This window comes from Micromonospora sp. C28SCA-DRY-2 (assembly GCF_030519475.1).
GTDB lineage: Bacteria > Actinomycetota > Actinomycetes > Mycobacteriales > Micromonosporaceae > Micromonospora.
In genome coordinates this window covers 1-115343 of record NZ_JAUMKD010000003.1, presented here as the reverse complement: position 1 = coordinate 115343, position 115343 = coordinate 1, and the positions used below count along the sequence as shown (strand labels likewise).

At 72.5% G+C, this 115343-nt stretch carries 93 protein-coding genes and 1 pseudogene (1 of these 94 running past the window's edge); 63 read left to right on the top strand and 31 right to left on the bottom strand.

Annotation, left to right across the window (positions count from 1 at the left end; genetic code table 11):
* From Q3W71_RS14235 to Q3W71_RS14225, 3 genes are all read left to right on the top strand, one after another.
* Nucleotides 1–796 carry the 3' portion of an MFS transporter gene (locus Q3W71_RS14235; RefSeq protein WP_302919787.1) on the top strand. The gene continues 422 nt to the left of window position 1, outside the view, so only the last 796 of its 1218 coding nucleotides appear in the window; its start codon lies off the left edge, out of view; its stop codon occupies nucleotides 794–796.
* Nucleotides 797–1054: 258 nt separating this feature from the next.
* Complete coding sequence (locus Q3W71_RS14230; RefSeq protein ID WP_302919786.1) at nucleotides 1055–2677, top strand: glycoside hydrolase family 43 protein; 1623 nt, start codon at nucleotides 1055–1057, stop codon at nucleotides 2675–2677.
* A 273-nt stretch (nucleotides 2678–2950) separates the two neighbouring features.
* Nucleotides 2951–4144, top strand: a complete 1194-nt coding sequence (locus tag Q3W71_RS14225; protein WP_302919785.1) for an endo-1,4-beta-xylanase — start codon at nucleotides 2951–2953, stop codon at nucleotides 4142–4144.
* Nucleotides 4145–4269: 125 nt separating this feature from the next.
* Here Q3W71_RS14225 and Q3W71_RS14220 read toward each other — a convergent pair whose 3' ends face one another.
* Entirely contained in the window at nucleotides 4270–5283 is a 1014-nt protein-coding gene (locus Q3W71_RS14220) for a LacI family DNA-binding transcriptional regulator (RefSeq protein WP_302919784.1), read from the bottom strand.
* Nucleotides 5284–5423: 140 nt separating this feature from the next.
* Between Q3W71_RS14220 and Q3W71_RS14215 the strand changes: the two genes are divergently transcribed.
* From Q3W71_RS14215 to Q3W71_RS14185, 7 genes are all read left to right on the top strand, one after another.
* Nucleotides 5424–6731, top strand: a complete 1308-nt coding sequence (locus Q3W71_RS14215) for an ABC transporter substrate-binding protein (protein WP_302919783.1) — start codon at nucleotides 5424–5426, stop codon at nucleotides 6729–6731.
* Complete coding sequence (locus tag Q3W71_RS14210; protein ID WP_302919782.1) at nucleotides 6728–7726, top strand: carbohydrate ABC transporter permease; 999 nt, start codon at nucleotides 6728–6730, stop codon at nucleotides 7724–7726. The genes Q3W71_RS14215 and Q3W71_RS14210 overlap by 4 nt, the downstream gene beginning before the upstream one ends.
* Nucleotides 7723–8589, top strand: a complete 867-nt coding sequence (locus Q3W71_RS14205; protein ID WP_302920412.1) for a carbohydrate ABC transporter permease — start codon at nucleotides 7723–7725, stop codon at nucleotides 8587–8589. The genes Q3W71_RS14210 and Q3W71_RS14205 overlap by 4 nt, the downstream gene beginning before the upstream one ends.
* A 37-nt stretch (nucleotides 8590–8626) precedes the next feature.
* The gene (locus Q3W71_RS14200; RefSeq protein WP_302919781.1) at nucleotides 8627–10960 is read left to right on the top strand and encodes a glycoside hydrolase family 3 N-terminal domain-containing protein; all 2334 of its coding nucleotides are present in this window, start codon (nucleotides 8627–8629) and stop codon (nucleotides 10958–10960) included.
* Between the two features lie 315 nt (nucleotides 10961–11275).
* The gene (locus Q3W71_RS14195) at nucleotides 11276–11662 is read left to right on the top strand and encodes a DUF2267 domain-containing protein (RefSeq protein WP_302919780.1); all 387 of its coding nucleotides are present in this window, start codon (nucleotides 11276–11278) and stop codon (nucleotides 11660–11662) included.
* A gap of 317 nt (nucleotides 11663–11979) precedes the next feature.
* Nucleotides 11980–13524, top strand: coding sequence for an amino acid permease (locus tag Q3W71_RS14190; protein ID WP_302919779.1), 1545 nt, complete (start codon nucleotides 11980–11982; stop codon nucleotides 13522–13524).
* Between the two features lie 179 nt (nucleotides 13525–13703).
* Entirely contained in the window at nucleotides 13704–14384 is a 681-nt protein-coding gene (locus Q3W71_RS14185) for a DUF305 domain-containing protein (protein ID WP_302919778.1), read from the top strand.
* Between the two features lie 70 nt (nucleotides 14385–14454).
* Here Q3W71_RS14185 and Q3W71_RS14180 read toward each other — a convergent pair whose 3' ends face one another.
* Both Q3W71_RS14180 and Q3W71_RS14175 read right to left on the bottom strand, forming a co-directional pair.
* A complete protein-coding gene (locus Q3W71_RS14180) occupies nucleotides 14455–16404 on the bottom strand; it encodes an LVIVD repeat-containing protein (RefSeq protein WP_302920411.1) in 1950 nt (649 codons plus the stop codon).
* Between the two features lie 292 nt (nucleotides 16405–16696).
* Nucleotides 16697–17878 (bottom strand): Cmx/CmrA family chloramphenicol efflux MFS transporter, encoded by a 1182-nt coding sequence (locus tag Q3W71_RS14175; protein WP_302919777.1) that lies wholly within the window; start codon nucleotides 17876–17878, stop codon nucleotides 16697–16699.
* A 296-nt stretch (nucleotides 17879–18174) separates the two neighbouring features.
* On the opposite strand from Q3W71_RS14175, the gene Q3W71_RS14170 reads away from it, so the two are divergent.
* On the top strand, nucleotides 18175–18813 hold the full coding sequence (locus Q3W71_RS14170) for a hypothetical protein (protein WP_302919776.1): 639 nt from the start codon (nucleotides 18175–18177) through the stop codon (nucleotides 18811–18813).
* 203 nt (nucleotides 18814–19016) lie between these two features.
* On the opposite strand, the gene Q3W71_RS14165 is transcribed toward Q3W71_RS14170, so the two are convergent.
* The 3 genes from Q3W71_RS14165 to Q3W71_RS14155 form a co-directional block, all read right to left on the bottom strand.
* Nucleotides 19017–19700, bottom strand: coding sequence for a DUF4352 domain-containing protein (locus Q3W71_RS14165; RefSeq protein WP_302919775.1), 684 nt, complete (start codon nucleotides 19698–19700; stop codon nucleotides 19017–19019).
* A gap of 373 nt (nucleotides 19701–20073) precedes the next feature.
* Complete coding sequence (locus Q3W71_RS14160; RefSeq protein WP_302919774.1) at nucleotides 20074–20274, bottom strand: DUF397 domain-containing protein; 201 nt, start codon at nucleotides 20272–20274, stop codon at nucleotides 20074–20076.
* Nucleotides 20267–21154, bottom strand: a complete 888-nt coding sequence (locus Q3W71_RS14155) for a helix-turn-helix transcriptional regulator (protein ID WP_302919773.1) — start codon at nucleotides 21152–21154, stop codon at nucleotides 20267–20269. Before Q3W71_RS14155 ends, Q3W71_RS14160 begins: the two co-directional genes overlap by 8 nt.
* 264 nt (nucleotides 21155–21418) lie before the next feature.
* Between Q3W71_RS14155 and Q3W71_RS14150 the strand changes: the two genes are divergently transcribed.
* The 4 genes from Q3W71_RS14150 (at nucleotide 21419) to Q3W71_RS14135 (ending at nucleotide 22689) form a co-directional block, all read left to right on the top strand.
* Entirely contained in the window at nucleotides 21419–21715 is a 297-nt protein-coding gene (locus tag Q3W71_RS14150; protein ID WP_302919772.1) for a DivIVA domain-containing protein, read from the top strand.
* A complete protein-coding gene (locus tag Q3W71_RS14145; protein ID WP_302919771.1) occupies nucleotides 21712–21963 on the top strand; it encodes a hypothetical protein in 252 nt (83 codons plus the stop codon). The genes Q3W71_RS14150 and Q3W71_RS14145 overlap by 4 nt, the downstream gene beginning before the upstream one ends.
* A gap of 59 nt (nucleotides 21964–22022) precedes the next feature.
* Nucleotides 22023–22403 carry a hypothetical protein gene (locus Q3W71_RS14140; RefSeq protein WP_302919770.1) on the top strand — a complete coding sequence of 127 codons (381 nt, stop codon included), beginning with the start codon at nucleotides 22023–22025 and terminating at the stop codon, nucleotides 22401–22403.
* 109 nt (nucleotides 22404–22512) lie between these two features.
* Complete coding sequence (locus Q3W71_RS14135; protein WP_302919769.1) at nucleotides 22513–22689, top strand: hypothetical protein; 177 nt, start codon at nucleotides 22513–22515, stop codon at nucleotides 22687–22689.
* Between the two features lie 384 nt (nucleotides 22690–23073).
* Here Q3W71_RS14135 and Q3W71_RS14130 read toward each other — a convergent pair whose 3' ends face one another.
* Nucleotides 23074–23328 (bottom strand): hypothetical protein, encoded by a 255-nt coding sequence (locus tag Q3W71_RS14130; RefSeq protein WP_302919768.1) that lies wholly within the window; start codon nucleotides 23326–23328, stop codon nucleotides 23074–23076.
* 34 nt (nucleotides 23329–23362) lie between these two features.
* Between Q3W71_RS14130 and Q3W71_RS14125 the strand changes: the two genes are divergently transcribed.
* The gene (locus Q3W71_RS14125; protein WP_302919767.1) at nucleotides 23363–23698 is read left to right on the top strand and encodes a hypothetical protein; all 336 of its coding nucleotides are present in this window, start codon (nucleotides 23363–23365) and stop codon (nucleotides 23696–23698) included.
* Between the two features lie 243 nt (nucleotides 23699–23941).
* On the opposite strand, the gene Q3W71_RS14120 is transcribed toward Q3W71_RS14125, so the two are convergent.
* Both Q3W71_RS14120 and Q3W71_RS14115 read right to left on the bottom strand, forming a co-directional pair.
* On the bottom strand, nucleotides 23942–26623 hold the full coding sequence (locus Q3W71_RS14120) for a DUF6493 family protein (protein WP_302919766.1): 2682 nt from the start codon (nucleotides 26621–26623) through the stop codon (nucleotides 23942–23944).
* Nucleotides 26616–27962, bottom strand: a complete 1347-nt coding sequence (locus tag Q3W71_RS14115) for an SWIM zinc finger family protein (RefSeq protein ID WP_302919765.1) — start codon at nucleotides 27960–27962, stop codon at nucleotides 26616–26618. The genes Q3W71_RS14120 and Q3W71_RS14115 overlap by 8 nt, the downstream gene beginning before the upstream one ends.
* Before the next feature lie 482 nt (nucleotides 27963–28444).
* Here Q3W71_RS14115 and Q3W71_RS14110 point away from each other — a divergent pair, with 482 nt between their 5' ends.
* The gene (locus tag Q3W71_RS14110) at nucleotides 28445–34453 is read left to right on the top strand and encodes a DUF4011 domain-containing protein (protein WP_302919764.1); all 6009 of its coding nucleotides are present in this window, start codon (nucleotides 28445–28447) and stop codon (nucleotides 34451–34453) included.
* Between the two features lie 71 nt (nucleotides 34454–34524).
* On the opposite strand, the gene Q3W71_RS14105 is transcribed toward Q3W71_RS14110, so the two are convergent.
* Nucleotides 34525–35082, bottom strand: a complete 558-nt coding sequence (locus tag Q3W71_RS14105; RefSeq protein ID WP_302919763.1) for a hypothetical protein — start codon at nucleotides 35080–35082, stop codon at nucleotides 34525–34527.
* A gap of 274 nt (nucleotides 35083–35356) precedes the next feature.
* Here Q3W71_RS14105 and Q3W71_RS14100 point away from each other — a divergent pair, with 274 nt between their 5' ends.
* The 3 genes from Q3W71_RS14100 to Q3W71_RS14090 all read left to right on the top strand — a co-directional run bounded on the left by Q3W71_RS14100 (nucleotide 35357) and on the right by Q3W71_RS14090 (nucleotide 37848).
* Nucleotides 35357–35953 carry a TetR/AcrR family transcriptional regulator gene (locus tag Q3W71_RS14100; protein WP_302919762.1) on the top strand — a complete coding sequence of 199 codons (597 nt, stop codon included), beginning with the start codon at nucleotides 35357–35359 and terminating at the stop codon, nucleotides 35951–35953.
* 164 nt (nucleotides 35954–36117) lie between these two features.
* The gene (locus Q3W71_RS14095) at nucleotides 36118–36954 is read left to right on the top strand and encodes an alpha/beta fold hydrolase (protein WP_302919761.1); all 837 of its coding nucleotides are present in this window, start codon (nucleotides 36118–36120) and stop codon (nucleotides 36952–36954) included.
* 9 nt (nucleotides 36955–36963) lie between these two features.
* Complete coding sequence (locus Q3W71_RS14090) at nucleotides 36964–37848, top strand: AraC family transcriptional regulator (protein ID WP_302919760.1); 885 nt, start codon at nucleotides 36964–36966, stop codon at nucleotides 37846–37848.
* 179 nt (nucleotides 37849–38027) lie between these two features.
* Here the strand turns inward: Q3W71_RS14090 and Q3W71_RS14085 are convergent, their stop codons facing one another.
* From Q3W71_RS14085 to Q3W71_RS14070, 4 genes and pseudogenes are all read right to left on the bottom strand, one after another.
* Nucleotides 38028–38732, bottom strand: a complete 705-nt coding sequence (locus tag Q3W71_RS14085) for a hypothetical protein (protein ID WP_302919759.1) — start codon at nucleotides 38730–38732, stop codon at nucleotides 38028–38030.
* A gap of 348 nt (nucleotides 38733–39080) precedes the next feature.
* Nucleotides 39081–39212, bottom strand: a pseudogene (locus Q3W71_RS14080) (TrmH family RNA methyltransferase); the annotation flags it as partial.
* Nucleotides 39213–39472: 260 nt separating this feature from the next.
* The gene (locus tag Q3W71_RS14075) at nucleotides 39473–40225 is read right to left on the bottom strand and encodes a hypothetical protein (RefSeq protein ID WP_302919758.1); all 753 of its coding nucleotides are present in this window, start codon (nucleotides 40223–40225) and stop codon (nucleotides 39473–39475) included.
* A 687-nt stretch (nucleotides 40226–40912) separates the two neighbouring features.
* Entirely contained in the window at nucleotides 40913–41938 is a 1026-nt protein-coding gene (locus Q3W71_RS14070) for a helix-turn-helix domain-containing protein (protein WP_302919757.1), read from the bottom strand.
* 105 nt (nucleotides 41939–42043) lie between these two features.
* On the opposite strand from Q3W71_RS14070, the gene Q3W71_RS14065 reads away from it, so the two are divergent.
* The 3 genes from Q3W71_RS14065 to Q3W71_RS14055 all read left to right on the top strand — a co-directional run bounded on the left by Q3W71_RS14065 (nucleotide 42044) and on the right by Q3W71_RS14055 (nucleotide 49368).
* Nucleotides 42044–44542 (top strand): hypothetical protein, encoded by a 2499-nt coding sequence (locus Q3W71_RS14065; RefSeq protein ID WP_302919756.1) that lies wholly within the window; start codon nucleotides 42044–42046, stop codon nucleotides 44540–44542.
* Between the two features lie 284 nt (nucleotides 44543–44826).
* Complete coding sequence (locus Q3W71_RS14060) at nucleotides 44827–47079, top strand: S8 family serine peptidase (RefSeq protein WP_368050799.1); 2253 nt, start codon at nucleotides 44827–44829, stop codon at nucleotides 47077–47079.
* Nucleotides 47080–47127: 48 nt separating this feature from the next.
* Nucleotides 47128–49368: a S8 family serine peptidase gene (locus tag Q3W71_RS14055; protein WP_368050636.1), complete on the top strand. Its 2241-nt coding sequence runs from the start codon at nucleotides 47128–47130 to the stop codon at nucleotides 49366–49368.
* A gap of 1167 nt (nucleotides 49369–50535) precedes the next feature.
* Here Q3W71_RS14055 and Q3W71_RS14045 read toward each other — a convergent pair.
* Nucleotides 50536–50862, bottom strand: a complete 327-nt coding sequence (locus Q3W71_RS14045) for a hypothetical protein (RefSeq protein WP_302919754.1) — start codon at nucleotides 50860–50862, stop codon at nucleotides 50536–50538.
* Here Q3W71_RS14045 and Q3W71_RS14040 point away from each other — a divergent pair.
* Entirely contained in the window at nucleotides 50861–52201 is a 1341-nt protein-coding gene (locus tag Q3W71_RS14040; protein WP_302919753.1) for an FG-GAP-like repeat-containing protein, read from the top strand. The two genes, Q3W71_RS14045 and Q3W71_RS14040, sit on opposite strands and share 2 nt — an antisense overlap.
* Before the next feature lie 146 nt (nucleotides 52202–52347).
* On the opposite strand, the gene Q3W71_RS14035 is transcribed toward Q3W71_RS14040, so the two are convergent.
* From Q3W71_RS14035 to Q3W71_RS14025, 3 genes are all read right to left on the bottom strand, one after another.
* A complete protein-coding gene (locus Q3W71_RS14035; RefSeq protein ID WP_302919752.1) occupies nucleotides 52348–53079 on the bottom strand; it encodes a DUF6069 family protein in 732 nt (243 codons plus the stop codon).
* Nucleotides 53080–53084: 5 nt separating this feature from the next.
* Complete coding sequence (locus Q3W71_RS14030; RefSeq protein ID WP_302919751.1) at nucleotides 53085–54083, bottom strand: RNA polymerase subunit sigma-70; 999 nt, start codon at nucleotides 54081–54083, stop codon at nucleotides 53085–53087.
* Between the two features lie 369 nt (nucleotides 54084–54452).
* The gene (locus Q3W71_RS14025) at nucleotides 54453–55184 is read right to left on the bottom strand and encodes a FadR/GntR family transcriptional regulator (protein WP_302919750.1); all 732 of its coding nucleotides are present in this window, start codon (nucleotides 55182–55184) and stop codon (nucleotides 54453–54455) included.
* A gap of 144 nt (nucleotides 55185–55328) precedes the next feature.
* Between Q3W71_RS14025 and Q3W71_RS14020 the strand changes: the two genes are divergently transcribed.
* The 10 genes from Q3W71_RS14020 to Q3W71_RS13975 all read left to right on the top strand — a co-directional run bounded on the left by Q3W71_RS14020 (nucleotide 55329) and on the right by Q3W71_RS13975 (nucleotide 67680).
* The gene (locus tag Q3W71_RS14020) at nucleotides 55329–56954 is read left to right on the top strand and encodes an ABC transporter substrate-binding protein (RefSeq protein ID WP_302919749.1); all 1626 of its coding nucleotides are present in this window, start codon (nucleotides 55329–55331) and stop codon (nucleotides 56952–56954) included.
* 103 nt (nucleotides 56955–57057) lie between these two features.
* Complete coding sequence (locus tag Q3W71_RS14015) at nucleotides 57058–58014, top strand: ABC transporter permease (RefSeq protein ID WP_302919748.1); 957 nt, start codon at nucleotides 57058–57060, stop codon at nucleotides 58012–58014.
* Nucleotides 58014–59972, top strand: a complete 1959-nt coding sequence (locus Q3W71_RS14010) for a dipeptide/oligopeptide/nickel ABC transporter permease/ATP-binding protein (RefSeq protein ID WP_302919747.1) — start codon at nucleotides 58014–58016, stop codon at nucleotides 59970–59972. The genes Q3W71_RS14015 and Q3W71_RS14010 overlap by 1 nt, the downstream gene beginning before the upstream one ends.
* Nucleotides 59969–61036 carry an ABC transporter ATP-binding protein gene (locus tag Q3W71_RS14005; protein WP_302919746.1) on the top strand — a complete coding sequence of 356 codons (1068 nt, stop codon included), beginning with the start codon at nucleotides 59969–59971 and terminating at the stop codon, nucleotides 61034–61036. The genes Q3W71_RS14010 and Q3W71_RS14005 overlap by 4 nt, the downstream gene beginning before the upstream one ends.
* Entirely contained in the window at nucleotides 61033–61971 is a 939-nt protein-coding gene (locus Q3W71_RS14000; protein ID WP_302919745.1) for a dihydrodipicolinate synthase family protein, read from the top strand. The genes Q3W71_RS14005 and Q3W71_RS14000 overlap by 4 nt, the downstream gene beginning before the upstream one ends.
* A 2-nt stretch (nucleotides 61972–61973) precedes the next feature.
* Complete coding sequence (locus tag Q3W71_RS13995) at nucleotides 61974–62912, top strand: ROK family protein (protein WP_302919744.1); 939 nt, start codon at nucleotides 61974–61976, stop codon at nucleotides 62910–62912.
* A complete protein-coding gene (locus tag Q3W71_RS13990) occupies nucleotides 62909–63589 on the top strand; it encodes an N-acetylmannosamine-6-phosphate 2-epimerase (RefSeq protein WP_302919743.1) in 681 nt (226 codons plus the stop codon). Before Q3W71_RS13995 ends, Q3W71_RS13990 begins: the two co-directional genes overlap by 4 nt.
* A 62-nt stretch (nucleotides 63590–63651) precedes the next feature.
* On the top strand, nucleotides 63652–64662 hold the full coding sequence (locus Q3W71_RS13985; RefSeq protein ID WP_302919742.1) for an acetylxylan esterase: 1011 nt from the start codon (nucleotides 63652–63654) through the stop codon (nucleotides 64660–64662).
* 433 nt (nucleotides 64663–65095) lie between these two features.
* Nucleotides 65096–66658, top strand: a complete 1563-nt coding sequence (locus tag Q3W71_RS13980; RefSeq protein WP_302919741.1) for a family 10 glycosylhydrolase — start codon at nucleotides 65096–65098, stop codon at nucleotides 66656–66658.
* 62 nt (nucleotides 66659–66720) lie between these two features.
* Nucleotides 66721–67680 carry a TAXI family TRAP transporter solute-binding subunit gene (locus tag Q3W71_RS13975; RefSeq protein WP_302919740.1) on the top strand — a complete coding sequence of 320 codons (960 nt, stop codon included), beginning with the start codon at nucleotides 66721–66723 and terminating at the stop codon, nucleotides 67678–67680.
* 27 nt (nucleotides 67681–67707) lie between these two features.
* Here the strand turns inward: Q3W71_RS13975 and Q3W71_RS13970 are convergent, their stop codons facing one another.
* Both Q3W71_RS13970 and Q3W71_RS13965 read right to left on the bottom strand, forming a co-directional pair.
* A complete protein-coding gene (locus Q3W71_RS13970; protein WP_302919739.1) occupies nucleotides 67708–69168 on the bottom strand; it encodes a HAMP domain-containing sensor histidine kinase in 1461 nt (486 codons plus the stop codon).
* A gap of 6 nt (nucleotides 69169–69174) precedes the next feature.
* The gene (locus Q3W71_RS13965) at nucleotides 69175–69858 is read right to left on the bottom strand and encodes a response regulator transcription factor (RefSeq protein ID WP_302919738.1); all 684 of its coding nucleotides are present in this window, start codon (nucleotides 69856–69858) and stop codon (nucleotides 69175–69177) included.
* A gap of 174 nt (nucleotides 69859–70032) precedes the next feature.
* Here Q3W71_RS13965 and Q3W71_RS13960 point away from each other — a divergent pair, with 174 nt between their 5' ends.
* From Q3W71_RS13960 to Q3W71_RS13920, 9 genes are all read left to right on the top strand, one after another.
* On the top strand, nucleotides 70033–71055 hold the full coding sequence (locus Q3W71_RS13960; protein ID WP_302919737.1) for a tripartite tricarboxylate transporter substrate-binding protein: 1023 nt from the start codon (nucleotides 70033–70035) through the stop codon (nucleotides 71053–71055).
* A gap of 1 nt (nucleotide 71056) precedes the next feature.
* A complete protein-coding gene (locus Q3W71_RS13955; protein WP_302919736.1) occupies nucleotides 71057–71518 on the top strand; it encodes a tripartite tricarboxylate transporter TctB family protein in 462 nt (153 codons plus the stop codon).
* Between the two features lie 20 nt (nucleotides 71519–71538).
* Nucleotides 71539–73044: a tripartite tricarboxylate transporter permease gene (locus Q3W71_RS13950; RefSeq protein ID WP_302919735.1), complete on the top strand. Its 1506-nt coding sequence runs from the start codon at nucleotides 71539–71541 to the stop codon at nucleotides 73042–73044.
* 32 nt (nucleotides 73045–73076) lie between these two features.
* Nucleotides 73077–73262 carry a VOC family protein gene (locus Q3W71_RS13945; RefSeq protein WP_302919734.1) on the top strand — a complete coding sequence of 62 codons (186 nt, stop codon included), beginning with the start codon at nucleotides 73077–73079 and terminating at the stop codon, nucleotides 73260–73262.
* A gap of 204 nt (nucleotides 73263–73466) precedes the next feature.
* Nucleotides 73467–74354: an ABC transporter substrate-binding protein gene (locus Q3W71_RS13940; RefSeq protein ID WP_302919733.1), complete on the top strand. Its 888-nt coding sequence runs from the start codon at nucleotides 73467–73469 to the stop codon at nucleotides 74352–74354.
* A gap of 8 nt (nucleotides 74355–74362) precedes the next feature.
* The gene (locus Q3W71_RS13935) at nucleotides 74363–75319 is read left to right on the top strand and encodes an amino acid ABC transporter permease (protein WP_302919732.1); all 957 of its coding nucleotides are present in this window, start codon (nucleotides 74363–74365) and stop codon (nucleotides 75317–75319) included.
* Nucleotides 75316–76080 (top strand): amino acid ABC transporter ATP-binding protein, encoded by a 765-nt coding sequence (locus Q3W71_RS13930; RefSeq protein WP_302919731.1) that lies wholly within the window; start codon nucleotides 75316–75318, stop codon nucleotides 76078–76080. Before Q3W71_RS13935 ends, Q3W71_RS13930 begins: the two co-directional genes overlap by 4 nt.
* A complete protein-coding gene (locus tag Q3W71_RS13925; protein ID WP_302919730.1) occupies nucleotides 76080–77702 on the top strand; it encodes an amidohydrolase family protein in 1623 nt (540 codons plus the stop codon). Before Q3W71_RS13930 ends, Q3W71_RS13925 begins: the two co-directional genes overlap by 1 nt.
* Entirely contained in the window at nucleotides 77699–78496 is a 798-nt protein-coding gene (locus Q3W71_RS13920) for a serine hydrolase (RefSeq protein ID WP_302919729.1), read from the top strand. Before Q3W71_RS13925 ends, Q3W71_RS13920 begins: the two co-directional genes overlap by 4 nt.
* On the opposite strand, the gene Q3W71_RS13915 is transcribed toward Q3W71_RS13920, so the two are convergent.
* The 3 genes from Q3W71_RS13915 to Q3W71_RS13905 all read right to left on the bottom strand — a co-directional run bounded on the left by Q3W71_RS13915 (nucleotide 78379) and on the right by Q3W71_RS13905 (nucleotide 83030).
* The gene (locus Q3W71_RS13915) at nucleotides 78379–79392 is read right to left on the bottom strand and encodes a LysR family transcriptional regulator (RefSeq protein ID WP_302919728.1); all 1014 of its coding nucleotides are present in this window, start codon (nucleotides 79390–79392) and stop codon (nucleotides 78379–78381) included. The genes Q3W71_RS13920 and Q3W71_RS13915 overlap by 118 nt on opposite strands.
* A 249-nt stretch (nucleotides 79393–79641) precedes the next feature.
* Nucleotides 79642–81678, bottom strand: coding sequence for a hypothetical protein (locus tag Q3W71_RS13910; protein WP_302919727.1), 2037 nt, complete (start codon nucleotides 81676–81678; stop codon nucleotides 79642–79644).
* A gap of 92 nt (nucleotides 81679–81770) precedes the next feature.
* Complete coding sequence (locus tag Q3W71_RS13905) at nucleotides 81771–83030, bottom strand: MFS transporter (protein ID WP_302919726.1); 1260 nt, start codon at nucleotides 83028–83030, stop codon at nucleotides 81771–81773.
* 125 nt (nucleotides 83031–83155) lie between these two features.
* Between Q3W71_RS13905 and Q3W71_RS13900 the strand changes: the two genes are divergently transcribed.
* The gene (locus Q3W71_RS13900) at nucleotides 83156–84094 is read left to right on the top strand and encodes a LysR family transcriptional regulator (RefSeq protein ID WP_302919725.1); all 939 of its coding nucleotides are present in this window, start codon (nucleotides 83156–83158) and stop codon (nucleotides 84092–84094) included.
* Nucleotides 84095–84104: 10 nt separating this feature from the next.
* Here Q3W71_RS13900 and Q3W71_RS13895 read toward each other — a convergent pair whose 3' ends face one another.
* The gene (locus Q3W71_RS13895; RefSeq protein WP_302919724.1) at nucleotides 84105–84761 is read right to left on the bottom strand and encodes an HAD family hydrolase; all 657 of its coding nucleotides are present in this window, start codon (nucleotides 84759–84761) and stop codon (nucleotides 84105–84107) included.
* Nucleotides 84762–84846: 85 nt separating this feature from the next.
* Here Q3W71_RS13895 and Q3W71_RS13890 point away from each other — a divergent pair, with 85 nt between their 5' ends.
* The 5 genes from Q3W71_RS13890 to Q3W71_RS13870 all read left to right on the top strand — a co-directional run bounded on the left by Q3W71_RS13890 (nucleotide 84847) and on the right by Q3W71_RS13870 (nucleotide 88820).
* The gene (locus Q3W71_RS13890) at nucleotides 84847–85029 is read left to right on the top strand and encodes a hypothetical protein (protein ID WP_302919723.1); all 183 of its coding nucleotides are present in this window, start codon (nucleotides 84847–84849) and stop codon (nucleotides 85027–85029) included.
* Nucleotides 85030–85260: 231 nt separating this feature from the next.
* The gene (locus tag Q3W71_RS13885; protein ID WP_302919722.1) at nucleotides 85261–86079 is read left to right on the top strand and encodes a basic amino acid ABC transporter substrate-binding protein; all 819 of its coding nucleotides are present in this window, start codon (nucleotides 85261–85263) and stop codon (nucleotides 86077–86079) included.
* A 67-nt stretch (nucleotides 86080–86146) separates the two neighbouring features.
* Nucleotides 86147–86941: an amino acid ABC transporter permease gene (locus tag Q3W71_RS13880; protein ID WP_302919721.1), complete on the top strand. Its 795-nt coding sequence runs from the start codon at nucleotides 86147–86149 to the stop codon at nucleotides 86939–86941.
* Between the two features lie 5 nt (nucleotides 86942–86946).
* Nucleotides 86947–87786, top strand: a complete 840-nt coding sequence (locus tag Q3W71_RS13875) for an amino acid ABC transporter ATP-binding protein (RefSeq protein ID WP_302919720.1) — start codon at nucleotides 86947–86949, stop codon at nucleotides 87784–87786.
* A 104-nt stretch (nucleotides 87787–87890) separates the two neighbouring features.
* Nucleotides 87891–88820 (top strand): diacylglycerol kinase family protein, encoded by a 930-nt coding sequence (locus Q3W71_RS13870; protein WP_302919719.1) that lies wholly within the window; start codon nucleotides 87891–87893, stop codon nucleotides 88818–88820.
* Nucleotides 88821–88885: 65 nt separating this feature from the next.
* Here Q3W71_RS13870 and ligD read toward each other — a convergent pair whose 3' ends face one another.
* On the bottom strand, nucleotides 88886–89839 hold the full coding sequence (gene ligD / locus Q3W71_RS13865) for a non-homologous end-joining DNA ligase (RefSeq protein WP_302919718.1): 954 nt from the start codon (nucleotides 89837–89839) through the stop codon (nucleotides 88886–88888).
* A gap of 187 nt (nucleotides 89840–90026) precedes the next feature.
* Here ligD and Q3W71_RS13860 point away from each other — a divergent pair, with 187 nt between their 5' ends.
* Complete coding sequence (locus Q3W71_RS13860; protein WP_302919717.1) at nucleotides 90027–90545, top strand: hypothetical protein; 519 nt, start codon at nucleotides 90027–90029, stop codon at nucleotides 90543–90545.
* A 77-nt stretch (nucleotides 90546–90622) separates the two neighbouring features.
* Here Q3W71_RS13860 and Q3W71_RS13855 read toward each other — a convergent pair whose 3' ends face one another.
* A complete protein-coding gene (locus Q3W71_RS13855) occupies nucleotides 90623–92557 on the bottom strand; it encodes a hypothetical protein (RefSeq protein WP_302919716.1) in 1935 nt (644 codons plus the stop codon).
* A 353-nt stretch (nucleotides 92558–92910) separates the two neighbouring features.
* Nucleotides 92911–93699: an IniB N-terminal domain-containing protein gene (locus Q3W71_RS13850; RefSeq protein WP_302919715.1), complete on the bottom strand. Its 789-nt coding sequence runs from the start codon at nucleotides 93697–93699 to the stop codon at nucleotides 92911–92913.
* Between the two features lie 245 nt (nucleotides 93700–93944).
* On the opposite strand from Q3W71_RS13850, the gene Q3W71_RS13845 reads away from it, so the two are divergent.
* Nucleotides 93945–94691 (top strand): hypothetical protein, encoded by a 747-nt coding sequence (locus tag Q3W71_RS13845; RefSeq protein WP_302919714.1) that lies wholly within the window; start codon nucleotides 93945–93947, stop codon nucleotides 94689–94691.
* 153 nt (nucleotides 94692–94844) lie between these two features.
* On the opposite strand, the gene Q3W71_RS13840 is transcribed toward Q3W71_RS13845, so the two are convergent.
* The gene (locus Q3W71_RS13840) at nucleotides 94845–97148 is read right to left on the bottom strand and encodes a M64 family metallopeptidase (protein ID WP_302919713.1); all 2304 of its coding nucleotides are present in this window, start codon (nucleotides 97146–97148) and stop codon (nucleotides 94845–94847) included.
* Between the two features lie 136 nt (nucleotides 97149–97284).
* Nucleotides 97285–97767 (bottom strand): hypothetical protein, encoded by a 483-nt coding sequence (locus Q3W71_RS13835; protein ID WP_302919712.1) that lies wholly within the window; start codon nucleotides 97765–97767, stop codon nucleotides 97285–97287.
* A gap of 236 nt (nucleotides 97768–98003) precedes the next feature.
* On the opposite strand from Q3W71_RS13835, the gene Q3W71_RS13830 reads away from it, so the two are divergent.
* The 4 genes from Q3W71_RS13830 to Q3W71_RS13815 all read left to right on the top strand — a co-directional run bounded on the left by Q3W71_RS13830 (nucleotide 98004) and on the right by Q3W71_RS13815 (nucleotide 103652).
* Nucleotides 98004–99662: a metallophosphoesterase family protein gene (locus Q3W71_RS13830; protein WP_302919711.1), complete on the top strand. Its 1659-nt coding sequence runs from the start codon at nucleotides 98004–98006 to the stop codon at nucleotides 99660–99662.
* A gap of 69 nt (nucleotides 99663–99731) precedes the next feature.
* Nucleotides 99732–100394: a hypothetical protein gene (locus tag Q3W71_RS13825; RefSeq protein ID WP_302919710.1), complete on the top strand. Its 663-nt coding sequence runs from the start codon at nucleotides 99732–99734 to the stop codon at nucleotides 100392–100394.
* Nucleotides 100391–101296 carry a nickel/cobalt transporter gene (locus tag Q3W71_RS13820; RefSeq protein ID WP_302919709.1) on the top strand — a complete coding sequence of 302 codons (906 nt, stop codon included), beginning with the start codon at nucleotides 100391–100393 and terminating at the stop codon, nucleotides 101294–101296. The genes Q3W71_RS13825 and Q3W71_RS13820 overlap by 4 nt, the downstream gene beginning before the upstream one ends.
* 316 nt (nucleotides 101297–101612) lie before the next feature.
* Nucleotides 101613–103652: a PQQ-binding-like beta-propeller repeat protein gene (locus Q3W71_RS13815; protein ID WP_302919708.1), complete on the top strand. Its 2040-nt coding sequence runs from the start codon at nucleotides 101613–101615 to the stop codon at nucleotides 103650–103652.
* A 105-nt stretch (nucleotides 103653–103757) separates the two neighbouring features.
* Here Q3W71_RS13815 and Q3W71_RS13810 read toward each other — a convergent pair whose 3' ends face one another.
* On the bottom strand, nucleotides 103758–103919 hold the full coding sequence (locus Q3W71_RS13810) for a hypothetical protein (RefSeq protein ID WP_302919707.1): 162 nt from the start codon (nucleotides 103917–103919) through the stop codon (nucleotides 103758–103760).
* A 183-nt stretch (nucleotides 103920–104102) separates the two neighbouring features.
* Between Q3W71_RS13810 and Q3W71_RS13805 the strand changes: the two genes are divergently transcribed.
* Nucleotides 104103–106370: a PQQ-binding-like beta-propeller repeat protein gene (locus Q3W71_RS13805; RefSeq protein ID WP_302919706.1), complete on the top strand. Its 2268-nt coding sequence runs from the start codon at nucleotides 104103–104105 to the stop codon at nucleotides 106368–106370.
* Between the two features lie 118 nt (nucleotides 106371–106488).
* On the opposite strand, the gene Q3W71_RS13800 is transcribed toward Q3W71_RS13805, so the two are convergent.
* A complete protein-coding gene (locus Q3W71_RS13800) occupies nucleotides 106489–107757 on the bottom strand; it encodes a Gfo/Idh/MocA family protein (protein WP_302919705.1) in 1269 nt (422 codons plus the stop codon).
* 150 nt (nucleotides 107758–107907) lie between these two features.
* On the opposite strand from Q3W71_RS13800, the gene Q3W71_RS13795 reads away from it, so the two are divergent.
* The 7 genes from Q3W71_RS13795 to Q3W71_RS13765 all read left to right on the top strand — a co-directional run.
* On the top strand, nucleotides 107908–109149 hold the full coding sequence (locus Q3W71_RS13795) for a sugar ABC transporter substrate-binding protein (protein WP_302919704.1): 1242 nt from the start codon (nucleotides 107908–107910) through the stop codon (nucleotides 109147–109149).
* Between the two features lie 63 nt (nucleotides 109150–109212).
* The gene (locus Q3W71_RS13790) at nucleotides 109213–110112 is read left to right on the top strand and encodes a carbohydrate ABC transporter permease (protein ID WP_302919703.1); all 900 of its coding nucleotides are present in this window, start codon (nucleotides 109213–109215) and stop codon (nucleotides 110110–110112) included.
* Nucleotides 110109–111008 (top strand): carbohydrate ABC transporter permease, encoded by a 900-nt coding sequence (locus tag Q3W71_RS13785; RefSeq protein WP_302919702.1) that lies wholly within the window; start codon nucleotides 110109–110111, stop codon nucleotides 111006–111008. Before Q3W71_RS13790 ends, Q3W71_RS13785 begins: the two co-directional genes overlap by 4 nt.
* Nucleotides 111005–112009 (top strand): hydroxyacid dehydrogenase, encoded by a 1005-nt coding sequence (locus Q3W71_RS13780; RefSeq protein WP_302919701.1) that lies wholly within the window; start codon nucleotides 111005–111007, stop codon nucleotides 112007–112009. The genes Q3W71_RS13785 and Q3W71_RS13780 overlap by 4 nt, the downstream gene beginning before the upstream one ends.
* Nucleotides 112010–112062: 53 nt before the next feature.
* Entirely contained in the window at nucleotides 112063–112953 is an 891-nt protein-coding gene (locus tag Q3W71_RS13775; RefSeq protein ID WP_302919700.1) for a Gfo/Idh/MocA family protein, read from the top strand.
* A gap of 380 nt (nucleotides 112954–113333) precedes the next feature.
* Nucleotides 113334–114350 (top strand): NAD(P)-dependent oxidoreductase, encoded by a 1017-nt coding sequence (locus tag Q3W71_RS13770; protein WP_302919699.1) that lies wholly within the window; start codon nucleotides 113334–113336, stop codon nucleotides 114348–114350.
* Nucleotides 114351–114358: 8 nt separating this feature from the next.
* Nucleotides 114359–115343: dihydrodipicolinate synthase family protein (locus tag Q3W71_RS13765; protein ID WP_302919698.1), on the top strand; the 985-nt coding region annotated here is incomplete at its 3' end.

The window sequence follows — 115343 nt, the reverse complement described above, 5'->3', positions numbered from 1 at the left end:
GAAGCTGGTCGCCCCGGCGGCCGGCGCCGGCCTGTACGGGTGGCACGGCGGCCACGCCGTCGCCGTGCTCAGCGCGGCCATGCCGGTGCTGGTCGCCGCCCTGTACCTGGCGGTGCGACTGGTCCACACCCCACCCCGTCCGCCGGCCCACGAGCGGGGCGGCCTCCGGGCCGGGCTCTCCGTCCTGGCCGGGCAGCGGGCGACCCGCGTCCCGGTGGCGCTCGCCGCGGTGTCGATCGCCATGTCCGGCTTCTCCACCGCGGCGGTCTACGCGATGGTCGTCACCGAACTCGCCCTGCCGGCGACGTTCCTCGGCGTGCTGGTCAGCGCGCAGGGTGCCGGATCGCTGGCCGGCGGCCTGATCGTCGGGCGGCTCATCGCCCGGCGTGGCCCGGTCGCCGCGGCCGTCGCCGGCGCCGTGCTCTTCGCGGCCGGCTGCCTGGCGCGGTGCCTGCCCTGGTGGCCGGGCACGGTGGTCGGTTCGGTGGTCGCCGGTGTCGGCCTGCCCTGGGCGCTGGTCGCGGCGGTGACCGCCGTGCAGACGCACACGCCGGCGGCGATGCTCGGCCGGGTGGCCGGGACGGCGACCACCGCGATGTTCGGGCCGATCGCCGTGGCGATCCCGCTCGGCTCGGCCGCCGTCCACCTGGGCGGCCAACCGCCGCTCGTCGCGGCCGCGGTGATCTGTCTGCTGTCGGTGCTGCTCGCCCACCGGGGTCGTGGCACTGGTCGGCAGTCCGGCGAGCCGGGTGGGACCGTGCCCGACGAACCGGCCGTCCGCCCGGTCGCGAGCTGAGCCGGCCGGCGTCGCGCCGTTGGCGGCCGGTGGACGCGGGCCGAGGCGGGCGGTGGTGCCAGAAGATCGCTCAGTCCGAAAGTTTCGAGCGCCGACCGGCGTCGCTCCCGGGTGGCCGGCGGGCGCGTCAGGACTGGGCTTCATCGATCAAAGGGCTGTTCGCCGGCGGGCCGGAACCGTTACGGTGGGCGGAATTCCGACGCCTCCCGGCGATGATTTCCGGAAAGATGCCGGGAGTAGACCCTGAAGGAGTCGCACATGTCGACCGAGACCGCAGCGCTGGCCACCGCCCGGTCGATCCGCAACCCCGTCCTCACCGGATTCCACCCGGACCCGTCGATCCTGCGCGTGGGCGACGACTACTACCTGGCCACCTCGACGTTCGAGTGGTACCCGGGGGTGCGCGTGCACCACTCGCGGGACCTGGTGCACTGGCGTGCGCTGGGCGGGATCATCACCGAGCGCCGCCTGCTGGACCTGCGCGGCTGCGGCGACTCCAACGGGATCTGGGCCCCCGACCTGTCCTATCACGACGGGCTGTTCCACCTGGTCTACAGCGACGTGGCCAGCTTCGCCAGCGGCTACTGGGACGCCCAGAACTTCCTCACCACCGCGCCCGACATCACCGGCCCCTGGTCGGACCCGGTCGCGCTGCACGCGCACGGCTTCGACGCCTCGCTCTTCCACGACGAGGACGGCTCCAGTTGGCTGCTGTCCATGAGCGCCGACTGGCGTCCGGGCCGCGACCGGTTCGGTGGCATCGAGATCCAGCGCTACGACCGCGCCCGGCGGCGCCTGGTCGGCGAAGCGAAGATCATCTTCACCGGCACGGAGGCCGGCCTGACCGAGGCGCCGCACGTCTACCGCCACGACGGCTGGTACTGGCTGGTCACCGCCGAGGGTGGCACCAGCTGGGAGCACCAGGTCACCGTCGCCCGCTCCCGGAACCTGCACGGCCCCTACGAGGTCCACCCGGCCGGGCCGCTGCTCACCTCCGTCGGCCGGCCGGACCTCGCGCTGCAGAAGGCCGGGCACGGCAGTCTGGTGCGGACCCAGCAGGGCGACTGGTACCTCGCCCACCTCGTCGGGCGCCCCTACACCCCGCTGGGCAACTGCGTCCTCGGGCGGGAGACCGCCATCCAGAAGATCGACTGGCCCCGCGGCGACTGGCCCAGCATCCCGGGCGGGGTGCCCGCCACCGAGATCCCCGCCCCGGACCTGCCCGCCCACCCGTGGCCGGTCGAGCCCGCGACCGACCACTTCGACGCCCCGGCGCTGGCCACCTGGTGGTCCACGCTGCGCCGCCCGGCGAGCGCCGACTGGGTCGACCTGCGGGCCCGCCCCTCGCACCTGCGCCTGCACGGTGGCCAGTCCCCGGTCGGCAAGCAGACGCCGAGCCTGGTCGGCCGGCGGGTCGGTGCGGCCCGCTGCTCGCTGGAGACGGTCGTCGAGTTCGACCCGGTCGACCACCGGCAGCTGGCCGGGATCACCGGCTACTACAACACCCTGAACTGGTACTACCTCTACCTGACCCGGGCCGACGACGGCCGGGTGGTGCTGGAACTGCTCAGCTCGGACAACGGCCGGCGGACCGCCTACCCGCAGCTCACCGTCGACGTCGGCGCCGCCGGCCGGGTCGGCCTGCGCGTCGAGTTCGACGGGCCGGTGCTGCGGTTCGGCTACGACCTGGGCGACGGCTGCCGGCAGCTCCCCGTCGAGGGGGACGCCACCGTCCTGTCGGACGAGCACGCCGCGCGGATCGTCGACGACGAACCGGCCGCGTGGGGCTTCACCGGCGCGTTCCTCGGGCTGTGGGTGCAGGACCTCGGCGGCGACGGGGCGTACGCCGACTTCGACCACGCCACGTACCGCGAGCACTGAGCCGTCGGGTCCCCGACGCGGGCCGGGCCACCCGACGCGGCCCGGCCCGCGTCGCCCACTTTCCGGAAATCTTCCGTGTTGACACGGCGACACATCGACTCCTAACGTTTCCGACCAAGTTCCGGTCAGAGTCCCGAAACTTCCGGCGTCGCGGGCCGAAACAATCGCCGCGCCGGCCACCACGCATCCGTCGACAGCCACCTCCGGCACCAGCGTGAACCCCCGTGCCCCGCGCGTCCGCGCCGGTCGCCGGTCAGCCCGAAAGGAACGCAGATGAAGCTGAGACGGTGGATAGCCACCGGCGCGGTCGCCGTCGCGACCGTCGCGGCGCTCAACGCCCTGCCCGCCACGGCGAGCCGCCCGTACGACCCGACCGAGCAGAGCCTGCGGACGCTCGGCCAGCGGCACGGCCTCCACATCGGCACCGCTGTCGACCTGGCCGTCCTCAACGACCCCGCCGACCCGCAGTACCGGCGGCTCGCCGCGTCCGAGTTCTCCTCGGTGACGGCCGAGAACGCCATGAAGTGGGAGAGCCTGGAGCCCACCCGGGGCACCTACAACTGGGGGCCGGCCGACGAACTGGTGAACTTCGCCCGCCAGAACAACCAGAGCGTCCGCGGTCACGTGCTGGTCTGGCACAACCAGCTGCCCGGCTGGCTGACCAGCGGCGTCGCCGACGGCTCCATCAGCAAGGAGGAGCTGCGTGCCCTGCTGAAGAAGCACATCACCACGGTGGTCAGCCGCTACAAGGGCAAGATCTGGCAGTGGGACGTGGTCAACGAGGCGGTCAGCGACCCGTGGGACAACCCGCCGACCCTGCACTACAAGGGGTTCTGGGCCCAGCACCTCGGGCCCGGCTACATCGCCGACGCCTTCCGCTGGGCGCGCGCCGCCGACCCGAAGGCGCTGCTGTTCTACAACGACTACAACATCGAGGCGTTCGGCTCCGGTGACCCGGCCAACGACAAGACCCAGTTCGTCTACGAGATGGCCCGGCGACTGCGGGCCGAGGGCGTGCCCATCGACGGCATCGGCAGCCAGGGCCACCTCGGCACCCAGTACGGCAACTACGACACCCTCCAGGTGGCGGCGGCGCTGAAGAAGTTCTCCGGGCTCGGCCTGGCCACCGCGTTCACCGAGGTCGACGTGCGCAGCCAGCTGACCGAGGGCGTGCAGGCCGGCGACTCCGACGAGATCAACCCGCGGCTGCAGGCGTCCGCCGCCAACTTCAGCGTGCTGTTGCGGGCCTGCCTGGCCGACCGGCACTGCCTGTCGTTCACCGTCTGGGGCTTCACCGACAAGCACTCCTGGGTGCCCGGCTGGTTCAGCGACCCGCCGGAGGGGATGGCCACCATCTACGACGAGAACTACCAGCCCAAGCGGGCCTACCACGAGTTGAAGGCCGACCTGATCTACGCCGGCCCGCCGTACGTCCTGCCGCGCGTACCGCACAAGCCGCGCCGGTGAGCCGATCCCGGAGGTGGGGTCGCACCGGCCTGCGTACGTCAGCAGGCCGTGCGGCCCCGCCGCGCGGCTACGCCACCAGCTCAGCCACCGGCCGGCGCGGCGTCGGAGGGCGCGGGGAGGCGCCGCTACGCGGCCGGGTCGACGGGGCGGCAGGAGGCGCGGACGACGAGTTCGGTGGGCAGCCGGATGTGGATGTCCCGCTCGACGCCGGCGATCAGGTCGACGAGCAGGCGCAGCGCCTCGGCGCCCATCCGCTGCAGCGGTTGCATGATGGTGGTCAGCGGCGGGTCGACCAGCGCCGACTCCGGGACGTTGTCGAAGCCGATGACGGACAGGTCGTCGGGGACCGTGAGGCCCATGCGCCGGGCGACGTCCATGGTGGAGATGGCGGAGAGGTCGTTGCCGGCGAAGATCGCGGTCGGCCGGTCGGGGAGGGCGAGCAGCTCCGCGGCCGTGCCGGCGGCGCTCTCGGTCCGGAAGCCACCGACGCGTACGAGCCGCTCGTCCACCGGCACGCCGGCGTCGGCCATGGCCTTGCGGAAGCCCGCCTCGCGCAGGCGGGCCGACTCGAGATCGGGGCGCCCGCTGATGTGCCCGATCCGGCGGTGGCCGAGCGACAGCAGATACTCGGTGGCGAGCACGGCACCGGCGAAGTTGTCGGAGTCGACGGTCGGCAGGCCGGACGGGCCGGTGTGCGGGTCGACGGCCACGACGTGGAAGCCCTGCTTGGTCTCGACCACGGTGGGCGTGACGATCACGGCCCCGTCGATCAGGGTGCCGGAGAGGCGGGCCAGCGACCGGCGCTCCCAGCCGATGGCCGCGCCGTCGCCGTCGCCGCCGGAGTAGGCCAGCAACTGGTAGCCGGTGCCGGCCACCTCCCTCGACGCTCCCTTGAGCAGCTCGGTCGAGAACGGCTCGAACTCGGCGACCAGGATGCCCAGCACGTTCGTGCGGTGGCTGCGCAGGCTCTGGGCCCCCAGGCTCGCCTCGTAGCCGAGCTGCCGGATCACCTGCTGGACGCGCTCCACTGTCGCTTCTGCCACGCCGTACCGACCGTTCACGACCTTGGACACGGTCGCCACCGAGACGCCGGCCGTACGGGCCACGTCCGACATCTTGACACGCTGCGGAAACGCCACGCCGACGATGATAGAGGGCCCCCAGGGACCCGTCACCGGAGATTCGAAAACGTTATCGATAACGATTGACACTGGGTTACACGGCTGTAAAACTCGGCCACCAAGCCGAGTATCGCGACTGACCAGTCGAGGAGACACCGATGGCGATGAAGCGCCGTGCGGGCGCCGTCCTAGCGCTGTTCCTGACCAGCGCACTCCTTGTCACCGCCTGCGGCGGTGGTGAGGACGAGGCGCCCGCCGAAAGCGAGCTCTACAAGAACCCGGTGACCCTGACCTGGTGGCACAACGCCTCCCAGGACGGGCCCGGCAAGACCTACTGGGAGAAGGTCGCCAAGGACTTCTCCGCACTCCACCCCACCGTCACGATCCAGATCGAGGCGATCGAGACCAACCAGCTCCAGCGCACCCGGCTCCCCGCCGCGCTGCTCACCAGTGACCCGCCGGACATCTTCCAGGCGTGGGGCGGCGGTGAGATGCGCGAGCAGGTGGAGGCCGACTACCTGAAGGACATCACCGACCAGGTCAAGACCGAGGTTGCCAACATCGGCAGCGCGGCCGAGATCTGGCAGGTGGACGGCAAGCAGTACGGCCTGCCGTTCCGGATGGGCATCGAGGGTATCTGGTACAACAAGGACATGTTCGCCAAGGCGGGCATCACCGCCCCGCCCACCACGTTCGAGGAGCTCAACGAGGCGGTCACCAAGCTCAAGGCGATCAACGTCGTTCCGATCGCCCTGGGTGCCGGCGACAAGTGGCCCGCCGCGCACTGGTGGTACAACTTCGCGCTGCGCGCCTGCTCGGTCGACACGCTGAAGAAGGCGTCGGTCGACCTCAACTTCGACGACCCGTGCTTCGTCAAGGCCGGCCAGGACCTGAAGACCTTCATCGACACCAAGCCGTTCCAGGCCAACTTCATCGCCACGCCGGGGCAGAACGACCCGACCAGCGCGAACGGCCTGCTCGCCAACGGCAAGGCCGCGATGGAGCTGATGGGCGACTGGAACCGGGGCACCCTGGAGACCGCCGCCGAGGACCCGGAGGCGCTCAAGAAGTTCCTCGGCTGGTTCCCGGTACCGGCGATCTCCGGTTCCGCGGGTGACCCGAAGGCGGCGCTCGGCGGCGGCGACGGGTTCTCCTGCGCCAAGAACGCCCCGGCCGAGTGCGTCGAGTTCCTCAAGTACATCGTCAGCCCCGAGGTGCAGAAGGGCTACGCCGAGACCGGCACCGGCCTGCCCGTCGCCAAGGGCGCGGAGGCCGGCATCACGGACCCGGCGCTGAAGTCCATCCTGGAGGCCACCTCCGGGGCGACCTACGTGCAGCTCTGGCTGGACACCGCCTTCGGCAGCACCGTCGGCAACGCGATGAACGACGCGATCGTCGCCATCTTCGCCGGCAACGGCAGTCCCGAGCAGGTCGTCTCGGCGATGAAGGCGGCCGCGAAGAAGTGACCTCCACCAACCCGACCCTGAACCCCGTCGGCGGCGCGGACGCGCCGCCGGCGGGCCCCCGGGCCGCCCGGCGTTCGTCCTCCCGGGCGGCCGAGGCCCGGCGCAAGTGGTACGAGATCATCGGGCTCACCACGCCCGCGATCGTCGTGTACGTGATGTTCGTGCTCGTGCCGATGGGCTTCGCGGTCTACTACAGCCTCTTCCGCTGGCGCGGGGTCGGGCCGCCCACCGAGTTCGTCGGTCTCGACAACTACGTGCTCGCCTTCCAGGACCCGATCTTCCTCGACGCGCTGCGCAACAACGCCATCATCGTGGTCGGCTCCCTCGTCATCCAGGGCCCCATCGCCCTGGGCGTGGCCCTGCTGCTCAACCGTCGCTTCCGCGGGCGCACCGGGTTCCGGCTGCTGGTGTTCGTGCCCTACGTGCTCGCCGAGGTCACCGTCGGCATCATGTGGAAGCTGCTGCTGACCGGTGGCGGTACGGTCGACGCGCTGCTGCGGTCGCTGGGGCTGGGCGGCCTGGTGCAGGCGTGGCTCGCCGACCTCGACGTCGTCATCTGGACGCTGCTGTTCGTCCTCACCTGGAAGTACGTCGGCTTCGCCATCATCCTGCTGCTGGCCGGCCTGTCGAACGTGCCGCCGGAGTTGACCGAGGCCGCCGCGATCGACGGCGCGACCTGGTGGCAGACCCAGCGCCACGTCACGCTCCCGCTGCTGGGCCCGACCATCCGGATCTGGATGTTCCTGTCGATGATCGGCTCGCTCCAGGTCTTCGACGTGATCTGGGTGACCTCGGTGCCCGCGGTGCGGTCCCTCGGCGCGTCGGCCACCATGGCGACGTACATGGTGGACAACGGCTTCTTCGCCCGGCTGTGGGGCTACGGCAACGCGGTGGCCGTGATCCTGTTCGTCATCTCGTTCGTCGCGGCACTGCTGTTCCAGCGCTTCCTCCTGCGCCGGGACATCGAGGGCGCCATCACCGGAAGGGCGAACTGACAGTGGCCGTCCATCCCGTTCCGTCCCCGTCCTCGTCCGGCCGCCCGATCGCGTGGAGCACCCCGCTCACCTACGTGCTGGCCCTCGCGGTGGCGGCCGTGTCGATCGCCCCGGTGGTCTACGTGATCGTCGGCGGCTTCCGCACCACCCCGCAGATCATCGCGGACCCGGCCGGCCTGCCCGACCCGTGGGTCTGGGACAACTACGCCCGGGTGCTGACCCAGAGCGACTTCTGGCAGCAGGCGTTCAACAGCGCGGTGATCGCCTTGGGCACGACGCTCGGCGTCGTGGTGCTCGGCGTCTGCGCCGCGTTCGTGCTCGCCCGGTACACCTTCCGCGGGCGTGAGGGGCTCTACACCTTCTTCACCCTCGGACTGCTCTTCCCGGCCGGCGCGGCGATCCTGCCGCTCTACCTGATGCTGCGCGACCTGAACCTGATCAACTCCTACTACGCGGTGATCCTCCCGCAGGTCGCCTTCCAACTCCCGCTCACGATCGTGATCCTGCGGCCGTTCCTCTCCGCGGTACCCCGCGAACTGGAGGACGCCGCCGCGATCGACGGCGCCGGCCGGCTCGGTTTCCTCTGGCGCATCCTGCTGCCGCTGTCCCGGCCCGCGCTGGTCACCGTCGGCGTCCTCGCGTTCGTGGCGAGCTGGAACGCGTTCCTCCTGCCGCTGCTCGTCCTCGGTGACGCCGAGCTGCACACCCTGCCGCTGGGCGTGCAGAACTTCTCGAGCCAGTACACCTCGGACACCGCGGGAATCCTCGCCTTCACCTCGCTGGCGATGCTGCCGGCACTTCTTTTCTTCACGTTCGCCGAAAAGCAAATCGTCGGTGGCCTGCAGGGTGCGGTCAAGGGATGAGCAACAGCGGCACGAGCACAAAAGGGGAAAGCACGGTATGACTGAGGTCCGCGATGCGGTGGGCACGTCGGTTCCGGTTCAGGCAGATCCGGACCACGACCGCCGGGACGGGCGGGACGGGCAGGACGGCGAGGCGCGCGTCCGTGAACTGCTCGGCCGGATGACGATCGAGGAGAAGGTCGCGCAACTCGTCGGCTTCTGGGAGAAGGGAGACGGCGAGGCCGTCGCACCGCTGCAGGGCGAGTTCGGCGACAGCACCAAGCTCGAGGACTTCTCCCGGCACGGGCTCGGCCACCTCACCCGGCCCTACGGCACCCGCCCGGTCGACGTCGCCGCACGCGCGGCCTGGCTGTGGAAGTTCCAGTCGGACCTGGTGACGGGGACCCGGCTCGGTATCCCGGCGATCGTCCACGAGGAGTGCCTCACCGGCCTCTCGGCGTGGAAGGCGGCCACCTTCCCCACCCCGCTGGCGTGGGGAGCCGCCTTCGACCCCGAACTCGTCACCGAGATGGCCGCGGCGATCGGGGCGTCGATGCGGGAACTGGGCATCCACCAGGGCCTCGCCCCGGTGCTCGACGTGATCCGTGACCCGCGCTGGGGCCGGGTCGACGAGTGCATCGCCGAGGACCCGTACCTGGTCGGCACGCTGGGCACGTCGTACGTGCGTGGCCTCCAGTCGCGGGGGGTGCACGCCACCCTGAAGCACTTCGTCGGCTACTCCGCCTCCCGCGCCGGGCGCAACTTCGGCCCGGTGCACGCCGGCCCGCGCGAGATCGCCGACGTGCTGCTCCTGCCGTTCGAGATGGCGATCCTCGACGGCGACGCGCGCTCCGTGATGCACTCCTACGCCGAGATCGACGGCGTGCCCGTCGCCGCCGACCCGACGTTGCTCACCGGGGTGCTGCGGGACCGGTGGGGCTTCGACGGCACGGTGGTGGCCGACTACTTCGGGGTGGCGTTCCTGAACCTGCTGCACCGCATCGCGGGCGACCACGCGGAGGCGGCCGTGCAGGCGCTGACCGCCGGCGTCGACGTCGAGCTGCCGACCGGCGACGCCTACCTCACCCTGGCGGAGACGGTGCGGGCCGGCAGGCTCGACGAGGCGCTCGTCGACCGGGCGGTGCTGCGGGTCCTGCGGCAGAAGCAGGAACTCGGGCTGCTCGACGCCACCTTCACCGACGAACCGACCCGGGCGGTCGACCTCGACTCGCCCGAACACCGGGCGATCGCCCGCCGCCTCGCGGAGGAGTCGATCGTCCTGGTCGCCAACCGGGACCTCCTCCCGCTGCCCGCGGGCCGGCGGGTGGCGGTCATCGGCCCGAACGCGGACCGGCCGGGCGCGCTCTTCGGCTGCTACTCCTTCCTCAACCACGTGCTCGTCCAGCATCCCGACGTGGAGACCGGCATCGAGGTCCCGACGGTCCTCGACGCGATGCGCACCGAGTTCGGCGCGGACCTGGTGAGCTGGGCGCCCGGCTGCGACGTGGACAGCGCCGACCGCTCCGGTTTCGACCAGGCCGTCGCCACGGCGGCCGCCGCGGAGGTCGCCGTCCTGGTCGTCGGCGACCACGCCGGCCTCTTCGGGCGCGGCACGGTCGGCGAGGGCTGCGACCGGGACGACCTGGAACTGCCGGGCGTGCAGCGCGACCTGGTCGAGGCGGTGCTGGCCACCGGCACGCCGGTCGTCCTCGTGCTGCTCACCGGCCGGCCGTACGCGGTCGACTGGGCGCTGGAGCGCTGCGCGGCGGTGATCCAGGCGTTCTTCCCCGGCGAGGAGGGCGCCGGGGCGATCACCGGCGTGCTCTCCGGGCGGGTCAACCCGTCGGGCCGGCTGCCGGTCAGCCTGCCCAGGTCGGCCGGGGCGCAGCCGTACTCCTACCTGCACCCCACGCTCGGCGAGGGCAGCGAGGTGACCAACCTGCCGACCACGCCCGCGGCGCCGTTCGGCCACGGCCTGTCCTACACCACTTTCGAGTACAGCGGCCTGACCGTGCCCGCCACGGTGCCGACGGACGGGTCGTTGCCGGTGACCGTTACCGTGACGAACACCGGCGCGGTCGCCGGCGACGAGGTGGTGCAGCTCTACGGCCGGGACGTGGTCGCCTCGGTGACCCGGCCGGTGGCGCAACTGCTCGGCTACCGGCGGGTCCGGCTGGAGCCGGGCCGGTCGGTCACCGTCCAGTTCACGGTGCCCACGACGCGGCTGGCCTTCTCCGACCGCACGCTCACCCGGGTGGTGGAGCCCGGCGACGTCGAACTCTGGGTCGGTACGAGCGCGCGGCGGGACGCGCAGGCGTCGACCACGTTGGTCGGTGACACCGTGCCCGTCACCAACACCTCCGCGCGGTGGACCACGTCCGAGATCGGCTGACGTACGTCCGGCTCGGGGCTGGGAGCCGTTGCCGCCGCTGCTCGCGGCCGCGGCGCGGATCGAGGACGGCCTCCGGAGCGGCTCCGACCGCTGGGCGCCGGCTGCCGTTCGGGCGACGGGCATACCGAACCGGTGGCCGGCAGACTCCCTACGTGCGGGTTTGGTGCGAAGCCCGACGGGAAGGCGAGCCGGCGCGACGGCAACTCCAGCCGCTCCGTCTGTCCGGTCCGGCCGCTTCCAGGAAGCCCTTCTTTCATGATCCGGACCAGCCCGGCGACGAACCGAAGAGTGGACGATGACCGGAGGTGGTCCAACGTGCAACATCACGAGTTCGTCGGTCAGGTCCAGGCCAGGGCACAACTGGCCGACGTCGGTGCGGCGACGTCCGCCATCCGCGCCACCTTGCAGACCCTTGGCGAGCGGATCCCCGAGGGACTGGCCGGGAACGTGGCCGCTGACCTTCCCCGCGAGATCGGCGAATACCTGCGGATGACCGCGGCGTCACCCAGCAGGGGTGTTCGGTTCGACAAGGAGGAGTTCCTCGCTCGGGTGTCCGATCGAGCCGGCATGAGCCGGACGCAGGCGTCGGATGCAGCCCGCGTCGTCCTCGAGGTCGCCGGCGAGGCGACGCAGGGCCGGGTGATGGAGCACCTTCAGGCGGCGCTCCCGGCGGATCTCCGGCAGATGGTTCGCGCCGGCTGAACCGGCCGATCCGGCGACCATCCGTCGCCGGGCGCCAGGCGTGAGAAGCGCCGGCCGGACGAACGACCCGCCGCCGCTCCCAGGACCGTGACCGGCGGGCGGTCGCCGAACCCGGCCCGATGTGGGGCCACACCAGCGCCCGCCGGAACCCCACTCGACGACGGGGATCGGGCGCCGCTTTCGCCCTCCCTGTCGGCATCGTGCTCCACCGTCGCGTTCCGTCGGCATCGCCTCGACGTTTACCGCTGCTGTTTTTGGGTCAGTCGTCAGCCCGTGGGCGAAATCAGGGTGGTCCGAGACGGCGAGGTGATCCGGTCGTGAGCCTGTTGCGCAGGAAATCGGTCGAGCAGTCGATCCGCGACACGGAACAGCCCGAGCACCAGCTCCGCAAGGTGCTGTCCGGCCTGGACCTGACCGTGTTCGGCATCGGGGTCATCATCGGCACGGGCATCTTCGTGCTGACCGGGGTGGCCGCGAACCAGACCGCCGGGCCCGCGGTCGCGGTGTCCTTCGTCGTGGCCGGCATCGCCTGCGCCCTGGCCGCGCTCTGCTACGCCGAGTTCGCGTCGACGGTGCCGGTCGCCGGCAGCGCCTACACCTACTCGTACGCCGCGCTCGGCGAGCTGGTCGCGTGGATCATCGGTTGGGACCTCATCCTGGAGTTCATCCTGGCCGGCGCCACGGTGGCGGTCGGGTGGTCGCAGTACCTGGCGGTGCTGCTGGAGACGCTCGGGGTGTCGCTGCCGGCCGCCGTCACCGGCGGTGAGGGCAGCGCGTTCAACCTGCCCGCCACGCTCATCGTGCTGATCCTCACCGCGGTCCTGGTCGCCGGCATCAAGGTCTCGTCACGGGTGAACGCCGTGGTCGTCGCCATCAAGGTGGCGGTGGTGCTCCTCGTGATCATCGCCGGCCTGTTCTTCCTCCAGCGGGACAACTACACCCCGTTCGTCCCGCCGGCCGAGCCCGCGGCGGGTGGTTCCGGCGCCGAGGCGACCCTGATGGAGGCCCTCTTCGGGCAGGCGCCGGCCAACTTCGGGATCAGCGGCATCTTCGCCGCCGCGGCGCTGGTGTTCTTCGCGTTCATCGGCTTCGACATCGTGGCCACCGCGGCCGAGGAGACCCGGGTGCCGCAGCGCGACGTGCCCCGCGGGATCCTCGGCTCGCTGGCGGTCTGCACCGCGCTCTACGTCGCCGTCTCGCTGGTCGTGGTGGGCATGCAGAACTACGCCGACCTGGACACGGAGGCACCGCTGGCCGCCGCGTTCCAGGCCGTCGACCAGCCGCTCTTCGCCAACCTGATCACCGTCGGCGCCCTCGCCGGGTTGACCACGGTGGTGATGATCCTGATGCTCGGGCAGAGCCGGGTCGCCTTCGCCATGAGCCGTGACGGGCTGCTGCCGCGCTGGTTGAGCCGGGTGCACCCGCGGTACGGCACCCCGCACCGGATCACCATCATCATCGGCCTGCTGGTGGCTGCGCTCGCCGGCTTCATCCCGCTGGAGGAACTCGCCGAGCTGGTCAACATCGGCACCCTGTTCGCGTTCGTCCTGGTCGCCGCCGCGGTCATCCTGCTGCGCCGCCGCCGGCCCGACCTGCCGCGCGGCTTCCGCGTCCCCTGGGGACCGGTGATCCCGGCGCTCGCGATCGTCGCCTGCGTGGTGCTGATGCTGTTCCTCACCGTCGAGACCTGGCTGCGGTTCCTCGCCTGGATGGCGCTGGGCTTCGTCGTCTACTTCCTCTACGGCCGCCGGCACAGCCGGCTCGCCACGGGTGGGGGAGAAGGCCCCGGGATGCCCGGCCCGGAGCGGGACCTCGACACCGGGTTCGGCTCCGCGTCGCCCCCGCCGCGCACGGACAGCTGACGCGCGTCGGCCCGGCTCGGCCGCCCGCGCGCCCGCACGGGCGGCCGACGCCGGCGGCGCGCGGGTCGCCCACGATCGCCGCTCCGGATCAGCGGTCGATCGGGATACGCTGGCCACCTACCTGACCGGGCGGGCCGCGATCCGGGCGCAGGACACAACCTAGGTACGGTGATCACATCGTGTTCTCGTCGCGTCGCCGAGTCCTGACCGCCGTGGCGGTCGCCGCCGTCACCGCGGTCGCGGCGCTGGTCGCCGTACTCCAGCTCACCGGTGACCGGCCGGACGAACCGGCCGCCACCCGGGTGGTCCAGCCCGGCGCGCCGGGTCAGGCGGGCCGGGCGCTCTCCCCGGCCGAGCAGGCGCAGCTGGCCTCGCCGCCGGCGCATACCGCCGCCGACACCCGGTTCATGCAACGGATGATCGCGCACCACGCGCAGGCGCTGGAGATGACCGCGCTCGTCCCGGACCGGGCGGAGAGCCGGGAGGTGTCGCTGCTCGCCCAGCGGATCGAGACGTCGCAGCGCGACGAGATCGGGCAGATGCAGCGGTGGCTCACCGAACGCGGCGAGCAGGTCCCGGGACCGCACGCACACCACGCCGGGCACGACGCGGTGATGCCGGGCATGCTCACCCCGGACCAGCTCAGCCGGTTGGGGCGGGCCCGCGGCGCGGAGTTCGACCGGCTCTTCCTCGACCTCATGATCCGTCATCACAACGGCGCGTTGACCATGGTGGAGCAGCTCTACGCGGCGGGGGGTGGGCTGGAGCCGGCCAGTGACCGGTTCGCCCGCGAGGTCAACGCCGACCAGGCCATCGAGATCAAGAGCATGCGGGAGCTGCTGGCAAAGCTCTCGGGCTGAGCGCTAGCGAGCGCCGGGGGCGTGTCCTGCCGGAGTTCGGCAGGACACGCCCCCGGGTTGACGGTCCTCGTCAGTCGAGGCTGGCGCACTGGCCGGTGGCCGGCCCGTGCACCGTGTTGGCCGCCCCGAGGTTGATCGGCGCGGGCGAGTTCCCGGTGCAGGCGAGCGGGCCCCGCACCGTGCTGTCGGCGATGATCGGCTCGACCGTCCCGGTGCCGCCGGTCAGCACGGCCGGCCCGTGGACCTCGGTGTCCACGATGGCCGCGCTGCCCGTCGTACCGGTGACGTTCACCGGGCCGCGCACGGTGCTGTGGTAGAGGTGCACCGCCGCCGCGTTCGACGCCGACACCGGGCCGGAGATCGACGAGTCGATGGCGAGCAGCGTGGCACCCGGGCGGACCGTGACCGGGCCGGAGACGGTCGCCCCGGTCAGGCAGGTGACGCCGGTGACCGTCAGCGGCCCCTTGTGCCGGTCGGAGACGGTCGTGGTGCAGGTCCGCAGCAACTGGTCGAAGCGGGCCCGGGCCACCGCGAAGCTCGGCGCCCAGCCGATCCTGGTCTGTAGCTGGGCGTTGAACTGCGGCAACCGCACCTCACGGGCCGCGGCGATCTCCGCCTCGGTCAGGTGCTCGCTGGGCCGCAGGCCGAAGACGTCGAAACCGCGCGCGATCTCGCTGCCGTAGATCTGGCCGTTGTACCAGTACGCCGACCAGAAGCCGCCGAGCATCAGGGCGGTGGGGCTGATCGGCCCCCGGTCGAAGTAGCCGATCTCGCGCGGGTTGGCCGAGTCGGTGAAGTCCATCAGCGAGATGCCGCCCTGGTACCAGGCCTGGGCCAGGATGTCCCGGCCGGGCACCGGGATCAGCGATCCGTTGTGGGCGACGCAGTTCTCCTGCAGCGTCTGCGGCACCGGCAGCTTGTAGTAGCTGGCGAACCGCATCCTGCCGTCCACGATGTCGAAGATCGCGTTGGCGCCCCACTGGGGCTGGTCGGTCGTACGGCACCGGGCGCCGGTGCCGCCGCCCCACTCGTCGGTGAAGACGACCTTCTTGCCGTCGTTGCTGAGCGTCGCGGAGTGCCAGTACGCGAAGTTCGGGTCGGAGACCTCGTCGACCCGCACCGGGTTCGCCGGGTCGGAGATGTCGATCAGGATCCCGTTGCCCTCACAGGCGCCCGCGGCCAGCCCGAGTTCCGGGTAGGCGGTGATGTCGTGGCAGGCGTCGGTGACCGGCGACGGGCTCCACGTCCCGCCCGACGGGTGCCGCGGCGCGGGCGGCGTGTTCTGCAGGCCGTCGACAGCGCCGGTCTCCGGGTTGGCGAACAGGCGCGGGCCGCTGACGATCGCGGCCTGCTCCGGGTGCGCCACCGGAACCTTGATGACGTCGATCCGCCACCGCGCCGGGTTCTCGCCGGACGCGGGCACGTTGTTGCAGCCGGCCATCGTGCTCGCCGGGCGCACCCCGGCGGTGCCGGAGACGTACACGTAGACGTTCGCGCTGTCGTCCGGATCGGTCACCAGGGTGTGGGTGTGCGAGCCCCGGCAGGTCTGCACGGCCGCGACCTGCACCGGGTTCGCCACGTCGCTGATGTCGAAGACGCGTACCCCCTGGAACCGGGTGCCGGCCGTGGGGTCGGTGCCGCAGTCGACCCGGCCGCGGCTCTCCTCGACCGACATGAAGAGCAGGTCGCCGTGGACCGAGAGGTCGCCCTGCCCGCCCGGGCACACCACGCTGGTGACGAGCGTCGGGTTGGCGGGTCGCGAGATGTCGTAGATGTTGAAGCCGTTGAAGTTGCCCATGAAGGCGTGCTTGCCGCCGAAGGCGAGATCCGAGCCGGCGAAGCCGAAGTCACCCGGGTTGGCCGGGTTGACGAATCCGGCCGGCTTGTCGTGGTGTGCCAGCAGGTCGAGGTTGCTGCTCGCGCTCTGCGCGTCCAGCCATCCCGGGCCGAGGCCGATCCGCGGATCCGGTCCGGGCTCCTGGCCGGACGCCGTGCCCGGCAGCGTGGCGATGAGGAGCATGGTCACGGCCGCCGCGCCGAGCACGCGACGTCGGCGGCCTGGTGTGCGATGTGTTCGTTCGGTCATGGGTGTCCTCCGCACGGTGCCCCCACTGGTGGCGGCGTACCTGGTGCGCGCACGCCGCGGTAGTAAGGACCGTACCGCCGGATCGGCCATTTAGGATCATGGACATTTCGCGGTGGGCGCGAAACCGCCGAATCCCGATCCGCTGGTCACGCCCGGTACCATGCCCGGTCCGCCGGTCGGCGTTCGACGTCGGCTCAGCACACGAGGGGACGGAACGTCCGCGTGGTCATCGGAGTGCCTGGCCGGCGTGGGGCGCGACGAGGCGCCGGAGCGGCAGGGCGATGAGCAGGGCCGCCGCGACCAGGAGGCCGCTGACCCACACCGGGCCGAGGTCGCCAGCGCCGGCCGCGAGGGTCGCCGCCGCGAGGACGGGGCCGCCGGCAGCACCGATGTTGAGCGCGGCGGTCGCATACGATCCACCCATGGTTGGGGCCCCCGCTGCCTCGTAGAGCACCCTGGCGATCAGGGTGCTGCCGACCGCGAAGGACAGCGTGCCCTGCACGAGCACGAGGAGCAGAACCGCCACCGGTCGGGCGGCCAGGGTCGCCATCGCGACCCAGCCGAGCAACAGCGACGGACCACCGACGGCGATCACGATGCCCGGACGCCGATCGGAGAGCCGTCCCGCGACGCCGACGCCGACGAAGGACCCGACTCCGAAGAGCACCAGCGCGACCGGGACCCACAGCTCGGCCAGGCCGGCGGTGTCGGTCACGATCGGTGCCAGGTAGGTGAACGTGGCGAAGGTGGCAGCGTTGACGAGGGCGCCGAGCAACATGACCAGGACCAGCCTCGGCAGCACGAGCTGCGCGATCTCGCTCCGGAGCGACGAACCGGCCGGAGCGTCCCGAGGGGTCTGCCCGGCACGTGCCGGGACGCCCATCACCACGCCGATGGCGGCGGGAAGGCAGAGCAGTGCGACCGCCCAGAAGGTTGCCCGCCAGCCGAGCACCGTGCCGAGCAGCGCACCGCCGGGAACGCCGGCGATGGTGGCCACCGTCGTACCCGAGAGCAGCACCGCCAGCGCGCGCCCCTTCTGGTCGGTGGCGACGAGCGTGGCCGCCGTGCTCAGCGCCACCGCGAGGAAGCCCGCGTTGGCCAGGGCGGCGACCACCCGGGTGACGAGCAGGACCGCGAAACTCGTCGTGCTGGCCCCCACGACGTGGGCCACGGCGAAGGCCAGCACGAAGCCCAGCAGGCTGGCCCGGGCAGGCCACCAGCGTGCCAGCGCCGCCATCAGTGGCGCGCCGACGACCATCCCGACAGCGAACGCCGAGGTCAGGAGCCCGGCGGCGCCGACCGACACGTCGAGGCTGGCGGCGATGTCCGGCACCAGGCCGGCGAGCATGAACTCAGAGGTGCCCATGGCGAAGACCGCCACGGCAAGCAGGTAGAGCGGCAGAGGCATCAGGAACTCCGAGGTGAGAGAGAACGGGGAGACGTCTCGTCACCGCGGTCAGCGCCCGAGGGTGCACGCAGATATCCCATGCAGCGGAGGCTGCTGGGACGCGAACGAGGAACTCAGTGGTGCAGGGGGCTGACGGCGTGACCGAAAGCCCCCACCGTGGATGCCTCAGGGCTCGACATGGCGCAGACCTTACTCAAACCCACCGGCCGTCACGCAACGGAGTTGTTGTCGTCTCCGCCTTGCCGCGTAGAAACGAGGGTCTGCGCCAGATCGGTCGTGTGACGTATGGTCGCCCGATGGTGCGGTTCCTGGCGCGGCTCCGTCCCGTGATCGTCGTGGGCGGGCAGGCGCTCGCCTGGCTGCTGCTCGCCCTGGACGCGCGCCGGGAATGGAGCGCGATCGGGCTCGTCGTGCTCGTGCTGTCGCTCGGTGCGCTCGCCGCCATACCGGCGGCGTTCGTCGGCTCGCCGAGATTCCTGCTGGCCACCCTGGTGACCCAGACCATCGGGGTCGGCGTCATCGCGCTGGCTCTGCACGACACGCCCGACAAGCGGGCCCTGTGGGCGTACGCCGTGGCGGCTCTCGCGGCGGTGGCCCTGCCGTCCAGCCGGCCGGCGTTCGGCCGGCCGACCGTGATCGGTCTGGGGCTGGCCTTCGTGCTCACCATCGGGGTGTCGGCTCCGGCGCTGGCCTGGGGTGGCCGGCAACCCGACGCGGTGGTGTGCGTGCGGCCGGGAGCGCCGGCCTGGGACCTGGTGCGGGAGAGCCACCGTTTCGACCCGGATCGCGTCATCGCCGGCTTCGGGCACGAGGGGCCACAGGCGGCGTGTGTGGAGGTGCTGTTCGATCCCGGCGCCACCGCCGGTGACGCCGATGACGTCGTTCGCCGCTACGCCAATGACCCGCGGGTGGTCTCGGCCAGCCGGGCGCGCTGAACCGGCACCCCGGCGCTCACCAGAGGGCGCTGTCGAGAATGCGCCGGGGCATCAACTCTCCGCCATGATCCAGCTGCGGTTTCCCGGCATGGCAATCCGCCTCGCCACCGGGAATTCCGAACACATTGGAGTCCCGGCCGGGACGGCCTCGACCAGGTCGTCGCCGAACGGCCGGGACGGAACCAGCCGGCCCGGCTATCCGGTCAAAGGGTCACGACTGCGTCCTCGGCAAAGGTGAACAGCCCCGCGTCGAACGTGATCGTCTTCAACTTCGTACCCTTGGGCACGTCGAAGAAGACGTTTGCGCGCACGGTGTTCCCAGGGTTGATCTCGTCGAGGAACCCGCTGGCGTCGTCATTGCCGTACATCCCGGCCGTGCCATCGGGGTCATACTCGCGGCCGGATGCGTCCTGTGCGGTTACCGTCCCGTCGGCGTGGAACAGGTGTGCGGACTTCGTCACGTTCTTCACGGAGATGTTCGCGCGGCAGAACATGCCCTGCGCCTTGCGGTTCAGGAACGAATCACCGACCTGCGAGATCCCGCACTTCATGCTGTTGACGGTGAATTCGAAGTCACCGCCACGAACCTTGTCACCGACGCGATACAGTCTGGGGCCAGCTTCCTTTGTCGGGCTCGGCGCGGCTGGGGCGGCAGCGGGCGAACTGGTGGATGGGGCTGACGCGGACCCAGCAGCGGTCGAGGATGGTTTCGCCGCCGCCTGCGTGGTGGGGCTCGCGCTAGACGACACGCTTGCCGGCTCGGGGTCACCCACGATGACGCCGACCATCCCGACGCCGCAGCAAAGGGCGACCATAGCCCCCACACCGATCAGCGTCGGGATGAGCCACGTCGGCCGCTTCCGAGGTGCGGGCACGGCTGGGTACATGGCCGTCGAAGCATGGCCGAACGGCGCCGACCCGTGGCCGGGCGGGCCGGAGTATGGCTGGTGCTGGCTCGGTTGGCCAGGAGTGGTCATATCTCTTAACCCCACAGGTCGTTAGCGCGGTGATCCGCCGTGCGAGTCCTGTGAACGGTATCCAGCGTGCAATGGCCAATTCGGCAACTGTCCGATTGGCGACGCGCTCTGCAATGGATCGTGGCCGACCAGGCACCCGTAGTCGGTCATAGGCGCCGGTCCGCTATCGAACGGGCAGTGGAGTCCCGACGATCAGCGGACGTCTCTCAAGGCGTTGTGAATGGGGTTTGGTGCCTTGGCGGACGAAAACGGGACCGGTCGTGGCGAGGCCGCCAATCTCGTCTCACACCGAGGATCGGAAGCCTACAATCTTCACGAACCTCGCCCAAGGTTGCGGCGCGAACATCAATGCCGGTCCGTTGGGGTCCTTGGAGTCGCGGACGGCGACGATGCCGGGGAGGTTGGTGGCGACCTCGACACAGGCACCGCCGTTGTCGCCGCTGCGGCTGCTCTTGCGCCAGATGGCGCCGGTCAGGTCAGTCATGCCGCATCTCCCCGGTGATCCTCTTGATCATGTCCTTCGATTCTGCCTCGCCGAGGGCGAGCGCATCCAGCCCTCGCCACACGCGTTCGTAGGCGGTCAACTCGTCGGGCTTGTCGAGGTAGAGCGCCCCGGTCAGCGACTCGCTGTAGACGATTGAGGGTTCAGGGGCGGCCCGACCGCCTTTGGTGGGCGGGAAGTCGAGGATCATGAAGGTGCCCGCAACTGCCCCGGGCTGCGGTCCTGCCGCCAGGGGTAGCACCCGAACGGACACATTCGGCAGTTCAGACAGTTTGAGTAGATGCTCGAGCTGGGAGGTCATCACAGCCGACCCACCGACAGTGCGGCGAAGCACCGCCTCCGACACCACCGATTCCAATCGGGGAGCCGCTGGGAGTCGCCGCATGAGCAGTGCCTGCCGCTGTAGACGCACCTGAACGGCTCGCTCACGCTCGTCGTCGCTGAGTATCCGCCCGAGCCGGAAGAGCGCGTCGGCGTAGCCTTTCGTTTGCAGGATTCCCGGGATCAGCGACTCGTCGAAGCCCCTGAGCCGGGAGGCCGCGGATTCCAGGCCGACATACAACTCGAACCAGCTCGGCACCGCGTCCCCGTACGCGTGCCACCAGCCCTTCGACTTCGTCTCCGCGGCCAGCCCGCGCATCGCCTCGGTCATCTCCGGCGAGACCCCGTACAGCTCGCACATCGCCTTGACGTCGAGCACCCGGACCGGGCCCATGCCGCACTCGAGACGCCAGATCTTCTGCCGGCTGTATTCGAGGGCCTCAGCGGCAGCGTCGAGGGTTACCCCGGCTTCGTTGCGGAACTGGCGCAGCAGCCGGCCAAGCTGCCGGCGCGGCACGGTCGATCCAATCTCCTCGGCCACCGGCACACTCCTTGATTCCATGGCATAACACTGCGTGATGTGCTTCTGCAACACCTACGTGGTTCAACAAAGAAAGTCAATGCACACTGCCGAAATTGCGGCCTGGAACGTTGCGCATCCACTCCGGACTGCCACAGGATGGCCACAGCGCGGCGGCCGGGATCCCCCGAACCGGTCGCCGCCCCCCGACTCACTCCAACTGAGCAGCCCGGTGTCGTGCCGGGATGAGCTGTGCTGCACCCAGGACGAGAAAGGCAGGCTGACATGAGCGTTCGCAACCAGAGGTCGTTCCCAGTTAGCGCCGGGACGACCTACCGCTCCGCCACGTACCGCAGCCTGCTGCCGTGGCAGGTGCGCGAGCGCCGCTTTCCGCCCGCCCGGCTCGGACGCCGCGGCCTGAACCCCGACGACGTGTACGCCTTCCTCGACCGGGTCGCCCTCGACATGACCGCACTCCACGACGCCCTCGCCGAGAGCCGCCGGGAAACCGCGCGGATCAAGCTCGCGCTGCGCACCTGGCAGTCCGACCAGCCCAGCGCCGACCAGGACCCCGCACGATGACCCAGCGGTACGTCATCCACCTGCCCGTGGTCGCCGCTGACCTGCCGGCCGCGCAGCGCCTGGCCCGGGTCATCGGCCGCTGGATGTCCGTGCTGCCGATGACCGACCCGGGGGAGACCACCGTTTCCGAGGAGGACCGGCAGTTCCTCCGTCACCGGGTCTTCTGCGACCTGCGGCTGCCCGGCGGCGGGCGCTGCGTGCTCCGCGACGGTCACGACGGCGAGTGCTCCCGCCGCCTGCGCCGCTGACGCAACCCGACGAACAGTCGAAGCCCGCCTCCGGCCCGGACCGCGCATAGTCTTCAGCAATGAACACACCGGACCTGACACCCCGCGTGCTCGTGATCGGTCTCGATCCGTACCGGGTGCCCGGGCCGTGGGACCCCAAGCCGGTAGCCGACGGCATCGAAGCCGGGCGGACCCGATTCGCCGAGCACGGCGTGGGGGCCGAGTTCTGCTTGTTCGGTCTCGACGGCAGCGACGACATGGCGGCGGTCGTCACCGCTGCCCTTCGCGCCCGGGCTTGGGAGTGCGTCGTCATCGGTGGCGGTGTCCGCAATCAGCTGGACCTGTTCGAGCGCGTGGTAAACCTGGTGCACCGGCATGCTCCCGACGCGGCGATCGCCTTCAACACCACCCCGGCGGACACCTTCGAGGCAGCCGCCCGCTGGGTGGAGATTCCGGGCTGAACGCGGGCCAAGGTCAGCGCGGGCCGGGCGGCCAGGCCCGCATCGCCTCGTCAACGACGTCGAGCAACTGCGGGCGCGGGGCGCCGGCGTTCGACATGGCCGAGAGGCCGTGCCAGACGCACTGGACGTACGCGGTCAGCGCCGCGACGGACGTCGACCGGGGCAGCTCGCCCGTCCGGACCGCCTGCTCGATCCGCTCGCGCAGCGCGTCGGCGTCGGCCTGCTGGAGCCGGGCGACCGTCTGGCGTACGTCGATGGTGTCCGCCCGCCGAGCACGCAGCGCTGAACACGTTCACGCCCCACTACGAGCGCTATCGGGCGCTGCGGATCCCCGTCGACATCCTGGCCGGCACCCTCAGCGCGGCCGCCGGTGCTCCCTACGCCGAAGCCCTCGACCGGTTCGTCTCGGCCATGCCCCGGGCGCGCCTGACCTGGATGGAGGGGCTCAATCACCTCGCCCATGTCGAGGCACCCGCCGCTCTCGCGGCACACCTGTAGGCGATATCCGCACGCGGCGGGCGGTGAACCCGGGCTCGATGGAAATTGAAAGAGAATCCAGGTCGTACCAGCGCGGCCGCGCGCACCGCCGACGACACGCTCCTGTTTCCAGCAGGTGAGTGTCGCCGGCGATGCGCTCCGGCTCGCGCCAGGGCGTGCCTTGCCTATGGAACTAATAGCACTTGACGCCGCTGGACGGGCTGGTCACGTACCATTCGTGCTGCCCGTAACCGGTCCGCTTGGTGTAGCAGTTCTTTTTCGGCCAGTTCCATTGGCAGGCCACCCAGCTGCCGTCGCCGGAGGTCTTCGTGCGGTTGTTCTGGCAGATGTACGTGTTGCCGCTGCCGGTCCACTGCCCCAGCTTGAAGTAGCCGTTGGCCTTGTCGTTCCGGACGTAGATGGCCCGCCGGTCGAACCGGATACACATGGTCGCGTTGTATCCTGATGGGAAGTAGCACTGCATGTTGCTGGCGGTCGCTCCGGACCACACCGTCGACTTCGAGACGTTGGTCCCGTTCTTCCAGTACAGCGACCCGGCGGACGCCGCAGGTGCGGTAACCGTCGCGGAAGCCACCGCCAGCGTGGTTCCCAACAGGGCCGAGCAGGCCACCGAGCGGAGACGTGTCATGGTCTCTCCCTTCCGGGGATTTCGTTCCGGCAGCACCGGCCGGAAACAGCAGATCGATCGCACCCTCGGAACCGTCCACTTGCCACTGTCGTGCGGCTGGATCGGTATCCTCGTGCGGCTGATTCTGGCAGAAGTATTTCGAGGGATGACGATGGCTGACGCAACTTGAGGGAATCTTGAGTTTGAATGCTCAAGCGGTGCTCTGTCTCATATGGTTGTGCAACCACACGAGACGAGGGTGTGCGAGAGCGGCGAACCCGCGGTTCGAGCAGCGAGTGGACCGGAGCGGCGTTGGTGTGGTTCCCGAAGGGCAGCGCCGGTGAGGATGGCTCAGCGACGAACCAGAACCTGAAACCGGAGACCTCGCGGCCACACGCTGGAGCTACGCCCGGCCCGGATCTCGCGGCACGAGTCAGGCGCTGGCGGTGCGGGCGGTGAAGCGTCGGGCGGCCTCGGTGAGCCGGTTCCGCCGGGGATCGGCGGCGAGCGCGGCAAGGCCCGGCAGGTCGACCGGGCGGTCGCCCGGTGCGGTGTCGGCAGCGAGGCTGACCAGGTCAGCCAGGCCCGGTCTGGCCCCGGCGGGCAGCAGCATCGGCAGCGCCGCCGACGTGACCTGCCAGACCGCCTCACGCTCACCGGCCCTGAGCACCTCGGTCAGCGGCTGGACGACCCGCTGCAGCACGACCCGACCGGCGGCGGCGAGGGCACCGAGCTCCGCCCCGATGCCGGCGCTGTCCCAGTCCGGCCGGGCAGCGAGGGTGATCAGCGCGTCTCCGGCCGCCAGCCGTACGGGTTGCCGGTGGTTGGCGAGCGCGTACGCCATGATCGACCACATCGCCGGGCCGGGCGGGCCGTCGGCGGCGGCGAGGCCGGTGAGGATCCCGGTGGACAGGTTGCCCCGCTCCACCGCCGCGGCCACGAACGGCTGGAGGTGCGCGGCCATGACCTCCCGGTGCGACGGCGCGATCATCGGCCACAGTGCCAGGTCGCCCGTCCACCGGCTGTGGTTGATCCGCTGGGCCGCGTCGAGCGGCTCGGCAAGTTCGGCCGGCAGGCCGGTCGGGTCCAGCATCGCGACCCGCCGGCCGGACCGGTGCGGCTGGTGGCCGACCTCCTCCACCCAGGTGCGCGGCTCGAACCGGGTGGCCAGCGCCGCGGCGAACCGGCGCCCGCCGGGGGAGACGAGACGCCGCGCGCCCGCCTGGACGACCTCGTCCACCTCGCGCGGCAGCCGCAGGATGGCCTGCGTCAGGTCGGCGTGGCCCGGCTGCCAGCCGTCGTCCTCGGCCGTGCGCAGCAGGTCGAGCACCCGAGCGGGATCGACGTGCCCGGCGACGGTGGCCGGCGTGGCCAGCAGCGCCGGCGGCGGCTCCTTGAGGAGCCGTTCGGCGAGTTCGGTGACCCGGCTTTCCAGGAAGCGCGTCACCGGATGCGGCTCCGCCCACCGGTACGGCGCCTCAGCCGACACGTAGCTGCCGGCGGCGGCGGCGACCACGGCCGGCCACGGTCCGGTCCACTGCGGGACCATCGGCCTCAGCACCCGCTCGGCGGCGGCGCGGTCGCCCCGCGCCGCCCGCACCAGCCCGTCGAGCAGCAACTCGTACCGGACGGGATCGTCGTTGCCCTTGCGGAACACGATCGCCACTTCGCCGGCGAGCGCGCCGAGGTCCAGCGGCGGTGGCATCTCCGCCGGCGGCTCCGCGACGCGCGGCGCAACGGCGACGGGAGCGGGCGGCGCGGCGCCGAGCAGCCCGGCGAGCCGGTGCGCGACCGCGCCGTCGAGCGCCGGCAGTTCGTCCCGCAGCCGGTTCCGGGACTCCGCCGACAGCGCCGGCAGCCCTCGCTCGATCAGGTCGAGGGTGCCTTCGGCGAGTTCGGGCACCGGATGGAACAGCCCGACCACCAGCCCGTCCAGCAGCGGCTCGAGCGGAAGCGTCCGTAGCCACGTCAGATGTGCCCGCACCAGCGTCTTCTCCTGGCGGGCCAGCATGCTCTGGGTGATCTCCAGCAGGGCTGCCGGATCCAGCGCGGACACCCGGTGCAGGTCGCGCAGCCCGGCGTACGCGAGGTTCGCGACCGTCGACATCGGTGCGGTCAGCAGGCCGATCAGTTCCTGCCGGTGCCCGGCCAACTCGTCGACCGTCGGTGCCAGTTGCTTGAGCAGATCGAGGTACGGCTGGAGCAGCCCCTTCCGCCCGCCGGCCCGCAACCGGCGCAGGCACCCCGCGATGAGCACCCGCCGGTCGATCCGGCCGCTGGCGGCCAGCTCGAGCAGGGCCGGCGGCCAGTCCCGGCCGGCGACGCCGGTGGCGAAGGCGACGGCCACCCGGTCGTCGTCGAAGAGGTACGGCACCACGTGGTCGAGCCACGGGTCGGCGGCCAGGGCAGCGGCCAGCGACGGGTTGCCCCGCCGCAGCGCCACGTACTGCGCCACGGCGGCGGGCGTGTCCGGCGGCCCGGCACCCACGGCCCGCATGAGCGCCTCGGTGAACGGCCAGTGAGCGGCCCCCCGGATCCGCGAGCCGGACCGGCGCAGCAGGTGCCGGGCCAGGCTGGCAGCCCAGTCGGCGCCGCGCGCCCGGAGCAGGCCGGGCACCATCTCGGCTGACACCCGCAGTGACGGGCCCGCGGACCACGGTCGGTACATCCGCTTGACCGCGTCGGCGACGGTGGGAGCGCAGGCGAGCACGGCCATGGCGAGGGCCGCGTGGCGGCGCTCGTTCAGCTCCCTGGCCTCGTGCATGGCCTGCCACTCCAGTCGCTGCTTCTCGAAGCCGCGCTGGCGTTCCTGCCGCTGCGACCGCTGGCGCGCCATGAGCGCCCGGATCCCGGCGAGGTCGCGGGGAATCTCCTCCCCGGGAGCGGTCATGAACACGAAACCGAAGGAGCCCGACGTGGGCAGCTCCGGCTCCGGCTCGGGCTCGGGCTCGGGCAGCACGACCGGCTTCGGCTCGGCGCGGGTCGGCGTGTGCGCCTCCAGCGCCGGCAGCAGGGTGGCCCGCCCGCCGGCGTCCAGACCGGCGAGCGTCTCCCCGAGCGCGTCGAAGTCGGCCGCGTCGATTCGCGCGCACACCTCGCGCCACACGTCACGCACCGCCCGTCACCCCGTTCTCCTCGCTGAACATCGCCGCCACGACGTGCTTGCACGGCCCGCGCAAGCCCTGATGCTCGGCCCACCAGGCGCAGGTGCAGGCGTACCCGGCGCCGCGCCGGTGCACGAGATAGGTGGAACCCCCGGAGGTGACCTCCACGCCCGCGTCGGTCGGCACCACCCCGCCCGCCGCCCCCAGCGCCCGTGCCGCCGCCAGCCGTGGATGCAGTGCGGCCACGAGATCGGCCCGGTAGGGCAGCGGACGGTGGAACGACGACGCCGCCGCGATGTCGTAGCCCACCTGGCCCGCCGTGGCGAGGGCGGCGAGGGCGGCGGTGGCCCGCGTACCGTCCCAGTCCATCCGCTCGGCGACCGACGACCGGTCGACGACCGGGTCGGTGACCAGCAGGGCGTTCAAGGCTTCGGCGTCGGTGTCGGCCGACCCGGCCCCGAGGTCGGCCAGCAGCTGACCGTCCCCGGCGAAGCCGTGCTGCACGGCGGTCGACAGCAGCAGCGTGAACCGGGCCGTGCCGAAGTCGAGCACCCAGCCGCTCACCTGGGCCGGCGCGCCGCTGACCGGCGGCGCGTAGAGGGTGACGGTGCGCGCGAGGGGAAGCAGCGGACGCAGTACCGACAGGCGGTATCCGTCCGCCACGCAGATCGCGCCGCGATCCGGCCGGCTCGTGGAGCGCCACCCGGTCGCGGCCGGCAGCAACCACCGCGTCCGCCGGCCGGTACGCGCCGACACCTCGGCCAGCAGCGCCACCGCGCGTCCCGGACGCAGCTCCAACCGGGGGTCCATCGGCAGCGCGTGCGCCGACACCTCGGCCAGCCCGCGCAGCCACCGCTCCGGCAGCGGCACCCGCTTCTCGACCACGCGCCCGTCGAGCGTCGACACGGCGAGCTCGTCCTCGCCGACCGCCAGGCGCACCGGGTCCCCGGCCCCGACGCGGGTCAGCGCGGTGTACAACCCGGGGTTGACGTCCACGTTGGTCACACCGCGGCCCACCGGTGCGCCGTCCAGCTCCTCGGCGGTCAGGTCCAGTCGCCCGTACACGCCGCCGCAGGCCGACAGCGCCTCCAGTCGCAGCCGTTCGCCGTCGCCGGTGACCACCGGATCGCGCCCGCCCGGACTCCGCACCGGCCGGAAGTCGGCGGCCGCGATGTCGGCCAGTGCCAGCAGCCCGCCGGCCACCACCCGGGGCGTACGCACGAAACCGGCGAAGAAGGTCTGCCCGTCGACCCGGTCCGGCGCCGACGTGGCAAGGGCCACGGTGTCGCCGACCACGCCCGACGCGTGCCGGTAGATCCTGGTGTCCACCACGGACGGGCTCGCACTCAATGCTCGATCCTTTCTGAGGTCCCGCCGCGCGGTGTCCGGGAATGGTGCCACGCGCCGCGCAGGCCGCGCTGTCCCCGGCGTCCGTCCACAACACGTCGACGGTGACCCCGGCTCCGGCGGCGAGCGGTACGCGGCAGCTAACCCGACCCGTACGACATTTCCCCGGCGACGAGCACTGTCCGCTCCGCCCCGGCCGGCGGCGGTGAGTGCTCCCGCCGGCCGCGCCGCTGGCCCGACCTCGTCGGGTGCCCGCCGGCGAGCAGGAGGGTCGTCGGCAGGCTGCTGCAACCTGGCCGGCGGCCGGCAGCCGGCGGCGTGGGCCCAGCGGATCGGGCGGCGAGCCGAGGTCGGCGGGTCACCGACGGTAGCGGCAGTCGAGACGGTCGAGCCGTGGTCCTCGGCGCCGGGGTGACGGGCGGGTCCACCGGTCGGCTGACCGTTAGGCTGGCCCTTTCCTGGCCGTGCCACCTGGAGAAACGCCCATGTCCGACAGCGTCTTCGCGCAGTTCACCGCCGACGACGACCAGCTCGCCGTCGCGTTGCTCGTGCAGCCGGCGATCAACGCCGCCCTGGTGCACAACCGGGTGCCGCTGGTCCGCCACCTCACGCTGGTCAACCGGGGCACCGAGCCGCTGGCGGACGTGACGCTGGCCCTGGAGCTGCTGGGGCCGGACGGCGCGCTCACCGAGCCGTGGACGCGTACCCTCACCGCGCCGCTGCGGCCCGGCGCGAGCACCGGCTGGGACGACTTCCGCGACCTCACCCCGGACCGCGCGCTGCTCTACCGCACCGACGAGGCGTTCCCGGTGGACTACCGCCTCACCGTCGAGGCAGGCGACGAGGAACTGCGGCTGGTCGCGCCGAGTGCGGTGCTCGCGCACAACGAGTGGTTCAACAGCCCGGCCCTCTACGACAGCCTGGCCGCCTTCGTGCAGCCCAACACCCGGGCGGTGGAGGCGGTGCTGCGGTCGGCGGCGCAGCTCCTGCTCGCGCGGACCGGCTCCGGGTCGCTGCAGGGCTACCAGGAGGGCTCGGAGCGGGCGGCGCTGATCGCCGGTGCCGTGTACGAGGCGCTGCGCCGACTGGAGATCACCTACCAGACCCTGCCCGCGTCGTTCGAGAACAGCGGCCAGAAGGTCCGCACCACGGCCGCGGTGCTGGACGGGCGGCTCGGCAACTGCCTCGACCTCTCCGTCACCTACGCCGCGTGCCTGGAGGCGGCCGGCCTGCACCCGCTCGTCTTCATCAGCGAGGGGCACGCCTTCGGCGGGTTCCTGCTGGAGGAGGAGCGGCTCGGCGCGGCCGCCGTCACGGAGACGAACCTGCTGATCTCGATGGTCGAGTCGGGCCGGGCGGTGCCGGTCGAGCTGACCCGCATCGGGCCAGGCGCCCAGTCCGCGACGTTCACCGAGGCGGTACGGGTCGGGCTCGGCCACTTCCGCGGCGAGGCGCACCGGCTGCACGGCGTGGTCGACGTCCACCTGGCGCACCGCTCCGGCATCCGCCCGCTGCCGTCGACCGACGAGCTGGCCGCGCCGGTCGAGAGCCAGGCGATCACGGACACCGACACCGCCGCCTCCCTCGACCTGCCGCCGGGTGTCGCCGCCGCCAAGCTGCGCCAGCTCGCCGACGAGGGCGACGAGGTGCCGCAGCCCTCCGACGGCTCGCCGGCGCGCATCCAGCAGTGGCGCAAGTCCCTGCTCGACCTGAGCCTGCGCAACCCGCTGCTCAACCTGCCCAAGCGCGGCCGGGGCCTCGACCTGCACGTGCCGGCCGGCGCGCTCGCGCTGCTCGACGACCTCGTCCACGACGGCCGCCAGGTGCAGGTCATCCCGCAGGACGCCATCAGCCACGTCCACGAGCTGGCCGGGGCGCGCCGGGCGCAGGACCTCGACGCGGAGATCCTCACCCGGGAGCTGCGCACCGACCGCCGGGTCTACGGGGCGGTCACCGAGGCCCGCTACAAGACCGTCATGCGGGCGTTGCAGCGCGAGGCGCGCACGATGGAGCAGGAGACCGGCAGCAACTACCTCTACCTGACCATCGGCACGCTCGTGCACACCAAGACCAGTGGGGGAGAGGCGTACGCGCCGCTGTTCCTGCTGCCGGTGCGCATCGAGGGCGGCGCCGGCCGCCGCCCGTACGCGCTGGTGATCGACGGCACTGAGGTGGCCAGCCCCAACCACTGCCTGGTCGAGTGGCTGCGGGTCAAGCACGGCGTACGCATCCGGGAGCTGGAGCAGCCGGTCCTCGACGAGCACGGCATCGACATCGCCAAGACCCTGGCCGCGATCAACACCGGGCTGGTCGACAACCGGCTGAACTACCGCATCGACGAGACGGCCAGCCTGCGGCTGCTGCAGTTCTCGACCTTCCAGATGTGGCGGGACCTCGGCGACCACTGGCCCCGGTTCCTGGAGAACCCGGTCGTGCGGCACCTGGTGGAGTCCTCCGGCGCCACCTTCGACGACCCGGCCCGCCCCGAACCGCAGGTGGAGGTGGCCGTCGACGAGGCGGAGCTGCACCTGCCGATCCCCGCCGACGGCTCCCAGATGCAGGCCATCGTGATGGCCGAGCGCGGCCAGTCCTTCGTCCTGGAGGGACCGCCCGGCACCGGCAAGTCGCAGACAATCACGAACATGATCGCCCGCGCGGTCGCCGCCGGCCGGTCGGTGCTGTTCGTCGCCGAGAAGCAGGCCGCCCTCGAGGTCGTGAAGCGGCGCCTAAAGCAGATCGGCCTCGGACCGTTCGCCCTGGACCTGCACGGGCGCAAGCAGTCGCTCAACGCGATCCGCCAGCAGCTCCGCGACGCCCTCGACCAGTACGACGCCGGCGGCGACGGCGACTGGACGGCCGTCGAGACGGCCTACCGGACCCGCCTCGCCCCGCTGGTCGAGTACCCGGAGCAGGTCCACGCCGCCAATCCCGCCGGGATGTCGCTCTGGTCGGCCTACGAGCAGGTCCTCGCGTACGGCGACGGTCCGGCCGCGCCGATCCCGGTGAGCTACCTGCACGCGCCCGGCGAGGTACGCGCCCGGGTGGAGCGGACCCTGCGCGAGTTCCCGGCCGCCGCCCGCTCGGCGCGGGTCCGGCCCGAGCACCCCTGGGCGCTCAGCGGCTGCCGCGACCTCGACGGGCTGCACGCCGCGGCCGTCACCGAGATCGCCGCCGAACTCGAACGACTCCGCGCCGACCTCGACCGCCACCCGCACCTGGTCGGGCTGCTGCGGACGCTGCCCGCCCCGGAGGCCGTCACCGAGCTGCAGGCCGGCGCCTGGCTCGCCGTACGTGGGCTGCTGCCGGACCGGGAGACCACCCGGCGCGCCGGCGACCGGCGGTGGGACGAGGCGGCGGCCCGGCTCCAGGCCGACCTGGCCGCCTTCCACCAGGGCTTCGCCGGTGAGCTGGCCACCTTCCGGCCCGACGTGTACGCCCGCCCGGAGTTGACCGCCTGGCACGCCGAGGCGGAGGAGGCGGCGAAGAAGCTGTTCGGCAAGCGCAAGCGCCGCCAGGCCGTCGTCGACAGGCTGGCCGTCCACCTGGTCGCCGGCGCGACGCTCGACGTCGACCGGGTGGAGGTGACCACCGGCCGGCTGGTCGCCGCGCAGGCGCAGGCCGCCGCGCTGCACCAGCACGCGGTGACGCTGGGCGGCCTGCACCTGCCCGGCTGGCGGCCCACCGACCCCGGCGCGCCGCAGCGGCTGGCCGAGGCGGTCGAGGCGACCCGGGCCGGCCGGGCGCTGCTGGCCCGGCACCCGCAGGCGTGGGAGCTGTTCCAGCGCGGGGTCACCGACGCCGACGCGGCCCTGCTGGACCGGGTCGCCGCCCGGTGGCGGGCCTGGCGTGGCGTGCTGCGCTCCGCGGAGCCCGAGCTGGCGCTGTGGGCCGGCGGTGCGCACTGGGTCGACGCCTGGCAGCGCGACGGCGCGACCTGGCTGCACGACCTGCGCGCCGAGGAGCTGTTCCCGCTGCGCCGCTGGGCGACCGTGCTCACCCACACCGACGTGCTCGCCGCCGCCGGCCTCACCGACTACCGGGACCGGCTGCTGCGCGCCGAGGTGACCGGGCAGCTCGCCGAGGAGGCGTACCGGCGCGGGGTGGCCGCGGCGTCCCTCGCCGAGCGGGTCCGGGCCGGCGGCCTGCAGTACTTCGACCCGGAGCTGCACGACGACGAGATCGCCCAGTTCGAGGCGGCGGCCGGTGAGTTGCGGTCCGCGCTGCCCGAGCGCCTGCCGTCGGTGCTGGTCCGCCGCCGCCCGTTCAGCCCGACCGACCGGCGCGGCCGCTTCGCCGACTTCGCCGCGGAGCTGCGCCGCAAGCGCGGCGGCCGGTCCTTCCGGGAGCTGTTCGAGCTGTACCCGGACGCGGTGCTGGCGCTGACCCCGTGCGTGCTCGTCAGCCCCGCCTCGGCGGCGAACTTCCTGGCCCCGGGAAGCCAGCGCTTCGACCTGGTCATCTTCGACGAGGCGTCGCAGATCCGGGTCGCCGAGGCGATCGGCGCGATGGGTCGCGGCAGCGCCGTGGTGGTCGTCGGCGACTCCCGGCAGATGCCGCCGACCAGCATCATGCAGGCCAGCCACACCACCGACGAGGTCGACGACGGCGACGGCCCGGTCCTGGAGGACCTGGAGAGCATCCTCAGCGAGGCCGTCGAGTCGGGCCTGCCGCAGCGCTGGCTGTCCTGGCACTACCGCAGCCACGACGAGTCGCTGATCGCCTTCTCCAACCGCTACTACTACGACAACAAGCTCTCCAGCCTCCCGTCACCCGGCGCCAGCGGCTCCGCCGGCATCACCTGGCGCCGCGTGGACGGCCAGTACGACCGGGGCGGCTCACGGACCAACGAGGTCGAGGCGCGGGCGATCCTCGCGGACATCACCCGGCGCCTGCACGACCCGGCCACCGCCGGCCAGTCCATCGGCGTGGTCACCTTCAACATCCAGCAGCGCGACCTCATCCTCAACCTGCTGGAGGACAGCACCGACCCGGTCATCCGCGAGCACCTCTCCGGCGCCGTCCCGGAGCCCGTCTTCGTCAAGAACCTGGAGAACGTGCAGGGCGACGAGCGGGACGTGGTCCTGTTCTCGCTGGCGTTCTCCACCAACCCGGAGACCGGCCAGCTCCCGCTGAACTTCGGCCCGCTCAGCCAGGCCGGCGGTGAACGCCGGCTCAACGTGGCCATCACCCGGGCCCGCCGACAGGTCGTGCTCTTCTCGTCGTTCGACCCGTCCGACATCGACCTGGCCCGCACCTCCGCGGTGGGCACCCAGCACCTGCGGGCGTACTGCGAGATGGCCGCCGCCGGCGCGGACCGCCTGGGCGACCTGGCCACCGACCGGACCGAGCGGCGCAGCCGGATCCGCGACGAGGTCGCGGCCGCGCTGCGCGCGCACGGCTACGAGGTACGGACCTCGCACGGACTGTCCGACTTCACGGTGGACATCGCCGTGCGCCGGCCGGGTTCGGATCGCTGGCAGGTGGCCGTCATGCTGGACGGTCCCGACTGGAGCGCCCGCCCGACGGTGGCCGACCGGGACTCCGCGCCGGGCCTGCTCCGGTCGATCATGGGCTGGCCGGAGGTCGTCCGGTTCTGGCTGCCCGCGTGGATCCGCGACCGGTCGGCGCTGCTGCGGCGGGTGGGCGAGGCGGTCGCCCGAGCCGAGGCCGCCGCGGCCGAGCCGGTGGAGGCCGCCGCGCCCGGCAAGGAGGTCGAGCTGCCGTCCCCGCGAACCGGTGCGGAGGCCGGGCCGGCGCCCTGCGCGGAGATGGTGGAGCAGCCGCACTCGACGGACGACGTCGAGTTGTCGCGGCCACCCGCGGCGGAGCAGACCGAACCCGCCGCGGGCGCTCCGCCGCCACCCGTCACCGGCCTGGCCGCCGCGCCGGCACCCGTCGCGATCGCACCGCCGGCGGCCGCCGGCGGCATCGCGGTCAGCCCCTTCGTCCCGTACGCCCCGACGCCGCTCGGTGACCAGAGCGACCTCGACCTGATCGGCGGCGACCAGCGGGTGCGCGGGCTGGTCCGGGAGGCGTTGCGCGAGATCATCGCCGCCGAGGGGCCGATCGAACAGCACCGGCTCGCCCGGCTGGCGCTGGCCCGGTTCGGTTTCCTCCGGACCCGGGAGGACCGACGCGTCGCCGTGCTCGCCCTCGTCGACGCGCGCCGACTCCACGACCACCCCACCGTCGGCCGGTACGCCTGGCCGGAGGGGACGGACCCGCAGACCTACCGCGCGTACCGGGTCACCCAGGCCAGCAACGACCGGGCGTTCGAGGAGATCGCGCCGGAGGAGGTGGCGAACGCGTTCGTGCACGTGCTCCAGGATGTGCCGCGCATCGACGAGGAGCGGCTGCTGCGCGCCGGGCTGGAGCGCCTCGGCTACCGGCGGCGCACCGACAAGATCGAGAAGCTGCTCCGGTACGGCCTCCAGGTCGCCCTGACCAGCGGCCGCCTCCGGTACGACGGGGAGGGGCGCATCACGCTCGGCTGACCGACCGGCCGGCCACCGTCACCATTGCCGCGCCACGGCGGACGACCACGTCGTAGGTAGCGTTGTCCATGTCAGTTCGCCTTGGCGGCGCGGCCGAGACGGACGGCCGAGATGAGGAAGAAGATGCCGCCGGGGATGGCGTAGCCGATCGCGTTGGTCAGCACCGGGTTGTCCGCGGTGGCGGTGGCGATGAACGACCCACCGGCGAGTACGGAGATGCCGCCGCTGATGATCATCGGCCACTGGCCACCCATCCCGCGGCGGGTGACCCCCACGATCAGTTGGACCAGCCCGGCCACCACCGCCCAGGCACCCCACACCCGCAGGACCGCCGGGATGCCGGATGCGCTGGCCACGGCCAGGCCGACCGCGGCGAGCAGGCTGACCGCGACGTTCACGTACAGCAGCGTGGGCGATCCGGTGGCGCGGGACGCGCGGGCGTCGATGACGGCGGCGGCGACGTCGAACAGCGGGTAGAGCACGAGCAGCGTGACGGCGAGCGGGCCGAGCTGCGTGGCGGTCGTGAACATCACGAGGGCCCAGACGATGGCGAACGCGAAACGGACGAGGTACAGCCGCCGCAGGGTGGACGCCGTCGTCGAGATGCCGGGTGCGGCAACGGTGGTCATGGTCATCCTTTCGGTGGCGAGGGGACCGCGACCAGCGGGGCCGAGGACTCGAACACCACGAGGTAGAACGAACGTTCTGTCTCGCAAATGATGTCGACCCTGTTCCGGCCTGTCAAGACAGAACGTTCTACCTCTTGGCGATCGGGGTGCGGGACGCCAGGAGCGCGCCCGCGTTCTTCCCGGCCCGGGTGGATGCGTCATCGCGCCTGGCGAAAAGTGTCCGGCGTCGATGAATCGAGGGCAAGACCGAACGTTCTGTCGCTAGCATGGCCTGATGGCACGTAGCGGGACCGGAATCCGGCCGTCCGAGGCGCGGCAGCGACTCCTCGACACGGCGACGAGGATCTTCTACGGGGAGGGGATCCACTCGGTCGGCGTCGACCGGATCATCGCCGAGGCGAAAGTGACCCGGGCCACGTTCTACCGGCACTTCCCGGGCAAGGAGGATCTCGTCCTCGCCTATCTGAAGGCCGCCGATCGGGCCATCCGCGACCAGGTGGACACGGCCGTCACCGCCGGCCTACCGGCGCCCGAGGCCCTCCGGGCCGTTGCCGAGGGGATCGCCCGGGACATCCAGTCCACCGGCTTCCGCGGCTGCGCCTTCCTGAACGCCGTGGCCGAGTATCCCGATCCCGACCACCCCGTGCACCAGGCCGTCCTCGCGCACCGGCAGTGGTTCCTCGACACGATCAACACCTTGCTGGCGGGCATCCGGGAAGCCGAGGCGGAGCCCGCCGCGCGGCACTTCGTCATGCTCCGCGACGGCGCCATGGCGGCCGGCTGCCTCTTCGACCGGGCGCTGATCTCCGAGACCTTCCTCCGCGGCGTCGAGGGACTCATCCGAACCCACGCCGCACCCCAGCCATCCTGAGCGCGTCCCGGCACGGGGTTACGCTCGCGCGGTGGCCTGGACGGGTGGCCAGCTGGGCGTAACGCCTCGCGCCAGGCCGCGTGCAGCCCGGAGTCGGCGCCGGCCCCTTCCACGACGACATTTGTCCAAGACTGATAGTCGGCAGCCCATGCATCATCCCCCGCATGAGTGAGTACGACGTTGAGCAGCCGCAGGCGATGCATGTGGTCCACGACGGCCCGCGGCAGGCACCGCCGCTGTTGCTCATCCATGGATCGGGGTTCTCGGGCGGCTCCTGGAGTCCGGTGGTCCCGGCACTCGCCGGCTACCACCACGTCATCCGGGTTGACCTCCCGGGCTGCGGCCAGTCCCCGCCCGGGCTGTCATACGACGTGTCCGTGCAGGCGGGCCGGGTGGCGGGGCTGCTCGACGACCTCGGCCTTCGTCGGGTCGCCACGGTCGGGCACTCCAGCGGCGGGTACATCGCCACCGCCCTTGCCGAACAGCGCCCCGATCTGGTGAGGTCGCTCGCGCTGATCAGCACCGGCCCGCGTCCCGATGCGCTCCTTCGGCAGCCGGTCCTTCTTCGGGTCCTGTTGGCCCCGCCTCTCGGCCCACTGCTCTGGTTGAGGCGTTCGGACGCGATGATCCGCAGGGGGATAAGCGTGACGTGCGCTCGCCCCGTGGAGGTCCCCGACGACCTAGTCGCCGACCTACGAAGCACCACGTACCGGGCGATGAGGACGGTGCTGCGCCGCAACACCGCGTACATCGCGGAGCGAAGCGTGCCCGAGCGTCTCGCCGCCCTCGATGTCCCAGTGCTGGTGATCTTCGGTACCGCCGACCCCCGCTGGGAGCCGTCGTCGGCACACCAGTACGACACGGTGCCGAATGCGCGGGTCGAGCTGCTGCCCGGTGTCGGGCACATACCCATGCTCGAGGCCCCCGAGATGACCAGCGAACTGCTGCTGGGCTTCACGGCAACGGCCGCTGACACCCTGCCCGTGATCCCTCAGACATAGACTGGTCACATGCTGCCGACCGGGACGCCACCCGACTGGGCGTCGGTGGAGATCGCAGTCCCGCGCCCGTCAGCTCGGCTGCCGGGGACCAGCATGGCCGGGTTCCGCCAACGTGCCCCCGCCCTGGCGGACATCGCCATGGTCGCGCACCCAGCCGTCACCCTGCTCATCGACCTGAGCGAGGGGGAAGGCCTCGCCTACGACACCCCTGGCCGGCACGGGCGCGGCAGTGTCGTCGTCGGGCTCCTCCCCGGCAATCTTCGGGCAAGTGGCCGGGGGATCGGCGAGTGCCTCCAGATCCGGCTGGAGCCGGCCGCGGCGGCTGCGGTGCTCGGCGCATCGACCGAACTCAGCGGGACGGTGGTATCCCTGGAAGATGTCTGGGGCCGCGATGCCGAGCGAGTCGAGGACAAGCTGCGCGCCGCCGCGTCATGGGACGAACGGTTCACGATCGCGAAGGAAATCCTCGGCCGACGGCTGGTCGCCCGCCCACCGGTCGATCCGGAGGTCGCCTACACCTGGCGGCGGACGCTCACCAGCCGGGGGCGGGTACGGGTCGACGGCCTGGCGGACCAGGTCGGCTGGACCCGCAAGCGCCTGTGGTCCCGCTTCCGGTCCCAGCTCGGCATCACACCCAAACGCGCCGCCCAACTGGTGCGGTTCGACCACGCCGCCCACCTTCTCGCGACGGGACACGCCCCCGCCAGCGTTGCCACCGAGAGCGGCTACGTCGACCAGTCCCACCTCCACCGTGAGGTCAAGGCGTTCACTGGGCTTACACCCACGGCCGTGGCCGTCGCACCGTGGCTCGCGATTGACGACCTCGCGTGGCCGGCTTCATCGCCAACCCGGAGCCCTGGAACGGGTGGCGAACGCATCCCCGACCGTCGTTGAACAGCCTGCCCGCGGACCTACCACCAGCCGCCTTCGAAGCCCGCTACGATCCCACCGAACACCGGCTGACCCAGCCGGAAACCCGACCCAGCTAGCCGCTACCAAACCCGGGGGGTTCAGACCGATTCGTCACCGCGTCCCGAGTCGGTCTTGAGCCGGTCTCGCGCGTGTCTATCACCTCAGTAGTCCAGAAGGAGAGGCTGACGGTGCTCGATAGCGGTCTCGGCCAGGTCGAGCATGACCGCTAGGCCGAACCGCGCGAGGTCCTCCACCGTCGGATCCTCTGTGAACAGCCCGCGCCGCAACTCGGCAGGGTCGTACCCGGCAAGAAGGCCGGTGCGCTCGGCAAGCAGGCACAGCTCTGCGGCCAGCCGGTCAACCGAACCCATCCGGGTCGGCTGACCCGTCGGCCGGGACGCCTCGATAACGATCGGATCCGTGCCGAGCGGCAACCACCACTCCACCCCGGACAGTAGGGTGATGTAGCGCTCGGGCTGGGCCGAGGCCGCCTGGTATGCGGGAGCGTCGGCAAACTCACGGGGGCTGTCCGGCTTTTCCCAGGGGCTCGGCTGCAGGTCCGGCCGCTCGTCGTACGCGGCGAGCAGCAGCACGGCGCCGAATCCGTCCCAATCCGGCTTGTCGGTCCAGTACGGCTGGGTCGCGCCCTCCGGCCAGTCCACCGGCCCGCCGAGCGCCTCGCCGAGCCACTGCTGCCATTCCCGTACGGCGTGCTGCACCACCTCCGGGTCGGTCTCGTGATCCTCCTCCTGCGCCCGGATGACCCGCACGGCGAATCCGTCCTGTGCGCCGATCTGCTGTGTGATGGTCAGCCAGTCGCTCAGGTGGTAGCGGGTCAACGGTCCGACGTAGAGATCAAGGCCCATGAGGGCATTCTTGCCTACGGCGCCGTGCTTCCCCGCGCTGGCCGGCCGAGTCCTTGGGCCATTTTCATTCTGCACAGCGGTTGGCTCCGACGGGGCGCAGAACGAGGATGGCCCGCACGATCGCGGTGGTGCGGTGGGCAACCGCGTGCCTCGTCCGACGGCCCCGTCTGACCGACGACCTCGCGGCCTCGACGGATGACCGGAGACGGTTCACCGGCGCCCGCCAAGGCATGCCAGACCGTGCGGCGCAGCAGAGGGCGCAGGCCAGGCGCCTCCGCGACCGACACCGGCCGCCTCGGCGGGTCGTCGCCGTCATAGGGTGATCGGCCCACCACTGTGGTCGGTGCGCTACCGGCGGGCAGCAGCGCTGCGCTGGCGTGCCGATTCGTAGAGCACGACGGTCGCGGCGGCCGCCGCGTTCAGGGAGCTGGCGGCCCCGGACATCGGGACCCGGACGAGCTGGTCGCAGGCCTCACGCCAGCCGACGCTGGGCCGGTCGACGCCAGGCGGGAACGGTGACGACGTTCCGCGGTGGGCTCGGTCGTGGGCCGCCGGGCCGGGAGCGGCGGCGGTCTCGGTGGTCGCCTCCGCCACCATGATCACAGGGTGGCACCGGTGCAGCGACACGTAGGCGGCGTCCTGCTCGGTGCAGCGCTCGCCTGCCTGGCCGCGCCGGCGCCGGTCGCCCGGCGCCCGCGCGGCCCGCCTACGGGAGCGGTGTTCGCCCCGCAGGCGTCGCGTCAGACCTTGCTCGCCGCGCTGCGCGCGACCTCGACCAGCTGTTCCTTGTCGTCGGCGGCACCGTGAACGAACACCAGCACGTACTTTCCACCGACCTCCTTGACCCCCGCGACGGTACCGACACCGTCCTTGGCGCCGAAGGCCGCGGCTTCACCCACGCCGGACACCGGCTCGCCGGCCGCGCCCTCCAACGCCGCGCGGACGTTCGCCTCGGCACTGCCGCTCTTCGGGCCGACGGAGGTACCGACGGTGAGGAACAGCTCCCCGCCGTCGGACACGTCGCAGGAGTACGTGGTCACACTGCCCGCGCTCGTCACCGGGTCGTTCTCCTGCACGCGAGGTGCACTCACCTCGAACAGGGTCGGCAACAGCTCGGTGTCGACCAGCGGGCACGCCGCGGCCGGGAGTGCGGCGGCGGGCGCCGACGCCGTGGCCGCGGCGCTCGAACCCGTGGTCTCCGGCACGACTGACTCCTCAGCGCCGTCGTCGGTGCCGCAACCGGCAACCATTCCGAGCGCGAGCGCTACGCCGCCCGTCACGAGCGTCTTACGCAGGGTCAATCGGATCATCGTCTTCCTCACCTCAATCTCGGCCCGTCCCGGGTTGGCGGCGGGCCGTCCGATGCCACGGATGCGCCCGCCCAGGGGGAGTCGGCGATCCGACGCCGATCCGCCACCGGAGATATCAGTGCGAGGCGGACCGGTCATGGCGCAGGAGTCAATCAGCAGGTCAGACGATGTGTCCAAGACCATCCAGCGGAGCCTCTGATAGCCATTCGCATATCAGCCCTGGTCGGGGGCGATCGACCGACGACGCGTCGAGGTGTTGATCACACGCACGGGCCACTGCTCTCCTCGAGAGGATCGACCGTCGATGTGGGTGGCCTTACCCGAGGATCCACGGTCGCCACGTGGTGTGGGGCGCTCCGGCGACCGGCTCGGGAGTCGGAGCGCAGCGCAGGCGCCCGTCACCGGGGCCGGCTGTCGGCCGGGTCGAGTGAGAAGAGCTGCTCTGCAAGCTCCTGGCCAAGCTCCGCTGCTGCCCCGACGTGCCGCCACGATCGTCCCGGCCAACCTCGTCCTACATCACGTCCAGACCAGCCGAAACACACGATGGAATGTGCTTTGTGTAGATCTCCATGGTGATCGCGAACTGCGCGTGGAGGATCTGCATCGCCACCCGAGGGTGCACGTCCAGGCCGGCCAGGAGCGAGGCGCAGGTCCGCCGGGCGTCCCGGACGGTGATCCGCCGGAGGGCCTGTCAAACGAACGGAGACCTCTCTGCCGCCGACGGCTTGAGACAGAGAGGTGCCGTTCGTTTCACTGTCCCCCGGGCGCCGGTAGGATCGACGGTGGTCAACTGGTCGACCAGCAGGTGGTAGGCGCGAAGGTGGCACGGGTTGGTGGAGCATCTGCTCCCTGCCGCATTCCCGGTGGTCCTCAGCGCCCGGCAGTGGTCGATCGGTGAGGCCGGGTCTCAGGTGGTGGCTCGACGGGGTCGCTGAGCCAGCCGCGGCGGGCGGCTTGGCGAGCAAGCTGGAATCGGGTACGGGCCTCCGCCCGTTCCATCAGGCTGCGCATCCGACGCTGGTACGTACGGTCGCTCAGACCGAGCTGGCGGGCAATGGCGTCGTCGGGCAGTCCGGTGGTGAGCAGCGCCAGGATGTGCCGATCCTCTTGCGAGGGTTGGTTGGCGTCGGCGGCGCCGGACCAGGCCAGGTCCAGCGGCAGGGCGACCCGCCACAGTGCTTCGAACATCGCCGCGATGGCTTCCAACAGTGCGGAGGGGTGGATGACGGCGGCGCTTTCGAGTACGTCGGGCGCCGCCTGCAGTGGGATGATCGCGATCCGGTCATCGGCGATGATCAGTTTCGTCGGCAGGTGTGGGAGAACCCGGTCCTGCTCCCCGAGCCGTGCGCCTTCCGCGATGTCGCCGGTGATTCCGCCGCGCGTCTCGACGGCCGCCTGTTCGTAGATGGTGCGGACCGTCGCGCCCGGCTGGACGAGGGACGTCGCCGTACCTCCGAACTGCCGCGTCGCGTAGGGAGGCTTGTCGAGCCCTCTCAGCTCCTTACGGGCGCTGCGCACGATGTTCAGTGACCACTCCAGCACGGCCTCCCGGCCGGTGACGACTTCCACCAACTGGCTGGGATCCTGTCTGGCCGCGGCCAGTCGGAAGCGTTCGGACAGTTGCGATGCCCGGACGCGGGCGCGCTTGATCTCTTCCTCGCGCCGCAGCAACAGGATGTCGAGCACCACGTCGGGGTCGACGGCGGTGTAGCAGATCGGACTCTCCGATGTGTGGCGCGTCAAGCCGCGCTCCGCTAGGTCGTGCAGCGCCTTCCGCACCTGCTGGTCACTGAGGCAGGTGGCCGTGGCCAGCTCCCCCGCGGTGGCTGGGCCACCGTCGAGCAGCCGCTCGTAGATCAGCTCCGCCTCGGCCGATAGGCCGATCACCTCGAGCACGCACCCTCCCGACTTCAGGGATGACGAATACCCGCCAACGACGACTAGCCGCCATCGACGGACCTTCCCAGACGGATGTCGCAGCCGCAACACTATCGGCGTTCCGTGAGACAAGATCGCTTTCTGTTTCACATTCGTCACACACGGACGGAGCCGGATATGGCTGATGACCCCGTACCCGTTGGTATCAAGACACTGATCCGGAGACGACTCAAACAGCGACCGGTGTTGCTCGCCGCTGGCCTCGTCGCCGCAGTGAGTGCCTCCGCGCTGGCGGTCAACGGCCCGCTCGGCGGCGACGACGCCGCGGCACCCCCGGCCGCCATACCCGCCGAGTTGACGGCAGCCACGCCGTCGACCGCCGCCGGCACGAAGGTCACCCTGGTGACCGGCGAATCGGTGCGCGTGGAGCGGGTCGCGGGGGGCCAGACGGTGGTCTCGCCGGCACTGGCGGTCGACTCGGGGCAGTCGCCCGAGGACGCGCTGGCCGACTCCGCCGGGATGTTGACGTTGGCGCTCGGTGGCGACGTCTACGCGGTGCCGGCGGCCGCGATCCCGCACCTCGGTAAGACGCTCGACCCGGCCCTGTTCAATGTGTCCTACCTCGAACGGGCCGGCTACACGGCGCAGCCGAAGCTGCCGCTGTCGATCGAATGGCGCACGGCCGAGCACGGCGCGGTCCCCGGAGTGACCGCGCCGAAGACCGGGACGCGGACCGAGGGGTCGATCGATGCCGCAGGGACCGCCGCGTTCGGCCGGGCGCTGACCCGGAACGGGGCGGACGCGCTGAGTGAGGTGAAGAAGATCTCGCTGGGTGCCGCGCCGGATGCGGCCGGGGTGCCCGGCGCGGCGCCACTCACGATGCGTTCGGCGGCCAAGGGCAGGCAGTCCCACACGCTGACCGTCAACCAGCTCAACCGGCAGGGTGTGGAGGGTACCGCGATCATCGCGATCCAGAACCTCGACAACGCCGAGACCTACTACAGCATCCACTACCCGACGCCCGGCAGCGGCCCGATCGCGGTGAGCGTGCCGGCGGGCCCGTACGGCATCTCGGCGTTCATCTTCGACATGAACGAGACGGGCTTCGACGAGAACCTGACGTTCGTGCCGGCGGATGTCACGGTGTCGAAGGACACCGCTGTCACCCTGGACGCCCGGGAGGCGCGGCCGATCGACGTGACCGTGCCGCGCGCGGAGGCCGAACCGATGATCGCCGCCATGAAGTTCGCGCGGCACTCGGCCGCCGGCGGCTCGCTGCAGAGCCTGTGGTGGTCCTACGGCCCGGCGGTCCACGAGATCGTGCCGGAGGTCCGCTACTTCGCCAAGCCGACCCCGGCTCCGCGGCGGGGCTCGTTGGGTTTCAGCCACTCGTGGATGTTCGCGCCGCCCGGCACCGGGCTGGACGGCACACCCCAGGAGTACCTTTACAACCTGGACTTCCCCAGCGAGAACGGGGTGCCGGCCAAGCTCACCCACCGGATGACCGAGGCCGATCTGGCCATCGACCACACCAGGATCGGAACGCTGAATCCCGATTTCGGCGGAGCGAGCACGATGACCCCGTTCCATTCGTGGTCGACGATGACCATGGGGCTCGGGACGCCGCTCATGGGCCAGATGGCGCTGCCGGTCGAGCGGACCGACTACTACGGTGGGTCGAGGACGACGGTCTGGCACCGGGGAGTCGCGACCCTTCCAAACCCGGTCAGAGACGGCTACTACCCGAGAATCTACGGGCCGTTGCGGACGTTCCGGCCGGGTGAGGAGATCACCACAACGTGGGCGAACGGCCCGTCGGTGCCAGCTCCGGAATGGCAGAACATGGGGCTGCCGCACGGGGCCACTCAGGCAACCGGAATTGCGAAGGCCACCACCACCTACTTCTGCCCGGCCTGTCGGCAGGGCGACGTCATGGGATTCAGCGTGGTCAGCTCCGGCGACAGCGATCCGACCCACACGACCTCGCACTATGAGTACACGATCCACGCCCTGACCGACACCAGCGGCGGCCCGACCAGCACGATCAACTTCTACCGGGACGGGCAGCTGACCCAGGTGGCGGCGGCGTCCGGTCAGGTGTTCCCGATGCTGCCCGGCACGGCGTCGTACCGGATCGAGTGGACGCAGACCCGGCCGGAGTGGGCGACGTTGGGCACTCGGGTGGAGACCACCTGGGACTTCAGGTCGAGCACCCCGAAGAAGAACGATCGGCTGCCGAAATACCAGGAGTGCACGCCGGACGTCAACCGGGGTTGCTCCTACCTGCCGCTGATCTTCGGTGCGTACGACTTCGGGGCGGACCTGCGGGGCAAGGTGCCCGCGGCTGGGCCGCACACCTTCACCGTGTCCGGCTACTACCAGCGGGGCGTGACCGGCCGGCAGGTGACGAAGGCGGCGGTGGAGGTGTCGTTCGACGACGGCAAGACCTGGACCCCGGCGGCGGTCACGGCGCGGGGCGGCGGGAAGTTCCAGGTGTCGGTGCAGAACCCGGCCGCGTCGGAGGGCTCCGGCTTCGCGTCGGTCAAGGTCAACCTGTCGGACTCGGCCGGTGACTCGTTCGAGCAAACGGTGATCCACGCGTACGGGCTGGCGGGTGCATGAGCATGAGCAGGAGGAAGGGAGCGTCCGTGCGTCGTTCGCGCACGTTGGTGATGGCCGTCGCCGCGGTGCTGGGCGTGAGCCTGGTCGGTGCGCCGGCTACCGGGTCCCCGCCGCAGACGGCGGCCACCCAGACCCCACCCCAGGCGACGGCCACCCAGACCCCGCCGCAGAAAGCGGCCGAGGTTCCGCAACCGCAGGCAGACGTCAAGCAGGTGTGTGCCGAGGAGCCCTCGACGGATCAGTCGGCAGGTCCGGAGTCATCGCGGGCCACGTGTTCGGCGTTGGTGCAGAGCGACGCCGGCGGTAAGCCGCTGACCACCGATCCGAAGGCGACCGAGGCGCAGCTGCCACCGGGGTACGGCGTTGCGCAGCTGCAGACCGCGTACGGCCTGACGGAGGCCGCGGCCAGCAAGGGCGCCGACCAGACGGTGGCGGTGGTGGTGGCGTACGACGCGCCGAACGCGGAGCAGGACCTGGCGGTCTACCGCGGGATGTACGGCCTGCCGCCGTGCACCACGGAGAACGGCTGTTTCCGCAAGGTCAACCAGGACGGGGAATCCGGTCCGCTGCCGCCGCCGCACGCGGGCTGGGCGCTTGAGGCAGTCGTGGACCTGGACATGGTCTCGGCGGCCTGCCCGCAGTGCAAGATCCTGCTGGTGGAGGCCAACGACAACCTGATCGACAACCTGGCCGGCGCGGTGGCGACGGCCGCCCGACTGGGCGCGACGCAGATCGTCAGCAGTTGGGGGCTGCTGGAGCGTCCGGGGATCCTGGAGTACGAGACGTTCTTCGACCACCCCGGGGTTTCGATCTTCGCGGCCTCCGGAGACACCGGTTACGGCGTCAGCTACCCGGCGTCGTCGGCGAGCGTGACGTCGGTGGGTGGCACCAGCCTGTGGCCGGCCAATGGCGCCCGTGGATACTACGAGTACGCCTGGGGCGCCGCCGGCTCGGGCTGCTCCGCGTACGTCAAAAAGCCGTCCTGGCAGCGGGCGGAGACCGGCTGCTCGCACCGGGCCACGGCCGACGTCTCGGCGGTGGCCGACCCGGCCACCGCGGTCGCGGTCTACGACACCCACCAGGCGGGCGGCTGGGTCCGGGTCGGCGGCACGAGCGTGGCCACGTCACTGGTGGCCGGGGTGTACGCGCTCATCGGCGAGGAGACCCGCGAGGAGCCGGGCGGCGCCTACGCCTACCGCCATCCGGAGAAGTTCTTCGACATCACCAGCGGAAACAACACCGGCGCCGACCCCGGTGCCGACATCCCGGGATCGTGCAGCCCGGCGGTGCTCTGCACCGCGGGCGTCGGGTACGACGGGCCGACCGGTGTGGGCACCCCGAACCTGGCCGGGATCGACCCGACCGTCGACCGGTGTGTGAACAACTGGGAACAGGTGAGGACGCCCAACCCCAGCCAGATCAACGGCATTGTCTACTCCACCCTTGCTGACGTCGCCGTGCTGTCGGAGTCCGACGTGTGGACCCTGGGCGAGTACTTCGAACACGCCGGCCGCGGCCCCGGCCACAGCAAGGGAGAAATGATCGACATCCAGCACTGGAACGGGTCCGAGTGGGAACACGTGCCCTCACCACACCCCACCCATCCGCAGTGGGGCGATGTCCGGGTGCTGGCCGATGAGATGGAGTTCTCCGGGCCGGACGACGGCTGGGTGGTCGGCCATCGCCGGAACGTGGACTCCAACGTGCCGCACGTCCAGCACTGGGATGGCAGGAGCTGGTCGCTCAGCCCGGTGTTGAACCCGGTCGGCGGGACCTACGAGGCCCTCGGCCAGACCCGTCCGGCCCATGTGGAGGCCACCGGGGTGGCCGCGATCTCCCCGACCGACGTCTGGGTCACCCTGGTCGAATACAAGGACTTCGGGATGACCGTCCCGGCCAGGTCGTACGTCGAGCACTGGGACGGCCGGACGTGGAGCTTTGTCGACTTCCCCTTCACCGACGGCCCGATCACGCTGCACGACGTGTACGGAACCGCGTCGAACGACGTCTGGGCGGTCGGCCGGATCGGCGACCTGCCGTACACGATGCACTGGGACGGCAAGGAGTGGACGCCGATTGAGGTGCCGTACGACGCCGCCTCCGGCTGGTTCTTCTCGGTTGACGCCACCGGCCCCAACGATGTGTGGGCCGTCGGGGAGAAGCACGTGCCCGGCGGTGAGGTGCCGCTGATCCAGCACTGGGACGGCAAGAAGTGGACGGAGACGCCCGACGGCGGCGTCATCTCGGCGATCACCAAGCTCACGGATGTGACGGCGATCGCCCCCGACGACGTGTGGGTGGCCGGCGACTGGACCACCCAGTCCGACGGCGGCTACGTGGTCGAGCACTGGGACGGCAAGAAGTGGACGGTTGTCGACGTCCCGGAGGGCTGGACCAGCGGCCTGACCGGGATCGACGCCAGCGGCCCGAACAACGTCTGGGCGGTCGGCGCGGAGCTGCGGTCGCATGCGCCGAACGGCTTTGGCAGCGACGGCTTCTACACGTACGCGATCCGCAACGACTGTGGCGGTGAGTGACATGACGAGATCGGAGAAGGGCTTGGCGTCAGAAAGGGTCTACGAACGATGACACTCTCCACACCGCCGGCGAAACGCCGCTGGCGGCTCGGAATAGGGGCGGTCGCGGCGGCCGCCACGGTGGGCCTCGCCGGCACATCGGCGATCGCCGCGCCCGCCGAAGGGCAGATCCTCAGCGCCGGCGGCGCCACCGCAGTCACCGACTCGTACATCGTGGTGCTCAAGGACACCGCGGTGGCGGCGGCCGGAGTCACCGACAAGGCTCGCGGCCTCGCCAACAAGCACGGCGGCACCGTCGCCCGGACCTACCGGCACGCGCTGCGCGGCTTCGAGGCGCGGTTGACCGAGCGGGCGGCCAGGCGGCTGGCCGCCGATCCGGCCGTCCGGTACGTCGAGCAGAACCACACCGTCACGATCGCCGGCACCCAGACGCCGACCCCCTCCTGGGGGCTGGACCGGATCGACCAGCGCGCCCGGCCGTTGAACAACTCGTACACCTACCCGAACTCCGGCACCGGCGTGACGGCGTACATCCTCGACACCGGCATCCGGTTCTCCCACAGCGACTTCGGTGGGCGGGCGGTCAGCGGCTTCGACGCCATCGACGGCGGCACCGCCGACGACGGCAACGGCCACGGTACGCACGTCGCCGGCACGGTCGGCGGCACCGCCTACGGCGTGGCTAAGGACGTAACCCTGGTCGGGGTACGGGTGCTCGACGACGGTGGCAACGGCACGTACGCGCAGGTCATCGAGGGCATCGACTGGGTCACCGGGGACCACGACCCGGGTGAGCCCGCGGTGGCGAACATGAGCCTCGGCGGCGGCTTCGACCAGGCCGTCAACGACGCGGTGACCGCGTCGATCGCCGACGGGGTCGTCTACGGTATCGCGGCGGGCAACGACAACGGCATCGACGCCTGCGGCGTCACGCCGGCCGCCACCCCCGACGCGATCACCGTCGGCGCGACCCAGAGCAACGACGTCCGGGCCAGCTACTCCAACATCGGCTCCTGCCTGGACATCTTCGCCCCGGGCTCTGCGATCACCTCCGCGTGGCACACCGGCGACACCGCGACCAACACCATCAACGGCACGTCGATGGCCACCCCGCACGTGGTGGGGGCCGCCGCGCTCGTGCTCGCCGCCAGCCCGACGTACACCCCGCGGCAGGTCCGGGACAAGCTGGTCAACGAGGCCACCGACGGCGTGATAACCGACCCCGGCAACGGCTCGCCCAACAAGCTGCTCTACACCGGTGACATCCAGCCACCGACCCAGGACTTCTCGATCGAGGTCGCCCCGGCCGCCGGAACGCTCGACCCGGGCGGTTCGGTCTCCGCCACGGTCAGCACCAGCACCACGGTCGGTAGCCCGCACCCGGTCACCTTCTCCGCCAGTGGCCTGCCCGACGGGGCGACGGCGAGCTTCAGCCCGCCATCCGTCACCTCGGGCGGCTCCTCGACGGTGACCATCAGCACCACCGGCAGCACCGAGCCGGGCACGTACGTCGTGGCCATCACCGGTAGGGGGCCGGAGACCACGAACTCCACGTCGTACCGCCTGACCGTCAACGGGCCACCCGGCTGTGCGCAGACCGCCAGCAAAGATGTGTCGATCCCGGACTACAACACCGTGGAGACCGCGTTCACCATCTCCGGATGCGCGGGTAACGCCGGCTCGGGCAGCACCGTGGAGGTGCACATCGTGCACACCTACATCGGTGACCTGGTGGTGACGCTGGTGGCGCCCGACGGCAGCACGTACCCGTTGCACAACCGGACCGGCAACAGCACGGACAACCTCGACCAGATCTACACGGTCGACCTGTCCGGTGAGGTCTCCAACGGCACCTGGCACCTGCGGATCCAGGACGCCGCCGCCGTCGACACCGGCTACCTCGACAGGTGGACGCTCAACCTCGAAGGCACCCGTACCCCACCGCCGGTCTGCGCCGGCACCAACGGCGCTGACGTGTCGATCCCCGACAACAGCACGGTGCAGAGCACGATCACCATCTCGGGCTGCGCCGGTAACGCCGCCTCGGACGCCACCGTGGAGGTGCACATCGTGCACACCTACGTCGGTGACCTGGTGGTGACGCTGGTGGCGCCGGGCGGGCGCACCTACCCGTTGCACAACCGGACCGGCGGCGCGGCGGACAACATCGACCAGACCTACACGGTCGACCTGGACCGGGAGGTGGCCAACGGTACCTGGACCCTGCGAGTGCGGGACTCGGCCTCCGGCGACACCGGCCATATCAACAGCTGGACGCTGAACCTCTAGGCGGCCACATCCCGTACCCACGGTTCTCCCCTGACCGGGGCCCTCGACACCCGCTGGGCTCCGGTCAGGGAAGCGCCCGTCCCGGGAGCTGGCGCGATGCCGGCAACCCAGTGTTGTTCGAGCCACGGCCGGCCACCAAACCACAGCCCAGCACAATCAGGCTGCGACAGGATCCTCACAGTCAGCCCAGGATCGCTCGGATGACCGCGGTGTCCCCGTCCAGTTCCAGCAGGTGTACGACCCACCCTCCCGGTTCGGGCTCGGCTCCGGGTTGGTCGCATCCGACTCGCCCGCCGCCGTCGGCGTGAATCGCCACCGTGCACCCGGGCCCTGCCAGGAAGCCGCCACCGCCGCCCCTGCCGTTGGCGTCGGTCAGTCGCACCCTGACACCGCCATCCTCCACGGAGGACGACACCGTCCACCTGCCGAGTGGAAATGTGACCGAGCGGGAGAAGGATACTTTGCAGTCGCCGTCGGCACACGCCGCGTACTTGGTGCCGCCCCCGCTCGGCGCCTCCGTCCTCTGTGCCGCTTCGGGCTCCTCCGCCGCTTCGGCCTCCCGTGACTCGTCCGTGGTGGGGGAGGAAGATGCGGAAGGTTCGGCGTCACGGGGACTTGGGGGGGAAGCAGCGCGGGAGGCGGTCGCGGTAGCGGCGGTGTCAGGGCTCGACCACGTGGCATCGGAGGACGATTCCGCCTCGGAGTCGCAGCCGGCTACGGCCAAGACGAGCAGTAACGCCCCGATCGCCGTGCGTTTGGCGGAGGACAGTCGGCAATGCTGCATGCGCGGAGCCTAGTGGCCCGACTTTGCCGGAGCCCTGCGGGTAGACGCGATCGCCGGGTCCGGCCTGGGGGCGTGGTGCCGGCCGCTCGCGCCCATCGCCGACCAGTTCATCCGAGCCGCGGCTGGTAGACAGCGGCCGGTCGGTCGACGTCCTACCCGACCGCGAAGCCAGCACGTCGCTCCCGTTTCGGATAGCACTCCACCGTGCAGGTCAAGTGCCGCCCTGTAACAGCGTGGCCTTTGCCGATCGACCGGACAGCGCGAACATGCGCAGCCCGTCGACGAGGTCGAACTCGATGTCTTGACGCTGGCGTGATCCGGCCGGGCGCCTTTCCGCCAGGTCAGGGCTGGTGACAACCTCCGCCAGGTCCGTGATGCTTCATTCAGCGCGGGGGATCCACCGGAGATCCGCCGAGCAGCCCCCCGAACATCAGCCAGCGGTACAGCCGTGGAAAGGACATCGATATATCTAAGTAAAACAATGGATGCCCGGTCGACACCTTGCCGGTCGACCCGTACCAGCAGATCCATCCCGAACCAATCGAAACTTCGGAAAGGACCCAGGAGCAGATGTTGATGCGACGCTCGACCACCAGGAAGGCGGACACCCGCGCCGGCGCCGGCGACAACTCCGTCACCGGCCCGCCGCGAACAGCGCGCGCCATACGACGACGGTTCGGCCGCACCGTACTGGTTTCCCTGCTCGCCATGGCGAGCGGTGTCGGCCTGATGGCGCCGCCCGCGGCCGCCGCCACGAGCCGGCAGCAGATCGTCAGCGTGGCCACCAACCAGCTCGGTGGCACCGGCTGCAACCCGGGCTACTACAACAGCTGCGGCATCGAGTGGTGCGCGGAGTTCGCCCGCTGGGTGTGGCGCACCGCCGGCGTCTCGGACGTGAGCGGCCTGGACTCGTGGGCGCAGTCGTTCAAGACGTACGGAATCAACCGAGGGCTCTACCACTCCCGTTCCAGTGGATACGTGCCACAGCCCGGCGACGCCATCGTGTTCGACTGGGACCACGCCTCCGGCGACGGCCACCCGATCGACCACGTCGCCATCGTCACCAGCGCCACCAGCACCCAGGTCAACACCATCGGCGGCAACCAGGGTTCCTCGAACAACTACTCCAGCAAGGTCAGCCGGGCCAGCTACTCGCGCACCAACGTCGACATCGACGGGTACGTCTCACCCGCCGGCGTGGGCAGTGGAACGCCCGTCGACGAGCGGAACGTCGGCCACAGCGTGACGGGCGACTCGTTCGCGGATCTGGTCGCCACCAAGGCCGACGGCACCATGCTGATGTACGCGAACAACTTCGTCCGCGACGACGGCGTGCCGTACGGCACCGCCCGGCAGATCGGCAGCGGCTGGGGCACCTTCAACCAGGTCGTGAACGCGGACGTCACCGGTGACGGCTACACCGACCTGGTGGCCCGCAAGACCGACGGGACGCTGTGGCTGTACCCGAACAACATCGAGCGGGACAACGGCGTGCCGTACAGCAGCGCGGACGCCCGGCAGATCGGCAGCGGCTGGGGCGGCTTCGACCGGATCATCGGCGCCGACGTGACCGGTGACGGGTTCACCGACCTGGTGGCGCGCAAGACGGACGGCACCCTGTGGCTGTACCCGAACAACTTCGTCCGCGACGACGGCGTGCCCTACAGCGGCTCGACGGCCCGGCAGATCGGCCACGGCTGGAGCGGCTTCGACACCCTTATCGGCGCTGACGTGACCGGTGACGGGTTCACCGACCTGGTGGCGCGCAAGGCCGACGGGACGCTGTGGCTGTACCCGAACAACTTCGTCCGCGACGGCGGCGTGCCGTACGGCAGCGCCAGCCAGATCGGCAGCGGCTGGGGCGGCTTCAATTACGTCGTCGGCGCCGACGTCACCGGTGACGGCTACACCGACCTGGTGGTCCGCAGGACCGACGGGACGCTGTGGATGTACCCGAACAACATCGAGCGCGACAACGGCGTGCCGTACAGCAGCCCGGACTCCCGGCAGATCGGCAGCGGCTGGGGTTCCTTCACCACCATCAGCTGACCGCGTGACCTGATGGCGCGCCCGGCCTGGCCGGGCGCGCCGTGTCGCGTACGACGAGGGACGCCGGGCCCCGGTAGCGCCAGGGTGAGCGCGACCGGGGGCGACGTCGGTGCGCTGGCGCCCCGCGTTCTTCCGCCGCGGGATGGTCACTCGGTCCGGGTGCGGAGGCTCCGCGTCAGGGTGGGAATCATCACCGCCGCGGGGACGAGGTGCAGCCCGAGCAGGGCGGTGGTGGTCGCGGTGTCCGCCCCGGAGACGAGGGGTGGGATCAACGAGATCACCGTCAGCGCCACCGCCGTCCACAGGAATCGCTGGGCGGGGCGAGCGCTCCACCGGAGAAGAGCGGTGGCCACGACCACGCCCACGACCGAGCAGAAGCCGGTCACCACGGCGAACCCGCCCAACGGGATCGCCTCGCCACCATCGGGGATCTCGAAGCCGACGCCGACGGCCCGGGCGAGCGCGGCGGCGAGGGTGGTGGCCACCATCGCGGCGAGCGTGGCGACGAGGCCGGTACCGACGAGCCCGCGGAATCGGTAAGTGCGGCTGGTCCGGCCCGGTGCCGGGCCCGCGACGGTGTCATTCATGCTGTTCATGGCTGTTCCTCCAGCTAACTGGCGCACAGGCTGTGTTGACTGACCGGTGACGGTCCTGGGCGTGACGATGCGTACCGTCGCCGTGCGACGGCCAGGGTTGCGCAGGGCGCGGACGCCGGTGCCGCGGAGCCAGAAGGCGGCGTCGGTTCCGAGGACCGGGCCGGGCTGGCCGTCGCGCAGCTCCAGCTGCACCCGGCCACGAGTGACGACGCCGAACGCGTCGTGCCACTCCGTTGCGACCACCGCGACACGCGCGCCAGCGCGCAGCGCGAGCGTCCGCACCGGAGCTACTCCGTGCCGTCCGCCGGCAGGCGCTCCGGCAGCCCGAGCCGCGGGAACTGGTCGTCGTGGAACGTGATGATCTCGGTGATCGCCCCGCCGGTGATGCGCAGGACGTCGATGGTCAGCGGCAGGTACGCCTGCTCCTGCTCCCGCCAGTGGTAGAAGGCGACGGCGGGCTGCCGGTTCACGGCGGTGGGGACGGCGCGCAGACCCGTCATGCCCTCGAAGCCGTCCTCGACCCAGCTGTTCACCACCGCGTCGCGGCCGACCTGCAGGCCCGGCGTGGGCGGCATCGAGCACCGGACGTCGTCCCGCAGCATCGCGGTGATCGCCGGGATGTCCGTGGCCACACTGGCCTCGGTGAAGCGGCGTACCAGGTCGCGCGTCCCGGCGTCCTCCTCGCCGCCGGTCCAGTCCTGCCGCTCGGCGGGCAGGTGCTCCCGCATACCGGCGCGGGCCCGCTGCAACGCGCTGTTCACCGAGTTGACGGAGTCCCCGAGCAGCTCCGCGACGTCCTTCGCCGGCCAGCCGAGCACGTCCCGCAGGATCAGCACGGCCCGCGGACGCGGCGCGAGGTGCTGGACCGCGACCAGGTACGCCAGCTCGATCGTCTCCCGCGCGACGGCGACGGTCTCCGGCTCGTCCGCGTCGGCCGCGGGCAGTTCGTCGAGCAGCCGGTCCGGGTAGGGCTGCAGCCACCGCACCTCGCCGCCGGTCGCCGGCTCCGGGCGGCGCTTGGCGAGCAGGTCCAGGCAGGCGTTGGTGGCGATCCGGTACAGCCAGGCCCGGAACGTCGACCGCCCCGCGAAGGTCTCCCGACGCCGCCAGGCACGCAGGAACGTCTCCTGCACGGTGTCCTCGGCGTCCTCGAACGACCCGAGCATCCGGTAGCAGTGCACGTGCAGCTCCCGCCGGTGTCGCTCGGCCAACCCCGAGAACGCCGGCTCGTCGACCTCGCCCAGCCCGCTCACGCCCAGGTCCTCCAGCCGTGTGTCCGTCCTCATCGCGTCATCCTTCCGGCTCGTCGTGTCCCGTCGTAGGTGTGACGGGTCCGGGCGCGACAACTCATCACCACGGCCGGCCGGCAGGGCTGATTCGATGGCGGAGCACGACGCGCGGTACGGCGCGGAGGGCGCGGGCGGTCCGGTCGGTTCCTCGGCCGCGCATCGGTTTCAGCGCGAGGTGACCGCGATCAGCTTCGATCAGGCGTCCGGTGGGGGAGTGGGACGGTGCCGCGACGCCGTCCGTCGTCCCCGGCGGGAGGCGGCGGACGGCCGGGGCGCGGCTGCTCCGGCTCGGTGTCCCGGTGAGGTGCTGAGCGCCAGCCCCGCCGCCGCGTAGACCGTTCCCCACGGTTGAGCCGGTCGTACCACTCAGGACTGGACGGCGCGGGCCAGGCTGGCGCGGACGGGCGCGTAGTGGTCGGCGATGGCGGACCGCAGGGCCGCCGGATCGCCGGCGCTGATCGCCTCGACGATCGCCCGGTGCCGCTGCGCGGTGATCACCCGGTCCTCCGGCTCGGTGCGCAGGGTGGGCGCCACGATGGCCTGCACCTGCCAGAACGCCTCGGTGAGCTGGAGGATCAGGTCGTTGCCCAGGGGTTCCATCAGCTTCAGGTGGAACTCCCGGTCGACCTCGAGGAAGTCCTTGTCCTGCGCGGCCAGGTCCGCCATCTGGTCGGCGAGCGCGGCGAGAACCGCGCGGTGCTCGGCGTCGAGGACGGCGATGATGTCGGCGGCGAGGCCCTGTTCGAGGGTCTGCCGGACGTCCACCACCTGGCCCAGCACCCGGTGGTCCTCCTCGCCGCTGAGCAGCCCGCGGAAGGCCAGGCTCTCCACCAGGGCGTTCAGCGACATCCGGCCGACGAAGGTGCCGTGACCGTGCCGCACCTCGACGATGTCGAGCGCGGAGAGGATCTTGACCGCCTCGCGGACGCTGGACCGGCTGGCGCCGATGGCCTCGCACAGCTCCGTCTCGGTGGGGAGCAGGTCCCCCGGCTTCAGGCGATTGCGCAGGATGTACTCCTTGATCCCCGTCACGACCTCCTGGCGGCGGGGACCCGGGCGCTCCGGCCCGCGCAGCGGGCTCGCGTCAATCGTCGTCATCTGCCCCTTGCCCTTCCTTCACGGATCTGTCACGCTCAGCCTAACGGCATCAGACGTCAGACGTCATACCCATACCCCACCCTCACACCCCCGCAGCGCTGAGCGGCCACGCGGAGCGCATGCAGAGCCTATGGAGGCAACTACGTGAGCACCACCGACAAGCCGTCGGGGCGCCGCCTCGGCACCGCGCGCCGTGGTCGCGCGCTGGCCCTGACGGCTGCCGCGACCACCCTGGCGCTCGGGCTGGCGGCCTGCAGCGGCGGCCCCGCCTCGACGAACGCGGTCGAGGGCGGCAAGGGCGGAAAGACGATCGAGGCCACGCTGGCGTTCACCCTCTCCAGCGGGTTCGATCCGGCGAACGCCTCCTCGGCCGTCGCGACGGCGGTCAACCAGCACATCTTCGAAGGTCTCGTCGACCTCGACCCGATCACCCGCGAGCCGTACCTGGCACTGGCCAAGGCCGACCCGGTGGCCAGCGCGGACGGGCTGACGTACACCGTGTCCCTGCGCGACGGTGCCAAGTTCTCCGACGGCTCCCCGGTCACCGCCGAGGACGTCGCCTGGTCGTTCACCCGGGTGCTGAAGCCGGCCGACCCCGCGGCCCCACCGCTGATGCAGGGGTTCATCCCGTTCATCGAGGCGGTCACCGCGAAGGACGCCACCACCGCCGAGTTCACGCTGAAGTACCCGTTCGCGCTCTTCGCCGAGCGCATCTCGGTCGTCAAGATCGTGCCCAGGGCGAAGACCGGCGACCCGGCCGCCGCGAAGGCCTTCGACACCGCGCCGATCGGCTCCGGACCCTTCAAGATGGACAGCGCGTCCAAGGAGTCCGGCATCAAGCTCAGCAAGAACGACACCTACAACGGCCCTCGTCCCGCCACCGCGGACGCGATGACCTGGAACACCACCACCGAGGCCGCGGCCCGGGTGTCGGACCTGCAGGGTGGCCGGGTCCAGGCCATCGAGTCGGTGCCGTACCTGAACGTCGACTCGCTCAAGGGCAAGTACACCGTCGACGTGAAGCAGGCCTTCAACCAGGTCTTCCTCATGTTCAACACGCAGGCGGCGCCGTTCAACGACAAGCGGGTGCGCCAGGCCCTGCACTACGCCATCGACAAGGACGCGGTCATCAAGACGGCGCTCAACGGCTACGGCAGCCCGGCGACCAGCTACCTCGACGAGGGCAACAAGGACTACCAGAAGGCCGCCACCGTCTACGACCACAACCCGGACAAGGCCAGGGCCCTGCTCGCCGAGGCCGGCGTGGCGAACCTGTCGATCCAGCTCGACACCACCGACAGTTCCATCGTGAAGGACGTCGCGCCGCTGGTCGTCGAGCAGTGGAAGAAGATCGGCGTCAACGCCAGCCTGAACACCGTGCCGTCGGCGGCGATCTACGGCGACGTCGTCCCGAAGGACACCTTCCGGGTGCTGATGGCCACCGGTGACCCCAGCGTCTTCGGCGTCGACACCGACCTGCTGATGCGCTGGTTCTACTACGGCGAGACCTGGCCGGGGAAGCGCTACCGCTGGAGCGACGCGGACCGCAAGGCCATGGCCGCGCTGCTCGACCGGGCGGCCCAGACCTCCGACGAGGCGGCCCGCAAGGCGCTGTGGAAGCAGGCCCTGGACACGGTGGCCGACGAGGTTCCGCTCTACCCGATCCTGCACACCAAGGTCGTCACCGCGTACGACCCCGGCAAGCTCACCGGCTTCTCGGGCGCCGCGACCACCGGCCTGTACTTCCTGGGCGCCAGCCGCACCGGCTGAGCCTGCGCTCGGGGGCACCGGACCCCCGCCCCACCGCGTCCCGCCCGGCCCACGCGATCGGCCGGGCGGGACGCCCCGGCGCCCCGCCACGAGAGAGAGAACCATGCTGACCGTCCTGAGCCTGGTCGCGCGACGACTGCTGACGCTGATCCCGCTGGTGCTCGGCATCACGCTCTTCGTCTTCCTGATCATGCAGTTCTCGCCGATCGACCCCGCGCTCTCCGTCCTCGGTGACCAGGCGACGCCCGCGCAGATCGAGGCGTTCAAGGCCGCCAACGGCCTGGACGACCCGCTGCCGCTGCGCTACCTGCACTTCCTGGGCGACCTGGCCCGGGGTGACCTGGGCATGACCTTCCCACCGTCGGTGCCGGTGGCCGACAAGATCGCCACCGCTCTGCCGCTGACCATCCAGCTGACCGCGCTCGGTGTGCTCGGCGCGCTGGTCATCGCGCTGGCCCTCGGCATCCTCGCCGCGCTCTACCGGGACCGCTGGCCCGACCAGGTCATCCGGTTCGTCTCCATGGCCGGCATCGCCACGCCGTCGTTCTGGCTGGCCCTGCTGCTCATCCAGGAGCTGGCGGTCCGCCGCCCGATCCTGCCGACCGGTGGGTACGTCAACCCCGCCGACTCGGTCAGCCTCTGGCTGCAGTCGCTCGCCCTGCCCGCCCTCGCGCTCGCCGTGCCGGTCGGCTGCTCGCTCGCCCGGATCGTCCGCACCTCGATGGTGGAGGAACTCGACAGGGACTACGTGCGTACGGCGATCGGCGCCGGCTTGCCGCCCCGGGTGGTGATCGGACGCAACGTGCTGCGCAACGCGCTGGTCAACCCGCTCACCGCGTTGGGCCTGCGGATCGGCTACCTGATCGGCGGCACGGTCGTCATCGAGGCCATCTTCTCGCTGCCCGGCATGGGCACCCAGATCATGAGCGCGGTGCAGCAGAACGACACCGCCCTCGCCCAGGGCACCGTGCTGACGATCGCGCTCGGCTTCGTCCTGGTGAACCTGGTGGTCGACATCCTCTACCTCTTCGCCAACCCTCGACTGCGCGGAGGCCACTGATGCGCCGCACCCTCACCGCCCGGCTCTCCCGCCCCGGCGTCGCCTTCACCCGGCTCGGCGTACCGGCCCGTGTCGCGCTCGGCTTCGTCCTGCTCATCGTCCTGGTGGGCCTCTTCGCGCCGCTGCTGATCCGGCACGACCCCGCTCAGGCCGGCCTCGGCCCCGCGCTGACCGGCCCGAACGGCGACTTCTGGTTCGGCCTGGACAAGCTCGGGCGGGACGTCTTCTCCCGCCTGGTGGCCGGCACCCGGCGGTCGCTGATCGTCGGCGCCGGCGCGGCCGGCCTCGCCCTGCTGGTCGGCGGGATCCTCGGCGCGCTGGCGGGCAGCAGCCGGACCGCCGTCGACGAGGTCATCATGCGCTGCCTCGACGTGGTCATGGCCTTCCCGGCCATCGTGCTCTCCGCCCTGCTGATCATCTCGTTCGGCAAGAACAGCCTGCTGGTCCTCGTGATCGCGATCGGCTTCGTCTTCACCCCGTCGGTCGCCCGCATCGTCCGGGCCAACGTCCTGTCGCAGTACCGCGAGGACTACGTGGCGGCCGAGCGGATCATCGGCGCCCGGCGGCCGCACATCCTCTGGCGGCACGTCCTGCGCAACTGCGCCGCCCCGGTGCTCGTCTTCGTCACCGTGATGGTCGCCGACGCCATCGTCTTCGAGGCGTCGCTCTCCTTCATCGGCGGTGGGCTGGCCCCGCAGGAGGCGGAGTCCTCGTGGGGCTCGGTGATCGCCTTCGGCAAGGAGATGGTGCAGATCGGCGGCTGGTGGGCCACCTTCTTCCCCGGCCTGCTGATCCTGGTGACCGTGCTGGCCCTGAACGTGCTCTCCGAGGGGATCTCCGACGCCTGGGCCGCCCCGGCGGCCCGCCGCGCCACCACCACCTCGGCCGGTGACCCGCTGGAGCAGCCGCGGCCCGGCACCGGCGAGGCGGTGAGCCTGCCCGGTCTCCGGGAGGCGGCGTCGCGGCTGCGGGAACGGGCCCGCCCGCTGCCGCAGGGCCAGCCCGTCCTCGAGGTCAGGAACCTCTCGATCGGCTTCGACGGGCGCCACCGGGGCGTCGACATCGTCGACGGCATCTCCTTCGACGTCCGCCCCGGCGAGGTCGTCGGCCTGGTGGGGGAGTCGGGCTCCGGGAAGTCGCTGACGTCGCTGGCCGTCATGGGGCTGCTGCCGCAGGGCGCCCGGGTAGGCGGGGAGATCCGCTTCCAGGGCACGGACCTGCTGTCGCTGACCGCGAAGCGGCGCCGCGCCCTGATGGGCCGCGAGATCGCCATGGTCTACCAGGACGCCCTCTCCGCGTTGAACCCCGCGCTGCGGGTCGGGACGCAGCTCGCCCAGATGATCCGTCGCGGCGGCACCCGGTCGGCCGAGGAACTGATGCGGCTGGTGGGCCTGGACCCGCGGCGCACCCTCGCGGCGTACCCGCACGAGCTCTCCGGCGGGCAGCGGCAACGCGTGGTGATCGCCATGGCGCTGTCCCGGGACCCGCGCCTGATCATCGCCGACGAGCCGACCACCGCGCTCGACGTCACCGTCCAGGCGCAGGTGATGGAGCTGCTGCTGCGGCTGCGCGAGCAGCTGGGCTTCGCCCTCATCCTGGTCAGCCACGACCTCGCCCTGGTCAGCGACATCTCCGACCGGGTCGTCGTGATGTACGGCGGGCAGATCGTCGAGACCGGCGTCACCGCCGACGTGATCGAGGCGCCCGCGCACCACTATGCCCGCGGGCTCCTCGGGTCCGTGCTCTCCCTGGAGGCCGGCGCGGAACGGCTCACCCAGATCCGCGGCGTGGTGCCGTCGCCGGCCGACTTCCCGCGCGGCTGCCGGTTCGCCGACCGCTGTCCCGCCGCGACCCGGGTCTGCCAGGACACGGCCCCGCACCTGGCGGGCACCGACAGCCACGGGTACGCCTGCCACCACCCGGCCGTCACCGTCAGCGAGAAGGAGCTGGCCCGATGAGCGCGACAGCCGCACCCCGGCCGATCGTCGAGCTGCGCGACACCCACGTGGTGCACCGCACCCGCGGCGGCGGGATGTTCAGCCGCGAGCGGGTGTACGCCCTCACCGCGGCGGACCTGACCGTCCACGCGGGGGAGACCGTCGGCATCGTCGGCGAGTCCGGCTGCGGCAAGTCCACCCTGGCCAAGGTGCTCGTCGGGCTCCAGCGGCCGACCAGCGGCACGGTCACCTTCGCCGGCCGGGACGTGTGGTCGATGAGCGCGGCGGAACGGCGCCAGCACATCGGGGCCGGCGTCGGGATGATCTTCCAGGACCCGGCCACGTCGCTGAACCGCCGGATGGCGGTCCGCGACATCCTGCGCGACCCGCTGGACGTGCACCGCCGGGGCACCCGGGCCCAGCGGGAGGCGCGGGTCGCCGAGCTGATGGGCCTGGTGGGCCTGCCCCGCTCGGTCGCCGACGTCCTGCCGAGCCAGCTCTCCGGCGGGCAACGCCAGCGGGTGTCCATCGCCCGCGCCCTGGCCCTGGAGCCGGGGCTGGTCATCGCCGACGAGCCCACCAGCGCCCTCGACGTCTCGGTACGGGCCCAGATCCTCAACCTGCTGCTGGACCTCAAGGACCGGCTCGGCCTGGCCATGGTCCTGGTCTCCCACGACATCCAGACCGTCAAGCGGATCAGCGACCGCGTCGTCACCATGTACCTCGGCCGGATCGTGGAGCAGACGCCGGCCGCCCTGCTACCCGGCGGGGCCCGGCACCCGTACACCCGGGCCCTGCTGTCGGCCACGCCGGGGCTGCTCTCGCCCATCGACCCCATCCCGCTGGTCGGCCCGGTCCCGTCGGCCACCCGACCGCCCAGCGGATGCCCGTTCCGGACCCGTTGCTGGAAGGCCACCGACCGGTGCGCCACCGAGATGCCGCCGGCGCAGCGCACCGACGCCGACGGCGCCACCGTCCACGAGTTCCGGTGCCACCACCCGGTCCCGGCCGGGACCAGCAACGCCGAGCTGGTCGAACTGGCCAGCGGCCGCACCGCCCCTCTACCTGCCCAGGAGACAGCGTGACCAGCCCAGCCCCGCGGTTCGCCGGAGTCGTGCCGCCGACCGTGACCCCCCTGACCGAGGAGGGCGAGGTCGACGTCAGCTCCCTGGAGCGGCTCGTCGAGCGGCTGCTCGACGCCGGCGTCGACGGCATCTTCGCCCTCGGCAGCTCCGGCGAGACCGTCTTCCTCACCGACCCGCAGCGGGACCGGGCGCTCGAGGTCATCGTGAAGACCGTCGGCGGTGCGGTACCCGTCATCGCCGGCTGCATCGAGCCGACCACCCGCCGGGTCCTCGACCGGGCCGAGGTGGCGACCCGGCTGGGCGCCGACGGGCTGGTCGCGACCGCCCCCTTCTACGCCATCGTCGGCCCGCACGAGATCGAGCGGCACTTCCGGTCGCTCGCCGCCGGGGTGGAGCTTCCCCTGCTCGCGTACGACATCCCGGTCTGCGTGCACACCAAGCTCTCCACCGGCCTGCTGACCCGGCTGGCGGCGGAGGGGATCCTCGCCGGCGTCAAGGACTCCAGCGGCGACGACGTCGCCTTCCGCCAACTGGCGCTGTCCATCGCCGACCACGCACCCGGCACCGGCTTCAGCCTGCTCACCGGGCACGAGGTGGTGGTCGACGCGATGATGCTGGCCGGGGCCGCCGGCTCGGTGCCCGGACTGGGCAACGTGGACCCGGCCGGCTACGTACGGCTGCACCGGGCCTGCACCGGCGGCGACTGGGCGGCCGCCCGCCGGGAGCAGGACCGGCTGACCCGGCTGTTCCGCATCGTCGAGGCGGCCGACCCGGCCACCTCGGCGGGCGCGACCCGGGGGGTCGGCGCGTTCAAGACCGCGCTGAACCTGCTCGGTGTCATCGCCAGCAACGCGGTGTCCCTGCCGCTGCGCCCGCTCGACGCCGCGGAGACCGCCCGGGTGCGGACCCAGCTGGAACTGGCGGGGCTGCTCTGACCATGCCCGAGGCAACCGATCCCGCCGGAGCGGTCGCGGCGCTCGACATCGGCGGCACCAAGACGACGGCCGCGCTCGTGACCGGGCGCGGTGAACTCCTCGACCGGGCCACCGCCACGACCCCGGGTCGGGCCGGTGCCGCCGCCGTGCTCGACACCGCCGCCGGCCTCGTCGAGCAACTGCGGGGGAGAGCGGCGGGGACACCCGTCCGCGCCCTCGGCGTCGGCAGCGCCGGGGTGATCGACCACCGCAGCGGCCGGGTCCGCTCGGCCACCGACGTGCTGACCGGCTGGGCCGGCACCGACCTGCGCGGCACGCTGCGCCGGCGGCTCGGACTGCCCGTCACGGTCATCAACGACGTGCACGCCCACGCCCTCGGCGAGGCCCGGCACGGCATCGCGGCCGGGCGTGAGACGGTGCTCTACCTCGCCGTCGGCACCGGCGTCGGCGCCTCGTTCGTCGTCGGCGGCACCGTGCTCGCCGGCGCCCACTCCGCGGCCGGCCACGCCGGCCACCAGCCCTCCCCGTACGCCGGATCGCTGCGCTGCACCTGCGGCGGGCAGGGACACCTGGAGGCGATCGCCGCCGGGCCCGGCCTGGCCGCCGAGTACGCCCGGCGCACCGGCCGGCCGGTCGCCGACCTGCGGTCGGTGGCCGCGCGCGCCGAGGCCGGCGACGAGGCGGCCCGCGAGGTCGTCGCGCTGGGCGGGACCGCTGTCGGCTCGGCGCTCGGCGGGCTGGTCAACCTGCTCGACCCCGACGCCGTCGTGGTCGGCGGCGGCGTCACCGGCCTCGGCGCGCCCTGGTGGCAGGCACTGCGGGAGGCGGTACGGCGGGAGACGTTGCCCAGCCTGGCCGACGTGCCCGTGCTGGCCTCGGCCCTCGGCGCGGACGCCCCGCTGCTCGGCGCCGCCTCACTGGCCCGGGAGGCCCTGGCGTGAACCCGCTGATCGCACAGCTCCGCCACCGCCTGGTCGTGTCGTGCCAGGCGTATCCCGGTGAGCCGATGCGCGACCCGGACACCATGCGCCGGGTCGCGCTCGCCGTCGCCCGGGGCGGCGCCGCCGGCATCCGCGCCCAGGGGCTGGCGGACATCGCGGCCATCCGGGACGCGGTCGACCTCCCCCTGATCGGGCTCTGGAAGGACGGGGACGACGACGTCTTCATCACACCCACGCTCGACCACGCGCTGGCCGTCGCCCGGGCCGGCGCGCACATCGTCGCGCTCGACGGCACGTCCCGGCCCCGGCCCGACGGTCGGTCCCTCGACGAGACCGTCGCCGCCGTCAAGGAGCGGACCGGCGCCCTGGTGATGGCCGACTGCTCCACGCTGGAGGAAGGGATCGCCGCCGCCGGGGCGGGCGCCGACCTGGTCGGCACCACGCTGGCCGGCTACACGCCGTACACCAGCAAGCAGCCCGGCCCCGATTTGGACCTGGTCGCGCGGCTCGCCACCGCGATCGACGTGCCGGTGGTCGCCGAGGGCCGGATCCACCACCCGGAGCAGGCGGCGCAGGCGCTGCGGGCCGGCGCGTGGGCGGTGGTGGTGGGCACCGCCATCACCCACCCGACCACCATCACCGGCTGGTTCGCCTCGGCCGTGGCCGGGGCCCGGTAGCGGACCGGCCCGCCAGCCCACCACGACGACAACCGACGATCCCGCTGACCGGAGGCCACACGGTGCCCTTGACCGACCTCACCCTCGCCGACTGCTGGGCGTACCGGCCCGAGCTGGACGTGCCCGCGGACCTGGACGCCTTCTGGGCGCGGACGCTGGACGCCGGCGAACCCGGACCGGCGGCCTACCGGCCCGTCGACACCGGACTCACCCAGGTCCGCACCTTCGACGTCACCGTGCCCGGATACGGCGGCGAACCCGTGCGGGGCTGGCTGCATCTGCCCGCGCACGCCGACCGGCCGCTGCCGGGCGTGGTCGAGTACCTCGGCTACGGCCGGGGCCGTGGCCTGCCGCACGAGAAGCTGTTCTGGGCCGCGGCGGGCTACGCACACCTGATCATGGACAGCCGCGGTCAGGGCTGGAGCGCCGCGGCCGGCGGCACCGCCGACCCGCACCCGTGTCCGGCGGGCACCGTGCCCGGCTTCCTCACCCGCGGCGTCACCGACCCGGACACCTTCTACTACCGCCGGCTGATCACCGACGCGGTGCGGTTCGCCCGCGCCGCGCGCGAGCATCCCGCCGTCGACCCCGGCCGGGTCGCCGTCACCGGCGTCAGCCAGGGCGGTGGCCTCGCGCTGGCGGTGGCCGCGCTGGACCCGGGCGTGGCGGCGGCCATGCCGGACGTGCCCTTCCTCTGCGACATCCGGCGGGGCGTGCGGGTCGCCAGCCGCGGCCCGTACGGCGAGATCACCGAATACCTGAGGCTGCACCGGGACAGCGCCGACCAGGTGTTCCGCACGCTGTCCTACGTCGACGCCGCCGTGCTCGCACCCCGCGCGGGCGCGCCCGCGCTCTTCTCCGTCGCGATGCTGGACCAGGTCTGCCCGCCCTCGACCTGCTTCGCCGCCTACCACCGCTACGGCGGCGAGAAGGAGCTGCGGGTGTACGAGTTCAACGACCACGAGGGGGGCGAGGCCGACCACCAGCGCGCCCAACTCGCCTGGCTCAGCACGGTGTTCGGCCGGGAGCCCGTGGGCCGCCGGCTCGTCGGGGCGCAGCGCCGGCAACCCTGACCCGGGCGGGCCAAGGCGTTCGCGGCCCCGAGGGGATAGATCATGGTGTGTGGCGATGTTCTACCGTATCGGGGGCGACGCGGCCAACCTGGCGCTGTCCCGGCGGCGGGCCGCCGCGGTCCGGCAGGAGATCCTGCGGGTGCTGGCCGGCACGATCGAGACCGCGGGCTACGGCGAGGCCCGGCCGGTGGCGCCGAACACGGTCGACGCAGGGACAACCCGGGCGGCCGGGCCAGGAACCGGCGGGTGGAGATCCGGTTCGACCGGTGACGGCGGGCCGGCGCTCGTCGACCGGACCGGTCGGCGCGACAACGGACGCGGCCAGCGCCGGCACGTCCGAGTCCTTGCCCTGGCGCGGGTCGTAGCTTACCTTCACATTTACTGCAATCTTTTGCAGATATCCTTCAGCGCACTCCCTCACGTGGAGGGTCCAGTGACAAGACGAGCACTAGCCGTCCTGACCGCCATCGTCCTGACGCTCAGCATGGCCACCGCCGCGAAGGCGGACCCGGAGGCGGAACCCACCCAACAGTGGCGCAGCTACTGGGTCGACGCGTTCAACGAGGGTGTCTACACCCCCGCGCAGGTCACCAAGCTCGTGCAGGACGCCAAGAAGATCAACGCCAACGCCCTGATCGTCCAGATCGCCCGGCGCTACGACTGCTTCTGCAACCGGGCGCTCTACCCGCGCACCGACGCGGCGATCGCTCCGCTGCCCTACGACCCGCTCGACGAGATGATCGCGCAGGGGCACGCGGCGGGCATGGAGGTGCACGCCTGGGTCAACGTCAACACGATGTGGAACTCGGCCACCCCGCACTCCTCGCCCGAGCACGTCTTCAACAAGCACGGCCGGTCCGCCACCGGCGCCGACCGCTGGCTGAACAAGCGCTACGACGGCCAGGAACTCATGGGCGCCAACGCCTACATGGACCCGGCCAACCCGGCCGCGGTCAACTACATCGTCGCGGCGATCCAGAGCATCGTGCGGGAGTACGACGTCGACGGCATCAACCTCGACTACGTGCGCTACCCCGACTTCAACTCCACCACCACGCACAGCGACTGGGGCTACAGCGAGACCTCGCTGGCCCGCTTCCGCGCCGCCACCGGCCGCACCGACACGCCGCTGCCCTCGGACCAGCAGTTCTCGGACTGGCGGCGCGCCCAGATGACCAACCTGGTCCGCAAGATCTACCTCGGCATGTGGGAGGTGGATCCGCGGGCGCGCCTGTCGATGGACGGCATCACCTACAGCTACGGGCCGCAGACCATGGGCGGCTGGGAGAAGACCCGGCCGTACGCCGAGGTGCTGCAGGACTGGAAGGGCTGGATGGCCGAGGGGATCATGGACACGGTCGTGGCCATGAACTACAAGCGCAACTGGATGCCCGACCAGAAGCAGATGTACGACGAGTGGACCGAGGTGCTCGCCGACTGGCAGGGCGACCGGCAGGCGGTGATCGGCCCGGCCCTGTACCTCAACGACATCCCGGACAGCGTCGAGCAGGTACGCACGGCGCTCGCCCCGACGGCGGCGGGCAACACCGCCGCCGGCTGGAGCGGCTACTCGTACGCCAACCCCACCCGCGCCGGGGTCAACCAGCCGCTGGCCGTCCGGAACGCCGAGCGGGACCGGCTGGCCGAGGCGTTGACGACGGGGCCGGACGCCCCGTTCGCCGACAAGCCGGCGGTGCCGGTGATGCCGTGGAAGGCGACCCCCGACGAGGGGCACGTCTCCGGCCGCGTCGCGCTGCGCACCGGCGCGCCGCTGGACCAGGCCACCGTCACCCTCCGGCCGCTGACCACCGGCGGTGCGCCGATCACCCGGCCCACCGACGGTGACGGCTGGTTCGGCTTCGTGCACCTGCGTCCCGGCACCTACCTGGTGCAGGTCGACCTGCCCCACGGCGTCGTCGGCCAACCGGTAGCGGTCGCCCAGGTCCGCGCCGGGGCGATCTCCAAGGTGGACCTGACCCGTCTCATCCAGCTGTAGCCGATTAGGTCCCGCCCATCCGCCAGATATCGGATGGGCGGGACCCTCCGTATCATCTGCGCATGGCGCTGACGTCGCCGGTACGGTGCAGCCGGCGGGCGGTGCTCCTGGCCGCCGGCGGGCTGCTCGTCGGCTGCTCCCGACAGCCCGACCTCGAGCCGGTCCACCTGCGGCTGGCCACCGGACCGGCGGGGGCGGTGTACCGGCGCATCGGCGGCGCGATCGCCGAACACATCTCCCAGCAGGTACCGGGCGCCACGGTGACGACCGTGCCGAGCGGGGCGTCCACCGACAACATCCGGATGCTCCGGGCCGGCACCGTGCACCTCGGGCTGACCAGCCTGGACGCGCTGATCACCACCGACGGCAGCGCCCCCGAGGGGCTCTCGGCGATCTGCCGGCTCTACGACAGTCACCTGCACCTCGTGGTCCTGGCCGCCTCCGCGATCGACGAGTTCGGGGACGTCGCGGGCCGGCGGATATCCCTCGGCGCCCGCGACTCCGGCACCGAGTTCACCTCGCTGCGGGTGCTCGACCTCGGCCGGGTGCGGGCCGACGGCCGGTACCTCAGCCAGGCCGAGTCGGCGGCGGCCCTGCGCGCCGGCCAGATCGACGCGATGTTCTCCCTGACCGGCGTCCCGACGCCCGCCATCACGGAGCTGGCGCAGCGGCACCCGATCCGGCTGATCCCGCTGGACGCGCAGGCCGGCGCGCTCTTCACCGCCTACCCGGGCCCGTACGCGCCGGCCCGGATCCCCGCGACGGCCTACGCCGGCGTGCCGGCCACCCGCACCGTCGCGGTGCCGAACGTGCTCCTCGCGCGCAACGACCTGCCCGCCGACCTGGTCTACGCCATCACCGACACGATCTTCACGCACACCCGCACGATCACCTCCGCCGGCCGCGACGACGCCGAGGCCGTTCCCGAGGCGTGGCAGATCAACGTGCGTACCGGGATCTCCACCGCGTCGGTCCCGCTGCACCCCGGCGCGGCCGCCTGGTTCCGCGACCGCAAGCGCTGACCCGGAGACCGGCCGGCGGGGGAGTCCTCAGGCCGGCGCCGGCGCGTCGGCCGAGGGCGCCATCCGAGCGACGACCGGCAGCGCGACCACCGCGGCGAACCCGTGCCCGGACCCGTCCGGCCGCGGCAGGCCGTCCTCCAGGCGCAGCTCGCCCCCGGCCGCCCCGACCAGGTCGGCGCAGATCGCCAGCCCCAGGCCGGTCCCGGAGACGTTCTGGTGCCGCGGCGACCGCCAGAACCGCCGCAGCGCCTGGGCCCGCTCGGCGGCGTCGATCCCCTGACCGTCGTCACGGACGGCGATGGCGACCACGCCCGCGGCGTCGTCGCCGGCGTCCGCACCGGGGACGACCCGGGCGCTCACCGCCACCAGCCGCGAGCCCGACAGCCGTAACGCGTTGCTGATCAGCTCGTCCAGGACGCTGCCCAGCCCGCCCGGCGGCTCCAGCAACCGCAACCCCGGTGGGACGTCGACCACCAGGGTCTGCCCCGCCGTCGCGGTCAACGCCCGCCACCGCTCCACCCGGGTCGCCAGCACCGCGTCGAGGTCGACCGGCGACGCCGTCCGCATGCTCTCCATCCGGGCGCTGGCCTGCAGTGAGTTCAACATCCGCTGCATCGCCTTCAGCTCGTCGACGGCGACGTCGAACAGCTGGTGCCCGTCGCCGTCGGGACGCAGGTGCGGTCGCAGGCTCTCCACCGCGAGCCGGAGGCTGGTCAGCGGATTGCGTAACTGGTGCGACGCGTCGGACACGAACGCCCGCTGCCGCTGCACGGCGTTCTCGACCGCGTCCATCATGGTGTTGAACGACCCAGCCAGCCGCCGTAGCTCGACCGGGCCGGCCTCGGCGTCGGCCCGGATGGTGAAGTCGCCCCGCGAGATCCGGGAGCTGGCCGCGTCCAGTTCCCGCACCGGCCGCAGCACCCACGCCGACACCGGCCAGGCAACGGCCACCAGCGCGATCAACGGCAGCAGGCCGAGCGCGGCGAGCCGGGCCCAGCGCACGAGGATGTGCCGGCGCGTCTCGGACAGGTCGGAGATCGTCACGACGGCGCCGACGACCTCGCTGTCCCGGCCCACCGGCTCCGCCACCACGAGGGCGGAGTCGTCCCACGGCGCCCACTCCCCGGACGGTTCGGACCTCGCCCCGGCCAGCGCCGCGGTCACGATCCGGGGCAACGCCGGCTCGGCCCGCGCCGCCTCCCGGTACGCGCCGGCCGGCCCCAGCAGTACGGTGCCCGAGGTGTCGATCAGCGCGGCCGGGATGCCGTAGAGCTGGTGGTAGCGCGTCAACTCCTGGTGGAGCGCCTCGGTGCGTCCGGTCGACAGCGCGGTCTCGGCCAGCGACGCGAACCGGCCGACGTCGCCCAGCCGGTCGACGTAGGTCTCCTGCATCTCCCGCTCGGCCACGGTGACGCTGAGCGGTACCCCCAGCGCCGCGACGAGGAGCACGGCCAGCGGCAGCAGGACGACGAGCAGGCGACGGTGCACGGCACGTCAGCCGATCAGCTCCGGCTGGTCGGCCAGGAGCCGGTAGCCGACCCCGTGGACCGTGCGGATGACCACGGCCGGCCCGACCTTGTGCCGCAGCGCCGCGATGTGGGTGTCCAGGGTGCGGCTGGAGGACTCCCAGGTCGCGCCCCAGATCTGGTCGAGGATGACGTCGCGGCTCACCACGTTCGGCGCCCGCCGGGCCAGCAGCAGGAGCAGCTCGAACTCCTTGCGGGTCAGCGTCACGGGCGTGCCGTCGACGGTGACCTCGCGAGTGCCGACGCCGATCCGCATCGGGCCGAGGACGAGCGGCTCGGCCGGGTGGCTCAGGGCCCGCGCCGCCCGGGTGCGCCGCAGGACGGCGTCGATCCGGGCCAGCAGCTCCGGAATGCCGAACGGCTTCACGATGTAGTCGTCGGCGCCGGCGCGCAGGCCACGGACCCGCTCGTGCTCCTCCGACCGTGCCGTCACGGCGATGACCGCGGTCTCCGGGCGGTCCCGCAGCTTGCGGATCACGTCGAGGCCGTCGCCGTCGGGCAGGCCCAGGTCGACGAGGACCACATCGGACGGCGCGGCCCGCACGGCCTCCGCGGCGGTGGCGATGCGGTGGACCTCGAAGCCCGCCTGGGCCAGGACGGTCACCAGACCCCGCGCCACGCGGTCGTCATCCTCGATGACGGTGATCCGCATATCGGCGAATTGTACGCCCGGATCATGCTCCGGATAGCCCTCGATTTCTTGGGATTCCTCTGACGTCCCGCGCATTCCTTGGGATTTCTCTGACACCATCCGCGTCCCCGCCCGCCGAGACTGAGGCCGCGCATCCGTCGACGGGTGTGCGTGCGCTGACGAGGAGGCCCCGAGATGACAACGACCAGGCACCGGGCCGCGGCGCGGATGATCGCCGCGATCGGCGCCCTCTCGTTCCTGGCCGCCTGCTCCGGCAACGGTGGCGGCGGTGGCAGCGGAGGCGACGCCGGGAACTACCCGGAGCAGAACATCACGTTCGTCGTGCCGTTCAGCGCCGGCGGCCCCACGGACACCGTGACCCGCATGATCGCCGAGCCGATGGCCGCGAAACTGGGCGCCAAGATAGTCGTGCAGAACGTGGAGGGCGCGGGCGGCACGGTCGGCGCCGGCGAGGTCGCCCGGGCCGAGCCCGACGGCTACACCGTGCTCATGCACCACATCGGCATGTCCACGGCGCCCGCCCTCTACAAGAACCTGGGGTACCAGCCGCTCGAGGACTTCGAGATGGTCGGGCTGGTCACCGAGGTGCCGATGACGATCGTCGCCCGCAAGGACTTCCCGCCCGCGACGCTGCCGGATCTGGTGAACCACGTGAAGGCCAACGCCGGCAAGGTCACCCTGGCCAACGCCGGTGTCGGCGCCGCGTCGCACCTGTGCGGCCTGCTGTTCCAGCACGCCGTCGGTGTCAAGCTCCAGGAGGTCCCGTACAAGGGGACCGGGCCCGCGCTGACCGACCTCGTCGGCGGCCAGGTCGACTTCATGTGCGACCAGACGACCAACACCAGCGGCCAGATCACCGCGGGCGAGATCAAGGCGTACGCGGTCACCACCCCGGAGCGGGTGAAGAGCCTGCCCGACCTGCCCACCACGGCCGAGGCGGGGCTGTCCCAGCTCCAGGTCAGCGTCTGGCACGGCCTCTACGTCCCGGCCGACACCCCGCAGCAGGTCGTCGACAAGCTCTCCGAGGCGTTGAAGGTGGCGCTGGCCGACCCGGCGGTGGTCGACCAGATGGCCAAGCTGGGCACCGCGCCCGTCGCGGCGGCGGACGCGACCCCGCAGGCGCACCGGACGCACCTGGAGGAGCAACTCGGCACCTGGGCGAAGATCATCGCCGACGCCGGGGTCGAGGCCTCCTGAGGTGGAACGCCGACGGTCCTTTCCGGACGTCCTCGCCGGAGGAATCTTCGTCCTGATCGGTGGCGCGTTCGTGGTGGGGTCGCTCAACTACGAGTTGGGCACCCCACTGCGGATGGGCCCCGGCTACTTCCCGCTGCTGGTCGGCGTGATCCTGGCCGCCCTGGGCCTGCTGATCGTCGGCAAGGGTCTCGTCGCCGGCGAGGTGCTCTCGTTCGGGGCGGTGCCGTGGCGGGCGGTCGGCGTCATCGTGGTCGCCGTCGTGTTCTTCGGCTACAGCGTCCGGCGCCTCGGATTCGTGCCGACGTCGGCGGTGACCGCCCTGCTCATCACCCTGGCCAGCCGGCAGGTGCGGTGGCTCACGGCGCTGGCCGTGGCCGCCGGGCTGACCGTGGCCAGCACGCTCATCTTCGTCGTCGGACTCCAGTTGCGGATCCCGCTGTGGGGCCCGTGGCTGTCGTTCTGACGTGCCACCCGGATTGAGGCATGGACCTTCTCGACAACCTCGCACTGGGCTTCTCGACCGCCTTCCTGGTCCAGAACGTCCTCTACTGCTTCGTGGGCGTGCTGCTCGGGACGGCGGTCGGCGTGCTGCCCGGCATCGGGCCGACGGCGACGGTGGCGATGCTGCTGCCGATCACTTTCAACTTCGAGCCGGTGACGGCGCTGATCATGCTGGCCGGCATCTACTACGGCGCCCAGTACGGCGGCTCGACGACGGCCATCCTGATCAACCTGCCCGGTGAGTCGTCGGCCGCGGTCACCGCGCTGGACGGCCACGAGATGGCCCGGCAGGGCCGGGCCGGCCCGGCGCTGGCCGCCGCCGCGATCGGCTCCTTCGTCGCGGGCACCCTGGCCACCGTCGCGCTGGCGGTCGCGGCCCCACCGCTGGCCCGCGTCGCGTTGCAGTTCGGGCCGGCCGACTACTTCTCGCTGGTGCTGTTCGGCCTGATCGTGTCGATCGCGCTGGCGCGCGGCTCCACGCTCAAGGCGTTGGCGATGATCGCGCTCGGCGTGCTGCTCGGGATGGTCGGCCAGGACATCTACACCGGCCTGCCCCGGTTCGTGTTCGACCAGCGCGAACTCTACGGCGGCATCGACTTCGTGTCGGTCGCCGTGGGCATGTTCGGGGTGGCCGAGATCCTGCGCAACCTGGAGGACGAGCAGACCCGCACGGCGGTGGTGAGCCGGGTGAAGAACCTCTGGCCGACCCGCGAGGACCGGCGGCGGATCGTCGGCCCGATCCTGCGGGGCACCGGTCTGGGCTCGGCGCTCGGCGTGCTGCCCGGCGGTGGCCACGTGCTGGCCTCGTTCACCTCGTACGCGGTCGAGAAGCGGGTGTCGAAGCGGCAGCAGGAGTTCGGGCGCGGGGCGATCGAGGGCGTCGCCGGCCCGGAGTCGGCGAACAACGCCGCCGCCCAGACGTCGTTCATCCCGCTGCTCACCCTGGGCCTGCCCGCCCACCCGGTGATGGCGCTGATGGTCGGCGCGTTCATCGTCCACGGCATCACCCCCGGCCCGAACGTCATCAGCGACGAGCCGGCGCTGTTCTGGGGCCTGATCGCCTCGATGTGGATCGGCAACGTGCTGCTGGTGCTGTTGAACCTGCCGCTGATCGGCGTCTGGGTGCGGATGCTGCGCATCCCGTACCAGGTGCTCTTTCCGATGATCATTCTGTTCGCCGCGATCGGCACCTACTCGCTGAGCTTCAACGCGTACGACGTCTACGCGATCGTGTTCTTCGGGATCCTGGGCTACGTCCTGATCAAGTGCGGCTGCGAGCCGGCTCCGCTGCTGCTCGGCTTCGTCCTCGGCCCGCTGCTCGAGGAGAACCTGCGGCGGGCGCTGATCATCTCCCGTGGCGACGCGTCGGTCTTCCTGACCCGGCCGATCTCCGCGGTGTTCCTGGCCCTGGCCGTGGCGGCCCTCGTCGTGGCCGTCCTGCCGGCGATCCGCCGGCGCCGCGAGGTGGTGTTCGCCGAGGACGAGTAGCGGCACCCACCCGCACCGGCCGGACGACAGGTGTGCCGGCACCGCGAACCCGGGCGGTCGACGAGTTGTGGGGTTCGCGGGGTGGGGAGTTCCCGACCGAGCCGAAGGACCACGGCGCCGAGATCCGCCGCTACCTGCGCGACCCGGACGGCTACCTGATCGAACTCGGTCAGGGCGCCGGGATCCTCGCCGAGATGGGCCGGCCCGCCACCCGCTGACGACCGGGTGTGTATCCGCACCCGACCGCCGCCCTTCGGGCGGCGCCTTCGCCGGGCTGAGCCCGACGCGCGGTGCTGGCCACCAGTCCGGCCTGGCGCGCGAGCATCGAGCAGATCGATGCTCACCCTGCACAGCATTCAGGCTGTTCATGCTGGCTGATCCCGGATAGGGTCCCCGCCAGTCGCTCAGCCAGGAGGTTCACCGTGCTCAGGAAGCGTGCGCTCCACGTCGTCATCGGTCTGGTCACCCTCTCGATCGCGGCAACCGGCTGCGGCCGGTCGACGAGCGGGCAGACCCCGCAGCCCGGCGCCGCCGCCTCGGTCGCCGCCGACGCCAAGGCGGCCGACCTGGTGCCCGCCGCGCTCAAGGAGAAGGGTGTGCTCCGGGTCGCCACCGCCGAGGGCTACCCGCCGATGGAGATGTACAAGGAGGGCACCCAGGAGCTGATCGGCGTCGACCCGGACCTGGCCGCGGCGATCGCCGGGCGGCTCGGGCTGAAGCTGGAGATGACCAACGCCAGCTTCCCCGGCCTCATCCCCGGCCTGCAGGCCGACCGGTGGGACCTGGCGATGTCCTCCATGAGCGACACCGAGGAGCGGCGCAAGGCCGTCGACTTCGTGGACTACTTCCAGGCCGGCGGCGCGATCATGGTGGCCAAGGGCAACCCCGCCGGCGTCAAGGACCTCGCCGACCTCTGTGGCCGGGCCGTCGTCCTGGCCAAGGGCAGCTCCAACCTCGCCATCGGTGAGGGGCAGAACGCCAAGTGCGCGAAGAAGATGACGATCTCGCAGAGCGAGGACGCCCCGACCGGCCTGCTGCAGATCGACGCCGGCCGCGCCGTCGCCACCATCGTCGACTACCCGGTGGCCAAGATGCTGGCCCAGGAGAGCGGCAAGTACGACGTGCTGGAGGCGCAGTACGAGGCCGGCCCGTGGGGGATCGCGATCGACAAGAAGGACAGCCAGCTGCGCGACGCGGTGCAGCGGGCGCTCCAGGAGCTGATCGACAGCGGCGAGTACACCAGGATCCTGGAGAAGTGGGGCGTGACCGGCAGCGCCGTCCAGGCGGCCACCGTCAACGACCAGAAGTGAGCGCGCCGGTGGACCGTACGGTCGACAAGCGGGACGCGGCCGCGGGCCCGGCGCCCGACGGACCCGACCTGGCGCAGCCGAACCGGATCAGCCACCCGCTCCGACCGGGGCGGTGGCTGGCCGCCGGCGTCACCGCCCTGGTCCTGGTCTGGCTCGGCTGGACCATCGCCGTCAACCCGAACCTGCACTGGGACATCGTCGTCGACTACCAGTTCGACCGGGTCATCCTGGAAGGGCTCTGGGTCACCATCCAGCTGACTGTCGCGTCGATGCTGATCGGCGTGGTGCTCGGCGTGGCGGTGGCGCTGATGCAGACCTCCAGCAGCCGGATCCTGCGCACCGGCGCGATGGCCTACGTCTGGTTCTTCCGCGGCACCCCGCTGCTGGTGCAGCTGATCTTCTGGTTCAACATCGCGCTGATCTTCCCGGAGATCGGCCTCGGCGTGCCGTTCGGCGGCCCGAAGCTGGTGACCTGGGAGACGAACACGCTGGTCACCGGCTTCGTCGCGGCGCTGCTCGGGCTCAGCATCAACGAGGGCGCCTACATGAGCGAGATCGTCCGGGCCGGACTGCGGGCCGTCGATCCCGGCCAGCAGGAGGCCGCCGCCGCCCTGGGCATGTCCCGCTCGAAGATCATGCGACGGGTGGTGCTGCCGCAGGCGATGCGGATCATCGTCCCGCCCACCGGCAACCAGTTCATCTCCATGCTCAAGACCACCTCGCTGGTCTCGGTGATCGCCGGCGCCGACCTGCTCACCGTCGCACAGCGGCTCTACCTGACCAACTTCGAGGTGATCGCCCTGCTCATCGTCGCGTCCATCTGGTACCTGGTCCTCACCACCGTCGCCAGCGTCGGCCAGCACCACCTGGAGCGCCGGTTCAGCCGCGGCTTCGGCGGCACCGTCCCGGGCACCCTGCGCGGCCGGATCGGCCGCAACCTGCGCTTCACCGGGAGCGCGCGATGACCGCGCCGATGGTGCGCTGCCAGCGGCTGCGCAAGAGCTTCGGCCGGATCGAGGTGCTGCGCGGCATCGACCTGGTCATCGAGCGAGGCCAGGTGGTCTGCGTGGTCGGCCCCTCCGGCTCCGGCAAGTCCACCCTGCTGCGCTGCCTCAACCACCTGGAGGAGCCCCAGGCGGGCCGGGTCTACGTCGACGGCGAACTGATCGGCTACGACGAGCGCGACGGGCGGCTGCGACCGTTGCCGGACGCCCGGCTGCGCCGGCAGCGCGAGTCGATCGGGATGGTGTTCCAACGGTTCCACCTCTTCCCGCACCGCACCGCCCTGGAGAACGTGATGGAGGGGCTGGTCGCCGTGAAGGGGGTCGGGACGGCCGAGGCCCGCAAGCGGGCCGGTGACCTGCTCGACCGGGTCGGGCTCGCCGACCGGGCCCACCACTACCCGGCGCAGCTCTCCGGCGGGCAACAGCAGCGGGTGGCCATCGCGCGGTCCCTGGCGATGTCCCCCAAGCTGATGCTCTTCGACGAGCCGACCTCGGCGCTCGACCCCGAACTGGTCGGCGAGGTGCTGGAGGTGATGAAGGACCTCGCGGCCAGCGGCATGACGATGGTGGTGGTGACCCACGAGATGGGGTTCGCCCGCGAGGTCGGCGACCACCTCGTCTTCATGGACGACGGCCTGATCATCGAGCAGGGCCCGCCGCGGGAGGTGCTCGCCGCGCCCCGGCACGAGCGGACCCGCGCCTTCCTCTCCAAGGTCCTCTGATGGCCCGGCTGGACCTGCTGGTCACCGGCGGGACGGTGGTCGACGGCAGCGGCGCGCCCGCCCGTACCGCCGACGTGGGCGTGCGCGACGGCCGGCTGCTGCTGCTCCCCGCCGGCAGCGGCGGCGCCGCCGCCGAGGTGGTGGACGCGGGCGGCCTGGTCGTCACCCCGGGCTTCATCGACGTGCACACCCACTCCGACCTGCTCGCCGGCGACGACGAGCGGCGGGCGGCGCTGCGGCTGGCGCCGCTGCGCCAGGGCGTCACCACCGAGATCTGCGGCAACTGCGGGATCAGCCCCTTCCCGGTCCCGGCGCAACGCGCGGAGACGGTGCGGGAACTGGTCGCCGCGACGTTCGGCCCGCCCGCCGCCACCTACCCGTCCTTCGCGCGGTTCGCCGCCGCGCAGGGCGCGGGCCGACGCAACCACCTCGCCGCCCTGGTCGGCCACGGCACGCTGCGCGCCGCCGTGGTCGGCTTCGCGCAACGGCGCGCCACCCCCGACGAGGTCCGGCGGATGGGCGACCTGCTCGACGAGGCGCTGGCCGCCGGCGCCGCCGGGCTGTCCACCGGCCTGATCTACTCGCCCGGGGTGAACGCGGGCACCGACGAGGTGATCGCGCTCGCCCGGGTGGCCGCGGCGCACGGGAAGCCGTACGTGACCCACCTGCGCGACGAGATGTCGCAGGTGGAGTCGGCGCTGGAGGAGGCGATCGAGATCGCCACCGCCGCCGGCGCGGCATTGCAGGTCTCGCACCACAAGACGGCCGGACGGCACTCCTGGGGCGCCACCGTGCGCACCCTGGCCCGGCTCGAGCGGGCCCGGGCCGACGGCCTGGACGTCCGGTGCGACGTGTACCCGTACACCGCCGGCAGCACCGCCCTGCACGCCATGCTCCCGCCCTGGGTCATCGCCGACGGCGTGCCGGCGATGCTGGCCGCGCTCGCCGACCCGGCCGTCCGCGACCGGATCCGGGTGGACCTGGCCACCGGCCTGCCGGGCTGGGAGAACACCGTCGGCAACGGCGGCTGGGACCTGATCCGGGTCGCCTCCGCCCCGCTCAGCCCCGCCGTCGAGGGGCACACCGTCGCCGACGTCGCCGCCGCCCGCGGCGTCGACCCGGTCGACTACGTCTGCGACCTGCTCGCCGCCGAGGCGGGCAACGTCACCATCATCAGCCACTCGATGCGGGAGGACGACGTGCGGCGGGTGCTCGCCAGCCCACTGTCGATGGTCTGCTCCGACGGCGTACCCAAGCCCGGTCGGCCGCATCCCCGCTGGGCGGGCAGCTTCGCCCGGGTGCTCGGCCACTACGTCCGCGAGGTGGGGCTGCTGGACCTGACCGAGGCGGTGCACAAGATGACCGGAATGCCCGCCCGCCGCTTCGGCCTGCGCGGGCGCGGCCTGCTCGCCGACGGGTACGCGGCGGACCTGGTGATCCTCGACCCGGCGGTGGCCGCCGACGGGGCGACCTACGACGACCCGCTGGCTCCGCCACGCGGGATCCACCGGGTGCTGGTCGACGGGCGGGTCGTCGTGGACGGCGACCGGGTCACCGGCGCCCGGCCGGGGCGGGTGCTCGCCGTACCGGACCGCGAGCCCGCCCTGCGGGGGCGGCCGTGACCGGCGGTGACCCGGCGGTCCCGGTGCGGATCGGGGCGATGGTGCGGCGGCTGGACGACGGGCGGGTCCTGTCGCACGACCCGGGCCTGGTCCTCCCGCTGGCCAGCGTCGGCAAGGTGCTGCTGCTCGGCGAGGTCGCCCGCCGCCTCGCCGCCGGGACCCTCGCGCCCGACCAGCGGGTCGAGCTGCTCGACGAGGACCGGGCACTCGGCGGAACCGGCCTGCTCGGCCTGCTCTCGCCGCGCCGGTGGACCGTCGCCGACCTCACCACCGCGGTCGCCGCGGTCAGCGACAACGCCGCCACCAACGCGCTGCTCCGGCTGGTGACGCTGGCGGCCGTCCAGCACCTGGCCCGCGCCAGCGGCCTGCGCGCCACCACCGTGCACGACCGGATCCGGGCCACCCGCGGCCCTGGCGTGCCGCCGACCTTCGCCACCGGCACCGCCCACGACCTCTGCGCCCTCCTCGCCGACGTGGCGGCCGGGACGTGGCAGAGCCCGCGGGCGTCGGACCTGCTGCGCGGGTGGCTCGCCGGCAACACCGACCGCTCGCTCGTCGCCGACAGCATCCGGCACGACCCCTGGTCGACCGGCGGGGTCCGGGTGGCGAACAAGACCGGCACCGACACCGGCGTACGCGCCGACGCGGGCATCGTCGTCGGCCCGCACACCGTCGTCTACGCCGTGGTCGCGGCCTTCCCGCCGGGCGCGGAGCGGGTCGCGGTGGCGGAGCTGCGCCGGTGGGGTACGGCGGTCGACCGGCTCGCCGGCGGCCACCGCTCGGCCAACTCCTGACTGAGCCCCGTCGCGGCGTCGGTCAACCGGTCGACGAAGCTGCCGACCACCGGGTTCGGGTTGCCGGGACGCAGCGCCACCCCGATCTCGCGGTGCAGGCTGGCGTGGGTGAGCGGCCGGACCGCCACCCCGCCGGGGTTGCGCAGGCCCAGCGACGGCACCAGCGCGACGCCGACGCCGGCCCGGACCAGGCCCAGCACCACCTCGTAGTGGTCGCTACGGCAGCGGATCCGGGGCTGGAACCCCTCGGCCCGCGCCGCCAGCTCCAGCACCGACACCTCGCCCTGCACGCCGAGGGTGGTGATCCACGGCTCGTCGGCCAGGTCGGTGAGGCGCAGCCGCCGCCGCCCGGCGAGCGGGTGGTGTGCCGGCAGCACCACCAGTTGCGGGTCCACCAGCAGCGGCGAGACGGTCGCGAAGGACGCCTCCCGGATCGGGCTCAGCGGGTGGTTGAACACCACCACGAGGTCCAGTTCGCCCTGGCTGAGGCGGGGCAGCAGCTCCGGCGGCTGCCCCAGGATGAGGGCCAGCTCGACCTGGGGATGCGCGGCGGTGAAGCTGGACAGGGCGCGCGGCAGCAGCTCGGTGCCGGCGGTGGCGAAGAAGCCGATCCGCAGCACGCCGCGCCGGCCCTCCCCGTGCGCGGACAGCTCGTCGCGGGCGGCCGACATCAGGTCGGCGATCTGCTGGGCGTAGTCGGCCAGGCGCTGGCCCGCCACGGTGAGCCGCAGGCTGCGCGGTCCCCGGTCCACCAGCGCCACGCCGGCCTCCTGCTCCAGGGTGGCGAGCTGGTGGGAGACCGCGGACGGGCTGAGCCGGAGCTGCTCGGCGGCGGCGACGATCGTGCCGTGCCGGGCGATCTCCAGCACGACCTGCAGGCGTGCCGTGTTGAACATGCGTGGACCGCCTTCCCTGCTCCCGCCGCCGGAGCACCCTCGCGGTCGCCCGGCGGGCCGCACCGGGATCGGAGGCCGGGTCGTCGGCCGGCGGCCCACCGAGGATACGCACGACCGCCGGAGCTTGAACCCGCTGGCCGCCGGGCCGGCCCGGGGGCGACCGGCCGCCGCGCCGGCCCGGGGTGACCGGCCGCCGCAACGGCCCGTGCTGACCGGCCGCGCCCGCATGGGGCGCGGCCGGTCAGCGGGTCACGGGCAGGGCCGTCCCGCGCAGACGTCGATGATCTTGCCGGTCAGCAGGAAGATCGCCTTCTGCCGTTGGGCGCCGGGCTGGGCCCGGGGGAACTCGTGCGAGTCGTCGCCGTACTCGGGGCCGGCCGGGGCGAGGTTCGTCGGCGGCGGGGCGTACGCCGCACCGCTGTTCCAGACCACCATCGCCGAGCCGGTGTACGGGTACGACCGGATCGGCTCGATGCCCCAGTACGGCCGCACGTCCAGCGACCAGCCGTCGGCCAGGGCCGGGGTGTGCAGGCGGGCGCCGATGGTGCGCGCCTGCACCTCGGCCGCGGCGGGGGAGACCTGCTGGTCGCCGAAGGCCACGTGCATCAGCACCTGGTGTGCCGGGGTGCGCGGCAACGGGTTGCCGGTCATGTGCTGGGCGTACCCGTTGGCCTCGGAGCGGTCCCACAGCATCTGCAACAGGGCGAAGATCAGCTGCTGGTCGACCTTGTCCGGGTAGGAGCCGTCCATGATCGATTGGAACGGCGCGAAGTCCACGCTGCGTTGTAGCAGGGTGGAGTAGTTCATCGCCGGCACCCCGAGCACCGACCGGGTCCAGTCCTGGGCGATGGCGGTGAGCGCGCCGCCGTTGATGCCGCCCTGGCTGTTGCCGTCGTAGTGCAGCCCGCCGGCCACGTCGATCAGCGGTCGCCCGGCGGCGTCCTGGAACGCCGGGTGGGCGGCGAACCCGCCCCGGTGGATCATTGCCCGGCCCAGGAAGAGGAAGTTCAGGAAGCTCTGTTGCAGCCGGTCCGCCACCGCGGGGAAGGCGCTGAGGTCGGTGAAGGCGCCGGCCACGTACGGGACGTCGGCGGCGGCCATCCCGATCCAGCTGGTCGCGCAGAAGGTGAAGTCGTACTCCGCCGACATGGTCTTGACGTTGCCGGCGTTGATCTCGGTCGGCCGGCCGAGCAGGCCGTGGCCGTAGAGCGAGAGGTGGGCCGGCTCGGCGGCGGACGCGCCGCGCGGGATGTTGCAGACGAAGTCCGCCCGCAGCGTCGTGCCGGACGGCGTGGGCAGCGCGGACGCCGAGGCGGGCCGGCCGTCGCCGCCGGCCGGGCCGTAGTGCAGCCGCGAGCCGGGCCCGCCGCCGCCGGTCAGGTAGGACGGCACGTCGACGGTGCCGGTCACCTGCCGGGCGATCCGGGCGTCCTGCTGCTCCGGGTAGTCGGTCACCTGGGTGACGGTGAATGACGGCGCCGCCTTACCCAGGGTGGCGAACGCGCCGTCGCGGATCGCCAGCATCCGTCCGGTCAGACCCTGCCGGCTGGCCACCGTGAAGTCCCAGGCGAGGTGGAGGCTGTGCCGCTTGACCCCGACCCGGGTCAGCTCGGCGAGGATCCGCTTGATCTGCGGGGCGCGGCGGTCCCGGGGGCCGACGCCGGCGCCGGTGACGTACGCCCGGAACGCGGCCGGCGCCGGGATCAGTTCCCCGTCGCGGTCGCGCATGCCGCGCAGGGCAACGACGTACCGGGTGCCCTCGGTCAGCGCCACCGCCGGCCGGATGATGAGCAGCCGCCGGTCGGGCTGGTCGGCGGCGTGCGCGTCCAGCTCCGCCCAGTACGGCGTGCGCTTCCCGGTGGCCGTGTCGAGCAGCACGATCGGCGCGTCCGGCGCCAGCGAACGGCCGATGTCGGTGACCGGAGCGATCCCGGTGGCCGCGGCGTCGAGGCCGGGCACGCGCACCAGGATCGGTGAGCCGGGGCTGAAGCCGTCCTGCCGGTTCCATTCGGTCGGGTCGATCGGGGTGCCCTGCACGTTGGCCGGCATGGCGGAGGCCGCGAACCGCACCCGCTTGCCGGTGGGGCTGGCGGGATCGGGCACGGTGAAGTAGTCGTTCGGGAAGGGCAGCAGGCAGGCCGTCGGGTCGATCGGGTCGCAGGCGCCGTGCGCGGCCGGTTGGCGGGCGGGCGGTTCGGCGGCGGCGGCGGTGCCGAGCAGTACAGCACCGACCGTCACCACCACCGACACGGCGAGACGGAGCCGTCTGGGGGTGGTCACACGCATCTCCTTCGTCGGTGGCCGGAGTGGACGCAGGCCACGCCAGCCGACGCTGGTGGGAGGAGCCGGGGGTGGGGCGTGGGTTCTTCCTACGCCGATCAAGGAACCTCGGCAAGGTCCGGCACGTCGCCCGGGTGTTCCGGCGCGCGCCGCGCCCCGCTGCCGTGCCAGGGCAGCAGGAACGGCGTGGCCAGGAGTGCCGCGCCGGCGATCCCGATCGCGACGCGCGCCCCGGTGACCGCGGCCAGCACCCCCCACAGCGCGGTCAGCAGCGCGATCGCCCCGGTGCCGGTGACCCGCCAGGCGACCAGCACGCGGGCGACCCGGTCGGCCGGCACCCGCTGGAGCCGTTCGGTGGCGAACAGCGTGTTGAACACGCCCACGCAGGTGATCAGCGCCAACTCGACAGCGATCACCAGCAGCACGCCGCCCGGACCGGGCCCGACGAGGACCAGGCCGACCGGCCACAGTGCGCGCAGCACACCGGAGGCGAGCAGCACCCGCCGCCGCCCGTACCGGGCGGCCAGCCGCGGAGCGAGCTGGGCGCCGACGAACCCGCCGACGCAGGGCAGCCCGAACGCCAGGCTGTACTGCCAGGCCGCCCAGCCCAGGTCGCCGAGGAGCAGCACGGCCAGCAGCGGTTCGGTCGCCATGATCAGCGCGTTGACGGTCACCGTGTTCACCAGCAGCGGGCGCAGCACACGGTCGGCGAGGATGAACCGCCATCCGGCCAGCAGCTCCGCGCCGCGCGGCCGGGCCCCGGTCGGCCGAGCCGGGCGCGGCTCGGGTTCCCGGATCCTGCCGATGCCGAGCGCGGAGAGCAGGAACCCGGCCGCGTTGGCGATCACGGTGACGACGGGCCCCAGCAGGCTGATCGCCGCCCCGCCCAGGGTCGGCCCCACGGCGGTGGCCGTCCAGAGGGTCGACTCGAACCGCCCGTTCGCCACCAGCAGCTGGCCGGGGCGCACTACCGACTTCAGGTAGGCGCCGCTGGCGGAGGTGAAGGCGATATTCGCCGCCGCACCGACCACCGAGACGACCAGCAGCTGGGGGTAGCTCAACAGCCCGAGCCAGAAGGCGATCGGGACGCTCAGCAGGGCCGCGCACCGGACGACGTTGGTGGCGATCATGACCGGCCGCTTGCGCCGGCGCTCGACCCACGGGCCGAGGGGCAGGGCCAGCGCCGTGCCCACCGCCAGGCCGGCAGCGGTCAGGGCGGAGACCGCGGCCGGCCCGACGTCGAGCACCTGGATCGCGATCAGCGGGAACGCTCCGAACCCCAACCAGGTGCCCACGGTGCTGGCCGCGTACGCCGACCACAACCACCCGAACGAACGCCCCAGCCGCTGTCGCCCCACGCCGCACCCTCCCGTCGCCACCGGTCGTCGACGGCGAGGATTCGACCAGCCCGGGCGACCCGGAATCCAACAACCGCCGGGCGGGCGAGCCACAACCGACGCTTGTGTCTCCGTACCATCCGCGGGTGGACATCGAGGCCGTGCGCACCTTCCTCGCCGTCGCCGACGCGGGGCAGTTCCAGGAAGCCGCCGTCGACCTGCGGATCACCCAGCAGGCCGTGTCCAAGCGGGTGGCCAACCTCGAACGCAGCCTCGGCGTCACCCTGTTCACCCGCACCGCCCGCGGCGTCCGGCTCACCCTCGACGGGGAGGCGTTCCTGCCGCACTCGCGGGAGCTATTGCACGCCGCGGAACGGGCCGCCGCCTCGGTCCGGCCCGGCAACCGGGCGCTGCGGGTGGACGTGCTGAACCGGCGCAGCGCCCCGGCGGAGGCGCTGCACCGCTTCTACCGCGCCCACCCGGGGACCGACCTGGACGTGGTCACCCTCGCCGACGCCAACGTCGAGGCGGCCATCGAGGCCGTCCACGCCGGCGAGATCGACGCGAGCTTCCGGGCGGTGCCGCTACCCGCTCGCGACCTGCCCGACGGCATCCTGGTCGACCGGGTCCTGGACGATCCGCTGCACCTGCTGGTCGGCGCGGCCCACCCGCTCGCCGCCGCCACCGCCCTCACCCCGGCAGCGCTGGCCGGGCACCGGATCTGGATCCCGGGCATCCGGCAGGGCGCCGAGTGGGCCGTCTACTACGACGAGCTCACCGAGGCGTTCGATCTGCGGATCGACGCGATCGGCCCGAACTTCGGCAGCGCGGCGCTGCTCGACGCGATCGCCGACTCCGCCGACCTGGCGACCCTGGTCGGCGCCGGTGACCGGCACGTCTGGCCGGCCACCCACGACCTGCGCCGGATCCCGCTGCACGGCCCGACGCCGGTCTACCCGCACTCGTTCGTGCGCCGTGCCGGCAACCCGCACCCCACCCTCACCGCGCTCCGCCGGCACCTGGCGGCCACCCGGCCGGCCCGCCCGGTCGACGCCTGGGTGCCGGGCTGGGCCCGCCGGCGGTAGCCGGATCCGGTCACTCGGGGGCCGCGAGCAGGTCGAGGACGTCGGCGGGCCGGTGGGCCACCAGCGGCACGTCCGCGCACGCGGTGGCGGTGGCGGCCCAGCGGGCGTGCACGGGCACCGCTCCCGCCGCCTCCGCGCAGGCCAGGTCCACCGCCGCGTCGCCGACGTACGCGGTCTCGGCGACGTCGACGCCGAGGCGCCGGCAGGCCAGCCGCAGTCCGTCCGGCGCGGGCTTCGGCGCGGCCACCTCGTCGCCGCAGACCACCACCGGGAAGAGCCGGTCGAGCCCGGTACCGGCCAGCACCCGGGTGGTGGTCCGGCGCAGCGCGGCGGTGAAGATGCCGAGCCGGCAGCCGGCCCGGCGGAGCTCCTCGGCCAGGTCGACCACGCCGGGGAAGGGCCGTACGTCGGCGAAGGCGGCCTCGAAGCGGCGGTGGAAACACTCCAGGTCGGCGGCGGTGACGGGCCGTCGCAGGAAGTGGGCCAGCACCACCGGGGTGTGGCCGATGTGCCAGGTGGCCACGACGGCGGCCGGCGAGACCTCGGGCCCACCCAGGGCCCGGATCGTGTCGCTGTACACGGCCGGGGCGATGGTCATGCTGTCGACCAGGGTGCCGTCGAGGTCGAACACGACAGCGGCCGGGCCGACCCGGGATGGCCGGGTCACCGCCGGTCCCGACAACGGCGGTACCGGCACGCTGCCACCATCGCTCGTCCAGCCATGCGCAGAGCCTGCCGGACGCCCGGCGGGCGTGGCCAGTCGGGGTGGGCACCGGTACCGCGACCCGGCGGCGAGCGAGCCGTCGGACTCCGAGTACCGCTCGCGCCGGGTGCTGCCGCTCGTCCTGTCGGTGGCGATGCCGGCGGTGGCGGTCTGGTGGTTCACCGGTCCGGGCATCCTGCCGCCAGGCGGCGGCGTCATGATCGTTCGGTGACCGTAGGTAACGATCTTGCTCAGGCGAGTTCCGGGCCGGCGGTGTCACCAGTGGCAGTCCGGTTGTGGGCCGACTGCCGGGTTTACTGACCGTGATGGCTACAGCATGGCCACAACCGCCCTACTTGATCTAGGTGCGGCTCCGCCGATCGGGTAGCGTGCCCTGTCACACCGTCTTTGCACCAACACGGGCCGCCCGTCATACGGGGGTCGAATCGGGGAGGACACCGCAGTGACGTTCCACAGCGCAGTCCGCAAGGCTGGCTTGATCACGGCGATCGCCGCCCTCGCGGTGACCGCGGGATGCGCCAAGAAGGATGAGGGCGAGGTCCAGGCGAGCGGGGTCAAGCTCATCGAAGCGGGCAAGCTCACCGTCTGCACCCACCTGCCGTACGCGCCGTTCCAGTCCAAGGACGCCAGCGGCAAGGTCGTCGGGTTCGACGTCGACGTGATGGACCTCGTCGCCAAGGAACTGGGCGTCGAGCAGAAGATCGTCGACACGCCGTTCGAGGGGATCAAGTCCGGCCAGGACCTGAACACCGGCAAGTGTGACGCGGCCGCCGCCGGCATGACGATCACCGAGGAGCGGCAGAAGGTGATGGACTTCTCCGACCCCTACTTCGACGCCACCCAGGCGCTGCTGGTGAAGACCGGCAAGGCGTACAAGTCGCTCGACGACCTCAAGGGCAAGAAGCTCGGCGTCCAGGCGGCGACCACCGGCCGCGACTACGCCAAGAAGTACGAGGCGGAGAAGGGCCTGCAGCTCGTCGAGTTCGAGGACCTCGCCGCCCTCCAGCAGGCGCTCGCCAACGGCCAGGTCGAGGCCGCCATCAACGACCTGCCGGTCTGGACCGAGTACATCAAGGAGAACCCGGGCGGGTTCGAGGTGACCGCCGAGTTCGACACCGGCGAGCAGTACGGCTTCTCGGTGAAGAAGGACGGCAACCCGGAGCTGCTCAAGAAGATCAACGAGACGCTGGCCAAGGCCCGGCAGGACGGCTCGTACGACAAGATCTACGAGAAGTGGATCGGCAAGCAGCCGGCCAAGTGACCGGAACTGGTGGCAGGAGGGCGCGCGCCCGGCGCGCGCCCTCCGTGTGGGCAAGGAGCATCGAACGGTGAAGCTGCGCCGCCGCCAGCGAGAGCGGCTGTCCCTCTGGCTGCAGTACCTGGCCTTCATCGCCGTCGTCGCCGTGGTGGTCCTCGCGGCCGACTGGGGCCGGCTGAAGGAGGCCTTCTTCCGCGTCGACATCATCGAGTCGATGTTCCCGACGATCATCACCGTCGCGCTGCGGAACACGATCCTCTACACGCTCGGCGCGTTCGCCTTCGGCCTGGTGTTCGGCACCATCCTCGCGCTGATGCGGCTGTCCCGGGTCGCGCCGTACCGCTGGGTGGCCACGGGGTACATCGAGCTGTTCCGGGGCCTGCCCGCGCTGCTGGTCCTCTTCCTGGTCGGGTACGGCATCCCGATCGCCTTCCCGGACCGGGAGATCCCGGGCGGGGTGTTCGGCTCGATCGCGATCGGCCTCGGGTTGACCGCCGCGGCGTACATGGCCGAGACCATCCGGGCCGGCATCCAGGCCGTGCCGAAGGGTCAGATGGAGGCGGCGCGCACGCTCGGCATGTCGCACTTCACCGCGATGCGCACCATCGTCATCCCGCAGGCGTTCCGGATCGTGATCCCGCCGCTGACCAACGAGCTCATCCTGCTCACCAAGGACTCGTCGCTGGCCTACGTGCTCGGCGTGACCGCGTCGACCATCGAGATCACCAAGTTCGGTCGGGACACGCTGAACGACCGGGTGAACGCCACGCCGCTGCTGGTGGCCGGCTTCACCTACCTGATCATCACCCTGCCCCTGTCCCAGGTGGTACGACGCCTCGAACTCCGCTACGCCAAGGCTCGGTGACCCACATGACGACTCCTGAACCGCGACCCGCCGTCGAGATCCGCGACCTGCACAAGTCCTTCGGCCCGATCGAGGTGCTCAAGGGCATCGACTTCGAGGTCGGCCACGGCGAGGTGGTCTGCGTCATCGGGCCGTCCGGGTCCGGCAAGTCGACGCTGCTGCGCTGCGTCAACCTGCTGGAGGAGCCGACCGCCGGCAGGATCTGGGTGAACGGGGTCGAGATGACCGACCCGGACGTCGAGATCGACGCGGTCCGCCGCGGCATCGGCATGGTCTTCCAGTCGTTCAACCTCTTCCCGCACCTGACGGTGCTGGACAACCTCACCGTCGCCCAGCGCAAGGTGCTCCGGCGCGGCCGGGCGGAGGCCGAGCGGATCGCCCGGGAGAACCTGGAGCGGGTCGGCCTGACCGACAAGGCCACGGCGTTCCCGGCGCAGCTCTCCGGCGGGCAGCAGCAGCGGGTGGCGATCGCCCGGTCGCTGTCGATGGACCCCGAGCTGATGCTCTTCGACGAGCCGACCTCCGCGCTCGACCCGGAACTCGTCGGCGACGTGCTCACCGTCATGCGCAAGCTGGCCGAGGACGGCATGACAATGATGGTGGTCACCCACGAGATGGCGTTCGCCCGGGACGTGGCCGACCGGGTCGTCTTCATGGACGGTGGCGTGGTGGTCGAGCAGGGGCCGCCGCAGGAGGTGCTCGGCGCGCCCCGGCACGAGCGGACCCGTTCCTTCCTCGCCCGGGTCCTCGACCCCACCCACGTCGCGCAGCTCGGTCAGCCCGAGCAGACCGCGCAGCCGGCGGAACCGCCGCGCCTGGCGGCCGACGACCGCCACCACCTCTGACGGCCGCCGGCGACGCCGAGGTAGCGGCGGGCGGTCACGCCGACGGCCGGCCGGGCACCCGTTGCTGCGCTCCGGCCGCCCGTACGGCGATAGGGTCTGGCCCTATGCGGACGAAGCCGGAGTTGAGCGCGACGATCCGCCGGGACCGGCGGGCGGTGCTCGTGGTCAACGCCCACTCCCGGCGGGGCCGGCGGCTCTACGAGGGCGCCCGCTCACGGCTCGCGGCGGCCGGCTTCACGCTGCTCGGCGCCTACCCGGTCGACCGGCCCCGCGAGCTGGAGCAGACCCTCGCCGCGGCCGCCGACCTCGGGCCGGACCTCCTGGTCGCCGGCGGCGGCGACGGCACGATCGGCACCGCCGCCCGGCTGCTCGCCCACCGCGACATCGCGCTCGGTCTGCTGCCGCTGGGCACCACCAACAACTTCGCCCGCACGGTGGGCATCCCGCTCGACCTCGACGCCGCGGTGGAGGTGCTCGCCCACGGCAAGGTGATCGACGTGGACCTCGGCCTGGTGGGCGACATGCGGTTCACCAACCACGTCGGCATCGGCCTCTCCGCCGACGTCATGCTCCGGACGCCGCCGCGCCTGAAGCGGGCCACCGGCCGGCTCGCCTACCCGCTCACCGCGCTGGCGCTGCTGACCCGGCACCGGCCGCTGCGGGCCACCGTCCGGGCCGAGGGGCGCGAGCGCGAGTTCGTCACCCACCAGCTGTACGTGGCCAACGGTGGCTTCCACGCCGGCCGGCCGATCACAGCCGACGCGGACGCCGACGACCGGCTGCTGGTCGGCTACCCGGTGGGCGGTCCGACCCGCCGGGAGCTGCTGCGCGACACGGCCCGCAACGCCGCCACCGGACATCGCCGCACCCTGCGCGAGGAGCCCTTCCTCGCCGTACGCCAGCTCTGGCTGGAGACCGACCGGCCGGCGCCGGTCGAGGTCGACGGCGAGTTGTACGGCGAGACCCCGATCCGGATCGGCCTGGACCCCAACGCGCTGCGCATCATGGCTCCGGCCGACAGCCCGGACCGCTAGGACCGCACCCGCCATCCCGGTGGTGGGTCCGCGCGGCGCCCGGCCGGCGCCCACGCCCGGCGGGCTCAGCGGCGCAGCCGGATCTCGGTCGGCTCGCGGTCGCTGCGCAGTCCCTTCCAGGAGGGGTGGCGCAGCCGGTGGTCCGGGGTCCAGGAGCGGAAGGTGACGTCGCCGACCAGCACCGGATCGACCCAGACGGCGTGGCGGGCGTGTTCGCGCGGCACCGGGGTGTCGAACGGGGAATCCGTCCGGCGCAACGGGTCGAGGCGTCGCTGCAGGTCGCGCAGCGCGGTCTGGGTGAAGCCGGTGCCGACGTGGCCGATGAAGGTCAGCTTGTCGGCCCGGTCGTACATGCCCAGCAGCAGCGAACCGATGGTGCCGGCGCGCCGGCCCGCGCCGGGCTTGAAGCCGCCCACGATCACCTCGACGGTGTCGTTGAGGGGCACCTTCACCCAGGCCGGCGAGCGGCGACCCGGCTCGTACGGCGCGCCGAGCTGCTTGGCCACGACCCCTTCCAGGCCCAGGTCGGCGGCGGCCGTGGCCAGGTCACGGCCGGCGTCCCCGGTCCAGTAGGGCGGCGTGTCGACGCTCTGCCCGCTGAGGTCCAGGCCCTCCAGCGCGGCGCGGCGCTCGGTGTACGGCCGGGAGGTCAGGTCCTCACCGTCGAGGTGCAGCAGGTCGAAGAGGTACACCCGGACGGGAGTGCTGCCGACCAGTGCGGCGGACGGCGTCCGGACGTGCATCCGGCGCTGCAACGCCGCGAAGCTGGGGCGGCCCCTGCCGTCCAGGGCCACGATCTCCCCGTCCAGCACCGCGCGCCGGCCGGGCAGCAGCCGTGCCAGCTCGCCCAGCTCGGGGTACGCCCGGGTGACGTCGCGGTCGTTGCGGCTGAGCAGCCGCACCCCGTCGGCGACGTACGCGATCGCGCGCACGCCGTCCCACTTGAACTCGTATCCCCACCCCGACCCGCCGGGCAGCGCGCCGCTCGTGGCGAGCATCGGCGGCACGAGGGTCGGCATCCTGGCACCCACGCCTCGATCATCACCAATCCGACGCGCCGGCACCCGGCCTTCGGCCGATCCGACCGTCCGGCTGTGCCGACCCGTGACCCTGCCGGTGACCTCGCGCGGAACCGGGAGCGTCCGGCCGGTGTCCTGACAACGGGACGGGTCAGTTCCGCCCGACGTCCACGGGGAAGGTGACGAGATGGGTTCACGGGGCAGGGTGGTGCTGGCAGGGGTGGTCCTGCTGGCGGCGTGCACGCCCACGGACCGGTCGGCCACGCCGGCCGGCGCGCCGGCCACCTCCGCGCCGTCGAGCGCGGCGACCGCGACCGGCTGTGGCTCGCGGGTGGAGACCGGCCTGCTGCCGGACTGGGCGGACGCCGGGTTCCACGGGGAGCCCCGGATCGCGCACGTCTTCGGCGCGAAGGGCGAGATCGTCGCGGTGCTGTTCGGCCACCCGCTGCGGCAGCCCCGGACGGACGGCAGCAACAACAAGATCCTCTGGGTGTCCCGCCCCGCCGTGGCGTCACCCGACCCGACGTCGTCGCCCACGCTGGCGATCACCGCGACGCTGCACGGCACCGACACCCGGGTGACCCGGGAGGTGACCGGCGGTCCGGGACCGTCGATCATCGACATGCCCCGGGCCGGTTGCTGGCACCTCGAACTCCGGTGGTCCGGGCGCACCGACACGATGGACCTGGTCTACGCCGCCGGGTGACACCGCGGCCGACGTGCGACCGCCCGGGGGACGCGAGGTCCCCCACCCGGTCGCGGCGGGGGACCTCGGTGCGACGGTCAGGCGGGCAGGTCGACCAGGGCCAGGTTGCGGTCCACGGCGGTCCACGCCTTGCGGGCGCCGGGGACCGGCTCGATCCGGGGAACCGTGTACCAGTTGGTGCCGATGCCGCTGTACAGCGGCTCCGCCGCGTCCAGCCCGGGTCCCAGCCGGTAGATGGTGTCACCGAAGTTCGTCGCGGCGTAGACCCGGCCGTGGTGCGCGACGATCTCGCCGTACCCGCTGAGCTTGCCGGAGCGCAGCACCGTACGGGTGGTGAGGTCGTACGAGATCCAGGTGCCGCTGGTGCGCTTGTACGACGCGTAGAGCACGCCGTTGAACACCTCGACGTGTTGCATGCTGGGCTGGTCGGGCAGCGGTGCGAACCGGTCGACCACCTCCCGGCGGCGGATGTCGAAGACCGCCACCTGGGAGGTCGGTTCGGTGGGCGGGATGCCGTTGCCGCCCCAGGTGTCCCCGGCGACGTAGGCCAGGTCCCCGTCCAGCGCGATGGCGTTCAGCGCCTGGTTCGGCAGGATGTCCAGGCGTACCTCCATCTGGCCGGTCGCCGGGTCCAGCAGCGTGAGCGCGCCCTGGAGGTTGCCGTACCGCGGCGCCGAGGCGATCAGCACGAGGCCGGACGGCTTGTGGTGCACCGCGTCCCAGGGCCGCTGCTGGTTGTGGCCGATCGGGCCGAAGCTGCGCACCCGACCCGTGCGCGGGTCCAGCTCGATGATCTCGCCGCTCGGGTACAGAGCGCTGATCATCCGGTCCCGCCAGGCGACGATGTCCTTCGCCTCGCCGGCGACGGGATAGCGGCGGCTGACGCCGCGCGCGGGCTCGTGCACGGTGATCGCGAAGTGGCCGCCGACGTAGACCGAGCCGTCGGGGGCGGCGCACATCGACTGGAGGAGTTCCGGCCCGGCCGCCCGCGGGTCGTCGGTCAGGTCGCCCTGCTCCACCGTGTCCCGGCCGGGCGCGAGGACGGACACCAGGCCGCTGCCGTTGGCGGTGAAGACGGTGCCGTCGGGAAGCTGTGCCACGCCGCGTCCCTCGTCGCCGGCCGGGCCCTGGGCGATCCTGACCAGCCGGTCGCCCTCCCGGCGCAGGATCGATCCGGTCTGCCGGCCCAGGGCGAGCAGCCCGCCGTCGCCGGTGACGGCCAGCGAGTCGACCAGGTACTCCCCGTCGGCGGGCACCTCGACGTGGCCGGAGCCGTCGCGGGCGATGTCGTGCACCCCGAACGCGGACGCGGCGTAGACCCGGCCGCCGGCGGCGGCCAGCGCGCCGAGGCCGGCGTCCAGCGGGGTGCCGGTGGGCATGATGTCGACCTTCTCGCCGGTGCCGCGGTCGATCCGGACGATGTGGGCGGGGATCGTGCCGGCGTAGACGTAGCGCTCGTCGGCGGCCAGCAGGCGGGCGTACTGGGAGCCGGGGAAGGCGCGCCCGAGGTTGGTCAGCACTCCGGTCGCCGGTTGCAGCGACCAGACCTCGCCGCGGGGGTAGGTGCCGAAGTAGACCACGCCGTCCGGCGCGGTGGTGGCGGCGAACACGATAGTGCCCGAGGGGCCGATGGTGCCGAGTCGCCGGGCGGTCCTGGTCGCCGGGTCGTACTCGACGACGTCGCCGAAGGAGTACGTGCCGATGTACACCTTGCCGCCGGAGACGGTGCAGGCCCACCCGCCGTCGCCCCGCTCCAGCGACACCACGTCGGTCACCGTGCGGGACGGGATGTCGTAGGTGACCACCTTCGGCGGCGTCTGCCCCCGGGTGACGAAGTATCCGGTGGTGCCGTCGACGGCCATGCCGACGATCGCCGCGCTCAGCGAGGCCGGGCCGTACTGCCCCGGCTGACGCGGGCCGTCCGCCGCCGCCGGCAGTTCGCCGAGCACGGCACCGCCCAGTGCGGACAGCGCGGTGAGCTGGATGAGGTTACGCCGGTTCAGATGCGTCATGGCACCTGCTCCTCTTCGGTGAGTGAGGTCTCGGACGCGCGGGTCGAGCCGTCGCCGTCCGCTCACGAGAACGGCGGCGGCGTCCGATGCCGCCTTTCGGTCGGGACCGGAATTGCGCCAGAGTCTAGTACCGGAGGCGGTTCCACGGATACGGCCGGCGAACGCTTTTCCTCCCTGCATTTGAGGGCAGCCCGTAACCCCGAGGAGGTGGAGTTGGTCGGTGGGCCGCGGCTGGACGCCCAGGGGCCGCTCGCGCGGGACGGCGCCGGCGCGCACGCGCGCGGCGGCCGGCAGCCGGCGAGGGCCGGACCACCCGCGGTGGTCCGGCCCTCGGGGCGTACGCCGGTGTCCGGTCAGATCAGGCCGTCGGTGACGTCCAGCACGCCGCCGGTCGAGGCGGACGCCTCACCGTGCAGCCCGACCCCGGTGGACACCCCGACGGTGCCGGACAGGACGCCGTCGACCTGGCCGGTGACGCCGTCCACGGTGGAGGGGACGTCGATCGGCGGGACGACGCCGCCCTGCCCGGTGCCGATGCCGAGGCCGCCGAGGGTGTCGTCGACGCCGAGGCCGTCGACGAGGCCGTCGACCTGGCCCTGGGTGTTGCCGAGGGTGCCGCCGAGGAGGCCGTCGCCGCCGAGCAGGCCGGTGCCGAGCAGGCCGGTGTCGCCGCCGTCGAGGGGGGCGGTGGGGTTGCCGAGGGTGGTGGTGAGGTCGGCGACGGCGGGGTCGGCGGTGGTGTCGACGGCGCCGATGACGTCGGCGTCGAGGGTGTGGGCGAGGTCGTGGGCGCCGGTGAGGTCGGTGCTGAGGCCGCCGGGGCCGATGCCGAGGCCGATGCCGGGCAGGACGGTGGCGCCGATGCCGACGGCGGTGGGGTCGACGGCGATGGCGCCGAGGACGCTCGGGGTGAGGCCGTGAACGGGGGCGTAGTCGACCACGAGGGGGACGACGTCCTGCACGTCGGCGGCGGTGATGTCGTGCAGACCGGCGGCCCGCAACGCGCCCTCCGGGTCGAGGTCGAACGCCGACCGCGCATCGGGGTCGGCGAGCAGGTTCAGCACGAAGTCCTGCACGGACGCGTGCCCGTCCACGGCCACACTCTGCTGCGAATCCACCCGCACGCTCTGCTGCGTTTCCATCTGGGTACTCCTCGGACCTAGGCGATCGGACGTCGGCGGCAACGGTATGGCCGGCGACGCCCGGCGGGCATCGGGGACGAGCCCGCAACCCTGCCCGCCGGATTGGGGGCACCCACCCGGCCGGACGTTAGGGACCGGGGGGGACCGGCACCCCGCTCCGATCCCGGGGCCCCACCCCCGTCCACCGCCGGACCCCGGGGGTTCCCCCCGGGTGTCGGCACCGCCGAGGCGGGTACCCGGCGCGCGTGGCCGAACTGCTGGAGGACGGGGACATCTACTTCCTCTACCGCCCCCGCGTGGCGGAGGAGCACGTCGACTCGCTCGACGAGGTGCAGCGGCTGCTGGTGGTGCTGCACCCGTGGCAGGGCCGGCACCTGCGACTGCTCGTGGTCGGGCGCAAGCGTCTGCCGGGTATCGACGAGCACGACCGGTTCTGGGCGTTCGTCGACGAGGTGGTGGCACGGCCGGAACAGTTGCACGGGACGCTGCGGGCGCGCCGGTACCCGACGAGGACCCGGGGCGAGCGGGAGCAGCCGGCGACCCGCCCCGCGGCGGAGGGGGCGTACGTGATCGCCCGGCACGACGACCACACGCACCTGGCGTACCAGCTGGAACTGCCGCTGCACACCGGCCCGGCGCAGCACGGGCTCAGCATCGAGCCGGAGGCGAGCTACATCGTCACGGTGAAGAACCCCGAGGCGCCCTCCCCGCCCGGGGTCGGGCTGCGCGGAGGCCGGAAGGCCGAGCTGCCCGCCGCACTGCGGGCGACGTTCCACGGCCGGCGCTTCGCCCCGCTCGACCCGCCCACCTTCCTCGACCACCCCGGGACCGAGGTCGTCCTGATCGGCGCGGCCCACGACGCCTCCGCGGAGCTGCGACTCGACCTGGACGCGGAGGTCGAACGGGCGGAGCGGAGCACGATCTTCGGTGACCTGCGGATCGGCCGCCGGGAGCGCCCGGTGGCGCCGCTGTTCGAGGGGGAGTGGGCCTAGCCGCCAGTCCGCGAGCCTCGTCGGCGGCCGCCCGCGACCCGCGACCCGCCGCCGGCGGCAGGGTGCCGGCGGCGGCCGAAGCCGCGCCGGCACCCGGTCGTCCGGTGGTCGTGGAGGCCACGGGTGCGGCTCAGCGCCCCGGGCCCGGACCGGCTACAGCGCCCGGCACTGGCCCGACGCCGTGCCCCGGACGGTGTTCGGCGCACCGAGGTCGACCGGGGCCGGGCTGTTGCCCGCGCAGTGCAGCGTCGCGACGTCGTTGCCGGCGAGGATCGCCGCCGTGTCGCCGGTGACGTTGCCGGAGAGCACCAGCGGACCGTCCACCCGGGTGCCCACCGCGGTGACGTGTCCGGTGGTGCCGGTCACCGTGACCGCGCCCCGCACGGTGCTGTTCAGCAGCTCGACGGCGCTCGCGCCGGTCGCCGCCAGCGCCCCGGAGATGGTGGCGCGCTCGGCGACGAGGGCGGCCCCGGGCCGGACCACGACCGCGCCGGTCACGGTCGCCCCGCGCAGGCAGGTGACCCCGGTGCTGACCACCAGCGGGCCGGTGTGGCGTCCGGAGACGACGGTGGTGCAGGCCGGCGGCGACGGGATCAGCGTGGCCGCGAAGGACCGGGGCGCGCCGATGTTGCCGACCGCGTCGATGCCCCGGTACTCGACGGTGTGCCGGCCGTAGCCGGGGGAGCGCTGGGCGAACGGTGACACCGACAGCCCGCCCGAGCCGAGGTTGCCGTAGACCAGGCCGTCCACGTCGGTGCCGGTGGCGGTGAACCGGAACGGCTCGTTGGCGTCGGTGGGCCAGCCGTAGTAGTTGTGCCACCCGTCGCCGTCCAGCCGGAACTCCGAGGTGACCTGCCCGGCGCCGTCGTCCGTGCCGGTCAGTCGCATGGTGAACGGGCCGTTGTACAGGTACTCGGTGGGCTTGCCGGGCCGGGTCGTGGCGAGCAGCGGCTCGGAGACCTGGTAGTCCACCTCGGGCCGGGTCGCGTCGACCGTCCAGGTGCGGCTCACCGACTCGCGGGTCACCGGGTCGGTGACCGTGGCGGTGAGCCGGTGGGTGCCCCGGGCCAGGCCCAGCGGCGCCAGTTCCAGGTCACCGTCGTGGCCCGGGTTGGCCACCGGCTCGCCGTCGAGGGTCCAGCTGGTGGTCGGCACCCGGTCGGTGGGCTGGGTGCTCTCCACGTACACCACGTCCCGCGCGCCGACCGGCCGGTCGGTCGCGGTCGACGCGGTGATCGCCAGTGGCCCCCCGGCGGCCGGCGTGGTCAGCGCCGTGTCGACGGTCCAGGTCCGGTGCTGGGTCAGCGCGGCCGAGTCGCGCACCGCGGGGTCGCGGACGAAGGGGGTCGGGTCGGTCACCGTGGCGGTGACGGTGTGCGTGCCGGGCGCCAGCCGCAGCGACCGCAGGTCCAGGCTGCGGGCGTTGCCGGTGCCGGGGACGGTGACGCCGTCGACCGACCAGGTGACGGCGAGTTCGTGGCCGACCGGGTGCAGGGTCTCCACCCGGACCACCCGGTCCGCGCCGATCGGCCGGTCCGCCGGCGTACCGCCCTGCAGGATGCTCACCTTGCCGGCGATCCGCTGGGTCATCCGCTCGCGCCCGACCTGGTCGAAGTAGAAGCCCAGCGACTTCATCATCGAGTGCTGGCTGGGTCGCCACACGCCCCGCTGCAGGTACAGGCCGCCCTCGTAGCGGCCGATCGTGCCGCCGGACTCGCTGGGCTCGCCGAGCCAGCGCCACCACTTGGCCCGGGTGTCGCGCATCTGCTGTTCGGTGAGCACTGTGTGGTGCACCGAGGAGGGTTCCGGCCCGGTGTAGGTGTCGCCGGCCACGCCACGGGCGTAGTAGTCGTACTCGTCCTGCAGGCCGCCCAGCGAGTGTCCCAGCTCGTGCGGGCTGATCAGCGCGGAGAGCGCGTTGCCGCCGGACGCGGTGGCGTTGGTGCCGCCCGCGCCGCCGTAGGTGCCGCTGTTGGCCAGCGCGATCAACTGCCGGTTGCCGGGGTTGGTGCCGGTCGCCAGGTTGGCGTACGTGTTGGCGGCGGCCCCGTCGACCGACAGCAGGCGCTGCACGCTGTTCGGGTTGCAGCCGCCCCAGAAGCCCATGTCCAGCACGGTGTCCCGCCGCGGGTCGGTCAGGCCGGGGTCGCAGTCCACCCCGGACTCCGCCGAGACGATCTCCACGGCGTAGACGTTGAAGTAGCTGCGGTAGGACTTGAACGGCTCGATGGTCCAGAGCGTGTTGAGGTGCTTGTCCACGTGCGACCGGAACGTGGGCAGGTCGGCCTCGGTGTAGCCGTCGCCGAGCAACACCAGGTTGAAGCGCTTGGCCGGATCCCCGGTCACCTGGATCGGCACCACCGTGGCGCTGCCCACCTCGGCGGCGGCGGCCGGTGGGGCGGCCACCAGTCCCGCCGTGACCATCGCCGCCACGCACAGCCCAGCTCTGATCTTCACCACGTTCCCCCCTCGTGACCGGATGCGGTGCCACGATCCCGGTCGTACCGCCGCCGTGATCGCGGTCACCCGGACCGTACCCGGCGGCCGGGGTGCGGCATAACCCTTCGAGGGGCGCCGATGCGCGGACCCGCGGTCAGCGCAGCTGCGGCAGCACCGAGTCGCCGAGCCGACCGCCCGGGCGGTACACCGCGCACATCACCGTGCGGTCGCCGTCCGCCCAGGTCTGCGCGGTCGGGAGGATCGGGTAGTAGGCGAGGGTGCCGCCGTCGCGGTCCGGCCACCGCCGGTCGAAGAAGTCACCGCAGCCCCGCCAGGCGTACCCGGCCAGCCCGGGGCGGTCCCACGGCCCGTCGGGGGCCTGCAGGAAGCCGTACGCCTGGTTGTCCGCGCCGTCCTCGCACGGGACGTAGCGCACCACCACCTCGGCGGCGCGCCGGGAGTACGCCGGATCGGCGAAACACTCGCCGCCCTCGATGGTGAGGATGCCGCTGGTCTCCGCCGTGACGAAGGCGTCGGACTTCGTCAGCGGCGCCGACACCGACGGCTCGATCGCGCCGAGCGCGGCCAGGGTGCCGACGGTGGCGGCGACCGCCCAGCGGCGGGAGGGCAGGTTCATCGGGCTCCCAACTGTCGACCAGCGGCGGCGGAGATCGTAGGTGGACCGGAGTGAACGGCCGGCCACGCCCGGATGGCGGCCCGCGGCCCGGGACGTGAAGCTCCACGCCCGCGCCGGCAGTTCACCCACTGGTCAGCCGGCCGCCCATCGGTTGTCGATCACCTCTGGGTGAATGCCCGGTGGCCGCCGGCCAGCAGCCGGCGGCACAGTCCACTCGCACCGGAAAGGTGATCTCGTTGAGTGACACCAAGCGACCCTGGCTCATGGGTTCGCGGCGGGCGCGGCTGACGGCGGCCGGCGCCGCCGCCCTGCTCGTCGGCGGGTTCGCGATGACCCCGATGGCGTTCGGTGACGCCGCACCGGGCAAGTACCCGGCCGCGGAGATCCACCGGCCGTCGCCCGTCCCGGACCGCATCATGCTCACCCCCACCACCACCCCGGCCACCTCGCAGCGGGTGACCTGGCGGGCCGAGGCCAGCGCCGCGTGGGCGCAGGCCGAGATCCTGGAGGCGCCCGCAGCGCTCGGCGAGGTGGCGCCGGCCGCCGGGGCGGTCACGTCGGTCAGGGCGCTGTCCACCACGCCGGTCAACACCTCGCTGGGGTACGCCTCCACCTACCACACTGTCGAGTTCACCGGCCTGAAGCCGAACACCCGTTACACCTACCGGGTCGGCGACGGCACGAACTGGAGCGCGTGGACCGACTTCACGACCGCCGCCGCGGACTTGCAGCCGTTCTCGTTCATCTACTACGGCGACGCGCAGAACTACATCGACTCCGCGGTGCCCCGGGTCTTCCGGCAGGCGTTCGCGGACCGGCCCGAGGCCAGGCTGATCGTCAACGCCGGCGACCTCATCGACTCGGCGAACAGCGAGGAGCAGTGGGGCCAGTGGTACCAGGCCGGCGGCTTCATCGACAGCCAGATCAACAACATCTCGGTGCCGGGTAACCACGAGTACAGCGGTGGGCTCTCCACCTTCTGGCGGCCGCAGTTCCCGTACCCGGACAACGGCCCGGGCAACCCGGAGCTGAAGCAGACCGTTTACACGGTCGACTACCAGGGCGTCCGGTTCATCGGCCTGGACACCAACGTGCAGGGCAACGCCACCCTGATGGCCGCGCAGACCGCGTGGCTGGAGGGGCTGCTGAAGAACAACCCGAACAGGTGGACGGTGGTGACCTTCCACCACCCGGTCTACTCCACCGCCGCGGGCCGCAACAACCCGGTGGTACGCGCGCAGTGGGGCCCGCTGTTCGAGAAGTACGGCGTCGACCTGGTGCTGCAGGGCCACGACCACACCTATGGCCGGGGCAGCGTCAGCTCGTCCCGGCGGTCGCTGACCGTGCACGACAGCACCGTCTACGCGGTCTCCGTCTCGGGCGGCAAGATGTACGAGGTCGACGGCTCGGTCTGGACCGGCAACGGCGCGGACATCATGAGCAAGGCCCAGGACAAGCAGCTCTACCAGCTGATTGACGTCTCCGGCGACGCCATCCGCTACGAGGCCCGGTACGCCAACGGCCAGCTCCACGACGGCGTCACCATCCGCAAGAACGCGGCCGGCGAGCGGACCGTCAACGAGCTGCGCACCCCGGAGAACACCACCGGAGAGCAGGCCACGGTCGACCGGACCGTCGTCGAGACCAGAGGCAGGGTCACGGTCTCGGCGTACGGCTACGACCCGGGCGAGAAGGTGACCGTCCGCCTGCGCGACACCACGGACGGCGCCGGCGAGGACGGGGTGTTGGTCGGCTACCGGAAGGCCGACGAGCTGGGCCGCCTGGAGTACACCTTCGCGCTGCCCCCGTCGGCGAAGAAGAACAGCACCCATGTGGTCCGCCTGGAGAGCCGGACCCAGCAGATCACCAGCCCGGTCATCACCGTGACCAAGTGATCCCCGGCCGGCCGGGCGCGGCGTCGGCACGCCGGCCGCGCCCGGCCACCCCGTACCAGGAGACGATCAGTGAGACTCCGCATCCGGCGCCCGCTCGCGGCGCTGTGCGCCGCCGTCGTGGCGCTGCTCGCCGTACCGGCCGGCCCGGCCGCCGCCCACCCCTTCGGCCCGCCGTCCACCGCGCGGATCACCGTCGACGGCCCGCACGCCACGGTCACCTGGCTCGCCGCCGAGGACGACTGGGTAGCCCTCGGCCAGTCGCTCGGCGCGTTCGAGGATCCGACCCTCGGGCCGGTGGCCACCGACCTGACCGGTGAGCAGAAGCTGCAACGCTCGCGGCGGGTGCACGACTACCTGCTCGACCGGATCACCGTGCGGCAGGGCGGCGCACGCTGCCCGGGGCGGCTGGCCACCCTCGACCGGCTGCTCAGCCGGGGCGCCCGGCTCGACTTCGACTGCCCCGGCGAGGTGGTCGACCTGGAGGTCACCCTCGCCGCACTGACCGACCTGAACGAGGCGTACCGGACCATGCTGACCAGCCAGACCGGGGCGACCCCGGGTCGTGCCCTCTTCACCGCCGCCGAGCCGACCCACCGGTTGCGGTTCACCGCAGACGCGACCGCCGGCCGGGACCGGACCGTCGCCCTGGCCGCCGCCGGCGCCGCGCTGGTCGCCGCGCTGGCCGCGTCGACCGTCGTACGGCGGCGGCGCCGGGCCCGGAGCGGGTCGTGACCGGCTTCGACCAGCGGCTGGTCGCCCTCTTCGACGGCCGCGGCGTCTTCTGGCTGGCGTTGGCGGTGGCGCTCGGCGTCGGGGCGGCGCACGCGGTCGCCCCGGGGCACGGCAAGACCATCACGGCCGCGTACCTGCTGGGCACCCGGGGCCGTTACCGCGACGCGGTCCGGCTCGGGATGATCGTGGCGGTGATGCACACCGTCTCCGTGCTGGTGCTCGCGCTCGCCTGGGTGGGCCTGAGCGGCGCGGCGAGCCTCGCGACCGAGACGGTGACCGCCTGGATGCAGGTCGCCGCCGGGCTGCTGGTGATCGGCGTCGGCGCCCACCTGACCTGGCGCCACCTACGCGGCCACCGCCACGGCCACACCCACCACCATGACGACCACGGCGTTGAGCACGGCCACGACCACGGAGACGGTCATGGTCACGGGCACGACCACCGGCTGGTGTCGGCGCATGCCAGTGCCGCCGGTGACCCGCGCCGTGGCGCCGCCGGCGGCTCGCCGGCCAGCGCCGCCGGGCACCGCCACGACGAGCCGACCGGTCACCACCACGACCACGCGGTGCCCACCGATCCGTGGTCCCGGCGCGGGCTGACCGCGCTCGCCCTCTCCGGCGGGTCGCTGCCCTCGCCCTCGGCGTTCCTCGTCCTGGTCAGCGGCCTGCTCACCGGTCGTGCCGTGGACGCGCTGGTCCTGGTCCTCGCCTTCGGCGTCGGGATGGCCGCCACGCTCACCGGCGTCGGGGTGGTCACCATCCGGGGGTTCGCCCTGCTCACCGGGCGGTTCCGGCGCTGGCCGGCGGCGGCCACCGGCTGGCTGCCGGCGGTCGCCGGGGTCGCGGTGAGCATCGGCGGCTGCCTGTACCTGGTCGCCGCCCTCTCGGTCCTCGCCGCCTGAGCCGGAGCCGTCGGACGGCGCGCCCAGCGCCACCGCCGCGCTGACCGACGTGCGCCGGGGTGCGGCCGGCGACGCCGCCCCGCGGGACCCCACCGATGCGCCGGGTCGCCGGCCGCCGGGCGTTGACGTCGATGCAACAGCGCCCTAGGGTCATTACGGCCCTGGCCGAATATGGTCTGCGGCTGATCGTGCCACTAGTAGCTCCTCTGACGACCGGGTTTGGCTCGCCGCTCCCGGCCCATCGAGATTCCGGTTCTGACCGTTACGGCTCGGCCGCCGGCTACCCCGGTGGTCGCTGGAAGAGAAGCAGGCGCTCATGACCAATCGCCGCACGTTGCTCCGCTCCGCCGTCGCCCTCACCGCGGCGCCGGCCCTGCCCGTCGCCTGGTCCGCCGGGGCCGCGACCGCGAACCCCGCCGCGTCCTGGGTGACCGTGGACCCCTTCGGCATCCCGCTGCGCGACGTCCTGCTCATCGGTGGCACCGTCGCCCCCGGGCCGACCGGGGAGCCGGTCCTCTGGTCGGCGGTCTCCGGCGAGCCGGCCCGGCTGGCCGCTATCGACCCGGCCACCGGCCGGACCGTCTCCGCCCAGGACCTCACCGGCGCCCCCGGCTCGTACGCGGTGGCCGCCGCGCCCGACGGCACCGTCTACGTCGGCGCGTACAACACCGGCGACCTGTACCGCCGGCGACCCGGCCCGGACAGCCCGGTGGAGAACCTCGGCCGTCCGCTGCCGTCGGAGACGTACATCTGGCGGATCGCGGTCGACGACGCGGGCGTGGTCCACGGCGGCACCTTCCCCGGCGCGCGGGTCTTCGCCTACGACCCGGCCACCGGGACGACCCGCGACTACGGCCAGGTACTGCCGGGCGCCCAGTACGTCCGCAGCCTCGCGGTCACCGCCGACAAGATCTACGCCGGCACCCAGCCGGACGCCCACCTGTTCGAGATCGACAAGGTCAGCGGCGAGCGGCGCGAACTGCCGTTGCCCGACGGCCTCGGCACCGGCACCGGGCAGACGGTGTACGACCTCAACGCCCACGACGGCCGGGTGTACGCGCGGTTCGGCTCGGCCACCAACGGCCGGCTCGGTGTGTACGACATCGCCGGGCAGCGGTGGACCGACCTGATCGACGACGTCGCCGGGCTGGACGTCTCCGCACCCGGGCCGGGCGGCCTGGTCTACCTCACCCGGGCCGGCCGACTCACCGGCTACCACCCGGGCACCCGCCGGTTCACCGACACCCCGCTGGTCTTCCCCGGCCGGGTGGTCAACAACCGGGGCATCGGCTGGGTGACCCTCGCCGACCGGGACTGGCCGGGTCGCACCCTGGTCGGGCTGCTCTGGCGCGGCGACATGTTCCGCTGGAACCCGGTGACCGGGCGGGCCGACGTGGTGCAGACCGACGTGCCCGGCGCGCCGATCCCGATCGCGGCGCTGCACGTCGGCCCGACCGGCACGGTCTGGGTCGGCGGTTACCTCAACGGCGGACTGGCCCGGGTGGACCCCGACACCGGCGTCTCCACCTTCCAGCGTTTCGCCCAGGTGGAGAGCGTGCTGGAGACCGGCGACCGGGTCTGGGTGGGCGCCTACCCGGACTCCCGGCTCTACCGGTACGACCCGGCCGCGCCGTGGCACAGCCCGGAGTACTCGCCCGGCCTGCCCGGCAGCGCCGACAACCCGGCGAAGCTGCTCGACCTGAAGTCCGCCGACCAGGTGCGCGCCCGCGCGCTGACCGACGCCGGCGACAAGGTGGCCTACGGCACCATGCCGAACACCACCCTCGGCGGCGTGCTGGCCATCGTGGACAAGGCCACCGGTGCGTCGCGGGTGCACCGGCCGGTGGTCACCGACCAGTCGATCGTCAGCCTGACCCACGTCAACGGCCTGCTCGTCGGCGGCACCTCCATCTCCGGCGGGTACAGCGTGCCCCCGCCCACCCAGACCGAGGCGAAGCTGTTCGGCTGGGACGTCTCCGGCGACGCCAAGGTGTTCGAGTTCGTGCCGGTGCCGGGCGCGACGGCGATCCCGGCGCTGGCGGTGGACCGGACCGGGCTGCTCTGGGGCCTGGCCGGTGGCCAGCTCTTCGCCGTCGACCTGGCCAGCCGGTCGGTCGTGCAGCGCATCCAGCTCGCCGCGGGCGTGGCCGACAGCCGCGGCAAGCTCGGCTACGACGCCCCGCGCCATCTGCTGTACGCGCTGGTCCGCGGGCAGCAGGTGGTCCGGGTGGACCTGGCCACCGGCGCCAGCCGGCAGGTGCTGGAGCAGCCGGCCGAGTACCTCGCCGTGCACCCGGACGGCCGGGTCTTCCTCGGCGCGGGCGAGCACCTGTACCGGCTCACCGTGACCGGCTGACCGGCGTCCTTCCCGCGCGCCAGCGCGGGCGCACCCGCCAGACGGGCCGGCGATCCCCCCTCGGGATCGCCGGCCCGCCGTCGTGCGCACCGGGGGTGCGGAGGTCTACAGCCGGATGCGGACCAGGTCGAGGTAGGTGACGGTGCCCGGCGGGGGCGCCTCGGCCGGCACGGCTGCCGCCGGCGCCCCGGCGTGGGCGGTGCCCGCCGGGACCGCCAGCGCGGCGGCGACCAGCGCCAGGGCCGCGGTCAGCGCGGTACGTCGCAACACGACCTCCCAGAAATTCAGTTTCGGTCATGGCTGTAACCGCTACAGCGCACCATGTCGGGCGGCGCCGTGTCGAGGCCCGGCCCGCAAGTTCCTCATCCGTCGCGAGCATCGATCGCGGGCTCTGGAATTCCGGACGCCACCGTAATAGGGTGCCGGCATCGTCGATCGTGGAGGTCGCCCGTGCCGCCGTTCCGCCGTACCCTCGTGCCCGCCACCGTCCTGACCCTCGCCGCCGCGCTGCTGCCGGCCGCCGCTCCCGCGTCGGCCGCCCCGGCGGCGGCGACCCCCGGCACCGTCACCGACTTCGGTGTCCAGCAGACCGCGCTCACCGTCTTCGAGGCGCACTACGGCACCGGCGCCGACGGCCGGCCGGTCGTCTACGGCGTCCAGATGGGATCCCCCGGGGTGCTCAGCGTGACCGACCCGGTGACCCGGGAGCTGCTCGACACCGCGTACCTGCCCGACTCCTCCGGCGCCTGGGGGATCACCCAGTCCGGTGACGGCACGGTCTACGCCGGCAGCTACCCCAACGCCCACCTCTACTCGTACGACCCGAAGACCCGGACCACCGTGGACCTCGGCGCTCCGGTCGCCGGCCAGACAGTGCTCTACGGCCTGCGCCCGGGCGCGGACGGCCGGGTCTACGGCGGCACCTACCCGGGCGCGCACGTCTTCTCCTACGCCCCGGGCGAGGGCTTCCGCGACCACGGCCGGATGTACGCCGGCGAGCAGTACGTCGTCGACGTCGCGGTGGACCCGGCGCGCGACCTGCTCTGGGCGGCGGTCGGCACCGCCGGCCACCTGATCCGGCTCGACCTGGCCACCGGGGAGAAGCGCGACATCTGGCCGGAGGCGCTGCGCGGCGACGCGAACTACCCCTACGACATCAACCTGGTCGGCGGGAAGCTCTTCGTCAAACGCAACAAGCTGCAGGGGCTGGTGCTCGACCCGGACACCGGCGCGGTGCTGGCCGACGGGTTCACCATGGGCTCGCGCGGCACCTCGCCGCTGGCGCCCGACGGCCGGTCGGTCTACTTCACCTCCGGCACCGACCTGTGGCGCTACGACCTGCCGACCGACACCGTCGGGCCGGTGCGCGACGCCGCCGGTGCGCCGGTGCGCAGCGACGGCGCGGGCATCGGGTTCGGCTTCCTCGACGGCCAGCTCTACGCGGTGATCGGCAACTACGGCGGGCAGGCGCTGCGCTACGACCCGGCCACCGGCGCCAGCGAGCGGTACCGGCTGCCGTTCCCGCCGCAGGCGCTGGACATCAACAACATCACCGCCGGCCCGGACGGCCGGATCTGGACCAACCTCTACATCAACGGCAACCTCGCCGTCCTCGACCCGGCCAGCGGCACGGCGACCAGCGTGGGCCGGCTCGGGCAGGCCGACGGCTTCGGCTGGCACGGCGGCAAGATGTACCAGGGTGTCTACCCGTACGGCGGGGTGCTGGTGTACGACCCGGCGCGGCCGTACCAGCTCGGCACGAACCCGCGCGAGCTGTTCCGGTTGCAGCCCGAGGGCCAGAACCGGCCGATCGCCTTCGCCTCCGCCGGCAGCCGGATCTACGTCGGCAGCACCCCGGACTACGGCCTGTGGGGCGGCGCGCTCACCGTGTACGACACGGCCACCGGCGCCCGCACCACCCGCCGGAACATCGTCGCCGACCAGGGCGTGATCAGCCTGGCGGTGGTCGGTGACCGGCTCTGGGCGGGCACCACCATCGGCGGCGGCGGGGGCACCGTGCCGCGCGCCACCGAGGCGAAGGTGTTCACCGCCGACCTGGTGACCGGCGAGAAGACCGCCGAGTTCACTCCCGTGCCCGGCGCCGACGCGATCACCTCCCTGGTGGCCGGCCCGGACGGGATGCTCTGGGGCCTCGCCGACGGCGAGGTGTTCGTCCTCGACCCGGCGACCGGCGCGGTGACGCACCGCATCGACGTGCCCGGCCGCTCCTCCGGGGTGGCCGACGAACTCGTGGTCAGCGCCGCCGACGAGCACGTCTACGCCGCGCTCGACGGCTACCTGCACCGGATCGATCCGCTCGCCAAGGACGTGCGGGTGATCCGGGACGCGGAGACCTACCGGCTGACCCAGGACGGCCAGGGCAACCTCTGGTTCCGCAACGGGGTCAAGGCGGCCAACGGGGCGGTCCAGTACGGCTCGCGCCTGCTGCGGTACGTGCCGGAGGTGGACGACTGCCCCCGCTCCGACCTGCGGGCCCAGGTGTACGCGGGCGGCGCGACCGGGGTGCCGAACCGGTACGCCGAGCGCGGGTGCACGGTCAACGACCTGATCCGCGACGAGGCGCCCTGGGACAGCCACGGCGCGTTCGTCGCGCACGTCGCCGCGGTCACCGACGGCCTGGTCGACGCCGGCCGGCTCAGCGGCGCCGAGCAGGACGCCATCGTGGCGGCGGCGGGCCGCTCCGGCATCGGCCGCTGACCGGGCCGCCGGGGCCCGCGTCGGCCGGCCCGGCCACGGACGGAGCCCCGCCCTCCCACGACACCGGGAGGGCGGGGCTCGGCGGTTCCGGGGCAGTGCGGTGCGGGCGCCCGCCGGCTCAGCCGACCGGCACGGGTTCGGTGAGGTCGACCGGGACGCCGCCGGCCAGCCGGCTGCGTTCGGCCGCGAAGGCCATCCGGTGGCTGTCCAGCGACTCCCGCGGGCCCGACCGGACCGCTGACCGGTCGCCGGTGGCCACCGCCTCGACGAAGGCGGCCATCAGCCGCATGTCCCCACCACCGTGCCCGGAGCCGGCGTCCGCGCCGCCACCGCGGGTGTCGGTGGTGACCGTGGCGCCGGTGACGAAGTCGGTGACGCTGACCTGCTCGCCGTCGCCCTCCAGGTAGCCGTGCGTGCCCATGATCCGGGTACGCCGGTGCCCGCCCGGGGTGAAGGCGCTCATGGTCAGCGTCGCGGTCGCCCCACCGGCGAAGGAGACCGTGACGCTCTGGTGGTCGGCGACGTCGTTGCCGCCGGCGTAGACGCAGCGCCCGTACGGGCCGTCGCGGAGCGCGGCGGTCACGCCGGCCTCGGTCAGGTCGCGGGTCACCACCGACAGCGGCCACTCGTGCCGCTGCGGGTCGGCCAGGCAGTCGCGGTAGAAGCGGACGGCCGAGTACGGGCACCGGGGCTCGACCGGGCAGTCCAGGCACCCGGCCGTCGCGCCGGCCGGCCGGTTGCCCGGGTGGAAGTGGTGCAGGCCGCCGACGCTGCTGACCCGGGTGGGCGCGTCGTCCACCACGTAGCGCAGCCAGTCCAGGTCGTGGCAGCACTTGGCGAGCAGGCTGCTGGACGAGGTGTCGGCGCGGCGCCAGTTGCCGCGGACGTAGGAGTGGGCGAAGTGCCACCAGCCGACCGGCTCCAGGTGCTCCACCCCGACGATCCGGCCCAGCGCGCCCGACTCGACGTACCGCTTCACCGCGTCGGTGTAGCGGGTGTAGCGCAGCACGTGGCAGACCGCGAGCAGGACGCCGGAACGCTCCGCCGCCGCGGTGACCGCCGTGCACTCGGCCTCGGTCGGCGCGATCGGCTTCTCCAGCAGCACGTGGTAGCCGAGTTCGGCGAAGCGGGCGGCCGGTTCGGCGTGCTCGCGGTCGGGGGTGGCCAGCACCACCGCGTCGGCCAGCCGGGGCCGGGCGGCCAGCGCCTGCCAGGAGTCGAACCGGTCGGCCGCCGGCACCCGGTGGGCGTCGGCGAGCGCGGCGCGGTGCGCGTCCCGGGGGTCGGCGACGGCGACCACCGATGCCCGGTCGGGGGAGCGCAGTGCGTAGCCGGCGTAGGTGCTGCCGCGGTTGCCCGCGCCGACGATGGCCAGGGAAACGGTCATCGGTGTCCTTCACTTATTACGGGGCTGGGTCGATCTGTCCGTCCGTGCGCACGATCAGTGACGACACGACCTCGGTACTTTCCACCTCTAGTATCGGACAGGACCGTAAGTTAATGTACTGCGAACCTGACTCCCCCGGAAGGATGCGAGATGCGTGTTCGGAAGAGCCTGTCGGCCGTTGCGGTGGCGCTCGTCGCCGCGCTCGCGGCGACGGGTTGCGGCGGTGACGGCTCCGGTGACTCCGGCAAGGCGACCGTGACGATGTGGACATACCCGGTGATCTTCGAAGAGGCGAAGCACCGCGCGCACTGGGACGAGACCATCAAGGCGTTCCAGGCTGCCAACCCGAATATCGAGGTGAAGGTCGAGATCTTCCCCTGGGCCAACCGGGACCAGGCGCTCGCCACCGCGATCGCCGGTAACAAGGGGCCCGACGCGGTCTACCTCATCCCCGACCAGCTGCCCAAGTACGCCCGCAACATCGAGCCGATCGACAAGTACCTCGACGACGCGGCCAAGAGCGACTACCACGAGAACGTGGTGCAGTCGGTGAGCATCGACGGCAAGATGATGGGCGCGCCGATCCTGACCAGCGCGGCCACCCCGATCTGCAACAAGAAGGTCTTCGCCGCCGTCGGTGAGACGACGTACCCGACCAGCTGGAACGACCTGCTCACGCTGGCGCCGAAGTTCAAGGCCAAGGGCTTCGACATGACGGCGTACGCCGGCGACGCGAAGCAGACCCTGAACCAGACCTTCTACCCGCTGCTCTGGCAGGCCGGCGGCGACGTGTTCAGCCCGGACGGCAAGTCGGTCGCCTTCAACAGCGACGCCGGCAGGAAGGCGCTGAACTTCGCCAAGCAGCTCGTCGACAACGGCTACGTCGACAAGACCCTGCTCACCGCGGCCCCGCCGATCGAGCAGACCCGGATCGCGCAGAACAAGGTGGCCTGCGTCTGGCACGTGCCGCTGACCGAGGTCGAGAAGTTCTGGGGCAAGGAGAACATCCAGGTCGTCCCGCACTTCACCGAGACCAAGCAGATCGGCTACGGCACGGTCGGCTCGCTGTCGATGCTGAAGACCGCCAAGGACAAGGAGGCGGCCGGCAAGTGGATCGCCTTCGCGACCAACGCCGACAACACCAAGAAGTACGACGTCGCCTCCAGCTTCTTCTCGCCGCGCAAGTCCACCGGCGCGCTCTACGCCAGCGACCCGGTCCTCGGTGAGCAGGAGAAGCAGGTCGCCAGCAGCACCGTCGGCCCGCTGCACGAGAAGGCCCGCGACGTGCAGGGCGTCCTCGCCCCGGAGATCCAGGCCGCCCTGCTCGGCAAGAAGTCGGTGGAGCAGGCGCTCGACGACGCGGCCAAGGCCGCCGCTCCGCTGCTCGGCTGATTCCCGGCGCGGCTCGCGGTGGGCGTAACCTGCCCACCGCGAGCCGCTGAGAAAGGTTGTCAGATGGTTGCACTACCGGGGAGACCCGCGCGGCGGCTGCGCCGGCCGTCCGCCCGCGAGGCCGGCACGGCCCTGCTCTTCGTCCTGCCGTTCCTGCTGCTCTTCGCCGTCTTCCGGTTCGGGCCGGCGATCGCCGGGGTGATCCTCGGCTTCACCGACTACACCATCGGCGGTGAGACCGGCTGGATCGGGCTGGAGAACTTCCGCCGGCTCGTCGACGACCCGACCTTCTGGTCGGCGCTGCGCGTGACGGTCATCTTCACCGTGCTGTCCGTACCGCTGTCGATGCTGGCCTCGCTCGGCATGGCGCTGCTGACCCGCCGCGCCTTCCGCGGCGCGAAGCTGTTCCGGTCGATCTTCTTCCTGCCGGTGGTGACCAGCCTGGTGCTCGCCGGCGTGATCTTCAGTTGGGTCTTCTCCGAGGGCGGCCCCTGGTCGCGGGCGATGGGCGCGCTCGGCCTGCCGGCGCAGTCCTGGCTGGCCGACAGCGTGCTGGTGATCCCCGCCCTGGTGCTGGTCTCGGTCTGGTCCCGCTTCGGCTACGGCATGCTCATCCTGCTCGCCCGCCTCCAGGACATCCCGGCCGAGCTGGAGGAGGCGGCGCTGACCGACGGCGCCTCGGCCTGGCAGCGCTTCCGCTACGTCACGCTGCCACAGCTGCGGCCCGCGCTGTTCTTCGTCGCCATCATCGAGACCACCGTGTCGTTCCAGGTCTTCGACATGATCTACGTGATGACCGGCGGCGGCCCGGTACGCGCCAGCTACAGCCTCGTCTACCTGCTCTACGACCAGGGCTTCAAGTACTTCGACCTGGGTTACGCCAGCGCGGTCGGGGTCGCCCTGTTCGTGATGACGATCGTCGTGGCGCTGATCCAGCGGCTGACCCTGGGGAGGGAAGAATGACCGACACCATCACGCCCCCGGCCACCGCCGCGCCGCCCACCGGCGCGCCCCGGCGCGACCGGCGCCCCTACCGGGTCGACCGGGCCAGCCGGCGCTGGGTGGTCGGGCGCACCGCGCTGCTGGTGGCTGGCGCCCTGCTCACCCTCTTTCCCTTCTACGCGATGGTCGTGCTGTCGTTCAAGCCGACCGGGCCGGTCACCTTCCCGGACAGCCTGCTGCCCTGGCCGTTCTCCACCGAGGCGTACGACCAGGTGATCGGCGCCAAGAGCGTGCTGCGCTGGATGTGGAACACCGTCATCTACTCGGTGGTGTCGGTGGTCGGCGTGCTGCTGTTCGCCTCGATGGCCGGCTACGCCTTCGCCAAGAAGCGGTTCCCCGGCAAGGAGACCATGTTCTGGTCGTTCCTGGCCATGCTGATGGTGCCGTACCACGTCACGATGATCCCGACGTTCATCATCATCTCCGAGCTCAACGGCGTGGACACCTACTGGGGCATGATCGTGCCGACGCTGGCCAACGCCCAGGCGGTGTTCCTGATGCGGCAGTTCATCGCGTCGCTGCCCGACTCGCTGTTCGAGGCGGCCCGCCTGGACGGCTGCTCCGAGTGGCGGGTGTACGTCTCGATCGTGCTGCCGCTGATCAAGCCGATCCTGGCCACCCTCGGCGTGTTCGTCTTCCTCTGGCACTGGAACGACTTCCTGTGGCCGCTGATCGTCGGGCAGAGCCTCGACATGCGTACCCTCACCACCGGCATCGCCTCGCTGCAACAGGAGAACGTGGCGTTGAACATGCTGCTCGCCGGGTCCGTGGTGGCCTTCGTACCGATCTTCATGGCCTACCTGATCGGTCAGCGCTACTTCCAGGAGGGCGTCTCGACCACGGGCATCAAGGGGTGAGCGTCATCGCGGTGGCGGCCACGCCGTACGTCCGCGAGCTGTTCCTCGACCCCGACACCCGGGCCGCTCTGGCCGGGCTGGGCGAGGTGCGGCTGCCGGCCGACGGCGCCGACGTGGGCGACGAGGCGGTGCTCGCGGGACTGCTCGCCGGCGCCGAGGTCGTCGTCACCGGCTGGGGCACCGCCCCGCTCACGGCCGCGGTGCTCGCCGCCGCGCCGCGGCTGCGGCTGCTCGCCCACACCGGCGCCAGCGTGAAACCGTTCGTCACCCCGGAGAGCTTCGCCCGCGGGGTGCGCGTCACCCAGGCCGGCGACGCGATGGCGTACGCGGTGGGGGAGCAGGCGCTCGCGCTCACCCTCGCCCTGCTGCACCGGCTGCACCGGTTCGACCACGCGCTGCGCACCGGCGCGGACTGGACGGCCGCCAAGGCCGCCCCGCCCCGGCGGGAGCTGCGCGGGGCGACGGTCGGCGTGGTCGGCGCGTCCCGCACCGGCCGGGCGTACCTCGGCCTGGTGCGGGCGCTCGGGGCGCGGGTGCTCGTCGCCGACCCGTACCTGTCCGACGCGGAGGCGGCGGCACTCGGCGTCGAGCGGGTCGGCCTCGACGATTTGCTCGCCCGCAGCCTGGTGGTCAGCCTGCACGCCCCGGTGCTGCCGGAGACCGTCGGGATGATCGGGGCACGCGAGCTGGCGCTGCTGCCGGACGGGGCGCTGCTGGTCAACACCGCCCGTTCGGCGCTGGTGGACGAGGCCGCGCTGCTGGCCGCGCTGCGCACCGGCCGGATCGACGCCGCGCTGGACGTCTTCGACGCCGAACCGCTGCCGGTCGACCACCCGTTGCGCCGGCTGCCCAACGTGCTGCTCACCCCGCACGAGGCGGCCGGGACGGTCGAGTCGCGGCGGCGGGCCGGCGGGATCGTGGTGGCGGAGATCGACCGGTTCCTGCGCGGCGAGCCGCTGGTCCACGAGGTCCGGCCCGAGCAGCTCGACCGGACTGGCTGACCGGCTGACCTGCGCTGGCGTGGCCGGAGGCGGGAGAAGTAGCCTCTGCGCTCATGCGCATCGCTCTGGCCGGACTCGCCACCAGTCACCCGTACACCGACGCGCGCGCGCTGCGCGACCACGCCGAGCTGGTGGTGTGGGAGCCGGACCCGCAGCGGCTGGCGCGGTTCCGCGCCGAGCAGCCGGACGTGGCGGTGGCGCCGGACCTGGCCGCGCTGCTGGCGACCCGCCCGGACGGGGTGGTCCTCACCGTCCCCACCTCGGACGTGCCGGACGCGCTGGCCCAGGTGCTGGCCCGCGAGCTGCCCTGCTTCGTCAACAAGCCGGCCGCCGCCACCGCCGCGCAGCTCGACCGGCTGGAACGCGTCGTGGCGCCGGCACCGGAACTGGTGCTCACCTCCTCGGTGCTGCGCTTCGCGCCGGACTTCGTGGCGTTCGACGTGCCGCGCGAGGAGGTGCTGTCGGTCCGGGCCACGGTGCGGCACGACGTCGGGCTCTGGGCCACCGGGTACAACCCGTGGCAGGACGACCCGACGATCGGCGGCGGCACGCTGGTGATGATGGGCCTGCACGGGGTGGAGCTGCTGGTCGCGCTGCTCGGGCCGGCGGTACGGCTGGTCGGGGCCGCCGGCACCGTACGCCACCACCGGGGGCTGCGCTCGGAGGACACCGGGCTGCTGGCCCTGCAGTGGGCGGACGGGGTGCCCGGCACGGTCGAGGTGCTCGGGGTCAGCGAGGGCGAGGCGTACGAGGTGACCGTCCACACCGCCGCCGGCCAGCGGCAGGTGGTGCTGCGCGGCGGCGCCGACCAGCTCGGCTACCGGGACACCATCGACGCGTTCCTGGGCATGGTCCGGGGCGCGCCGAGCCCGGTGCCGTGGGACCAGACCCGCGCCGTGCTCGGCCTGCTCACCGCCGCCCGGGCCACGGCCCGACCGGCGTAGCCCTCCGCCGCACCTTCCCTGGCCGCTCCCGTCCACAGCGGGGTGGCCGCTCCCGCCCTCACCGGCCTGTCAGCACCCACGGCCGCGGCGGCCTGGTGGCTCCCGCCCGCCCCGCCGTCGCCGAGCCCGCACGGCGGCTGGGCCGGTGTTCCGGCGTGCCCGGCGGACCGGTCCGCAATTCGGCCGGGCGGATGACGGGGTGCGCCGGGTAACCCGCCGTGCGGCCGTGCGGACCCGGCCGCCACGCCTCCGACCTGCGACGCGGCCACGGTCCGCCGGGCCGGTTGGACCCGTGCCCGTCGACGCACCGACCCGGGCACCTTGACGCCCCATCGGGCGGAGGTTACGGTCATGACCGTTACTTCGGAAGGGGTGGTGGCATGCGTACCGTGGCGGACCTGGAGGAGCGGCTCTCCCGCCCGCGGGACGTCCTCGTGGACGACCTGCGCAAGCTCGACGGGGACATCCTGATCCTCGGCGCGGGCGGCAAGCTGGGACCGAGCCTGGTCCGGCTGGCGCTGCGCGGTGTCGCGGCGGCGGGCACCGGTGCGCGGGTGATCGCCGTGTCGCGGTTCTCCGAGGCCGGGCTGGCCGACGCGCTGCGCGACGAGGGCGCCGAGGTGGTCGAGGCGGACGTCGCCGACGACGCCGCGCTGGCCGCGCTGCCCGACGCGCCGAACGTGGTCTTCCTGGTCGGCGCCAAGTTCGGCACCTCCGGCCGGGAGCACGCCACCTGGGCCACCAACGCGTACCTGCCCGGGCGGGTCGCCCAGCGCTTCGCCGGCTCGCGCCTGGTCGCGCTGAGCACCGGTAACGTCTACCCGCTGGTGCCGGTGACCGCCGGCGGCTGCGTCGAGCAGACCCCGGTCCAGCCGGTCGGCGAGTACGCGATGTCCTGCCTGGGCCGCGAGCGCGTCCTCACTCACTTCGCGCTGCGCGACGACACCCCGCTGGCCCTGATCCGGCTCAACTACGCCGTCGAGATGCGCTACGGGGTGCTGGTCGACATCGCCCGCGCGGTGCACGCCGGCGAGGCGGTGGACCTCACCATGGGACACGCCAACGTCGTCTGGCAGGGCTACGCCAACGAGGTCATCCTGCGCGCCCTGCACCACACCGCCACCCCGCCGTTCGTGCTGAACCTGACCGGGCCGGAACTGGTCTCCGTCCGCCAGGTCGCCACCGCCGTCGGCGCGCGGCTGGGCCGGGAGCCGGCCTTCACCGGCGCCGAGGCGCCCACCGCGCTGCTGTCCAACGCCCAGCTCTGCCACCGCCTGTTCGGCTACCCCGACCTGCCGCTCGCCGAGCTCATCGAGCTGACGGCGGACTGGGTCGCCGACGGCCAGCCCCTGCTCGACAAGCCGACCGGCTTCCAGCGCCGCGACGGCAAGTTCTAGGAGAGACCGTGTTGACCGCATCGAGCACCCGACAAGCCGCGGCCCTGACCCGGTTCCAGCGCGGGTGCGTCATCCCCGCCCACCCGCTCGCCCTGGACGCCGACCGCAAGCTCGACGAGCGCCGGCAGCGGGCGTTGACCCGCTACTACCTCGCCTCGGGGGCGGGCGGCATCGCCGTCGGCGTGCACACCACCCAGTTCGCCATCCACGACCCGAAGGTGGGGCTGCTCGCCCCGGTGCTGGAGCTGGCCGCCGAGACCGCGGCCGGCTCGGACGCCATCCTGGTCGCCGGCGCCTGCGGGGACACCGCCCAGGCCGTCGCCGAGGCGGAACTGGCCGCGTCGCTCGGCTACCACCTGGTGCTGCTGTCGCCGTACGGGCCGCTGGACGAGGACGCGCTGATCGAGCGGGCCCGGGCGGTCGGCGAGGTGCTGCCGGTGATCGGTTTCTACCTGCAACCGGCCGTCGGCGGCCGGGAGCTGTCCCGGGACTTCTGGGCCCGGCTGGCCGCCCTCGAATCGGTGGTCGGCATCAAGGTGGCCCCGTTCGACCGCTACCGCACCCTCGACGTGCTGCACGGCGTCTGCGCCGCCGGCCGCAACGGCGACCTCGCCCTCTACACCGGCAACGACGATCACATCCTGGCCGACCTGGTGGCGCCGCACCGGGTCATCCTGGACGGGCGGGCGGTGGAGGTCGAGTTCGTCGGCGGGCTGCTCGGCCAGTGGGCGGTCTGGGCGGGCACCGCGGTGACGCTGCTCGACGAGGCCCGCCGGGCCCGGGCCGGCGACGACGCCGCGCTGCGCCGACTGCTCACCCTGGACGGTCACCTGACCGACGCCAACGCGGCCATCTTCGACGCCGCCAACGGCTACCACGGCTGCATCCCCGGCATCCACGAGGTGCTGCGCCGGCAGGGCCTGCTGGCCGGCCGGTGGTGCCTGGACCCCAACGAGGAGCTCTCGCCGGGCCAGTTGGCCGCGATCGACCGCG

Bases quoted from the DNA above. Each gene is read 5' to 3' on its own strand.
- Q3W71_RS14230 (WP_302919786.1), top strand. From the start codon at position 1,055: ATGTCGACCGAGACCGCAGCGCTGGCCACCGCCCGGTCGATCCGCAAC.
- Q3W71_RS14090 (WP_302919760.1), top strand. From the start codon at position 36,964: ATGCTGCCGACCGGGACGCCACCCGACTGGGCGTCGGTGGAGATCGCA.
- Q3W71_RS14200 (WP_302919781.1), top strand. From the start codon at position 8,627: ATGACTGAGGTCCGCGATGCGGTGGGCACGTCGGTTCCGGTTCAGGCA.
- Q3W71_RS14055 (WP_368050636.1), top strand. From the start codon at position 47,128: ATGACACTCTCCACACCGCCGGCGAAACGCCGCTGGCGGCTCGGAATA.
- ligD (WP_302919718.1), bottom strand. From the start codon at position 89,839: ATGCCGACCCTCGTGCCGCCGATGCTCGCCACGAGCGGCGCGCTGCCC.
- Q3W71_RS14140 (WP_302919770.1), top strand. From the start codon at position 22,023: ATGAACACACCGGACCTGACACCCCGCGTGCTCGTGATCGGTCTCGAT.
- Q3W71_RS14005 (WP_302919746.1), top strand. From the start codon at position 59,969: ATGAGCGCGACAGCCGCACCCCGGCCGATCGTCGAGCTGCGCGACACC.
- Q3W71_RS14110 (WP_302919764.1), top strand. From the start codon at position 28,445: ATGTCCGACAGCGTCTTCGCGCAGTTCACCGCCGACGACGACCAGCTC.
- Q3W71_RS14040 (WP_302919753.1), top strand. From the start codon at position 50,861: ATGGCGAGCGGTGTCGGCCTGATGGCGCCGCCCGCGGCCGCCGCCACG.
- Q3W71_RS13960 (WP_302919737.1), top strand. From the start codon at position 70,033: ATGACAACGACCAGGCACCGGGCCGCGGCGCGGATGATCGCCGCGATC.
- Q3W71_RS13790 (WP_302919703.1), top strand. From the start codon at position 109,213: ATGGTTGCACTACCGGGGAGACCCGCGCGGCGGCTGCGCCGGCCGTCC.
- Q3W71_RS14105 (WP_302919763.1), bottom strand. From the start codon at position 35,082: ATGACCACCGTTGCCGCACCCGGCATCTCGACGACGGCGTCCACCCTG.
- Q3W71_RS14165 (WP_302919775.1), bottom strand. From the start codon at position 19,700: ATGTACCCAGCCGTGCCCGCACCTCGGAAGCGGCCGACGTGGCTCATC.
- Q3W71_RS14085 (WP_302919759.1), bottom strand. From the start codon at position 38,732: ATGGGCCTTGATCTCTACGTCGGACCGTTGACCCGCTACCACCTGAGC.
- Q3W71_RS14075 (WP_302919758.1), bottom strand. From the start codon at position 40,225: ATGGTCTTGGACACATCGTCTGACCTGCTGATTGACTCCTGCGCCATG.
- Q3W71_RS13915 (WP_302919728.1), bottom strand. From the start codon at position 79,392: ATGTTCAACACGGCACGCCTGCAGGTCGTGCTGGAGATCGCCCGGCAC.
- Q3W71_RS13855 (WP_302919716.1), bottom strand. From the start codon at position 92,557: ATGACGCATCTGAACCGGCGTAACCTCATCCAGCTCACCGCGCTGTCC.
- Q3W71_RS14100 (WP_302919762.1), top strand. From the start codon at position 35,357: ATGGCACGTAGCGGGACCGGAATCCGGCCGTCCGAGGCGCGGCAGCGA.
- Q3W71_RS14095 (WP_302919761.1), top strand. From the start codon at position 36,118: ATGAGTGAGTACGACGTTGAGCAGCCGCAGGCGATGCATGTGGTCCAC.
- Q3W71_RS13950 (WP_302919735.1), top strand. From the start codon at position 71,539: ATGGACCTTCTCGACAACCTCGCACTGGGCTTCTCGACCGCCTTCCTG.
- Q3W71_RS14010 (WP_302919747.1), top strand. From the start codon at position 58,014: ATGCGCCGCACCCTCACCGCCCGGCTCTCCCGCCCCGGCGTCGCCTTC.
- Q3W71_RS14215 (WP_302919783.1), top strand. From the start codon at position 5,424: ATGGCGATGAAGCGCCGTGCGGGCGCCGTCCTAGCGCTGTTCCTGACC.
- Q3W71_RS13870 (WP_302919719.1), top strand. From the start codon at position 87,891: ATGCGGACGAAGCCGGAGTTGAGCGCGACGATCCGCCGGGACCGGCGG.
- Q3W71_RS13875 (WP_302919720.1), top strand. From the start codon at position 86,947: ATGACGACTCCTGAACCGCGACCCGCCGTCGAGATCCGCGACCTGCAC.
- Q3W71_RS13815 (WP_302919708.1), top strand. From the start codon at position 101,613: ATGACCAATCGCCGCACGTTGCTCCGCTCCGCCGTCGCCCTCACCGCG.
- Q3W71_RS13925 (WP_302919730.1), top strand. From the start codon at position 76,080: ATGGCCCGGCTGGACCTGCTGGTCACCGGCGGGACGGTGGTCGACGGC.
- Q3W71_RS14180 (WP_302920411.1), bottom strand. From the start codon at position 16,404: ATGCTCCTCATCGCCACGCTGCCGGGCACGGCGTCCGGCCAGGAGCCC.
- Q3W71_RS13975 (WP_302919740.1), top strand. From the start codon at position 66,721: ATGGCGCTGACGTCGCCGGTACGGTGCAGCCGGCGGGCGGTGCTCCTG.
- Q3W71_RS13995 (WP_302919744.1), top strand. From the start codon at position 61,974: ATGCCCGAGGCAACCGATCCCGCCGGAGCGGTCGCGGCGCTCGACATC.
- Q3W71_RS14145 (WP_302919771.1), top strand. From the start codon at position 21,712: ATGACCCAGCGGTACGTCATCCACCTGCCCGTGGTCGCCGCTGACCTG.
- Q3W71_RS14015 (WP_302919748.1), top strand. From the start codon at position 57,058: ATGCTGACCGTCCTGAGCCTGGTCGCGCGACGACTGCTGACGCTGATC.
- Q3W71_RS13860 (WP_302919717.1), top strand. From the start codon at position 90,027: ATGGGTTCACGGGGCAGGGTGGTGCTGGCAGGGGTGGTCCTGCTGGCG.
- Q3W71_RS14175 (WP_302919777.1), bottom strand. From the start codon at position 17,878: ATGCCTCTGCCGCTCTACCTGCTTGCCGTGGCGGTCTTCGCCATGGGC.
- Q3W71_RS13770 (WP_302919699.1), top strand. From the start codon at position 113,334: ATGCGTACCGTGGCGGACCTGGAGGAGCGGCTCTCCCGCCCGCGGGAC.
- Q3W71_RS13785 (WP_302919702.1), top strand. From the start codon at position 110,109: ATGACCGACACCATCACGCCCCCGGCCACCGCCGCGCCGCCCACCGGC.
- Q3W71_RS14025 (WP_302919750.1), bottom strand. From the start codon at position 55,184: ATGACGACGATTGACGCGAGCCCGCTGCGCGGGCCGGAGCGCCCGGGT.
- Q3W71_RS13910 (WP_302919727.1), bottom strand. From the start codon at position 81,678: ATGCGTGTGACCACCCCCAGACGGCTCCGTCTCGCCGTGTCGGTGGTG.
- Q3W71_RS13795 (WP_302919704.1), top strand. From the start codon at position 107,908: ATGCGTGTTCGGAAGAGCCTGTCGGCCGTTGCGGTGGCGCTCGTCGCC.
- Q3W71_RS14170 (WP_302919776.1), top strand. From the start codon at position 18,175: ATGGTGCGGTTCCTGGCGCGGCTCCGTCCCGTGATCGTCGTGGGCGGG.
- Q3W71_RS13800 (WP_302919705.1), bottom strand. From the start codon at position 107,757: ATGACCGTTTCCCTGGCCATCGTCGGCGCGGGCAACCGCGGCAGCACC.
- Q3W71_RS13965 (WP_302919738.1), bottom strand. From the start codon at position 69,858: ATGCGGATCACCGTCATCGAGGATGACGACCGCGTGGCGCGGGGTCTG.
- Q3W71_RS14030 (WP_302919751.1), bottom strand. From the start codon at position 54,083: ATGAGGACGGACACACGGCTGGAGGACCTGGGCGTGAGCGGGCTGGGC.
- Q3W71_RS14045 (WP_302919754.1), bottom strand. From the start codon at position 50,862: ATGGCGAGCAGGGAAACCAGTACGGTGCGGCCGAACCGTCGTCGTATG.
- Q3W71_RS14160 (WP_302919774.1), bottom strand. From the start codon at position 20,274: ATGACTGACCTGACCGGCGCCATCTGGCGCAAGAGCAGCCGCAGCGGC.
- Q3W71_RS14150 (WP_302919772.1), top strand. From the start codon at position 21,419: ATGAGCGTTCGCAACCAGAGGTCGTTCCCAGTTAGCGCCGGGACGACC.
- Q3W71_RS13775 (WP_302919700.1), top strand. From the start codon at position 112,063: ATGCGCATCGCTCTGGCCGGACTCGCCACCAGTCACCCGTACACCGAC.
- Q3W71_RS13835 (WP_302919712.1), bottom strand. From the start codon at position 97,767: ATGAACCTGCCCTCCCGCCGCTGGGCGGTCGCCGCCACCGTCGGCACC.
- Q3W71_RS13850 (WP_302919715.1), bottom strand. From the start codon at position 93,699: ATGGAAACGCAGCAGAGCGTGCGGGTGGATTCGCAGCAGAGTGTGGCC.
- Q3W71_RS13930 (WP_302919731.1), top strand. From the start codon at position 75,316: ATGACCGCGCCGATGGTGCGCTGCCAGCGGCTGCGCAAGAGCTTCGGC.
- Q3W71_RS14225 (WP_302919785.1), top strand. From the start codon at position 2,951: ATGAAGCTGAGACGGTGGATAGCCACCGGCGCGGTCGCCGTCGCGACC.
- Q3W71_RS14130 (WP_302919768.1), bottom strand. From the start codon at position 23,328: ATGTGTATCCGGTTCGACCGGCGGGCCATCTACGTCCGGAACGACAAG.
- Q3W71_RS14125 (WP_302919767.1), top strand. From the start codon at position 23,363: ATGTTGCTGGCGGTCGCTCCGGACCACACCGTCGACTTCGAGACGTTG.